Source organism: Bradyrhizobium sp. GW821-FHT12B03 (assembly GCF_058807535.1).
The window spans coordinates 55,008-154,878 of sequence record NZ_JBXAQU010000022.1; the positions used below are offsets into that span (position 1 = coordinate 55,008).

The 99,871-nt window shown below is 64.5% G+C and carries 107 protein-coding genes (1 of these 107 running past the window's edge); 47 read left to right on the plus strand and 60 right to left on the minus strand.

Annotated features, from left to right (window positions below; genetic code table 11):
- Positions 1-688, minus strand: partial view of a cyclopropane fatty acid synthase gene (locus AC1RUR_RS31905; RefSeq protein ID WP_492851461.1) — the 5' portion only. Its footprint begins 563 nt before the window's first position; 688 of the gene's 1,251 nt are visible here — the first part of the coding sequence; its start codon is at positions 686-688; the stop codon falls past the left edge of the window.
- 278 nt (positions 689-966) lie between these two features.
- Here AC1RUR_RS31905 and AC1RUR_RS31910 point away from each other — a divergent pair, with 278 nt between their 5' ends.
- The 3 genes from AC1RUR_RS31910 to AC1RUR_RS31920 all read left to right on the plus strand — a co-directional run bounded on the left by AC1RUR_RS31910 (position 967) and on the right by AC1RUR_RS31920 (position 3,113).
- Positions 967-1,926: a hypothetical protein gene (locus AC1RUR_RS31910; RefSeq protein WP_492851463.1), complete on the plus strand. Its 960-nt coding sequence runs from the start codon at positions 967-969 to the stop codon at positions 1,924-1,926.
- Positions 1,927-2,037: 111 nt separating this feature from the next.
- Positions 2,038-2,634: a TetR/AcrR family transcriptional regulator gene (locus tag AC1RUR_RS31915; protein WP_492851465.1), complete on the plus strand. Its 597-nt coding sequence runs from the start codon at positions 2,038-2,040 to the stop codon at positions 2,632-2,634.
- Positions 2,635-2,645: 11 nt separating this feature from the next.
- Positions 2,646-3,113, plus strand: a complete 468-nt coding sequence (locus AC1RUR_RS31920; RefSeq protein ID WP_492851467.1) for a PaaI family thioesterase — start codon at positions 2,646-2,648, stop codon at positions 3,111-3,113.
- A gap of 117 nt (positions 3,114-3,230) precedes the next feature.
- Here AC1RUR_RS31920 and rplI read toward each other — a convergent pair whose 3' ends face one another.
- The 4 genes from rplI to rpsF form a co-directional block, all read right to left on the minus strand.
- A complete protein-coding gene (rplI, locus tag AC1RUR_RS31925; RefSeq protein ID WP_492851469.1) occupies positions 3,231-3,836 on the minus strand; it encodes a 50S ribosomal protein L9 in 606 nt (201 codons plus the stop codon).
- Between the two features lie 51 nt (positions 3,837-3,887).
- Positions 3,888-4,865, minus strand: a complete 978-nt coding sequence (locus AC1RUR_RS31930; protein ID WP_492851471.1) for a YybS family protein — start codon at positions 4,863-4,865, stop codon at positions 3,888-3,890.
- Positions 4,866-4,998: 133 nt separating this feature from the next.
- Positions 4,999-5,238 carry a 30S ribosomal protein S18 gene (gene rpsR / locus AC1RUR_RS31935; RefSeq protein ID WP_007592020.1) on the minus strand — a complete coding sequence of 80 codons (240 nt, stop codon included), beginning with the start codon at positions 5,236-5,238 and terminating at the stop codon, positions 4,999-5,001.
- Between the two features lie 5 nt (positions 5,239-5,243).
- The gene (rpsF, locus tag AC1RUR_RS31940) at positions 5,244-5,744 is read right to left on the minus strand and encodes a 30S ribosomal protein S6 (protein ID WP_028171082.1); all 501 of its coding nucleotides are present in this window, start codon (positions 5,742-5,744) and stop codon (positions 5,244-5,246) included.
- Positions 5,745-6,087: 343 nt separating this feature from the next.
- Here rpsF and AC1RUR_RS31945 point away from each other — a divergent pair, with 343 nt between their 5' ends.
- From AC1RUR_RS31945 to gmk, 9 genes are all read left to right on the plus strand, one after another.
- Positions 6,088-6,795, plus strand: a complete 708-nt coding sequence (locus AC1RUR_RS31945; protein WP_492851474.1) for a TetR/AcrR family transcriptional regulator C-terminal domain-containing protein — start codon at positions 6,088-6,090, stop codon at positions 6,793-6,795.
- A 3-nt stretch (positions 6,796-6,798) separates the two neighbouring features.
- Positions 6,799-7,824 carry a fatty acid desaturase family protein gene (locus AC1RUR_RS31950; RefSeq protein ID WP_492851476.1) on the plus strand — a complete coding sequence of 342 codons (1,026 nt, stop codon included), beginning with the start codon at positions 6,799-6,801 and terminating at the stop codon, positions 7,822-7,824.
- 171 nt (positions 7,825-7,995) lie between these two features.
- Entirely contained in the window at positions 7,996-8,955 is a 960-nt protein-coding gene (gene fabD, locus AC1RUR_RS31955; protein WP_492851478.1) for an ACP S-malonyltransferase, read from the plus strand.
- A gap of 12 nt (positions 8,956-8,967) precedes the next feature.
- The gene (gene fabG, locus AC1RUR_RS31960; protein ID WP_492851480.1) at positions 8,968-9,705 is read left to right on the plus strand and encodes a 3-oxoacyl-[acyl-carrier-protein] reductase; all 738 of its coding nucleotides are present in this window, start codon (positions 8,968-8,970) and stop codon (positions 9,703-9,705) included.
- Between the two features lie 311 nt (positions 9,706-10,016).
- Positions 10,017-10,256 carry an acyl carrier protein gene (locus AC1RUR_RS31965; protein WP_008130699.1) on the plus strand — a complete coding sequence of 80 codons (240 nt, stop codon included), beginning with the start codon at positions 10,017-10,019 and terminating at the stop codon, positions 10,254-10,256.
- A 108-nt stretch (positions 10,257-10,364) separates the two neighbouring features.
- Complete coding sequence (fabF, locus tag AC1RUR_RS31970; RefSeq protein WP_492851483.1) at positions 10,365-11,630, plus strand: beta-ketoacyl-ACP synthase II; 1,266 nt, start codon at positions 10,365-10,367, stop codon at positions 11,628-11,630.
- A 125-nt stretch (positions 11,631-11,755) separates the two neighbouring features.
- On the plus strand, positions 11,756-13,030 hold the full coding sequence (gene mltG, locus AC1RUR_RS31975; protein WP_492851485.1) for an endolytic transglycosylase MltG: 1,275 nt from the start codon (positions 11,756-11,758) through the stop codon (positions 13,028-13,030).
- A gap of 123 nt (positions 13,031-13,153) precedes the next feature.
- Positions 13,154-14,041 carry a YicC/YloC family endoribonuclease gene (locus AC1RUR_RS31980; RefSeq protein ID WP_492851487.1) on the plus strand — a complete coding sequence of 296 codons (888 nt, stop codon included), beginning with the start codon at positions 13,154-13,156 and terminating at the stop codon, positions 14,039-14,041.
- Positions 14,042-14,044: 3 nt separating this feature from the next.
- On the plus strand, positions 14,045-14,704 hold the full coding sequence (gmk, locus tag AC1RUR_RS31985) for a guanylate kinase (protein ID WP_492851489.1): 660 nt from the start codon (positions 14,045-14,047) through the stop codon (positions 14,702-14,704).
- Here gmk and AC1RUR_RS31990 read toward each other — a convergent pair.
- Complete coding sequence (locus AC1RUR_RS31990; RefSeq protein ID WP_492851491.1) at positions 14,637-15,827, minus strand: hypothetical protein; 1,191 nt, start codon at positions 15,825-15,827, stop codon at positions 14,637-14,639. The two genes, gmk and AC1RUR_RS31990, sit on opposite strands and share 68 nt — an antisense overlap.
- Positions 15,828-18,075: 2,248 nt before the next feature.
- Between AC1RUR_RS31990 and AC1RUR_RS31995 the strand changes: the two genes are divergently transcribed.
- Positions 18,076-19,185: a polysaccharide biosynthesis/export family protein gene (locus AC1RUR_RS31995; RefSeq protein WP_492851493.1), complete on the plus strand. Its 1,110-nt coding sequence runs from the start codon at positions 18,076-18,078 to the stop codon at positions 19,183-19,185.
- A 368-nt stretch (positions 19,186-19,553) separates the two neighbouring features.
- On the opposite strand, the gene AC1RUR_RS32000 is transcribed toward AC1RUR_RS31995, so the two are convergent.
- The 14 genes from AC1RUR_RS32000 to lptF all read right to left on the minus strand — a co-directional run bounded on the left by AC1RUR_RS32000 (position 19,554) and on the right by lptF (position 30,981).
- Positions 19,554-19,784: a hypothetical protein gene (locus AC1RUR_RS32000; RefSeq protein WP_492851495.1), complete on the minus strand. Its 231-nt coding sequence runs from the start codon at positions 19,782-19,784 to the stop codon at positions 19,554-19,556.
- A gap of 58 nt (positions 19,785-19,842) precedes the next feature.
- Complete coding sequence (locus tag AC1RUR_RS32005; RefSeq protein ID WP_492851497.1) at positions 19,843-20,019, minus strand: hypothetical protein; 177 nt, start codon at positions 20,017-20,019, stop codon at positions 19,843-19,845.
- A gap of 39 nt (positions 20,020-20,058) precedes the next feature.
- On the minus strand, positions 20,059-20,250 hold the full coding sequence (locus AC1RUR_RS32010) for a hypothetical protein (RefSeq protein WP_492851499.1): 192 nt from the start codon (positions 20,248-20,250) through the stop codon (positions 20,059-20,061).
- A gap of 86 nt (positions 20,251-20,336) precedes the next feature.
- Positions 20,337-20,552, minus strand: a complete 216-nt coding sequence (locus AC1RUR_RS32015; protein ID WP_492851501.1) for a DUF6894 family protein — start codon at positions 20,550-20,552, stop codon at positions 20,337-20,339.
- A gap of 62 nt (positions 20,553-20,614) precedes the next feature.
- Entirely contained in the window at positions 20,615-21,334 is a 720-nt protein-coding gene (locus AC1RUR_RS32020) for a Crp/Fnr family transcriptional regulator (RefSeq protein WP_492851503.1), read from the minus strand.
- Positions 21,335-21,676: 342 nt separating this feature from the next.
- A complete protein-coding gene (locus AC1RUR_RS32025; RefSeq protein WP_492851505.1) occupies positions 21,677-21,907 on the minus strand; it encodes a hypothetical protein in 231 nt (76 codons plus the stop codon).
- Positions 21,908-21,978: 71 nt separating this feature from the next.
- Positions 21,979-22,140 carry a Flp family type IVb pilin gene (locus tag AC1RUR_RS32030; RefSeq protein WP_492851507.1) on the minus strand — a complete coding sequence of 54 codons (162 nt, stop codon included), beginning with the start codon at positions 22,138-22,140 and terminating at the stop codon, positions 21,979-21,981.
- A gap of 148 nt (positions 22,141-22,288) precedes the next feature.
- Positions 22,289-23,347 (minus strand): alcohol dehydrogenase, encoded by a 1,059-nt coding sequence (locus tag AC1RUR_RS32035; RefSeq protein ID WP_492851510.1) that lies wholly within the window; start codon positions 23,345-23,347, stop codon positions 22,289-22,291.
- A gap of 24 nt (positions 23,348-23,371) precedes the next feature.
- Positions 23,372-24,226, minus strand: a complete 855-nt coding sequence (gene rsmA, locus AC1RUR_RS32040; RefSeq protein WP_492851512.1) for a 16S rRNA (adenine(1518)-N(6)/adenine(1519)-N(6))-dimethyltransferase RsmA — start codon at positions 24,224-24,226, stop codon at positions 23,372-23,374.
- Positions 24,223-25,239 (minus strand): 4-hydroxythreonine-4-phosphate dehydrogenase PdxA, encoded by a 1,017-nt coding sequence (pdxA, locus tag AC1RUR_RS32045; protein WP_492851514.1) that lies wholly within the window; start codon positions 25,237-25,239, stop codon positions 24,223-24,225. The genes rsmA and pdxA overlap by 4 nt, the downstream gene beginning before the upstream one ends.
- Complete coding sequence (locus AC1RUR_RS32050; RefSeq protein WP_492851516.1) at positions 25,239-26,165, minus strand: SurA N-terminal domain-containing protein; 927 nt, start codon at positions 26,163-26,165, stop codon at positions 25,239-25,241. Before AC1RUR_RS32050 ends, pdxA begins: the two co-directional genes overlap by 1 nt.
- A gap of 69 nt (positions 26,166-26,234) precedes the next feature.
- The gene (locus AC1RUR_RS32055) at positions 26,235-28,718 is read right to left on the minus strand and encodes an LPS-assembly protein LptD (protein WP_492851518.1); all 2,484 of its coding nucleotides are present in this window, start codon (positions 28,716-28,718) and stop codon (positions 26,235-26,237) included.
- Complete coding sequence (lptG, locus tag AC1RUR_RS32060; RefSeq protein WP_492851520.1) at positions 28,718-29,815, minus strand: LPS export ABC transporter permease LptG; 1,098 nt, start codon at positions 29,813-29,815, stop codon at positions 28,718-28,720. The genes AC1RUR_RS32055 and lptG overlap by 1 nt, the downstream gene beginning before the upstream one ends.
- Positions 29,812-30,981, minus strand: a complete 1,170-nt coding sequence (gene lptF, locus AC1RUR_RS32065; RefSeq protein WP_492851521.1) for an LPS export ABC transporter permease LptF — start codon at positions 30,979-30,981, stop codon at positions 29,812-29,814. Before lptF ends, lptG begins: the two co-directional genes overlap by 4 nt.
- Before the next feature lie 338 nt (positions 30,982-31,319).
- On the opposite strand from lptF, the gene AC1RUR_RS32070 reads away from it, so the two are divergent.
- The 3 genes from AC1RUR_RS32070 (at position 31,320) to AC1RUR_RS32080 (ending at position 33,936) form a co-directional block, all read left to right on the plus strand.
- The gene (locus tag AC1RUR_RS32070) at positions 31,320-32,819 is read left to right on the plus strand and encodes a leucyl aminopeptidase (RefSeq protein ID WP_492851523.1); all 1,500 of its coding nucleotides are present in this window, start codon (positions 31,320-31,322) and stop codon (positions 32,817-32,819) included.
- Between the two features lie 6 nt (positions 32,820-32,825).
- The gene (locus tag AC1RUR_RS32075) at positions 32,826-33,278 is read left to right on the plus strand and encodes a DNA polymerase III subunit chi (protein WP_492851524.1); all 453 of its coding nucleotides are present in this window, start codon (positions 32,826-32,828) and stop codon (positions 33,276-33,278) included.
- Between the two features lie 166 nt (positions 33,279-33,444).
- Positions 33,445-33,936 (plus strand): hypothetical protein, encoded by a 492-nt coding sequence (locus AC1RUR_RS32080; protein WP_492851526.1) that lies wholly within the window; start codon positions 33,445-33,447, stop codon positions 33,934-33,936.
- Positions 33,937-34,057: 121 nt separating this feature from the next.
- On the opposite strand, the gene AC1RUR_RS32085 is transcribed toward AC1RUR_RS32080, so the two are convergent.
- The 6 genes from AC1RUR_RS32085 to AC1RUR_RS32110 form a co-directional block, all read right to left on the minus strand.
- A complete protein-coding gene (locus tag AC1RUR_RS32085) occupies positions 34,058-35,020 on the minus strand; it encodes a Bug family tripartite tricarboxylate transporter substrate binding protein (RefSeq protein WP_492851528.1) in 963 nt (320 codons plus the stop codon).
- A 97-nt stretch (positions 35,021-35,117) separates the two neighbouring features.
- Positions 35,118-36,245: a helix-turn-helix transcriptional regulator gene (locus AC1RUR_RS32090; protein ID WP_492851530.1), complete on the minus strand. Its 1,128-nt coding sequence runs from the start codon at positions 36,243-36,245 to the stop codon at positions 35,118-35,120.
- Between the two features lie 222 nt (positions 36,246-36,467).
- Positions 36,468-36,992 carry a hypothetical protein gene (locus tag AC1RUR_RS32095; RefSeq protein ID WP_492851670.1) on the minus strand — a complete coding sequence of 175 codons (525 nt, stop codon included), beginning with the start codon at positions 36,990-36,992 and terminating at the stop codon, positions 36,468-36,470.
- A gap of 148 nt (positions 36,993-37,140) precedes the next feature.
- Positions 37,141-39,003 carry an ABC-F family ATP-binding cassette domain-containing protein gene (locus tag AC1RUR_RS32100; protein ID WP_492851532.1) on the minus strand — a complete coding sequence of 621 codons (1,863 nt, stop codon included), beginning with the start codon at positions 39,001-39,003 and terminating at the stop codon, positions 37,141-37,143.
- A 68-nt stretch (positions 39,004-39,071) separates the two neighbouring features.
- The gene (locus tag AC1RUR_RS32105) at positions 39,072-39,251 is read right to left on the minus strand and encodes a hypothetical protein (protein WP_492851533.1); all 180 of its coding nucleotides are present in this window, start codon (positions 39,249-39,251) and stop codon (positions 39,072-39,074) included.
- 215 nt (positions 39,252-39,466) lie between these two features.
- The gene (locus AC1RUR_RS32110) at positions 39,467-39,712 is read right to left on the minus strand and encodes a sulfur globule protein precursor (RefSeq protein ID WP_492851535.1); all 246 of its coding nucleotides are present in this window, start codon (positions 39,710-39,712) and stop codon (positions 39,467-39,469) included.
- A gap of 313 nt (positions 39,713-40,025) precedes the next feature.
- Between AC1RUR_RS32110 and ndk the strand changes: the two genes are divergently transcribed.
- Positions 40,026-40,448, plus strand: a complete 423-nt coding sequence (gene ndk / locus AC1RUR_RS32115; RefSeq protein WP_492851536.1) for a nucleoside-diphosphate kinase — start codon at positions 40,026-40,028, stop codon at positions 40,446-40,448.
- Between the two features lie 130 nt (positions 40,449-40,578).
- Positions 40,579-41,439 (plus strand): TerC family protein, encoded by an 861-nt coding sequence (locus AC1RUR_RS32120; protein ID WP_492851538.1) that lies wholly within the window; start codon positions 40,579-40,581, stop codon positions 41,437-41,439.
- A gap of 49 nt (positions 41,440-41,488) precedes the next feature.
- Here the strand turns inward: AC1RUR_RS32120 and ppx are convergent, their stop codons facing one another.
- The 4 genes from ppx to AC1RUR_RS32140 form a co-directional block, all read right to left on the minus strand.
- Positions 41,489-42,991: an exopolyphosphatase gene (gene ppx / locus AC1RUR_RS32125; RefSeq protein ID WP_492851540.1), complete on the minus strand. Its 1,503-nt coding sequence runs from the start codon at positions 42,989-42,991 to the stop codon at positions 41,489-41,491.
- 12 nt (positions 42,992-43,003) lie between these two features.
- On the minus strand, positions 43,004-45,193 hold the full coding sequence (locus tag AC1RUR_RS32130) for an RNA degradosome polyphosphate kinase (protein WP_492851668.1): 2,190 nt from the start codon (positions 45,191-45,193) through the stop codon (positions 43,004-43,006).
- 136 nt (positions 45,194-45,329) lie between these two features.
- Positions 45,330-46,007 carry a P-loop NTPase family protein gene (locus AC1RUR_RS32135; RefSeq protein ID WP_492851542.1) on the minus strand — a complete coding sequence of 226 codons (678 nt, stop codon included), beginning with the start codon at positions 46,005-46,007 and terminating at the stop codon, positions 45,330-45,332.
- Positions 46,008-46,119: 112 nt separating this feature from the next.
- On the minus strand, positions 46,120-46,662 hold the full coding sequence (locus AC1RUR_RS32140; RefSeq protein ID WP_492851544.1) for a CDP-alcohol phosphatidyltransferase family protein: 543 nt from the start codon (positions 46,660-46,662) through the stop codon (positions 46,120-46,122).
- A 155-nt stretch (positions 46,663-46,817) separates the two neighbouring features.
- Between AC1RUR_RS32140 and purM the strand changes: the two genes are divergently transcribed.
- Together purM and purN are read left to right on the plus strand one after the other, a co-directional pair.
- Positions 46,818-47,891: a phosphoribosylformylglycinamidine cyclo-ligase gene (purM, locus tag AC1RUR_RS32145; RefSeq protein ID WP_492851546.1), complete on the plus strand. Its 1,074-nt coding sequence runs from the start codon at positions 46,818-46,820 to the stop codon at positions 47,889-47,891.
- A complete protein-coding gene (gene purN / locus AC1RUR_RS32150) occupies positions 47,891-48,544 on the plus strand; it encodes a phosphoribosylglycinamide formyltransferase (RefSeq protein ID WP_492851548.1) in 654 nt (217 codons plus the stop codon). Before purM ends, purN begins: the two co-directional genes overlap by 1 nt.
- A gap of 90 nt (positions 48,545-48,634) precedes the next feature.
- On the opposite strand, the gene AC1RUR_RS32155 is transcribed toward purN, so the two are convergent.
- On the minus strand, positions 48,635-48,841 hold the full coding sequence (locus AC1RUR_RS32155; RefSeq protein WP_008129967.1) for a cold-shock protein: 207 nt from the start codon (positions 48,839-48,841) through the stop codon (positions 48,635-48,637).
- 379 nt (positions 48,842-49,220) lie between these two features.
- Between AC1RUR_RS32155 and AC1RUR_RS32160 the strand changes: the two genes are divergently transcribed.
- Positions 49,221-50,384: an autotransporter outer membrane beta-barrel domain-containing protein gene (locus tag AC1RUR_RS32160; RefSeq protein WP_492851550.1), complete on the plus strand. Its 1,164-nt coding sequence runs from the start codon at positions 49,221-49,223 to the stop codon at positions 50,382-50,384.
- Positions 50,385-50,402: 18 nt separating this feature from the next.
- Here AC1RUR_RS32160 and AC1RUR_RS32165 read toward each other — a convergent pair whose 3' ends face one another.
- Positions 50,403-51,443, minus strand: a complete 1,041-nt coding sequence (locus tag AC1RUR_RS32165) for a LysR family transcriptional regulator (protein ID WP_492851552.1) — start codon at positions 51,441-51,443, stop codon at positions 50,403-50,405.
- Positions 51,444-51,517: 74 nt separating this feature from the next.
- Between AC1RUR_RS32165 and AC1RUR_RS32170 the strand changes: the two genes are divergently transcribed.
- The 5 genes from AC1RUR_RS32170 (at position 51,518) to AC1RUR_RS32190 (ending at position 55,079) form a co-directional block, all read left to right on the plus strand.
- Positions 51,518-52,129, plus strand: a complete 612-nt coding sequence (locus tag AC1RUR_RS32170; RefSeq protein ID WP_492851554.1) for a hypothetical protein — start codon at positions 51,518-51,520, stop codon at positions 52,127-52,129.
- Positions 52,116-52,736 (plus strand): GNAT family N-acetyltransferase, encoded by a 621-nt coding sequence (locus AC1RUR_RS32175; protein WP_492851556.1) that lies wholly within the window; start codon positions 52,116-52,118, stop codon positions 52,734-52,736. Before AC1RUR_RS32170 ends, AC1RUR_RS32175 begins: the two co-directional genes overlap by 14 nt.
- A 25-nt stretch (positions 52,737-52,761) precedes the next feature.
- Positions 52,762-53,325 (plus strand): isochorismatase family protein, encoded by a 564-nt coding sequence (locus AC1RUR_RS32180; protein ID WP_492851558.1) that lies wholly within the window; start codon positions 52,762-52,764, stop codon positions 53,323-53,325.
- Positions 53,326-53,359: 34 nt separating this feature from the next.
- Positions 53,360-53,539: a hypothetical protein gene (locus AC1RUR_RS32185; protein WP_492851560.1), complete on the plus strand. Its 180-nt coding sequence runs from the start codon at positions 53,360-53,362 to the stop codon at positions 53,537-53,539.
- Positions 53,540-53,696: 157 nt separating this feature from the next.
- Positions 53,697-55,079 (plus strand): aspartate aminotransferase family protein, encoded by a 1,383-nt coding sequence (locus tag AC1RUR_RS32190; RefSeq protein ID WP_492851562.1) that lies wholly within the window; start codon positions 53,697-53,699, stop codon positions 55,077-55,079.
- Between the two features lie 196 nt (positions 55,080-55,275).
- Here the strand turns inward: AC1RUR_RS32190 and rnd are convergent, their stop codons facing one another.
- The 8 genes from rnd to AC1RUR_RS32230 all read right to left on the minus strand — a co-directional run bounded on the left by rnd (position 55,276) and on the right by AC1RUR_RS32230 (position 63,656).
- Positions 55,276-56,424, minus strand: a complete 1,149-nt coding sequence (rnd, locus tag AC1RUR_RS32195; RefSeq protein WP_492851564.1) for a ribonuclease D — start codon at positions 56,422-56,424, stop codon at positions 55,276-55,278.
- 348 nt (positions 56,425-56,772) lie between these two features.
- Positions 56,773-57,207, minus strand: coding sequence for a hypothetical protein (locus AC1RUR_RS32200; RefSeq protein ID WP_492851566.1), 435 nt, complete (start codon positions 57,205-57,207; stop codon positions 56,773-56,775).
- Positions 57,208-57,367: 160 nt separating this feature from the next.
- Positions 57,368-58,699 (minus strand): ABC transporter substrate-binding protein, encoded by a 1,332-nt coding sequence (locus tag AC1RUR_RS32205; RefSeq protein ID WP_492851567.1) that lies wholly within the window; start codon positions 58,697-58,699, stop codon positions 57,368-57,370.
- A gap of 11 nt (positions 58,700-58,710) precedes the next feature.
- A complete protein-coding gene (locus tag AC1RUR_RS32210; RefSeq protein ID WP_492851569.1) occupies positions 58,711-59,580 on the minus strand; it encodes a carbohydrate ABC transporter permease in 870 nt (289 codons plus the stop codon).
- On the minus strand, positions 59,577-60,527 hold the full coding sequence (locus AC1RUR_RS32215; RefSeq protein WP_492851570.1) for a carbohydrate ABC transporter permease: 951 nt from the start codon (positions 60,525-60,527) through the stop codon (positions 59,577-59,579). The genes AC1RUR_RS32210 and AC1RUR_RS32215 overlap by 4 nt, the downstream gene beginning before the upstream one ends.
- Before the next feature lies 1 nt (position 60,528).
- A complete protein-coding gene (locus AC1RUR_RS32220) occupies positions 60,529-61,380 on the minus strand; it encodes a phosphodiesterase (RefSeq protein WP_492851572.1) in 852 nt (283 codons plus the stop codon).
- Between the two features lie 365 nt (positions 61,381-61,745).
- Entirely contained in the window at positions 61,746-62,171 is a 426-nt protein-coding gene (locus AC1RUR_RS32225) for a hypothetical protein (RefSeq protein WP_492851574.1), read from the minus strand.
- A gap of 12 nt (positions 62,172-62,183) precedes the next feature.
- Positions 62,184-63,656 carry a protein adenylyltransferase SelO gene (locus tag AC1RUR_RS32230; RefSeq protein WP_492851576.1) on the minus strand — a complete coding sequence of 491 codons (1,473 nt, stop codon included), beginning with the start codon at positions 63,654-63,656 and terminating at the stop codon, positions 62,184-62,186.
- 195 nt (positions 63,657-63,851) lie between these two features.
- On the opposite strand from AC1RUR_RS32230, the gene aspS reads away from it, so the two are divergent.
- Positions 63,852-65,693 (plus strand): aspartate--tRNA ligase, encoded by a 1,842-nt coding sequence (gene aspS, locus AC1RUR_RS32235; protein ID WP_492851578.1) that lies wholly within the window; start codon positions 63,852-63,854, stop codon positions 65,691-65,693.
- Positions 65,694-65,860: 167 nt separating this feature from the next.
- Here the strand turns inward: aspS and AC1RUR_RS32240 are convergent, their stop codons facing one another.
- Positions 65,861-67,831, minus strand: a complete 1,971-nt coding sequence (locus tag AC1RUR_RS32240) for an aq_1923 C-terminal domain (RefSeq protein WP_492851580.1) — start codon at positions 67,829-67,831, stop codon at positions 65,861-65,863.
- Positions 67,832-68,077: 246 nt separating this feature from the next.
- On the opposite strand from AC1RUR_RS32240, the gene AC1RUR_RS32245 reads away from it, so the two are divergent.
- A complete protein-coding gene (locus AC1RUR_RS32245) occupies positions 68,078-70,387 on the plus strand; it encodes an NADP-dependent malic enzyme (protein ID WP_492851582.1) in 2,310 nt (769 codons plus the stop codon).
- A 322-nt stretch (positions 70,388-70,709) separates the two neighbouring features.
- Complete coding sequence (locus tag AC1RUR_RS32250; RefSeq protein WP_492851584.1) at positions 70,710-71,162, plus strand: DoxX family membrane protein; 453 nt, start codon at positions 70,710-70,712, stop codon at positions 71,160-71,162.
- Positions 71,163-71,195: 33 nt separating this feature from the next.
- On the opposite strand, the gene AC1RUR_RS32255 is transcribed toward AC1RUR_RS32250, so the two are convergent.
- From AC1RUR_RS32255 to AC1RUR_RS32270, 4 genes are all read right to left on the minus strand, one after another.
- Positions 71,196-71,747, minus strand: a complete 552-nt coding sequence (locus tag AC1RUR_RS32255; protein ID WP_492851586.1) for a dihydrofolate reductase family protein — start codon at positions 71,745-71,747, stop codon at positions 71,196-71,198.
- Positions 71,748-71,754: 7 nt separating this feature from the next.
- Positions 71,755-72,771, minus strand: a complete 1,017-nt coding sequence (locus AC1RUR_RS32260; RefSeq protein WP_492851588.1) for a polysaccharide deacetylase family protein — start codon at positions 72,769-72,771, stop codon at positions 71,755-71,757.
- A gap of 163 nt (positions 72,772-72,934) precedes the next feature.
- Positions 72,935-73,504, minus strand: coding sequence for a glutathione peroxidase (locus AC1RUR_RS32265; RefSeq protein ID WP_492851590.1), 570 nt, complete (start codon positions 73,502-73,504; stop codon positions 72,935-72,937).
- Positions 73,505-73,592: 88 nt separating this feature from the next.
- Positions 73,593-75,260: a L,D-transpeptidase gene (locus AC1RUR_RS32270; RefSeq protein WP_492851592.1), complete on the minus strand. Its 1,668-nt coding sequence runs from the start codon at positions 75,258-75,260 to the stop codon at positions 73,593-73,595.
- 208 nt (positions 75,261-75,468) lie between these two features.
- Here AC1RUR_RS32270 and AC1RUR_RS32275 point away from each other — a divergent pair, with 208 nt between their 5' ends.
- The gene (locus AC1RUR_RS32275; RefSeq protein ID WP_492851594.1) at positions 75,469-76,017 is read left to right on the plus strand and encodes a CreA family protein; all 549 of its coding nucleotides are present in this window, start codon (positions 75,469-75,471) and stop codon (positions 76,015-76,017) included.
- Here AC1RUR_RS32275 and AC1RUR_RS32280 read toward each other — a convergent pair.
- Complete coding sequence (locus AC1RUR_RS32280) at positions 76,007-76,225, minus strand: hypothetical protein (RefSeq protein ID WP_492851596.1); 219 nt, start codon at positions 76,223-76,225, stop codon at positions 76,007-76,009. The genes AC1RUR_RS32275 and AC1RUR_RS32280 overlap by 11 nt on opposite strands.
- Positions 76,226-76,356: 131 nt before the next feature.
- Between AC1RUR_RS32280 and AC1RUR_RS32285 the strand changes: the two genes are divergently transcribed.
- The 3 genes from AC1RUR_RS32285 to AC1RUR_RS32295 are packed head-to-tail and all read left to right on the plus strand — an operon-like array spanning position 76,357 to position 77,194.
- Entirely contained in the window at positions 76,357-76,620 is a 264-nt protein-coding gene (locus AC1RUR_RS32285) for a hypothetical protein (RefSeq protein WP_492851598.1), read from the plus strand.
- Complete coding sequence (locus AC1RUR_RS32290; protein ID WP_492851672.1) at positions 76,617-76,796, plus strand: hypothetical protein; 180 nt, start codon at positions 76,617-76,619, stop codon at positions 76,794-76,796. The genes AC1RUR_RS32285 and AC1RUR_RS32290 overlap by 4 nt, the downstream gene beginning before the upstream one ends.
- A gap of 35 nt (positions 76,797-76,831) precedes the next feature.
- On the plus strand, positions 76,832-77,194 hold the full coding sequence (locus AC1RUR_RS32295) for a hypothetical protein (RefSeq protein ID WP_492851600.1): 363 nt from the start codon (positions 76,832-76,834) through the stop codon (positions 77,192-77,194).
- Between the two features lie 12 nt (positions 77,195-77,206).
- Here AC1RUR_RS32295 and AC1RUR_RS32300 read toward each other — a convergent pair whose 3' ends face one another.
- Complete coding sequence (locus AC1RUR_RS32300) at positions 77,207-77,452, minus strand: DUF6719 family protein (protein ID WP_492851602.1); 246 nt, start codon at positions 77,450-77,452, stop codon at positions 77,207-77,209.
- Positions 77,453-77,519: 67 nt separating this feature from the next.
- Positions 77,520-78,989, minus strand: coding sequence for a MocR-like pyridoxine biosynthesis transcription factor PdxR (gene pdxR / locus AC1RUR_RS32305; protein ID WP_492851604.1), 1,470 nt, complete (start codon positions 78,987-78,989; stop codon positions 77,520-77,522).
- A 75-nt stretch (positions 78,990-79,064) separates the two neighbouring features.
- Here pdxR and AC1RUR_RS32310 point away from each other — a divergent pair, with 75 nt between their 5' ends.
- From AC1RUR_RS32310 to kynU, 5 genes are all read left to right on the plus strand, one after another.
- On the plus strand, positions 79,065-79,790 hold the full coding sequence (locus AC1RUR_RS32310; RefSeq protein ID WP_492851606.1) for a pyridoxamine 5'-phosphate oxidase family protein: 726 nt from the start codon (positions 79,065-79,067) through the stop codon (positions 79,788-79,790).
- Positions 79,791-79,841: 51 nt separating this feature from the next.
- Positions 79,842-81,119, plus strand: a complete 1,278-nt coding sequence (locus tag AC1RUR_RS32315; RefSeq protein ID WP_492851608.1) for an ArgE/DapE family deacylase — start codon at positions 79,842-79,844, stop codon at positions 81,117-81,119.
- Positions 81,120-81,359: 240 nt separating this feature from the next.
- A complete protein-coding gene (locus AC1RUR_RS32320; RefSeq protein WP_492851610.1) occupies positions 81,360-82,169 on the plus strand; it encodes a hormone-sensitive lipase in 810 nt (269 codons plus the stop codon).
- Positions 82,170-82,204: 35 nt separating this feature from the next.
- Positions 82,205-83,044, plus strand: a complete 840-nt coding sequence (kynA, locus tag AC1RUR_RS32325) for a tryptophan 2,3-dioxygenase (protein ID WP_492851612.1) — start codon at positions 82,205-82,207, stop codon at positions 83,042-83,044.
- A gap of 8 nt (positions 83,045-83,052) precedes the next feature.
- The gene (kynU, locus tag AC1RUR_RS32330) at positions 83,053-84,255 is read left to right on the plus strand and encodes a kynureninase (RefSeq protein ID WP_492851614.1); all 1,203 of its coding nucleotides are present in this window, start codon (positions 83,053-83,055) and stop codon (positions 84,253-84,255) included.
- Positions 84,256-84,278: 23 nt separating this feature from the next.
- Here kynU and AC1RUR_RS32335 read toward each other — a convergent pair whose 3' ends face one another.
- Both AC1RUR_RS32335 and AC1RUR_RS32340 read right to left on the minus strand, forming a co-directional pair.
- Entirely contained in the window at positions 84,279-84,749 is a 471-nt protein-coding gene (locus AC1RUR_RS32335) for a hypothetical protein (RefSeq protein ID WP_492851616.1), read from the minus strand.
- A 59-nt stretch (positions 84,750-84,808) separates the two neighbouring features.
- Complete coding sequence (locus AC1RUR_RS32340; RefSeq protein WP_492851618.1) at positions 84,809-85,597, minus strand: cobalamin-binding protein; 789 nt, start codon at positions 85,595-85,597, stop codon at positions 84,809-84,811.
- A gap of 119 nt (positions 85,598-85,716) precedes the next feature.
- Between AC1RUR_RS32340 and AC1RUR_RS32345 the strand changes: the two genes are divergently transcribed.
- Both AC1RUR_RS32345 and AC1RUR_RS32350 read left to right on the plus strand, forming a co-directional pair.
- Positions 85,717-86,118: a PaaI family thioesterase gene (locus AC1RUR_RS32345; protein WP_027569725.1), complete on the plus strand. Its 402-nt coding sequence runs from the start codon at positions 85,717-85,719 to the stop codon at positions 86,116-86,118.
- A gap of 150 nt (positions 86,119-86,268) precedes the next feature.
- The gene (locus AC1RUR_RS32350) at positions 86,269-86,880 is read left to right on the plus strand and encodes a GNAT family N-acetyltransferase (RefSeq protein ID WP_492851620.1); all 612 of its coding nucleotides are present in this window, start codon (positions 86,269-86,271) and stop codon (positions 86,878-86,880) included.
- Between the two features lie 79 nt (positions 86,881-86,959).
- On the opposite strand, the gene AC1RUR_RS32355 is transcribed toward AC1RUR_RS32350, so the two are convergent.
- Positions 86,960-87,265, minus strand: a complete 306-nt coding sequence (locus AC1RUR_RS32355) for a hypothetical protein (RefSeq protein WP_492851622.1) — start codon at positions 87,263-87,265, stop codon at positions 86,960-86,962.
- Between the two features lie 103 nt (positions 87,266-87,368).
- The gene (locus tag AC1RUR_RS32360) at positions 87,369-88,055 is read right to left on the minus strand and encodes a DUF2161 domain-containing phosphodiesterase (protein ID WP_492851624.1); all 687 of its coding nucleotides are present in this window, start codon (positions 88,053-88,055) and stop codon (positions 87,369-87,371) included.
- A 142-nt stretch (positions 88,056-88,197) separates the two neighbouring features.
- Here AC1RUR_RS32360 and AC1RUR_RS32365 point away from each other — a divergent pair, with 142 nt between their 5' ends.
- Positions 88,198-88,545 (plus strand): hypothetical protein, encoded by a 348-nt coding sequence (locus tag AC1RUR_RS32365; RefSeq protein WP_492851626.1) that lies wholly within the window; start codon positions 88,198-88,200, stop codon positions 88,543-88,545.
- Here AC1RUR_RS32365 and AC1RUR_RS32370 read toward each other — a convergent pair whose 3' ends face one another.
- The gene (locus AC1RUR_RS32370; RefSeq protein WP_492851628.1) at positions 88,546-89,226 is read right to left on the minus strand and encodes an SDR family oxidoreductase; all 681 of its coding nucleotides are present in this window, start codon (positions 89,224-89,226) and stop codon (positions 88,546-88,548) included.
- A 23-nt stretch (positions 89,227-89,249) separates the two neighbouring features.
- Entirely contained in the window at positions 89,250-89,993 is a 744-nt protein-coding gene (locus tag AC1RUR_RS32375) for a tyrosine-protein phosphatase (RefSeq protein ID WP_492851630.1), read from the minus strand.
- 48 nt (positions 89,994-90,041) lie between these two features.
- Here AC1RUR_RS32375 and AC1RUR_RS32380 point away from each other — a divergent pair, with 48 nt between their 5' ends.
- Positions 90,042-90,353, plus strand: a complete 312-nt coding sequence (locus tag AC1RUR_RS32380; protein WP_492851632.1) for an MliC family protein — start codon at positions 90,042-90,044, stop codon at positions 90,351-90,353.
- 122 nt (positions 90,354-90,475) lie between these two features.
- Here AC1RUR_RS32380 and AC1RUR_RS32385 read toward each other — a convergent pair whose 3' ends face one another.
- The gene (locus AC1RUR_RS32385) at positions 90,476-90,679 is read right to left on the minus strand and encodes a DUF2735 domain-containing protein (protein ID WP_492851634.1); all 204 of its coding nucleotides are present in this window, start codon (positions 90,677-90,679) and stop codon (positions 90,476-90,478) included.
- Positions 90,657-90,944, minus strand: coding sequence for a hypothetical protein (locus tag AC1RUR_RS32390; protein ID WP_492851636.1), 288 nt, complete (start codon positions 90,942-90,944; stop codon positions 90,657-90,659). Before AC1RUR_RS32390 ends, AC1RUR_RS32385 begins: the two co-directional genes overlap by 23 nt.
- Before the next feature lie 273 nt (positions 90,945-91,217).
- Here AC1RUR_RS32390 and AC1RUR_RS32395 point away from each other — a divergent pair, with 273 nt between their 5' ends.
- The 5 genes from AC1RUR_RS32395 to AC1RUR_RS32415 all read left to right on the plus strand — a co-directional run bounded on the left by AC1RUR_RS32395 (position 91,218) and on the right by AC1RUR_RS32415 (position 95,694).
- On the plus strand, positions 91,218-92,252 hold the full coding sequence (locus AC1RUR_RS32395; RefSeq protein WP_492851638.1) for a glutamine synthetase beta-grasp domain-containing protein: 1,035 nt from the start codon (positions 91,218-91,220) through the stop codon (positions 92,250-92,252).
- Positions 92,253-92,447: 195 nt separating this feature from the next.
- The gene (locus tag AC1RUR_RS32400; RefSeq protein ID WP_492851640.1) at positions 92,448-93,149 is read left to right on the plus strand and encodes a GrlR family regulatory protein; all 702 of its coding nucleotides are present in this window, start codon (positions 92,448-92,450) and stop codon (positions 93,147-93,149) included.
- A 19-nt stretch (positions 93,150-93,168) separates the two neighbouring features.
- On the plus strand, positions 93,169-93,855 hold the full coding sequence (locus AC1RUR_RS32405; protein WP_492851642.1) for a substrate-binding domain-containing protein: 687 nt from the start codon (positions 93,169-93,171) through the stop codon (positions 93,853-93,855).
- Between the two features lie 32 nt (positions 93,856-93,887).
- Positions 93,888-94,709: a tetratricopeptide repeat protein gene (locus AC1RUR_RS32410; protein WP_492851644.1), complete on the plus strand. Its 822-nt coding sequence runs from the start codon at positions 93,888-93,890 to the stop codon at positions 94,707-94,709.
- Between the two features lie 280 nt (positions 94,710-94,989).
- Positions 94,990-95,694: a GrlR family regulatory protein gene (locus AC1RUR_RS32415; RefSeq protein ID WP_492851646.1), complete on the plus strand. Its 705-nt coding sequence runs from the start codon at positions 94,990-94,992 to the stop codon at positions 95,692-95,694.
- A 707-nt stretch (positions 95,695-96,401) separates the two neighbouring features.
- Here AC1RUR_RS32415 and AC1RUR_RS32420 read toward each other — a convergent pair.
- The 4 genes from AC1RUR_RS32420 to AC1RUR_RS32435 form a co-directional block, all read right to left on the minus strand.
- Positions 96,402-96,665 (minus strand): hypothetical protein, encoded by a 264-nt coding sequence (locus AC1RUR_RS32420; RefSeq protein WP_492851648.1) that lies wholly within the window; start codon positions 96,663-96,665, stop codon positions 96,402-96,404.
- Positions 96,666-96,693: 28 nt separating this feature from the next.
- Complete coding sequence (locus tag AC1RUR_RS32425; RefSeq protein WP_492851650.1) at positions 96,694-97,164, minus strand: hypothetical protein; 471 nt, start codon at positions 97,162-97,164, stop codon at positions 96,694-96,696.
- A 290-nt stretch (positions 97,165-97,454) separates the two neighbouring features.
- A protein-coding gene (locus tag AC1RUR_RS32430; protein ID WP_492851652.1) for an IS3 family transposase occupies positions 97,455-98,608 on the minus strand; the annotation gives its coding sequence in 2 pieces (ribosomal slippage) (positions 97,455-98,359 and positions 98,359-98,608; 1,155 coding nt in all).
- Positions 98,609-98,685: 77 nt separating this feature from the next.
- Positions 98,686-99,489: a phosphatase PAP2-related protein gene (locus AC1RUR_RS32435; protein WP_492851654.1), complete on the minus strand. Its 804-nt coding sequence runs from the start codon at positions 99,487-99,489 to the stop codon at positions 98,686-98,688.
- Between the last annotated feature and the right edge of the window lie 382 nt (positions 99,490-99,871).

Sequence of the window (99,871 nt, forward strand, 5' to 3'; positions counted from 1 at the left end):
AGTCCTGGAGCAGGAATTTGGCCGATCCGGTCAGGCCCTTTTCGGCCGCGCGCGCATTGGCGACCTGCAACTGCTCGGTCGATAGCGTGATGCCGGTGACGTCGGCGCCTGCGATCTCGGCGAGATAGAGCCCGAGCCCGCCCCAGCCCGAGCCGATATCGAGCACGCGCTGGCCGCCCTCGAGGCGCAGCTTTGCGGCGATGTGCCGCTTCTTGGCGAGCTGCGCATCGTCGAGTGTGCTCTCCGGCGTCTCGAAATAGGCGCAGCTGTATTGCTTGTCAGCGTCGAGGAAGAGCGAATAGAGCCGGCCGTCGAGATCGTAGTGATGCGCGACATTGCGACGCGAGAGCGCGCGCGGATTGAACTGCTTCAAGTGTCGCGTCAGATAGCGCAGATGCCACCAGGGTTTCGCCCACTGCGGCAATAGGTCGGGTTGATCGAGCAGGATCGCGAGGGCATCAGCTATGCTGCCGCGTTCGACGACGAATTCGCCGTCCATATAGGCTTCGCCAAGCCCGAGTTCGGGATTGACGAGGATCTTTCGTTCTGCGTCCGCGGTGACGAAACGAACCGCGATCGGTTCGCCCGAGCCGTCGCCGACGGTGAACTTCGACCCCTTCGCCGTGGTCACCGTCATCGACCCGCGGCGAATGAATTGAGACAGAAATTGACGCAACAAACGGTCCATCGACACCTTCCTCTCGAGCGAACCCGAAGAGATGCGACTAACCCGGCCCTCACATCCGCCGCTCAGGTCCCGCTCTGGTTCCTATGCGTTTGCATCTAAATCTAGGCAGGCTGTTCCGGCACCGCTATTGCGTTGTGTTCAAGGCCGATATTCCAAAAGCGTTTAATCACATCCTTGCGCGTGGAGCCTGCTTCCATTCACGGCTCAATCCGCTAAAAGGTGACCGCCGCCGCGCCGGATGCCGGCTGCATTCGCGGAAATTCATGGAGATGATGGGAATGTCGAGCCGAGCGCTCAGCCTCGCGACGGTATTGCTTCTGACCGGCTTCGGGGCGACCGATGCCGTTCTTGCGCAGGCGACGAACCTCGAGGCCGGCAAGGCCCCATCCCAGCTCTTCGCGCAGACCTGCAATGCCTGCCACAAGAGCCCGAAGGGGCTGTTGAAGACAGTCGCGCCGGGTTCGCTGCCGGGTTTCCTGCGTCAGCATTACACGACCAGCTCCGACATGGCCGGCGCGCTCGCTTCTTACCTCGTATCGAACGGCGCCACCGACACCCGCTACCAGGCCAAGGACGGCAAGGACAAAAAGGACGGGGCCAAGGACAAGGAAGCGAGCACCAATCCTGCGCAGTCGCCCGAGCATCAGGGCCGTCGTCAGCGTCCGCAGGACGCCGCCAAGCCGGAAGCCGAGGGCGCAGCTCCGCCTGCCGAGGGCCGCCAGAAGCGTGCGGCGCGGCCGAGCGAGGAGGGCGCAAAGCCCGAGGGGCAGGCAGCGCCAGAGGGCCGCAAGGGCAAGCGTCGCGGCAAGCCCGGGACCGAGGAAGCACCGAAGGTCGATGCCGCGGCGCCGGCCACTGACGAGAAGAAGAGCGAGCCGAAGACGGAGCCCAAGCCCGAGAGCGCCAAGGTCGAGCCCGAGACCAACCTCGACGGCGGCAAGGCATCAGAAAAACCCGCGGAGCCGAAGCCGGAGACCGCCAAGGTCGAGCCGCGCGGCAGCGAAGCTCCGGCGCTTCGGCCCGATCCGGTGCCGCAGGTGACGCCGGCTGCACCGGCCGCGAAGCCCGCCGAGCCGGCCGCGCCCAAGGCGGCGGAAGAGGCGGCTCCCAAGCCCGCCGCGCCTGCCGCAAGCTCCGAGCCGGCAGCCAAGCCGCAGGAGCCGGCGCCGCCCGCGACCGCTGCGGCTCCGCCGCCGGCGGAGTCATCAGGACCTCCTGCGCCGCCGATTTCGCGCTAAGCCGACCTGCATTTTTCAGATCGCGTTGCGAAGGCCGCGCCCACCGCGGCCTTCGCAACGTCTTGACGGTAATTAGAGCAATGCTCTAGAGTAATACTCTAGGAGATGCCGATGGCGGCGAGCGTGCGTGACGACCTGTTGGCGGCGGGGCTGTTCGTGTTCGACCGCGTCGGCTTCGAAGCCGCGACGGTGGCCGCGATCCGCGCCAAAGCGCGCGCCTCCAACGGTAGCTTCTTTCACGTCTTCGGATCGAAGAAGGAGCTCGCGGGCACATTGTTCCTGGAGGTGCTGCGGCACTATCACGCCGCCGTGTTGGCCGCGCTCGATCCTGTGCCCGACGCCGAGCAAGGCATCGATCGCCTGATCCGGGCGCATCTCGGCTGGGTCGTATCGAGCCGGCGCGAGGCCCGCTATCTCTTCGAGATCTCGCGCAGCGAATGGGGCGAGGACGTCCGCGACGCCCAGCGCGCGCAGAATGCACGCCTTGCCGAAGGCATCGAACGCTGGCGCGGGCCGCTGGTTGCCGGCGGCGAGCTTCTGCCGATGACGCCGGTGATGTTCGTCAGCCAGCTGATCGGTCCGGCGCAGATCTTCTGCCGCGCGTTCCTGTCGGGGCGCGATCGTGCCGATCCGCGCAGCGAGGCCGACACGCTGGTCGCCTGTGCCATCCGCGCGCTGCGGCCGTCCGGTCGAATCGACAACCAATAGGGAGAGATGCCATGCGAGCCGAGGCAGATCCGGAATTTGCGGCCGTAGCCGCGCGCATTCACGCCAATGTCGGCCGCCAGGGCTTTATGAATCTCGTTGGCGCCGAGCTCTCGGAATTGTCGCGCGGCACCTGCACGATCGCGGTGGCGCGCCGGCCGGAGCTGCTCCAGCAGCACGGTTTCTTCCATGGCGGCGTCACCGCATTTTTGGTCGACAACGCCACGACGATCGCGGCTGCCACCTCGCGCGGTCAGCCGGCGCTGACGGCCGAATACAAGCTCAATCTGTTGTCGCCCGCGGTCGGCGAGAAGCTGATCTGCCGCGCCCGGGTGATCAAGCCAGGGCGCCAGGTCTCGGTGGTCGCGGCCGACGTATACTGTGTCAGTGACGGCGTCGAGAAACATACGGCAACCGCGCTCGCCTCGATCGCGATGCTGAGCGAGGACGTCGCCGCCAAAACGAAAAGCCCGGCCGCCTGAGGCAACCGGGCTTCTGATTTGTCTTCGTCATTCCGGGGGCCCGCGACGCGAGAACCCGGAAATTCGAGATTCCGGGTTCGATGCTTCGCATCGCCCCGGAATGACGAACTGACGTGTTTACTTCTCGGTCTCTTCCGCAGCCGGGGCCGGCTCGACGTCGTCGTGCTGGGCTTCCGGATCGAAGAACTCGCCGGCGGCGGCGATCGCCTCGGCGGCCGCGTCGCGGTCCTCGTTGCGGGTCGAGATGTCCTCGCCGCGGTTGATGCGCTCGGCCTCGTCCTGGCTGCGCGCGACCGTGACGGAGATTTCGACCTCGACCTCGGGGTGAACGGCGACGGTAATGGTGTGCTTGCCGATGGTCTTGATCGGCGCGTCGAGCTGGACCTGCGGACGGGACAGCGAAACGCCGTCGGCTTCGAACGCGACGACGATGTCACGCACGTTGACCGAGCCGAATAGCTGGCCGGCTTCCGAGGCCTGGCGGATCACGATGATGTTCTTGCCCTGGATCTTCTCGGCGACCTTGGACGCCTCGGCCTTGGACGCGAGGTTGCGGGCCTCGAGGTCGGCCTTCATGCCGTCGTACTTGGCGCGGTTGTCGGCGGTGGCGCGCAGCGCCTTGCCGCGCTTGAGCAGGAAATTGCGGGCATAGCCGTCGCGAACCTTCACGACCTCGCCCATCTGGCCGAGCTTGTTGACGCGTTCCAGCAAAATGACTTCCATATTCTTTTCTCCTTTGAAGTGCTCTGTGAGTTCTGGGTTTCAGGGTTGGACTTAAGGGGTTGGCAGCGGCGGCGGCTGGCGGCCGCGCAGGAAGCGCTCGCGAAAGCCGAACACGGCGTCCGCAAGGCCCAGGATCACCATCGCGAGGACGGGCCATCCGAACACGACGACGACGGCGTAGGCCGAGCCGAGCCAGAACGTGCGGCTCTTCAGCGCGAGCGTCAGCGTGTGCAGCACGGCAAAGCCGGTCAGCGCATAGCCCATCATCAGCGCCGCGGTGGCGATCTGTGCGACGATCGCCAGCAGCCCGCCGGTGAAGGAGAAGGCGAGCGCGACGCAGAGCGCCACGAGCGTCATCGGCGGCAGCTCGGCCGTCATCAGATCCGGCCAGGGGCGGCGCAGCCGGCCCGACGTCGCCGTCACCTTGGCGCTGAGCCAGAGGTTGAGGGTCAGCGTCATCATCGCGACGATGGTGGCGGCGGCCGGCGCGATGCGCACCAGCGCGTCGACAAGCTGGCCAGCTTCGCCGGAGGCTTGCGGATCGGTTGCGCGGAGGATGCGCATCAGGCCGCGTCGCAGGGTGCCCATGATGGTGTCGGCGTCGGTGCCGAGCGTGAGCAGGGCGGCGATCGTGGTGAGCGTGGCGAAGCCCGCGATCCACAGCAGGATGCGTCCGACCGGATACCACTCGAGCTCGGGCTCGGCCGGCGGCTCGGTGGCGGCGGCCGGCGTGGCAGGTCCCACCTGCCGGCTGAGCAGGACGAGATGGCCGAGCCACCAGGCCGGCAGCGCGACGGTGACGGCAAAGGCGATGCAGTAGGGCAGGCCGAACAGGGCGCCGAGGCCGATCGCAGCGGCGATGCCGCCAAGGCTCGCGCAAAGCGGTCCCCAGCCGATCGAGGCGACCATCAGCGGCAGCGGTGCGAGATAGAACAGGACGAGCGAGATCAGCGCGCCCGAAACGATCGAGGCGAACATCAGGGCCGACGCAGCGCCGGCGATCAGGGCTATCAGTCCAAAGGCCATCATCAGCTGTCCCGCTCCTTCCGAGCGGTTAGAGGCATCTCGCCCCAACCATCGGCGACCGGACGACCCCGGAAGCCTTATGAGTTCAGATAAGTCGCGACCGGCGGCTCAACGGCCGCCGGTCGAATTGGTCGTATCAGCGAATGACGTAGGGCAGCAGGCCCAGGAAGCGCGCGCGCTTGATGGCGCGGGCGAGCTCACGCTGCTTCTTCGCGGACACCGCGGTGATGCGGCTCGGCACGATCTTGCCGCGCTCGGAGACGTAACGCATCAAGAGCTTGGAGTCCTTGTAGTCGATCTTCGGAGCATTCGCGCCCGTGAACGGGCAGCTCTTGCGACGACGGAAAAACGGACGGCGTGCACCAGCTTCAGCCATTGATCTTACTCCCCATCCGTCGTGGTTTCAGCTTCTTCGCGCGGACGGCGCGGGCCGCGATCACCGCGGAAGCCACCACCGTCACGATCACCGCCACGGAAACCACCCTCGCGGTCGCCACGGAAGCCGCCTTCGCGCTCGCCGCGGAAGCCGCCGCCACGGTCGTCACGCTCGCGATCACGATCGGCCTTGCGCATCATCGCGGACGGGCCTTCCTCGAGCTCCTCGACGCGGACGCTGAGATAGCGGATCACGTCTTCGCTGATGCGCTCCTGGCGCTCGATCTCGGCGATCGCCGCGGACGGCGCGTCGATGTTGAGCAGCACGAAGTGCGCCTTGCGGTTCTTGTTCATGCGGTAGGTGAGGGAGCGCACGCCCCAGTTCTCGGTCTTGGTGACCTTGCCGCCGAGACCCTCGACGATACCGGTCATCTGCGCAGTCAGTTCTTCGACCTGCTGCGGGCTCGCGTCTTGGCGCGCGAGAAAAACATGCTCATAGAGAGCCATGGTGGTCCTTTCCTCATGTTGGCGCATCGCCCGGCGTCAAGCCCTTAAGAGGCCTTCGGAAAGGACTCTGGGATTAAGCTCAGAAGGCGGAAACACGGGACGACGGGCCGACTGGCCCTGCCACAGCAAAATCACGAATGATTTGTTGAGACCGTCCGTTCAGCTCCCGGCCGGGGTCTGCGGATGCGCGCCTTATACGGATTTTGACCGGCTTTGCAAGGTTTGCGGGACCAGTTTCGGCCCGGGGCGACCCAGCGGGCTCTGCCAGGACCAGCCCGTCACGCCGAACTCACCTTGATTTATTTGTTTGTATAGCATACAAATAAACCAACGGGAGGATCCAATGGCGGACAAGTCTGGCCGCGCTCCATCCGAGCCGGCCGCTGACGACCCCAAGCACGCTGCGCGCGCCACACGCTCGGCCGGCCGCAAAATGCGCTCGCTGCTGCTGGATGCGGCCAGCCCGCTGTTCCGGGAGCGGGGACTGTCGGGCACGGCGATCACCGACATCGCGGCCGCCGCTGACGCATTCCCGAGCCAGATCACCTATTATTTCCGCACCAAGGAGGCGCTGTTCGTCGAATGCGCCTGCCGCGAGTTGCTGTACCTCGCCCGCGCGACCGAGCAGGCGGCGCTGAAGGCGCATACGCCTGGGGACTACACCCGGGCTCTGGCCGAGACGGTGACGGCGAGCGATTCGGTCGCCTTCTTCGCCGAGGCGCTGACGCTGACGCGACGTCGCCAGGATCTCGCGCCACTGGTCGAGCGCACCATCGAGCGTCTGCATGCCGAGGGCGCGCGCGCTTATGCGAGCCAGGTTGCGCGCCACGGCTGGCGCTCCTTGCGCGCACCCGACGAAAGCTCGCGGCGGTTCTGGGCCGTCGCCATCGGAATCATCCTCGAAGGCTACGCCATGGGGCGTTCGCCCGAGGCCCTGTGCGCCGAGATGCTGCGCGTGCTTGGTGAGCAGGCGAAGTCTGCCGGAGACGCCGCGCGCCTGCGCCTCGTCGACCACCGCGAGGCATCGACCACTTCGGATGAGGAGAGTTAGTCCATGACCGCGCTTCGCATGCGTGCCCGCGATTTCCTGACCGAGGACCAGCTCGTCGACGTGCGCCGGCGCGTGACCTGGAAGGGCATTGCGCTGATCGCGCACGCCTGGGCGCTGATCATTGGCGCAATCGCACTGGTCGCCTGGTGGCCCAATCCGCTGACTTATGTTTTCGCTGTCGCCATCATCGGCTCGCGCCAGCTTGGGCTTGCGATCTTGATGCATGACGGTGCGCATGGTTGCCTCTCCGTCGACGAGAAGACCAATCTGACGCTGAGCCAGTGGTTTTGCGCCTATCCGATCTTTGCGGAGACGCGTGCCTATCGCCGCTATCACTTGCAGCATCACGCGCACACCCAGCAGGAGGATGACCCTGATCTCGTGCTGTCGGCGCCATTTCCGATTACGCAGCTGAGCTATCGCCGCAAGTTCATTCGCGACATCACCGGGCAGACCGGCTACCAGCAGCGCAAGGCGCAACTGCTCAACGCGCTCGGGCCGAAGGACTGGCCGTGGCGGCAACGTGCGGCGCATTTCTGGGAAAAGCTTGGCCCGCAATGCCTCGTCAATGCCGCGATGTTTGCGGCGCTCGCGGCGGCCGGCGTGTGGTGGGCCTATCCGCTGCTGTGGCTCGTGCCGTTTCTCACCTGGATGATGGTCATCACCCGCATCCGCAACATCGCCGAGCACGCCGTCGTGCCTGACAGCAGCGATCCCCTGCGCAATACCCGCACCACGCATGCCGGTTTTCTTGAGCGCCTGTTCATCGCGCCGTATTACGTGAACTATCACCTCGAGCATCATTTGCTGTTCTACGTGCCCTGCTACAATTTGCCGAAGGTGCATCGGCTGCTCAGCGAGAGCCGGCACGCCGGCCGCATGGAAGTGCAGCCGAATTATGCCGCTGTGCTGCGGCTCGCCACGGCCAAGCCGAACCGTGACGACCGTCCGGGCCAATTGGCGAACAGCGCGCGCCGTGCACAAGCAGGGGCGGCGGTCGATACCAACCAGACCAATGGCGGATTCTAGGGGCGCATCCCCACGTGAATGCCAGCCGAAGTTCCTATCTTGGCTTGACATTCCGGCCCCGGACAGTGTCTACGGCCCCCTTTGAAGCACGATCCGGAACCATGGCCCAAGGCCGCGCGTAATCGGCTGCCGGTTCTCGCAGGGATCATGCTCGACAAGCAGGGAGCGCCGATGACGGCTGCATTCACATTTCCGGGGCAGGGATCCCAGGCGGTTGGCATGGGCAAGGCCTTGGCCGACGCCTTTCCGGTGGCGCGCGCCGTATTCGACGAGGTCGATGCCGCGCTTGGGGACAAGCTGACGGCCATCATCTGGGAGGGCCCGGCTGAAACCCTCCAGCTCACCGAAAACGCGCAGCCGGCGCTTATGGCGGTTTCTGTCGCCACCCTGCGCGTGCTCGAGGCCGAAGCCGGTTTTTCCGTGGGGCGGGATGCCGCCTTTGTCGCCGGCCACTCGCTCGGTGAATATTCGGCGCTGGCTGCAGCCGGCAGCCTGACGGTTTCCGATACTGCGCGACTGCTTCGCACCCGCGGTCTTGCAATGCAAAAAGCCGTGCCGGTCGGCGCCGGTGCGATGGCCGCTCTGCTGGGTCTCGATTACGAGGCCGCCATGGAGGTCGCCAATGAGGCGGCGCAGGGGCAGGTCTGCCAGGCCGCCAACGACAATGGCGGCGGGCAGGTGGTGGTCTCCGGCGACAAGGCGGCAGTCGACCGCGCCGTCGAGATCGCCAAGACCAAGGGTGCCAAGCGCGCGATGCTGCTGCCGGTGTCCGCGCCGTTCCATTGCAAGCTGATGCAGCCCGCGGCCGACGCCATGGCCGAGGCGTTGGCCAAGGTCACGATCAAGGCGCCGGCGGCGCCGCTGGTGTCGAACGTACTGGCGAGAGCGGTCACTGATCCCGACGAGATCCGCCGCCGTCTGGTCGAACAGGTCACCGGCACCGTGCGCTGGCGCGAGTCGGTTGCCTATATGGCGGGGCAGGGCGTTACCCGCTTCTTCGAGATCGGCGCGGGCAAGGTGCTGACGGGTCTCGTCAAGCGTATCGCCGATGGCGCCGTCGGCGTCGCCGTGGGCGGGCCGAACGACATTGCCGCAGCCAAGGATGCATTGGCCGCTGCGAAGCAGGCCTAGAGGAGTTTTTCGATGTTCGATCTGACAGGCAAGAAGGCGCTCGTCACCGGCGCGACCGGCGGCATCGGCGGCGCAATCGCGCAGGCGCTGCATGCGCAAGGCGCCACGGTCGCGATATCAGGGACGCGGAAGGAAGTGCTGGATGAGCTTGCGGGCAAGCTCGGCGAGCGCACCTTCGTGCTGCCGTGCAATCTTTCGAAGGCCGACGAGGTCGAGGCGCTGGTGCCCGCGGCGGAAGCCGCGATGGGGCAGGTCGACATCCTCGTCGCCAATGCCGGCATCACCCGCGACAATCTCTTCGTGCAGCTCCGCGACGAGGACTGGGAGGAGGTCATCAACATCAATCTGACCTCGACCTTCCGCCTGGCGCGCGCCGCCACCAAATTGATGATGCGCAAGCGCTTCGGCCGCATCATCGCCATCACCTCGGTGGTCGGCGTCACCGGTAATCCCGGGCAGGGCAACTACACGGCCTCGAAAGCCGGTCTGATCGGCATGATCAAGACGCTGGGTGCCGAATACGCCAAGCGCGGCGTGACCGCGAACTGCATCGCACCCGGCTTCATCAAGACGCCGATGACGGATGCACTCAACGACAAGCAGCGCGAGACGATTCTGACCAAGGTTCCGGCTGCCCGCCTGGGGACGCCCGAGGACATCGCGGCGGCCGCTGTTTACCTGAGTTCGAACGAAGCGGCCTACGTCACCGGCCAAACCATCCATGTCAACGGCGGCATGGCCATGATCTGAAAGCCCTCGTTCCGTACTGCCCACATGGCGGTGCGGGATGCGGCAAACGGCCGTTTCCGAAGGGAAATGAGGCTTGTAGTCAAGGCAGTTGAAGTATGATAACCGGACCTTCAACGGATGGGCAAAGAACGCCATTGCAGGTTTTTGAAACCCTGTATATTGGCGATGCGGAGCCTTGGCCGTCGTTCGCAGGGCCCAGCATCGGTTAGGATGGGCCAAATCAAAGTTCGTAAGCGAAGGCAGTCAACGACCACGACGGCTCGTATCGTCCCGGGGGGTCGGGTCTACAGGGAACAACACGAGGTTATGCAATGAGTGACATTGGCGAGCGGGTTAAGAAGATCGTGGTCGAACACCTTGGTGTTGAACCCGAGAAGGTTGTCGACGCTGCGAGCTTCATCGACGACCTCGGCGCCGACAGTCTGGACACCGTCGAACTGGTGATGGCGTTCGAAGAAGAATTCGGTTGCGAGATTCCGGACGACGCTGCGGAAACGATTCTCACCGTCGGCGACGCCACGAAGTTTCTCGAGAAGAACGCGAAGAGCTAAGGCTCTTCATTTTCGCGGGGACAACATTGAAACCGGACGGGCCGCTTCCCAGCGGTCAGCCGGTTTCTTGTTATTGGCCGTGAATCTTTCGATGCGGAGTTTTCGGATATGAGGCGGGTTGTCGTCACGGGTCTCGGCATGGTTTCGCCACTCGGCTGTGGCGTCGAACCGACCTGGAAGCGCATCCTCAACGGCGAAAGCGGTGCGCGCAGGATCGAGAGCTTCGATGTCTCCGATCTTCAGACCAAGATCGCCTGCACGGTCGTGCGCGGCGACGGGGCGAACGATACCTTCGATCCCGACAAGTGGATGGAGCCGAAGGACCAGCGCAAGGTCGACGACTTCATCATCTTCGGCATGGCCGCAGCCGGCCAGGCGCTCGACGATGCTAACTGGCATCCCGAAACCGAAGAGGACAAGTGCGCGACCGGCACCATGATCGGATCCGGCATCGGCGGCCTCAACGGCATCGCCGACACCGCCGTCCTGCTGAAGGAGCGCGGACCGCGCCGGGTGTCGCCGTTCTTCATTCCGGGCCGCCTGATCAACCTCGCCTCCGGCTATGTCTCGATCGCGCACGGGCTGAAGGGGCCGAACCATTCGGTGGTGACGGCCTGCTCGACCGGCGCGCACGCGGTCGGCGATGCCGCCCGCTTGATCGCGCTCGGCGATGCCGACGTCATGGTGGCCGGCGGCGCCGAGTCGCCGATCGGCCGCATCGGCATTGCCGGCTTCAACGCCGCGCGCGCGCTCTCCACCGGCTTCAACGAGAGGCCCGAGAAGGCCTCGCGTCCCTACGACAAGGACCGCGACGGCTTCGTGATGGGCGAGGGCGCCGGCGTTCTCGTCCTGGAAGAGCTCGAGCACGCCCGGCGCCGCGGCGCGAAGATCTATGCCGAGGTGGTCGGCTACGGTCTGTCGGGCGATGCCTATCACATCACCTCGCCGTCGCCCGACGGTGATGGCGGCTTCCGCAGCATGTCGGCCGCGCTGAAGCGCGCCGGCCTCACGGCGTCCGATCTCGACTACATCAACGCGCATGGCACCTCAACACCGCTCGGCGACGAGATCGAGCTCGGCGCGGTGGAGCGTCTGCTCGGCAACGCGGCTTCCAAGGTTGCGATGTCCTCGACCAAGTCGTCGACCGGTCATCTGCTCGGCGCGGCCGGCGCGATCGAGGCGATCTTCGCGGTCCTCGCGATTCGCGATAATGTCGTGCCGCCGACCATCAATTTGGACAATCCGTCGGTGGAGACTGCGATCGATCTCGTGCCGCACATTGCGAAGAAGCGTGAGGTCAACGTCGCATTGTCGAATTCTTTCGGTTTTGGCGGTACCAACGCGTCGGTGATCGTCCGGCGCCTGGTCCATTAGTTTGTGGTTGCGACGAATCCACCGTTTTGCCGTATTCGGCGATAGTCATGGTAGTGGGCGCGTGCATTTGGCAGGGCAAATGATTGTCAGGCCGCGATTGAACCGGCAGGATTCAGGTTGCATCGATGAGTGAAAGGCCGCCCATTTCGCCCCGGAGTCCACGGGCAGCGCTCGAGCCCGAGCAGGTCCCGCCGCCGCCGAAACGATCGGACCGCGCGCGCAATCCCTTTGTGATCGTCGGCAACGCCATCATCACACTTCTCCTGATCACCATGATCGGTGCGGGGGCCGTCTATTATTACGGCCGGCAGATGCTCGAAACGCCGGGGCCGCTCAAGGAAGACAAGATCGTCAACATCCCGCAGCGCGCCGGCAAGCGCGACATCGCCGAGACGTTGAACCGGGAAGGCGTGACCGACGTCAATCCGTGGGTGTTCATCGCCAGCGTCGCCGCGCTGAAGGCGAGCTCGGACCTCAAGCCCGGCGAATATTCGTTCCAGAAGAACGCGTCGTTGCGCGACGTCATCGCCACCATCGTCGAGGGCAAGGTGGTGCAGCATGCGGTCACGATACCGGAAGGCCTGACCTCCGAGCAGATCGTGGCGCGGCTCTCCGATAACGACATCTTCACCGGCAGCGTGCGTGAGCTGCCGCGCGAGGGCACGCTGTTGCCCGAGACCTACAAGTTCCCGCGCGGCACCACGCGCGAGCAGGTGATCCAGCGCATGCAGCAGGCGCACAAGCGCGTGCTGACCGAGATCTGGGAACGCCGCAACCAGGACATTCCGGTCAAGACTCCGGAGCAGCTGGTGACGCTGGCCTCGATCGTCGAGAAAGAGACCGGCAAGCCGGACGAGCGCAGCCGCGTCGCCGCCGTGTTCGTCAACCGCCTGAAGCAGAGGATCAAGCTCCAGTCCGATCCGACCATCATCTATGGCCTCGTCGGCGGCAAGGGCACGCTGGGCCGCCCGATCAAACGCAGCGAGATCACCCAGCCCTCGCCCTACAACACCTATGTGATCGAGGGCTTGCCGCCGGGCCCGATCTCCAATCCCGGCCGCGCCTCGCTGGAAGCCGCCGCCAACCCGGCCCGCACCCGCGACCTCTATTTCGTCGCCGACGGCACCGGCGGGCATGCCTTCACCGAGACCTACGACGCGCACCAGAAGAACGTCGCCAAGCTGCGCGCGATGGAAAAGCAGATCCAGAACGACACGGTCGAGCCGGCCGAGGACGCGCAGCCGCCGGCAGCCGCTGCGCCCGGCACTGCCGACACGCCGACCGCGACCACCCCCAGGCCGAACCAGCAGAAAAAGCCGCCGGCTGCTCCTCGGCCCGCCAATCCCGCTCCGGCCCGGCAGGGCGCGGTGCAGCCCTCGCCGCCGGTGGTGCAGCGCTAGGCCGCGCGCAGACCTGACCTGCCCACGGCACTTTTGCGGATTCCACTTTCCGGCAAAATAGTCTTAAGATTCGCGCGGCCCGATGGCCTCGCGAATCCCTGAGTTTCTGGAGAATCTGATCTGATGGCGCTGTCGTCCATGACCGGCTTTGCCCGAAGCCACGGCGCTAGCGGGCCGTACACGTTCGAATGGGAGTTGAAGTCGGTCAACGCCAAGGGCTTCGACCTCAGGGTGCGGCTGCCGCAGGGGTTCGACGAGCTCGAGGCTTACGCCAAGAAACGCGCCGGCGAGCTTTTGTCGCGTGGCACGGTCTACGCCAATCTCACCGTCAAGCGCGCCAATGCGGCAGCCTCCGTCCGCGTCAATGAGGACGTGCTCAACGCCGTCCTGAAGGCTGCCTCGGTGATCGCCGGCAAGGTCGATGCGGTCGCGCCCAGCGTCGACGGTCTCTTGGCCATCAAGGGTGTCATTGAGGTCGCCGAGCCCGAGGGCGACGAGGAGGAGGACAAGGCGGCGCGCGCTGCTGTGGCCGAAGCCTTCGACAAGGCGCTCGACGAACTCGTCGCGATGCGCAAGCGCGAGGGGACCTCGCTCGCCCAGATCCTGACCCAGCGGGTGGATGAGGTCGAGCAACTCGCGAAAAAGGCCGAAGCCGCACCCGGCCGCAAGCCCGAGGCGATCAAGGCGAGGCTCGCCGAGCAGATCGCAACGCTGCTCGACACCTCCGACCGTTTCGATTCCGACCGCCTGATGCAGGAGGCGATCCTGATCGCCACCAGGGCCGACATCCGCGAGGAGCTCGACCGCATCGCCTCGCACATCGCGCAGGCGCGCGAGCTGATCGGCAAGGGCGGCCCGATCGGGCGCAAGCTCGACTTCCTGGCGCAGGAGTTTCACCGCGAGGTCAACACCTGCTGCTCGAAGTCGAACGACATCGAGCTGACCAATACGGGGCTCGCCATGAAAAACGTGGTCGAGCAATTTCGCGAGCAGGTCCAGAATCTGGAGTGATCGATGACGATTGGCGGTCACGGAACTGACGGTGTCGAGCGGCGCGGATTGATGTTCGTGCTGTCTTCGCCCTCGGGCGCAGGCAAGACGACGCTGTCGCGCTTGTTGATCGAGCGGATGCCGGGCCTGCGAATGTCGGTCTCGGCGACGACTCGCGCGAAGCGCCCCGGCGAGGTCGACGGCCGCGACTATCTGTTCGTCGACAAGCCGCGCTTCGAGGCGATGGTGAAGGACGACGAGCTGCTCGAATGGGCGACCGTGTTCGACAACCGCTACGGCACGCCGCGCGCGCCGGTCGAGGCGGCGCTGTCGGGAGGGCAGGACGTGCTGTTCGACATCGACTGGCAGGGCACCCAACAGCTGCGCGAAAAAGCGCGCGCGGACGTCGTCAGTGTGTTCATCCTGCCGCCGTCGGCCGCCGATCTCGAAAAGCGGCTGCATTCGCGTGCGCAGGATTCCGACGAGGTGATCCGCAACCGCATGAGCCGTGCCAGCCACGAGATGAGCCACTGGGCCGAATACGACTACATCGTGATCAACCACGACGTCGACGAGGCCTTCGCCGAGGTGCAGTCGATCCTGAAGGCCGAGCGCCTCAAGCGCGAGCGGCGGATTGGCCTCGTGGGATTCGTCCGAGGTCTGCAAGGTCAGCTTCAAGGCTAGGCTGCGCCAGCCGCGGCCCTTGCTTTGCCATCCGTTCCAGCATCGCCGTGATGACGTCGATGTCGACATCCTCGTCGCGCGCGTCTTCGGCGCGATCGTCGGGCGCTTCTTCGCGAGTATCGATTTCGTGAGTATCGATGGCCGCGAGTTGAGGCGCTGACGTCTCAATCTCGAATTCCCCGTGAAATACGTCGGTCGCGGCCTCGTCGGGCGCGGCTGCCTTGACGTGTGTGGGAGCGGCCTGCGCGGCGACCCTGGCGATCTCGTCGGCGAATGCGGCGAGTGTTGCAGCCTGCTGCGGACGCGGGCGCGCGGCATCGAAGTCGATCGGCTGCGGCTGCTGCACGCGCGGCGTCCCAGCGACCCAGGGCGCACGGCTGGCGTGCTGATCCTGCGGCTCCCAATCGTCCCAATTCACCCGGCGGTCGCTCGCCTGGACGCGAACACCCGCGCCGGCGAAGCGGTAGACGACGCTGGCGAGGATGCCGGCGAGCGCCAGTGCACCGACGATGACGAGCAGGAGCGTCTGGAGCGAGCCGGTCGGCTTGTCGGCGGGAATTTCGGCGGCAGCCAGCGCCACCGGAGCGGCCGACGATTTCGCCGGCCGCGCGGCGGCCGTTGCCGGTGAGGCCACCGGCTGCGGTGCGGGCGGGGCGGTCGTGGCGGACGCGTCGGGCCAACGCGTGGCGACCGCGGGCTGCTCTGCATTGCTGTCGCTGGCGGCCGGAGATTGGGGCGCGGCGGCGGCCGGTGCGGCCTGTGCGATCATGCCCGGCGCGGCTGTGCCCTGCGGCGTGAGGTATTCGGCGCGCGCGTCCTGCACCGAGCGTGGCTGCGGCGCCGTCGAATCCGCGGCCGGTGCGTCGGTCGTCGCCTGGGCACTCTGCACGGCCCTGCCGCCCTCGGCGCGCAGGTACCAGCATTGCCGCTTGGTGCTGCGATCGAGGCGATAGTACCAATGCTGTCCCTGCGGTGCGGTGCCCTTCGGCGAGGCGAGGCAGTCGCCGGCAGCGCTTGCCGTGCCAGGCGCACTCGGTGCGTTCTGCGACACGGCGGCCAAGGGCGCGCCGGCAATGATGCTGGCGAATAGAGTCGAAATGAACTTCGCGGCTCGGTTGCCCATCCTGGTCTCCCGGTTACGCATCACGCAACGCTGTTACCTTCCCTTTTTCGTCAAAGACTTGGGTGGCAATGAGCCGCAAATCCGGAAAGGATGTGGCTTGAATCGGGCCTGCGGCATGTTCGTTCCGCCACGACAGGAGGTTTTCTTGCCGTGCTGTTGCCTGCTTGAGTTCCGGGTTCCCGCGCAGCCGGAGCCGAAAGTTCCGCAGGCGCTGCGCGGCGAGGGGCCATGGCTTCGCGTTCTCGCGGCAGGTTTCGCCCGAGCCTTGCTGTCGTTCGCCGCCCGTTGGAAGCCAAAGGGCGCAGGGAAGACCGGGCGCCGGCGGCACCCGCAATCCGTGCGCTACGAAGATGCACACGGTTTGACCACAGGTGATGCCGGTCGCCCGGCCTTCCCTGCGCGGATGGTTTTAACGGTGTCCTTCGTGCTCTCCCCGGGGAGCGATGCACTATTGCCCCCGTCGTCTCGCAGATCGCTGATGCGCGTGCCCGGTCGGGCCGCCACATCACCGCGAGCCTTGACGCACAGACCCCGGGCGTCAGGACCACACGACTTCTCCGTCCGCGGACGGCCCCGCCTGATCATCAGGGGCTTGCGTGTGCTCACCCCCAACGACCGACAAGCCCGCTGTGACCGCACCGTGTCGTACCGCGTCGCGTGAGACTCACGGTTGCCCGCCCTGCCATCACGCGGTTCGCGCCGGTGCTGCCGCGTCCACCGCACCCTGGCCCGCATGTCGTGACGGTCGCGAACGCCCCTTTGGCAGGGCCAGGCTGAGGGGTGTATGCCATAAATCCGAAATTCGGGAAAGTGGAATATTTTTGCAGCAAGGGCTTGACCAGGTGTTTTGCCCGACGCCTCGCGGCGGGCTCCCACGACCTCCGCCGTCATTCCGGAGCGCGTGCCAGCGCGAGCCCGGAATGACACAAGCTATCGCATATGCCTTCTTGGGGACGACCTGAGCACGCGCTTTGAAGCCGACGCGCCGAACACAGCCCCGTGCATATCAAGGCGCGGCGAAGCGGGCAGATCAGACCCCGAATGCGTGTCCACGCGGTGTTCATGGTTGTGCAGCCCGGAAGGGGGCGGGTCCTTGATGACGGGGCTTACGTCGCACGCGCCGCATCCCGTTGCGGCCTGTGGTTGTTTGATCGCGGCGCAGAGCGTTGGTGGCTGTCGAGAAGTTGCGGGGAGAACGCGGTGTGGCTTCTCGAACACGCCTCGAACTTTGTTCTCGCCCGGAGAACTACGGAATTTCGATAGGGCTGGCCACGGTCCAGCGGGCCGCGCCGGGGCAGGCTGGGACGGCGCCACTCCTGTCCGGGACAATTTGCGGGCGGGCAGTGTGTTCCTGACGGGCGTCGATCGTCGTGTTGGCGAGCATCAACCGCCTCCGCTCGCCGGTCTTGAGCCGTCTCGATGACAGCGAGCGCGCAAGTCTTCAAGCAACGGATGCCAGCCGTCGTCGCGTTGTCTTCCAAAGAGCGATTGTTTCCAGAGATAGAAGAATGTTCGTTGTTGTTTCTGTCGATCTGATTGCCCTTGAGGCAACTGAATCCTGTGACATGCTCATTTGTGTGCTGCGGAGGTTCAAACGACATGCATAAGCTGACTTTCGCCTTGGTGATCGCGTTGTGCGCGGTAGAGGGTGTTCAGGCTCAGCCGTTCTTGCCGCCGCCTCGGGGCGCCGAGGTCGGGCCACTTCCACCTCCGCCATCCGGGCGACCTCCTCGATTGCGTTGCGTGGCGCTTCCTCCTGGTCCACCGGGACCTCCACCCATCATCTGCCGTGCTCCTCCTGCGCCTCCTGGCGCGCCGTGCGGATGTCGCGGTCCGTTTGGCCCGGTCCCAGGGATAGTTCAGTAGCTGAGGCGCCGATGGACGGCATCTCTGTTGCGCAGGAGCGCTGCAACGAAACGCTACATTGCGAAACGCCACGAGGTTCGAAAGCTGTTTAAGAGAAGTTCTGTTCTCGGATCGAACAGATCGAGTGCAGACGCGAGGGACATGACGAAATGAAGCCTTCTTCGGTGGTGGCGATTGGCCGACGGACTTTCCTTATGCGAACCTCGCGAGCCCGCATGGTCTGTTTCGTCTCAGACTCCGATTTATCGTTCTGAGACTTTCGATGCGCTCCCTGGTAAGTCGGCCAGCCCTCGCTCGCGACGCAAAGAGGCTCGGTATTCGCCGCGTCTTCTCGAAAGGGCTCCTGGTGGTTGTCGCGCTATCCTCGACGGGATGTTCGATCATGCCCAGCTCGGGGCCGGAAGATCACGTCATCAAGAGCAATGCGACGAAAGCTGGACCGGACTACGGGCTCGTCAAGCTCACCCCCGCCGTGGTCGACCTGCTGAAAGAGTACGGCCCCACTGCGATCTCCGCGGCGTTTCCGGATCGTCGGCCGCCGCCCAGCATCAAGTTCGGTGTGGGTGATGTCGTCGCGGTGACGATTTTCGAAGCCGCGGCCGGAGGTTTGTTCATTCCCGCGGAGGCGGGTACACGGTCCGGCAATTTTGTCTCGTTGCCGAACCAGAACGTCGATACAGCCGGGTTTATCACGGTGCCCTATGCCGGCGCCGTCAAGGCGGCGGGGCGCACACCGAGCGAGATCCAGCAGGACATTGTAAAAGCGCTCGGCAATCGCGCGATCGAGCCGCAGGCGGTGGTTTCCCTGTCGACGCAGAATACGTCGTTGATCAGCGTCCTGGGTGAAGTCAACAGCCCGAGCCGTCTGGCGGCCAACGCCGCGGGGGAGCGGATTCTCGACGTTATCTCGCGCGCAGGCGGCCCAAAGGGGCAGGGGTATGAGACCTGGGTGACGTTGGAGCGCGCCGGCAAGCGTGCGACCGTTCCCTTTGGCGAGCTCGTGTATCATCCCGCCAACAATGTCTGGGTTCATCCCGGTGACACCATTTATGTCTACCGGGAGCCGCAGATCTTTCTCGCCTTTGGCGCGTCTGGATCGCAGGGGCAATTCCCGTTCGATATGTGGAAGATCAACATGACCCAGGCGATGGCCAAGGCGGGCGGTCTGCTTGATGCCCAGGCCGAGCCCGCCGGCGTCTATGTCTATCGGCGCGAGCCGCGCGAGCTTGCGGAACGACTGGGAGTTGATTGCTCCAAGTTCGCCGGAGCCTTGGTGCCCGTGGTCTATAACGTCGATTTCCGGGACCCCGGGGGCTTCTTCCTGGCAAGCAGGTTTGACATGCGGGACAAGGACGTGCTGTTCGCGACGAATGCGGCGACCTACGATACGGACAAGTTCCTGAACTTCGTCCGGACCGTGATTGCGACCGCTAACGACACGATTGTTGCCGCAGACAACGCGCAGACTCTGAGGATCAATTTGCGGCAGTAACGGCGGGAACATCGCCCATCGGCTTCTCGCGCATCCCAGAATGACGCAGGGCAATCGCATATGGCGTGCACAGTGTGGCGGCATCGGCGGTGAGCTCCCTCCCCCGCGTGCGGGGGAGGGTTGGGGTGAGGGCTGTCTCCGCAATGGGATTGTCGATAATTGCGGAGGGACCCAAGTGGTGAGAGCCCTTACCCGCCGCGCTCGGGACGATGCTTCGCATCGCCCGGGGCGCGTCGGCCTCTCCCGCATCCGCCTTCGCCAAGGTTTCGGCGGACAAGAGCGGGAGAGGCGGAGCAAGCCCGCGATCCCAGTTAAATCCATATGCGATTGCCCTGCAGAATGACGGCGGGATGCGGGAAGCCAGGAGACTACGAAGCCTGTCTCCACACCCGCGCCAGCGTCAGCGCCAGCAGCCCCAGCGCGGCGCTGATGAGGCCCACCATCACGTAGGATTGCGCGAAAACGCCGGTCTGAATGAAGACCTGGCACGCGATCACGAAGCAGATTGCGGCCAGCAGCAGGCAGGCGCAACCGACGATGATCGACAGATAGCGTATCGCGGTTGCGACCGGTCTTGCGGGTGATGCGGAATCGTTCATGCAAGTACCAACGGCGCGGTCACCAGCAGGTTCCGCCACTGCCATGCGCACGGGACTGCTAGTCACGTGCGCAGCAATCGACCAGCGCGCGCCAGATCCGCTGGACTTCGATCGCTCGCTGAAGCGCGAGGACGTCGTTCTCGCTTGCATGGGACGATCGTGTGTCCGGATGGGGTTCGCGCGGCGTGATCCAGCGTTCGGATATCGGATCGTACCACTTGCCGAGAGTGAACAAGCCCGTGTCTCCTGTTTCGTCTCCGCGGTGTCTGATCGTCTATCCCATCCGCCTGTTGCTGGTGTTCTGGGTGAGGTTGCCGTGTGCGGCCTGCTCGCGAATGTTCTGCTTCTCGTCGTCGCGGTGACCCTTGGTGGTGTCGACCGGGACCGTCGGCGCGCTGCCGGGGCCCTTGTGGCTCTGGTTGTCGTCGGGAACGGGTCGCACTGTCGTTGTCAGCGGCTTCGTCATCAGCTCTGACTCCGTGTTGCCTTCACACCAAGCAAACGCGTTGCAGGCGCGGGACGTTCCAAGGTCGGGTCCGAAGTGATAAGGCCTCACCTAAACCGCCGCGTCACCATCGCCAGCACGAACACCGGTTCGTTGCCGTCGTACACGCCGAGTGTCCAGCTGTCGCCGGGGCGGAGCGCATGCTCGACGTCGCGGGAGAGCCGTACCGCTTCTCGCCAGGCGGCCTCGTCGTTCGCAAGCGTCTCGCCGGTTGTGTCGGTGTGGGGCTGTTGCCCCTCGAAGTGAAAGAAGTACCGCGGCATGTCGGGCAATGCGGCGTGCAGGCAAACGTTCCGCGCAATACGCGGCGTTTGACACAGCAAGGTCAGTCCTCGGCCGTTGCCGTCCCGCCCAGCACCTCGCCAAAATGTTTCCTGACCGAGTCGTTGCAGGCGCAGGCCCTGGCTTGGAGCGCGCGTGCATCGAGGATCAGGATGGTGCCGCGGCGGGTAGCCAAGATGCGCCTTGCCTTGAACGTCTGGATGACGCGGCTGGCATAGCTGCGGGAGACGCCGAGCATGCCGGCGAGCTGCTCGTGGGTGAGAGGGATCTCGGCCTCGCCGATATGCTCGTGCACGGAGATGATCCACTTGGCGGCGCGCTGCTCGATCGAATGGGCGGCATTGCAGGCCGCGCTCTGGAGCAGCTGCGCGAACTGGCAGTCGGCATAGCGCGACAAGACCTCCCGGAGCGTGGCCGACCTCTGCTGCGCCTGCTCCAGCGCGCGCAGCGGCAGCCGGAGAAGCGTGCCACCGAGCTTCACGACGACGCGCGAATAGGCGAGCGAGGAGCTGCGGCCGGCGGCAATCCCCACCGCGCCCTCGCGGCCCACCAGCAGGCTTTCGACCTCGCGGTCGTCCTCGACCGGCACGGCGAACGACACCAGCGCACGGCCGCAGGGAAGATGCACCGCCGTCACCGCGTCGCCGGCGTGATGCAGGATGTGGTTCGCCGCGAGGTCGACCGGCTGGAGGTGTGGCGCGAGCAGTTCGAAATCGTGAGGGCTGAGCTGTCGGAGCAGATCGTTCTGGGGCCGGCCGGTCACATTGTTTTCTCTTGTTGCTTGGTCTCGGCCGGGAATCGGCACCGGCGAGAACCCTACGTTTCCGCAGCGGAACCGACGGTTCCAAAGTGCACACAAGGAATTTTCGGGCGTCGAAAAATCGGCGCGGTTTGCGGAATTTCGGAATGCGTCGAGGCGACAGGCCGCACGGAGCCGGCTAACTTCGCGATCTCTGTTCAGGAGTGAACACAAGCGGCTTGCGGACCGGCGTAGCGTCCTCACCCGCAGAAGCGCCGTACCCCGTGCGCTTTGCCCGACGACCGCCGGCCCATACCTGCTCGAACGCCGCCGGGCCGGCGGGTCCGAGGGCATCGTCGCCGCCCATCACCCGATGCGGGCGTGCTGTGATGGCCGGCTTTTCGCCGCGTGCGCGCGCCAGGCGTCGATCGCCTTGTTGGCGAGCATCAACTGCCGACGTTCGCCGGTTCTGAGCTGCGCTTCGATGGCGTCGAGGAGAAAGTTGGACGTCGCCTCCGGAGGCCCGAGCTCGCCGCTTTGCTCCAGGAAGCTCCAGGCGATGAAGAACGCGCTTTCGACGGTGCAGCGAATGGACATGCGCAGCCAACGCGTCGCGCCCGCCGGCGTTCCGCGCAGAGGCGAGTACCTCGAACGAAAGGGCGCCGCGCTTACTTCAGCGAGGTGCTGATCGAGCCGAACTTCAACTTCAGCGTCGAGCCGAGATTGTTGACCACGGCGATGATCGCAAGCGCGATGCCGGCGGCGATCAGACCGTACTCGATCGCGGTGGCGCCGGATTCGTCGGCCAGAAAGCGGCGGATGGTCTGCATGGGCTCACCGAAATTCCAAAGAGAAGGCTGGTGAGATCTATAGTCCGCGGCTCTTCGGTTCCCCTATGCGGAACCGGGCCTTGCGTCAATTCCGAGTTAATCGCGCTGACGAAAATGGCTCCAGATCCGTGTCGCCGTCACACGGATCTCAGTTCTTCAGCACGATGCGGCCGACGACCCTGCCGGCGCGCAATTCGTCGATCCATTTCTGGACGTCGGCCATCGGTTCCTCGCGCATCGGCGTCGGCTTGATCTTGCCGGTGCGGGCGAGCGCCATCAGCTCCTGGCCCTCCGCGAGCGTGCCGACCATGAAGCCTTCGACGGTCAGGCGCTTGTAGACCCATTGCACCATCGGCAGCGTGAACTGGCCGCCCATCAAGCCGGACACCACGACCTTGCCGCCGCGCGCGGCGACCGCCACCGCGAACGCCATCGACTTCTCGTTGCCGGCGAAGTCGACGATCTCGTCGAAGCCGCCTTCGGTCTCTTTCAGGATGCGCTTGATCACGTCGGGCTCTGACGGATCGTAGGCGACGGCTGCGCCGTTCTTCAGCGCCGTGTCGCGCGCGGCCGGCGAGAGGTCGGCCACCGTGATCGGCTGCTTGAACATGGCCTGCGCGAAGGAGAGCCCCATCATGCCGACGCCACCGAGCCCGATCAGCAGGAGGTTGCGCTGGCGCGGACGGTCGACCAGGCGCTTGAGCGCGCCGTAGGCGGTGACGCCGGAGCACATCAACGTTGCGGCCTGGTTGACGGGCAGGGGATCGTAGTCGAGCAGATACTTTGCGTCGGGCACCAGGACGTGAGTTGCAAAACCGCCATCGATGGAGACGCCGAGGAAGCGCTGCTTCGCACAGAGATTCTCGTCACCATTGGCGCAGTCGCGGCACTGGCCGCAGCCGATCCACGGAAACACCGCCTTCTTGCTGCCAATGAGGCCGGCGGGAACGTCAGGGCCGACTTCGTCGACGATTCCGGCGATCTCGTGGCCGAGCGTGAAGGGCAGCGTCATGCCGCGCGTGGTGTCGAGCTTCTTGCCGCCGCCGAGATCCGCATAGCCGTCCTGGATGTGCAGGTCGGAATGGCAGAGGCCGCAGCGCTCGATGCGCACCAGCACCTCGCGTCCTTGCGGCTTGGGCGTGTCGACGATGGTCTCGCACAAGGGCGCATCGAACTTGACCAGGGACTGCCGACGCATCAACGCCATTTTCTTTCCTCCGGAATTTCCGTCTTAGCCTTCGCTGCGTATATCGGCCAATTCACGCGCCATGGCAACAAAGCCGGAAATCGGAACGGTCTCCGCGCGCCGCGTCGCATCGACGCCGGCGGCGCTCGCGAGCCGCGCCGGATCGACGCCCAGCGATTTCAGGCTTTGCCGCAGCATTTTTCGACGCTGGCCGAAGGCGGCGGCGGCGACCTGTTCGAGCAGCTTGCGATCGCACGGCAGAGGCGTTTCGCGCGGGATCAGGCGGACGACGGAGGACGTGACCTTCGGCGGCGGCACGAACGCAGACGGTGCAATGTCGAACAGGATCTTCGTCTCGCAGCGCCAGTTGGCGAGCACGCCGAGGCGGCCATAGGCCTCCTCGTCCTCGCGCGCGACGATGCGCTCGCCGACCTCGCGCTGGAACATCAGGACCATCATGTCGTACCAGGGCGGCCAGGGCTCGGTGGTGAGCCAGCCGATCAGCAGAGGGGTCGCGATGTTGTAGGGCAGGTTGGCGACGATTTTTGCGCGCTCGCCATTGAGCCGCGGACGCGGGTCGAAGGTCATGGCGTCGCCATGCACGATCTCGAGTCTGTCGGGGTAGCGTGCGGATATATCCTGCAGGGCCGGGATCGCGCGCTCGTCATGCTCGATCGCGATGACGCGTTTGGCGCCGAGCGCGAGTAGCGCGCGGGTCAGTCCGCCGGGGCCGGGGCCGATCTCGACGATGGTGGACTCTTCGAGGGGAGCCGCTGCGCGCGCGATGCGGGCGGTGAGGTTGAGGTCGAGCAGGAAATTCTGGCCGAGCGATTTGCGGGCCGACAGCGCGTGCCGGCGAATGACCTCGCGCAGCGGCGGGAGATCGTCGATCGCGCTCATCCGTTGCTGGCAGCCGCCATGCGGCTGGCGAGCTGAAGTGCCGCAATCAGGCTCGCCGGGTTGGCTTTGCCGGTGCCGGCGATGTCGAAGGCGGTGCCGTGATCGGGCGAGGTGCGGATGAAGGGCAGGCCGAGCGTGACGTTGACGGCGTCGTCGAAGGCGACCGTCTTGATCGGGATCAGCGCCTGGTCGTGATACATGCAGACCGCGCAGTCATAGAGGCTGCGCGCGGCCTCGTGGAACATGGTGTCGGCGGGCAGCGGGCCCCTGGCCTCGATGCCGTCCTTGCGCAGAACTTTTAGCGCCGGCGCAATCACCGTCTGTTCCTCGTGGCCGAGCGAGCCGTCCTCGCCGGCATGCGGATTGAGGCCGGAGATCGCGATGCGCGGCTTCGTGATGCCGAAGCGGGATGTCAGTTCGGCCGCGACGATGCGCACGGTCGAGACGATCAATTCGCTGGTGAGCTGGGCCAGCGCCTCGCGCAAGGAGACGTGGATGGTCACGGGCACGACGGCGAGCCGCGGCGACCACAGCATCATCACCGGCTGCGGCACGCGGCCGTCCACGGCGGCAAGCTCGGCGAGGAATTCGGTGTGGCCGGGATGGCGGAAGCCGGCGCGGTAGAGCACGCTCTTGGCGATCGGATTGGTGACGACGGCACCGGCGCGGCCGGCGCGGACATCCGTGACCGCCTGACGGATCGAGGCGAGCGCGGCCGGCGCGCTCGAGGCGTCGGGCTTGCCCGGCTCGGCCGTTGCGCGTTCGCCGGTCGCAACCACGGGCAGGGCCTCGGCAAAGGCGGTTACGGCCTCGCCGGCGCTGACGGAGGCGATCCGGATCCCGGCGCCGAGCGCTTTGGCGCGCCGCGCGATCAACGCCTCGTCGCCGAGCAGATAGAAGGCGGGCAGGTTCAATTCACGGCGCCGGAGCCAGGCTGCAATCGTGATGTCGGGGCCGATGCCGGCAGGCTCTCCCAGGGTCAGGACGAGGGGCTTTGCTGCGGGAGTGGCCATCAGCGGTTGCGATATTCGATCATCGCCGCCTTGCGGAGCTCGTCGAGATACGCCTTCTGGGTCTTCTCGTACTTCTCCTGATACATCTTCTCGCGGACCTCGCGCTTCTTCGGCGTGTCGATCATGGTCGGCTTGCGCGAGCACAGCACCACCATCTCGATGCCCGCCTTGGTCACCTCGGGGGCGGTCAGGTGGCCGATCGGGGTGTCGTCGAGCACCTTGCGCAGTGCCTCGGGCAGGTCCGCGGTGGTCTTGGTGACGCTCTCGCGGATGGTGGCATTCGGCGTCGAGCGGAACAGCGAATTGGCTTCCTCGCAGCTTCCGACGCGCGAGCGATATTGCTCGGCTTCCTTCATCCGCGTTTCCTGGAAGGCCGGCGACGAGCCGCGCGGCACGATCAGCACGATCGGCTGCATCTTGTATTCGGTGCCCTCGATCTGGAGCTTGTCGCCGGTCTGGGCCTGCACGGCCTGCGCGACGTCGCGCTCGCCGATCATCAGCTTCTCCTTGAAGCGGCCGCGCACGAGGCTGGTCCAGACCATCTCGGCCTTCATCCGGCCCTTCAGCGTTTCGGGGCGGACGCCTTTGACCTCGAGCGACTTGGTCAGCTGATCGGTCGAGATGCGCATGCGCTGCGCCATGCCCTCGTAGGACTGGTTGATGTCGGAGACGCCGGGATCGACGCCGTACTTCTTGCCTTCCTTCAGCTTCACCTTGTCGTCGATCAGCTCGTTGATGACCTCCTGCCGGCCCGGGGTCTTCTGGGTCGTCAGCTGGTCGAGCTTGGAGCGCTGCTCGATGTCGAAATCGGTGATCGGATCGCCGTTGACCATGACGACGATGTTCTGCGCGCGCGACGGCGTGGCGGCCAGGAACAGGGCGGCGAGGACGAGGAGGAGGCGGAACACAGGCAAAGCAGTCGTCATGGATATCGCTCGTATGTCAGCCGCGGTGAACCTGCGATTCTGGAAAACGCGGCCGGCACTTCAAACCATTTACTGGAGACCGCCGGAACTGCTGGTCGTCGACGAGGTCGCCAGCGTGCGCAGGCCGATCTGGAACATGAACGCGTGGCTCAGCACGGGCGGCGTCGCGCCGGCGGAATAGCTATACGAAGTTACGTAGTTCGCCGCCAGCACGAAGCAATCGTCGACATAGCCGGCGCCGAGCACATACTGGTTGATCTTGTTGGCCTCGAGGTCCCAGCGCGCCGAGCCCGACACCACCCAATTGGTCGCGACCTTGAGCGAGCCCGAGGTCAGGATACCCTCGCGGCGCGTCAGATAGCCGAGTTCCGGCTGCGCCGCATAGTTGCCGTACATCACGCTGACCGACCAGCGATCGAAATTGGCGCGGCCTTCGGCCTCGAAACGCTGGACGTTCCAGGTCTGCTCGTCCATGCGGGAGCGGACGCTGAACGTATAGGTGCGGTTGGGCGAGTAGGCGAGGCTCGCCACGTAGTCGGAGCGGGGCTTGTCGAGACCGGAATCCAGCCCCGTGTTGATGGAGTCCTGGACCGCGTAGGAGTTCATGCCGAACAGCTGGTAGGACTGGCCGAACAGCGCCTTGACCGCGCCGCCCTTGTCGAACTGCGTGGTGGCCTGCACGCCGACATTGGCGCGGCCGCCGCCCTCGACGCGGTCGTAACCGGAGAACTTGTCGACGCTGAACAGGTTCGAGGTGTCGAACACCATGCTCTGCGCATCTTCGTTCGGCAGCTTGCCGGCATAGGTCTCGTTCGGGCGGATGATGATCTGCGCGATCGGCTCGATCGTGGTGGAGCCCCAGGGCTGAACGTTGATGAAGGGATAGCGGTATTCGAGGCCGACGGTCGGCATCAGGCGGAACGCCTGGGTGTCGCCGACCGGCAAATAGTTCGACACGCCCGGCTGGTTCGAGACCGAGGAGTTGATCGCATCGGCGCGGAGGCTGGCGAACGGCGTCCAGATCTGGCCGAGCGGGTCGGTGAAGGACTTGCGCCACTGCGCCTCCGCCGTCAGGCGGGTATAGGTGCCGGGGAAGCCGCGCAGCAGGCACTGGGAGGGCGTGCGGGCGAGCGGATCGGCCGACGCCGTCGTGCACAGGCTGTTGGTGTTGGCGAGCGTCGTGATCGGATCGAACACCGCACTGTCACGCGACAGGTTCACGAAGTTGGTCTTGTAGCTGAACTCGCCGCCGAAGACGGGGTAGTTGAGCACGTTCGAATAGTCGATCACGGGATAGACGACCGGCACCTGGCTCTGGTTGCCCGAGTAGCTCAGCCAGTACATCGTGCGCGCGTCGAAGAAGCTGCGATTGCCGACGCCGGTCAGGTAGAGCTGCGAAAGCGCGTCGGTCGGCAGGTTCAGGAACGAGCCGAGCGGATCGCGGTAGGCCGCCAGGCGGTAGTCCGACATGAAATAGTAGTCGGAGAGCAGGACGCCGTCCCAGCCCCAGACCCATTTGTCGTTCAGCGCGAACTGGCCCTTGGTCTCGACGCCGCCGCGGAACTGGCGGTCGCCCGGCTGGCCGGCGAAATTGCTGGGGTTGAGCTGGTCGATGCCGTAGACGCGGATCTGGTAGGCGCCGTCCATCAGGCGCTGGCGGAATTCGGCCTGGAACAGCACGCCCTGCTTGGAGGTGATGCGCGGGCTGAAGGTCGCGTCCATGTCGGGCGCGATCGCCCAGTAGAACGGCACTTCGACGCCGTAGCCGAACGCGGTGTAGGAGGTGAAGCCCGGCATCAGGAAGCCGGTCTTGCGCTTCACGGTCGGGTCGGGCGTCGAGAAATAGGGCATGTAGGCGAGCGGCACGCCGAAGAATTCGAGCTGCGCCGTCTCGAAATACAGCATCTTCTCCTGCTGGTCGTGGATGATACGCGCACCCTTGACCTGCCACAGCGGCGGCTTCTTCGGATCGTCCTTGCACGGCGCGCAGGCCGTGTAGACGCCGTTCTCGAACACCGTGTAGTTGCCGCTGGAGCGGTCGGCGCGGCTCGCGGCCATGCGGGTCTGGTCAGCGGTGTCCACGCGCAGCGAATCGACGAAACCGTCGCGGTAGTCGTCGCTTAGATCCAGGATCTCGGCATAGGTGATCTTGCCGTCGGCATCCGTCATGCGGATGTTGCCTTCGGCATGGAGCCGCTTGGTCTTCTGGTCGTAGATGACCTTGTCGGCCTCGACGCTCGTGCCGTTGTAGAACAGCTGGACGTTACCCACCGCGGAGACGCGCGAATTGTTGTAGTCGTAGTCGACCTCGGTCGCCTGAACCAGCATCTGGTTGTCGTTGGCGACCTTCGGCGGCTTCGGACGCGGCGGCAGCGGATTGTAGGTGTATTGGGCAGAGGCCGGCGCCACGGTGGCAACGTCAATCAGGCCGCCAAGCGAGGCAGCCGTGACGAGCGCGAGCAGGAGCCTGCGGACGGACAAGCCGCTTCCGTTCGCGCGCACAACGGTGCGGCGCGTCAAACGAGACACGAGCCCTCGTTGGACGGCAGTCACTAACCGTCCTCCTGATACAACAAGGCCAAAAAGCCGGTGAGGCCGCCCACCACCACGGGCAACCACGCCGCAGCGATCGGATGCATCAACTCAGCCTTGCTCAAGTCTTCAGTCACTTTCGACAGAACGTAGAGCAGAAAGCCTGCGCCCACGCCACTCAAAACCATCTTCTGCACGCCGCCCATCCGGAAGAAGCGCAACGACACCGAGGCCGCGAGCATCACCATGGCGGCGAGCAAAAACGGCTGCGCCAACAGCTTGTGATACTGGAGTCGATAGCCGGCTGTCGCGAAGCCTGAGCTTTCGGAGGAGCGGATGTAGCTCGGTAGTTGCCAAAAGGACACAGTCTCGGGTGTGGAAAAGCTGTTGCGGACCTGGGCCTCGGTCAGCGACGTGGGAATCGCCATACCGGCCTGCTCCGTCGGCGGCGCGTCGAGCGAGAAACGGCGGACGCCCCTGAAGATCCACTGTCCGGGTTCGAGCTCCGCCTCGCGCGCCTCGATGCGCTCCTTGAAGTGCTGCTCTGTGTCAAACCGGAACAGCGTGAGCCCGGTGAGCCGGATACCCTGCTGCTCGCTGCGCGCCGCGTTGATGATCGTCTGGCCGTCGCTGGTCACCTGGTTGAGCCAGAAGCCGGTGGCGTCCTGGATGCCGCCGCCGGGCGCCGAGCCGAACAGCTCGGCCTCCATGCGCTTGGAGAGCTCGCGCAGATTGGCCGACATCGGATTGTAGGCGACGGTGGCGATCACCCCGATCAGGAGCGCGCTGCCGAGCGCCGGCGAGATGAACTGCCAGGCCGAGACGCCCGCGGCGCGCGCAACCACGAGCTCGAGCCGCCGGGAGAGGGCGAGATAGCAGGTCATGGCGCCGATCAGCATGCAGAACGGCGTCAGCTTCTCCAGCAACTGCGGCACCCGGAACAGCGAGGTCTCGGCGACCATGATCGCGGAGGCGGATGCCAGGCCCGAGGTCTTGCGCACCATCTCGATGTAGTCGACCAGCACGAGCAGCAGGAAAATGCTCGCAAACACGCCCAGCGCCGCGACCACGAAGCGGCCGGCGAAATAGCGTCCGAGCGTGTTGGTGAGCATGCTCATGCGGTGGCCGGCCGTCCGAACAGCCGCGCGATCCGCGCGTTCGATCTGTTGATGGCCTCCATGAGGCGGGGCGGCGGCTCGATCACGACGCCGCCGACGATCATCCACAGCCCCACGCCGATGGCGCCCACGACCATCGCGTATTGGACCAGCACAGCGCCCGGCGATTTCACCGCCATCACTGAGCAGGCGAAGCCGGCCATGCGCAGGCCGAACACCGCGATGATCGACGAGCCGATCGAGAAATTGCGGCTCTGGCGGGTGGTGCGCGGCGCGCCGAGGAAGGCGAAGGTCAGCACGGCAAAGGCGAACGGATAGATCGGCGCCAGCAGGCTGTCGTGCAAGGCCGAGCGGAACTGACCGGGAATCTGCTTGTAGACGGGGTCATTCTCGGATGGGGAGAACAGCTCCCAGAGATAACGCTCGCGAATGCCGAGGGTGACGTCGCGGCCCTGATTGCCGAATTTCGACATGTCGAAGCCGTAACGGCCGAAGGCCACCAGCGCGGGGTCGCGCTTGCCCGCCTCGAAGCGCTGGAGATTGCCGTCCTTGAGCACGAGGAACGAGCCATTCTCGTTCTTCACGACCTCGCCGTGCTCGGCGACGATCGAGATGCGCTCGTTGGGATCGCGGCGGTCGTCGATGAAGATGCCGGCGAGGATGCCGCCGGGCTGGCGCTCGCGAATCCGGATCGTCAGGTTCTTGTCGAGCTGGGCGAAGCGGCCGGGCTGCAGGATGTTGGTGAGCACATCGGCGGTGATCTCGGCGTCCCACTGCTTGATCCGCCGCATGCCGTCGGGGGCGAGATAGGCCGCAATGAAGGCAACCAGCAGCGCCACCACGCAGGTGGCGTAGAAGAACGGATAGAACAGCCGGAACGGCGAGAAGCCGGCGGCATTCATCACGATGATCTCGGAATCGGTCGCGAGCTTGTTCAGCGTGTGCGAGATCGCGATCATCAGCGCGATCGGGGAGATGATCAGGACCAGCGCGGGCACGACGAGGCTGGTGATGCCGAGGAAGGTGAGGATGGTCTGACCCTGGCTCGTCATCAGGTCGATGCCGCGCAACGCCTGCGTAATCCAGATCACGCCGGTGAGGCTGACCAGGACCAGCGCAAACGACGCCAGCGTCGTGCGGAAGATATACCTATCGATTGACCCCATGCGCTACCGCACGAATCCCACCAAGTCCCCAATGCAGGCTGGAAGTCTCGCCGTCCAACCAATCCCCGAACGGGGATCCCCAAGGTTGGACGAACAGCTCTTCCGCCAGCTCACTCTCTCACTACCATCCCTTTGATCCGTCAACAAAATGGCTGCCCCGTGGCACCCTCATAATATGGTTAATATTTCCCTCGTTGTGGCATGGCGGCCACGGGCGGTGCTTGGCATCTGCCGGGCGCGTGGCCCATAGTGGGTAAAGTCCAGTGAATCGCCGTTCAGCGCCGGCCCGTGGCCGGGATCGTCGAGCGGAAAAACCACATGTCTTGAAGGAGTTGCTTATGTCCGATGCCATCAAGGTCGGCTTCGTCCCGCTGTCTGTCGCCGCACGTGGCATCCTGGTCGTGTTCTGTGACGACGGTCTGAAGCTCGGCCCGGCGACGGCCAAGGCGCTCGGCGGCGCCACCGAACTTGTGAAGCGGGCGGCCTCGGCCGCCGCCTTCAAAGGCAAGAGCGGCGCTGCGCTGGACATCCTGGCGCCGGAGGGGATGAAGGCCACCCGCCTGATCGTGATCGGGGCCGGCAAGGCTACGGGCCTGAAGGCGAACGATTTCCTCAAATTCGGCGGCGTGGCGGCGGGCAAGCTCTCCGCCGGTGCCGCGGCCATGACCATCATGGCGGAACTGCCTGATGGCGCCATGACGGGCGAGCAGACGGTCGCAATCGCCTCGGGCCTGCGGCTGCGGGCCTACAAGTTCGACCGCTACAAGACCAAGAAGAAGGACGGCGAGGAGGGCGGCTCACGCGCCGACGTCTCGCTTGCGGTGGGCGATGTCGCCGCGGCCAGGAAGGCGTTTGTTGCGGCCGGCCATGTCGTCGACGGCGTGATCATCGCGCGCGACCTCGTCAACGAGCCGCCGAACGTGCTTTTCCCCGAGGAATTCGCGCGCCGCGCCAGTCTGCTCCGCAAGCTCGGCGTCAAGGTCGAGGTGCTCGACGTCAAGGCGATGGACAAGCTCGGCATGGGCGCGCTGCTTGGCGTCGGGCAGGGCTCGGCGCGACCGAGCCGCACCGTGATCATGCGCTGGGAGGGCGGCAAGAAGGGCGAGGCACCGGTCGCCTTCGTCGGCAAGGGCGTCTGCTTCGACACCGGCGGCATCTCGATCAAGCCGGCCGGCAGCATGGAGGACATGAAGGGCGACATGGGGGGCGCGGCCTGCGTCGTCGGGCTGATGCACGCGCTTGCGGCGCGTAAGGCCAAGGCCAACGTGGTCGGCGCCATCGGCCTCGTCGAGAACATGCCTGATGGCAACGCGCAGCGGCCGGGCGACATCGTCACCTCGATGTCGGGCCAGACCATCGAGATCATCAACACCGATGCGGAAGGCCGCCTCGTGCTCGCCGACGTGCTCTGGTACGTCGCCAAGAAGACGAAGCCGAAATTCATGGTGGATCTGGCGACCTTGACCGGAGCGATCGTGGTCGCGCTCGGCACCGAGCATGCCGGCATGTTCTCCAACAATGACGAGCTGGCCGATCGGCTGCTCGCCGCCGGTATCGAGAGCGGGGAAAAAGTCTGGCGCATGCCGCTCGGTCCCGAATACGACAAGCTGATCGATTCCCAGTTCGCCGACATGAAGAACACCGGCGGCCGCCACGGCGGCTCGATCACCGCCGCGCAGTTCCTCCAGCGTTTCGTCGACGGCACGCCCTGGGCGCATCTCGATATCGCCGGCATTGCCATGGGCGCGCCGAAGACCGACATCAACCAGAGCTGGGGAAGCGGCTATGGCGTCCGCCTGCTGGATCGTCTGGTGGCAGATCATTACGAGCGCAAATGACCTGAGATGACTGAAGTTCTGTTCTACCATCTGCAAAACATGACGGTGGAGAACGTGTTGCCGCCGCTTCTCGAGAAATCGCTGGAGCGCGGCTGGCGCGTCGTGGTGCAGTCGACATCGGAGGAGCGCGCCGATGCGCTGGATGCGCATCTATGGACCTACCGCGACGATTCCTTCCTGCCGCATGCAACATGGCGTGTGAGCGATGCCGCCGACCAGCCGATCGTGCTGGCAATCGAGGAGGACAATCCGAACGGCGCCAACGTCCGCTTCCTGATCGACAATGCCGCGCTGCCGCAGGACGCCCCCGGCTATGAACGCATGGTCTTGCTGTTCAACGGCGACGATCCGGACGCGCTGGCGCTCGCCCGCATCGCCTGGACGGATTGCAAGGCGCGGGGATTTGATGTCACCTATTGGCAGGCCGACGAACGGGGCCGGTGGCAGCGGCGGAATTAGCGGCCGTCCGGAATTAATGATAATTTGCACATTTGGGGTAAGGCTGGTCTTGGCCACCTTCGTGCCGCAAAGTGATGTTGGGACAATCGTTTAGGGCTGGTCCTTAACGCGGGGAATTTAGTTTATCGTGCGACATCAAAAGCTTCCCGGCTCGCTCATAGTTGCGTTGGCTGCCGTAGCACCGCTGGTCGCGGGCTGCTCGGGGACCGATCTGCTGTCGAAGGACGCCCAATGGTTCAACACGCCGAGCCGCCTGTTCATCAAGAGCATCTCGATTGAGTCTCCGCCGCTGACCCCCGACAAGCCCGTGACGGCAGAGGATCTGGTCAGTGCCGACGGCGCCTGTCCCGGCATGGCGCCATCCCCCGGACCGGCCGATGCCAATGCGTCGACGACCGCGCCGGCCCCCATGGGCGGCACGGTCGCGCTCGGCCATACCGAATGCGACGTGGTGCGCGGCATCGGCGCGCCCTCGAATGTCGGCCTCTCCAACGATGCCGCCGGTCGGCGCGTCGCCGTGGTGACCTGGACCACCGGTCCGCGTGCCGGCATCTATACGTTCACGTCCGGCCGCCTGTCCTCGATCGAGGGTACGCCGGAGGCGCCTGCGATGCCGAAAGCGGCCAAGCCGAAGCCGAAGAAGAAGGCGGCGACTTGAAGCGGGATGAGTCTCGGTTATCGAGGCGAGCCCGGAACTCGAATTACCGCTCCCCGTTGGGGAGAGCTGAATCGCAGCCGCACGAATCCAATTTCATCATGCTTTCAGGCTCCCGCGCCGGTTACTGAATCAGCGCGATACCGACCCGTCTGATCAGTTCCGCCCATTTCGGCGTTTCGGTCCGGATCTGGGCGGCGAACTCGTCCGGTGTGCGCGTGATCGCTTCCATGCCGAGCCCGGCAAACTTCTCTCGTGCGGCCGGTGCGGCCACTGCCTTCTGCGCCTCCTCATGCACAAGCGTGATGACCGAAGCCGGCGTTCCGGCTGGCGCCATCAGGCCGAACCAGGCGGTGGCCTCAAAGCCGCGGAAACCCAGTTCATCCAGCGTCGGCAGATCAGGCATGGCCGGCGAACGCCGCAGCGATGTGATCGCCAGCGCCCGAACGCCACCGTCGCGGACCTGCGGCAGCATCGACGCGATGCTGCCGAAGCACATCGTGACGCGGCCGGCAACGAGATCGCTCAACAGCGCTGAGCTGTCGCGGTAAGGTACGTGCTGCATCTTGATGCCGGCCATGGATTGGAACAACTCGCCCGCCAGATGGGTAGAGGTGCCCACGCCCGCCGAGGCGAAGGTGAGGGGAGTCCGCCGCGCCAGATCGACCAGATCCTGAACGCTCGCCGCCGGCACATCCTTGTTCACGACGAGGATGTTCGGCGCGCTCGTGACCTGGGCCACGGGGACCAGATCGTGCGTCGGATCATACGGCAGCTTTGCGTACAGAGACGGGTTGATGACGATTGCCGCATTGCCGGCCATCAGCAGCGTGGCTCCATCCGGCGCCGATTTGGCGACGTGGTCCGCTGCGATGTTGCCGCCCGCGCCCAGCATGTTCTCGACCACGACGGGCTTGCCCCACTTCGCCGTGAAGTGTTCGGCCAGGATGCGGGCCGCCACGTCGGGGGCGCTTCCCGGACTGAAGCCCAGAACGATGCGAATGGTCGATTGCGGGTATTTCGGCTCCGCTTGCAGCGGCTGCGCCAGCCACAGAAGCGATATCAAAGCAAGCGCCGGCCGTATCATGATCCGTCTCCTTGTCCGGGGGCGGACTGTCTTCCTCGCTCGGTCGTTCGTCGTCACCCCATGGGGTGATGTCCCGTTGCACGGGCGGGCGCAGGTGCTAAGTCGACGGATCGAGCGCCCGGGCGAGGTGCGCCATCGATTGCACCAGCTCGGCGTGACCGCGGACCCCGATCTTGGCGTATATTCGTTTGGTGTGGGACTTGAGCGTGTTGGGGCTGATGCCGAGCATGGCGGCAGCCGCCTTCATGCCGCTGGTCCGGGTGAGCGCGGTTGCCACCCGCAATTCGGCCGCCGTCAGGCCATGGCGGGCCGCCAACAGCGCGCTGGCGGCCTCACCGTTACGGGACATGTCGACCAGGAGCGCGATTGCCGCAGGGCTTGCGATCTTGTGATGCGAGGGGTGATCGAACGCGTGCCCCCGCACCGGCGTCACGGTGATGCCGATGTCCCGGCCGTTCGGCTGCGACAGGCGATGGATTCCCGCTGCGCCGTTGCGGATGGCATCCGTGACAAGCGCACGGACGGTGTTCACGACGCCTGGCGGTCCGGACAGGTCGCTGCCGGCGTGGACGCGAAGCGACAGCTCTTCGCCCTGCGTCCGGGCCGCGGAGTTGGCAAACAGGACCCGCTGCCCGGCGTCAAAAGTGATGATTCCGGTTGTCAATGCGTCGAGCGCGTCACGCTCGGCCCGTGCCGCCTCGCGGTAGTCGAGCATGCGCAAGCGCAGCTCGCAGGCGCGCCGCAAATGCGGCAGCAGCGAGCCCAGGACCGCGGTGTCTCGTTCGCTGAACGGTCCGCTCTTCTCGCTACGTTCGACGTTGAGCGAAACCCGGAATTCCGGATGGCTCACCACATTGACGATCGAGCCGTGCGCGAGATTCTGCGGCCGAAGAACGTCGTCGTAGAAGGCGGTGCGCTTGAGTTGAGGCAGCTCGATCAGGTCGTCGGAGTGCACTACCCGGCCTGCCGGAAAACGGCTCGACCGCATCCAGGGATTGTTGATGTGATAAAGTTCGTGGCGACGCTTGCACTCCGGATCGATCCGGGCGAGGTCGTGGAAGGTGTAGAGCTTGTGGTCGACGCTATAACCATGGATCAGCGCGGCTGCGCTGTGGGTGATGTCCGCGATGCCTTCCAGGGCAGCGCTCCAGAGCGAGCCGTCGAGCACGGCGTCGTAGATCAGGCCAACAAGCGCGTCTCGCCTCTGTTCAAAATCGGCCGGCATCCGCGTTCCTCCGCAGCCGCATCAAGCTCGCCGATGCCGACGCGATCCGCAAGCGGTTTAGCTCCGCTGTTCGAGAGAGCCCGCGAGGGTGACGCAATGCCCGCGCGGAACTCTGTCAACCCGCGGCATCGGCGCGCCCTCGAACGTCAGCCTGTCCGGTGATGATGCCGCTGGCCGCCGCATCGCCGTGGTCACCTGGACGACCGGTCCGCGTGCGGGCATCTACACGTTCACCGCCGGATGCCTGTCCTCGATCGAGGGCACGCCGGAAGCGCCTGTGCCGGACCCGGACCGCATGGCTACCCAAAAAGTGAGGCCGCCAACAAGGCCCAGCAAACCTGCCAGTCCAAGGGTGCGAATGTACTCAATCCAGAAAAACAGGGTTGGCACGCCATTGACGATTGTTGGCTTGCCGTCGGTCCAGGCATTCTGGACACTGAGCATGGACACCAATGCCAGGACACCGAATGGTAGTGCCGCGACGACGAAGCCTCCGAGAGCGCAGGCTGCGATCCCGACGTGCGATCGCATGCGGCGGACGAGAAGAAAGAGAGGAAGACCGAGCAACACGGCGTGGGCGATTGCGACCATGAACGTCGTCATCGTCAAGTTCAGGACTTGCGTGACGACGAGGATGTTGATCGGCTCTTCGATCTGCACGCAAAATGGGATGACGAATGCTGCGGCCGCGCCGAACGCTGCAAGCAGGGTTGCTCCCAACAGGTGCAAATGCTGCTGAAGCCGCATGTCTAGCCGTTGCCTAGAGGTCGTCGTGGTGGATCCCACAACTGGCCAACCTAAAGCATGATGCGGAAAAGTGCGAAGCGGTTTTCCGGAGAGATCGTGCGCAACCAACAGCCTAAAGCGTGATGACGATTCAAGATCTCATCGCGCTTTACCCCGCCGCCTCATCAAACTGCGTGCTCGCCTCCAGCCATTGTTCCTCCGCGCGTGCCAGCGCGTCGGCGGCATTGGCGCGTGCCTTCGACAGTTGCGCGGCCTGCTTGGGGTCGCGGGTGAAGATGTCGGGGAGCGACAGCGCGGTGTCGATCTTGGTGATGATCTCGCTGACGCGGGCGATCTCGGCTTCGGCTTCCGCGATGCGCTTCTTCAGTGAGCCGCGATTGTCCGATTTCGGGCGCTGCGGCTTCTCGCTTGGCGCACTGCGCTCGCGCGGGGGGGCTTCGCCATTGCGCGCGGACAGCACCAGGCGGCGGTATTCGTCGAGATCGCCGTCGTAATTGGTCACGGTGCGGTCGGCAACGATCCAGAGCCGATCGGCGCAGGCCTCGATCAGATAGCGGTCGTGCGAGACCATGATGACGGCGCCGGGGAATTCGTTGATGGCCTCGGCAAGCGCGGCGCGGCTGTCAATGTCGAGATGGTTGGTCGGCTCGTCCAGGATGATCATGTTGGGGCCGAAGAAGGTCGCAAGTCCCAGCAGCAGCCGGGCCTTCTCGCCGCCCGACAGTTTTCCGGCCTTGGTGTCGGCGGCCTTGCCGGAGAAGCCGATTGCGCCGGCGCGCGCCCGCACCTTCGCTTCCGGCGCATCGCCCATCAGCTTGCGCACATGGTCGTAAGCGGAGGCGTCTTCGTTCAATTCGTCGAGCTGATGCTGCGCGAAATAGGCGATCGACAGCTTGTCGGCGCGCGTGACCTTGCCCGAGAACGGCGCAAGACGCCCGGCAAGCAGCTTGACCAGCGTCGACTTGCCGTTGCCGTTGGCGCCGAGAAGCGCGATGCGGTCGTCATTGTCGATGCGCAAGGTGACGCGGCTCAGCACCGGCGTTGCCGGATCGTAGCCGACCGACGCGTTGTCGACGGCGATGATCGGCGGCGACAGGATCTTTTCCGGTGCGGGAAAGGAGATCTCGCGCACGTCCTCTGTGACCAGCGCCGTGATCGGCTTCAGCCGCTCCAGCATCTTGACGCGAGACTGCGCCTGACGGGCCTTCGACGCCTTGGCCTTGAAGCGGTCGACGAAGGCTTGCAGGCGGGCGCGCTCGGCCTCCTGGCGCTTGACGGCCTTGGCATCGAGCAGCTCGCGCGCGGCGCGCTGCTCCTCGAAGGAGGAATAGGTTCCCTTGTAGAGCGTGAGCTTGCCGCGTTCCAGATGCAGGATCTGGTCGACCGAGCTATCCAGGAGGTCGCGGTCGTGGCTGATCACGATCACCGTGCGCGGATAGTGCGCCAAGTGATCCTCCAGCCACAGCGTGCCTTCGAGGTCGAGATAGTTGGTGGGCTCGTCGAGCAGCAGCAGATCAGGAGCTGCGAACAACGTCGCTGCCAGTGCGACGCGCATGCGCCAGCCGCCGGAGAATTCGGCGCAGGGGCGGAGCTGATCGGCGGCGGAGAAGCCGAGGCCGGAGAGGATCGCGGCGGCTCTGCTCGGCGCCGAATGCGCGTCGATGTCGACGAGCCGGGTCTGGATCTCGGCGATCCGGTGCGGGTCAGTCGCGCTCTCGGCCTCCGCGAGCAGCGCGTCGCGCTCGAGGTCGGCCCTGAGCACGACCGAGATCAGGCTCTCGGGGCCGTTCGGCGCCTCCTGCGCGAGGCTGCCCACCCGCCAGCGTGGGGGCAGGGTCACCGAGCCGTGCTCCGCCGCGAGCTCGCCGCGGATCACCTTGAACAGCGTCGACTTGCCGGTGCCGTTGCGCCCGACCATGCCGACGCGCGATCCGGGCGTGATCTGCACGGAACTCTGGTCGATCAAAAGACGTCCGGCGAGGCGGATGGAGAGGTCGATGATAGCAAGCATGCGGCCTTGTCACCGCAGCCGGGATCAAACGCAACCCGTTTTTGCGCAGGCCGTGCCGTGCCCGTCAGTCAGTGCGTGCCGCCATCACGGTCGCGCTTCTTCAGTTCGTTGAGGAGCTGTTCGAGATGGGTCGGCAGCCGGGGTTCGGGACGGAGGCTCTGCTGAAGCCGTTCGCCTACGGCATCGCAAATCGAGCGGCTGGTGCGCCGGTCGATTTGTTCGGTGTCATTGGCGAAGAGGCCAGTCATCACGCGGTTCCGTGTGTTTCAAGGTAACGACACGGCATCAAGTCCTTGGCCCCCAAAATGGTTTCGTCGATTGGGGGGAACGCCCGGCAGTCCAGTAACAATTGTATGAATTGGTCGTATCTGCCCAAAGACAAGGCCCCGGCGCAGGGGGAACGCCGGGGCCTCGCTTGGAAGGTACCCTGGGGGAAGGTACCTCGAATAAGGTGCTGTCGGGCTCAGTAGCAGCGGTTGATCAGCCGCCAGCGGGGTCCCCAGGGGGTCGGGACCAGCCGGCGCACATAGCAGCCGCCATAACCATAGGAGGGGCCGCCGACATAGAAGCGGGGTCCACCCCAGCCGTGGTGCCAGCCACCTCCGCCGCCATGCCAGCCGCCGTGCCAATGGGCGGAAGCGGAGGTCGGTGCCAGCGCGGCACCCAGCGCAAGCGCGGCGACAGCGGCAAGCGAAAGTTTCCTCAACATGGTGATCTCCTCAAACTGCCGGCGCGGGGCTATCGCGTCGATGGAAAGGCCGCCGAAACGGGTCTGCCTCATGGTCAGGCTTTGGTTTCGATGGGCCCGACCTTACGCCGGCCAGGCTGAACCAAACCCTGACGGCGCCTTCAGATTGGGTTCATCTGGGTGAAATTGCTGTAATTAACGCCGCCGCCCTCGGGACCGGAGCCCTGCGGCGAAGCGCCCGTGGGCCCGTTTTTGGGGTCGCTTGCCGTATCGCGAAGGCGCCGATATAAGCCCGGCAACTCCGAACCACCGCTTTCTCCTCAAGGACAAGATTATGGCCATCGAACGCACTTTCTCGATCATCAAGCCCGATGCGACCGCGCGTAACCTGACCGGTGCGGTTAACGCCGTGATCGAGAAGGCGGGCCTGCGCATCGTCGCGCAGAAGCGCATCCGCATGACCAAGGAACAGGCCGAGACCTTCTATGCCGTCCACAAGGCGCGGCCGTTCTTCGGCGAGCTCGTCCAATTCATGACCTCGGGCCCGGTGGTCGTGCAGGTGCTGGAAGGCGAGAACGCCGTCGCCAAGTACCGCGACGCGATGGGCGCGACCGATCCGTCCAAAGCGGCCGAAGGCACCATCCGCAAGCTCTACGCAAAGTCGATCGGCGAAAACTCCGCGCACGGTTCGGATGCGTCGGAGACCGCTGCGATCGAGATCGCGCAGTTCTTCTCGGGCAACGAGATCGTCGGCTGATCCATCAGCCGCACTAAAGCGCGATGAACGTCATCGCGCTTTAGTCTATTGTTTGAGCATGATCTTTTCGGAAAATCGCTTCACACTTTTCCGGATCATGCTTTAAGGCGACCGGGCGAAAGGACTCATTGTGAACTGGCTCTGGCAGATCTTCGATCCCGCTACGATCGGGGCATTCTTCACCCAGTTTCGCAACGAGATGGCCGAACCGACCTTCTGGATTGCGGTCGGCAAGATCATCTGGATCAACATCCTGCTCTCCGGCGACAACGCGCTGGTGATTGCGCTCGCCTGCCGCGGCCTCAAGCCGCGGCACCGGCTGTGGGGCATGATCTTCGGTGCCGGCGCGGCCGTGATGCTGCGGATCATCTTCACCGGCATCGTCGCGAGCCTGATGGAGCTGCCCTACCTGAAGCTCGTCGGCGGTCTCGCGCTGATCGTGATCGCGGCCAAGCTCCTGGTGCCTGAAAACGAGGACGAGGAGGGCGTCGAGTCCGCCTCGCATCTGTGGCACGCGGTGCAGATCGTCGTCGTCGCCGACATCGTCATGAGCCTCGACAACGTCATCGCGGTCGCTGCTGCCGCCAATGGCAGCGTGCCGTTGCTGATCCTCGGCCTTGCCATCAGCGTGCCGCTGATCGTGGCCGGTGCGGCGCTGATCATGGCGCTGCTCGCAAAGCTGCCGGTCCTGGTGTGGGCCGGTGCTGCGCTGCTCGGCTGGATCTCGGGCGAGGTGATCGCGACCGACCCAGGCATCGCGCCGAAGCTGCATACGCTGTTCGACGGCCCGTTCGGCGCCTCGCTGGACGGCATGCTCGGCGCTTTGCGCATCCCGCCGCAATTCGCCCATGGCGGCGCTGGCGGCGAGTATCTCTGCGCGGCCATCGGCGTCGTCGTGGTGCTGGTCGTCGGCTCCATCTGGCGCCGGCGCAGCCTGAGCCAGGCCGCGCTGGAATCTTCCGAGCGCCACGCCAAGGCGTCGGCGGAGTAAGCTTTTCCGAGCGGCGCGTCCTTCACCTCTCGCCGTCGGGAGAGGTGAGTCAGCGCCGCACGATCGAGCCGGCCCGGTTGACCAGGCGGGCGAGCTGGCGGAAGCGGCTGCCGACGCGGTCGGCGACGAGGTCGCCGAGGCGGTGCTCGAACACCAGCATCAATTTGCGTCCCTGGCTGCGGAAATGCGTGGCGGGCAGCACGCCCGGCCGCGCCGCCGAGATCAGATGCGCGACACGGAATGCTGCGCCGAGCAGGCGGGCGCGTTCGAGCTGGGCCGGCGTCAGCAGCTCCTGCGTGGTCACCGGTGGCTGGTTTTCCTCGCTCAGGCCCGCGTAGCGATAGAACACGGACAGGCCAACGAAGGCGCGCTCGGTGTGGGTGATGGCGCCGAAATTGCCGTTGACGACGAGACTCAGCGTCTGCTCGCCGCGGTGATCGGGATGCACGCGCCAGCCGATGTCGGAAAGCAGGCAGGCGGTGTGGCGCAAGCGGCGATCCTCTTCGCTCTCGCGCAGCTTCACGACGCGCACCAGGCGATCGGTCCAGGCGATCAGCTCGCGGGCGTGCCTGGCCGAGCGTGACAGCAGCTGGTTCAGCTCTTCCGCGGCGCAGATCAGGCCGTCCTTGTTGCGCTCGGACTCCGGCAGCTTCTCGTGCAGCAGCCCCTCGCGCACGCCGAAGGTCGAGAACACGATGGTCTTGGGCTTTGCCACGCGGATGATGTGCTCGAGCACCAGCGCCGCATAGGTGAGGAGCGGGCGGCGTGCGTCCGCGACGATCTCGATGTCGGCGAGCATGTTCGCGGCCGCTAGACGCCGGAGGCGACGCGAAAAGTCGAGTGCCTCGGCCGCGGAGATGGAATAGCCGTGCATCACCTGGAGCGGATAGCCGCTCTGGATGATGTGGATGCGCGCGAGCGCGCGCCAGGTGCCGCCGACGGCGTAGAAGGTACGGCCGCTACCCGCCTTGAGCTGCGGCACCTCGTCGAGCTCCTCGCGCACGATGCGGTCGGCGCGCTTGAGCGATTTGTGCGCGAGGTCCTGGAGTGCGAGGCCGCCGAGCGGCAGGGTCACGCCACTGCGCACGCTGTTCCTGCGCACGTCGATCAGTTCGAGCGAGCCGCCGCCGAGGTCGCCGACGATGCCGTCGGGATGGTGAATGCCGGAGATCACGCCGAGCGCCGACAGCCGCGCTTCGCGCGGGCCCGACAGGATCTCGATCTTGACGGCGCAGATGCGTTCGGCCTTCGCGATGAAGTCGGGGCCGTTGGAGGCGTCGCGGCAGGCGGCGGTCGCGATCGCGAACACGCGTCCGACCTGCATCACCCGGCACAGCGCGCGGAAGCGCTTGAGCGAGGTCAGCGCCTTGTCGACAGCGTCGGGCGCAAGCAGGCCCGTGCTCTGCACCTCGCGCCCGAGGCCGCACAGCGTCTTCTCGTTGAAGATCGGAATGAGGCTCCGCGTCAGCGCCTCGTAGACGACGAGGCGGACCGAGTTGGAACCGATGTCGATGACCGCGACGCTCGAGCCGCGCTTGCGCGGCCGAGTCACGTCGACGCCCGATCAGGATTGATGGCGTTCGTTCCGGCGCGTGAGACGGCGCGGCGAGGATTCCTTGAGCGACTTTCCACGGCCAGACAGACTCGGATTTGTCATGAAGTAGTTGTGGACGTTGAAAGGCTCCTCGCCCTTCGCGGCCTTCATACGCGTTGAGGACCCGTCCGGCAACAATTGCCAGCTCTGCTCGTTGTCCTTGAGATTCGCGACCATGATCTGTTCGAGAACCTGCTGATGCACCGTGGGATTTTGCAGCGGACACAGCACCTCGACACGGCGGTCGAGGTTGCGCGGCATCATGTCGGCCGAGGAGATATACACAGCCGCTTTTGCGCTCGGCAGGCCCTGGCCCATGCCGAAGCAGTAGATTCGGCCGTGTTCCAGGAAGCGTCCGATGATCGATTTGACGCGAATGTTCTCCGACAGGCCGGGAATGCCGGGCCGGAGGCAGCAGATGCCGCGCACCACGAGCTCGACCTGGACGCCGGCCTGTGAGGCCTCATACAGTGCGTCGATGATGTCGGGGTCGACCAGCGCGTTCATTTTCATCCAGACCGCGCCGGCGCGGCCGTGGCGGGCATGTGCGGTCTCGCCCTGGATGTGCTCGATGATGCGCTTGCGCAAGGTGAGCGGCGACACCGCCATCTTCTCCAGATCGCTCGGCGCGGCATAACCGGTGATGAAGTTGAAGACGCGCGCGGCGTCGCGGCCGATGGTCGGATCCGAGGTGAAGTAGGAGAGGTCCGTGTAGATGCGCGCCGTCACCGGGTGATAATTACCGGTGCCGGTATGGACGTAGGTCGTGAGGCTGCCGCCTTCGCGGCGTACCACCATCGAGAGTTTTGCGTGCGTCTTCAGCTCGAGAAAGCCGTAGACGACTTGCACGCCGGCGCGTTCGAGGTCGCGCGCCCAGCGGATATTGGCCTCCTCATCGAAGCGCGCCTTGAGCTCGATCAGCGCGGTGACGGACTTGCCCGCTTCGGCGGCTTCCGCGAGCGCGCGCACGATCGGCGAGTTGTTGGAGGTACGGTAGAGCGTCTGCTTGATCGCGACGACGTCGGGGTCGCGCGTTGCCTGCTGCAGGAACTGCACCACCACGTCGAAGGATTCGTAGGGGTGATGGACGACGAGGTCCTTCTGCCGGATCGCGGCAAAGATGTCGCCGCCATGCTCGCGCACGCGCTCGGGATGGCGGGGCACGTAAGGGGTGAATTCGAGGTCGGGCCGGTCGAGGCGGGTGAGCTGCGAGAGCTCGTTCATGGCGAGCACGCCGTCGACCAGGAATACCTCGTCGTCGGCGGCGGAGAGGGCATGCTGCACGAAGTTGCGCAGCTGCTCCGGCATCTTGGCGTCGATCTCGAGGCGGATTACCGATCCGCGGCGGCGGCGCTTCAGCGCGGTCTCGAACAGTCGGACGAGGTCCTCGGCCTCTTCCTCGATTTCGAGCTCGGAGTCGCGGAGGATGCGGAAGGCGCCCTGACCATGCAGATTGTAGCCGGGGAACAGGCGGTTGATGAACAGGGCGGTGGCCTGCTCCAGCGTGATCAGCCGCACCGTACCGTCGGCCGGCAGGCGGATGAAGCGGTCGATCTTGCCGGGCATGCGGATCAGCGCGTTCATCTGCTTGCCGTCGGCGGCGCGCGTGAGCTGGAGCGCGATGGTGAAGCCGAGGCTCGGAATGAACGGGAAGGGGTGGGCCGGGTCGATCGCGAGCGGTGTCAGCAGCGGGAACACGTTGTTGAGGAAGTATTCCTCGATCCAGGTCCGTTCCGCCTTGGTGACCTCCTTGCCGTCGACCAGCACGATGCCGACATCGGCCAGCGTGGCGCGCAGGTCGCGCCAGATCGCCTGCTGGTCGGACGCAAGCTGGGAGACGGTGCGGTTGATCAGCGCGAGCTGCTCGGACGGCGTCAGGCCGTCGGGGCTGCGTTCGGCAATGCCCTCGCGCACCTGGGCCTTGATGCCGGCGACGCGGACCATGAAGAACTCGTCGAGGTTATTCGCCGAAATCGACAGGAATCGCACCCGCTCCAGCACGGGGTGGTTGGGATTGACTGATTCCTCCAGGACGCGGCGGTTAAAATGCAGCCAGGAGAGTTCGCGGTTGATGAAGCGCTCGGGGCTCGAGGCGATCGCCGGCAATCCCTCTGGTTCCGTAGGTTTTTCTTTTGTTTCAACAACTTGCGCGGAGTCCATGAGAAGTCGGTCCATCCAGTTCGCCCCAATTTGCGACTTACGCGCAAAACCGGCCGGAGCATGTGTTAGTGCGATGACGTTTCGATGACATTGATGTTCCGCCGTTCCGCGCCGTCAAGCGATGTTGGGGGAAGGGTCAGGCATCCCGGAGCAGCTCGGCTGCCAGCGCCCGGGTGACCGGGCGGCCGAGCCGCAGGGCCTCGCTGTCGAGCAATTCCACGGCCTGGCGGGCGGCGGCCGAGGATCGCTCCAGGCGGGTGGCGAGATAGCTGACCACGTTCTCGTCGACGGTCAGCTGGCGGTCGGCGCAGAATTTGACGATCAGGCCACGGAACAGCTGATCGTCGGGGGGCAGCAGCGCGACGACAGGCACGGCGCGTAATCGCGAGCGCAGGTCGCTCAGCTCGATGTCGAGCGCTGCCGGCACCTCGCGTCCGGTGAACAGCACATAGGCTTCGTCCTCGCGGGCAAGGTTCATCAAATGGAAGAGGGCGCGCTCGTCAAAATCCTTCGCCTTGAGATCCTCGACCACCAGCGCACCGGTGGCGAGCGCACCCGGAACACCTGCGGCGGTCAGCGCATTGGCCGTGGTCGAGCGGGCGCCGGCCTCCTCGGCCCAGATCGCGGCGAGATGGCTCTTGCCGCTGCCTTCGGGGCCGGCCAGCCACATGATCCGGTTCGGCCATTCTGGCCAGCCGTCGATCAAGGCGAGGCCCGCCGCATTGGCAGGGCCTTCGAGGAAATTGTCCCGGCTGAGGCTCTCCGCATGCGGAAGCGAGAACGCCAATTGCCGGGGGTGAACGCGGCCTGCCACGCTTGGTTTGCTCCATGCCGGACGGCCGGCTTCGCTGAAGATTCGACTTCATCGAGCGCGACTTGGCCGATTGCAGGGCCGTTCCGCGCTCACGGTTGCGCCTGGTTGGCGCTCATTTGGCCTCGATCGTGCTCATGTGCCGCAGCCACTCGACGAGGTAGAGCGACACCGAGGAGAGCGTGAAGACCGTCACGAGGCCCATCAGGATCATATCATAGGGCGCTGGCTTGAAGCCGAAGGCAAGGGACGCGAGCACCAGAGCCGCGTAGGCGACCTGAGCCGCTGTGTTTAGCTTGGATACTTTCGACGGTTTCATCGCGACCGGCTTGTCGAACAGCCAGGACACGATCACCGCAGTGACGATCATGATGTCGCGCGACACCACCAGGATCACGATCCAGCGCGGGATGTCGCCCCAGACGCCGAGCGCGAGGTAGATCGAGACCAGCAGCGCCTTGTCGGCGAGCGGATCGAGCAGGGCGCCGAGCTCGCTCGTCATGTTGAAGCGCTTGGCCAGGAAGCCGTCGACGGCGTCGCTGATGCCGGCAATCAGGAAGACGGCGAACGCCACCTCCATTTGGCTCGACACGATGGCCCAGACGATGATCGGGACCAGCATGATGCGGCCCAGGGTAATGATGTTCGGAATACTCACGCGGCGCTTCCCGGCACCCGGCCTGACCTCGAATCCGGCCCGTTTGAAAGGCTGAACCCGTTGATATCTACATAGTATGGCGCCGAGCGCCATGCGAGCCATTGCGCGTCCCCGGAATTCGACGTAACCAGCCGCAAACCCACTGGAAATCGGGCATGACCGACCGCAAAAACGGCCTCACTTACGCCGATTCAGGCGTCGATATCGATGCGGGCAACCGCCTGGTCGATCTGATCAAGCCGATGGTGCGCGCCACCGCACGGCCCGGCGCCGACGCCGAGATCGGCGGCTTCGGCGGCCTGTTCGACCTCAAGGCGGCCGGCTTCAAGGACCCCGTCCTGGTCGCCGCCACCGACGGCGTCGGAACCAAGGTCAAGATCGCGATCGAGACCGGGCTGCATGGCGGGATCGGCATCGATCTTGTCGCCATGAGCGTCAACGACCTGGTGGTGCAGGGCGCCGAGCCGCTGTTCTTCCTCGACTATTTCGCCTGCGGCAAGCTCGATCCGGAGGCGACCGCCTCGATCGTCGCCGGTGTCGCCGAAGGCTGCCGCGAGTCCGGCTGCGCTTTGATTGGCGGCGAGACCGCCGAAATGCCCGGCCTCTACAAGGACGGCGACTACGACCTCGGCGGCTTTGCCGTCGGCGCCGCCGAGCGCGGTACGCTGTTGCCGCGCAAGGACATCGCCGCGGGCGACGCCGTGATCGGCCTCGCCTCGTCGGGCGTGCACTCCAACGGCTTCTCGCTGGTGCGCAAGATCGTGGAACAGTCCGGCCTCGGTTTCGAGGCGCAGGCGCCGTTCGCGCCGGTCATGACGCTCGGCGGCGCGCTACTGACGCCGACCAAGCTCTACGTCAAATCCTGCCTGCGGGCGATCCGCGAGACCGGCGCGGTGAAGGGGCTCGCCCACATTACGGGCGGCGGCTTCACCGACAACATTCCGCGCGTGCTGCCACAGAACCTTGGCGTCGGCATCGATCTGGCGCGCCTGCCGGTGCTGCCGGTGTTCAAATGGCTGGCCGCGCAGGCCGGCATCGCCGAGCTCGAAATGCTGCGCACCTTCAACTGCGGCATCGGCATGATCGCGATCGTCGAGCCGGACAAGGTCGACAAGGTGATCGAGGTCTTCACCGACGCCGGCGAGACCGTGGCGCAGCTCGGCAGCGTGATCCCGGCCGAGGGCGAGCACCGCGTCGTCTATAACGGCCACCTCGATCTGGCGCTGTGATGAAACGCCGCGTCGCCATCCTGATCTCGGGTCGCGGTTCCAACATGGCCGCGCTGATCAAGGCCGCCGCGGCCGCGGATTTTCCGGCGGAGATCTCGCTCGTGATCTCGAACAAGGCCGATGCGCTCGGGCTCGAACGGGCCAAGGCGGGCGGCGTGAACACGCTGGTGATCGAGAGCAAGCCGTTCGGCAAGGACCGCGCCGGTTTCGAGAAGGTGCTTCAGGCAGCCCTCGATCAGCACGGCATCGAGCTGATTTGCCTCGGTGGCTTCATGCGCCTGTTCACGGCCGAGTTCACAAAAGCCTGGTACGGGCGGATGCTCAACATCCATCCCTCGCTGCTGCCGTCGTTCCCCGGCCTCGACCCGCATGGCCAGGCCTTGCGCGCCGGCGTCAAACTGTCTGGCGCGACGGTGCACTTCGTGATCCCCGAGACCGATGCCGGCCCGATCGTGATGCAGGGCGCCGTTCCCGTCAGCGACAACGACACGGCGGATACGCTGTCGGAGCGCATCCTCGAAGTCGAGCACCGCATCTATCCCGAGGCGCTGCGGCTGCTTTCGACCGGCAAGGTCAAGATCGAGGGCGACGTCTGCAGGACGGAGGGAAGCGGTCCGTCGGAGAATTTTCTGGTTTCGCCGCTGGTGCGCTGACGCGCCGTCGCGTTTCGTCGTCCCAAACGAAATCCCCCGGCAGAGCCGGGGGCAACGTCATGATCTCTCGCTTGTCAGGCGCGAGAGAAGTCAGGAGACCTTGAGGTTCTCCGCGGATGATTTTCCGCGGTTCTCCACGAGGTCATATTCAACCACCTGGTTCTCATTGAGGGTGGAGAGTCCGGCGCGCTCGACGGCGGAGATGTGGACGAACACGTCCTTGTCGCTGCCGTTCGGCTTGATGAACCCATAGCCCTTGGTCGGGTTGAACCATTTGACGGTGCCCTTTTGCGGCATCGCTAGTCTCCTCCGCTAGATAGAAAAAAGACGCGGCCGCTTTTCGCGTGCCACGCCACAAACGGGCTTCCGGAAGTCTGTTCGAGTCTTGAGTCTCAATGTCGCGAAACGCACAGTCGAGCGGCCAATTCCGATTGTGTCCGATATTGCAACACGAAAATCGCGCGTTAGCAAGCCGCACGCGAATTTCAAGACCCGACCCGAAGTGTCCGTCTGGAATATCCGACCTGTGGCCGCGGAACCACAATCGGGAGCAATCACCCTTGTCTGGAGGCGCCAGCCGGTTGACCCTCCGTAACAGTTCGGCGCAAATCGCGGCATGCGTGCGCCGCTCGTGTTGCATTTTTGCGCGCCGTCATTTGCTGCGGGATTTGTCGTCATGTGCTGCACATCGCAGCCCTCAGGGACACGGCAGACGATCAGGCTGAACCGCGTCCGCCGGAGCGCGGCAGCGATCGTGATGGTGCTTGCGCTTGCGCTCATCGTTCCGGTGTCGGCGGCGACGCCCGGCTACGCGCAGATTCCGACGCCGGCTGCGTCCCCGACGCCCACGCCGCCAACGCCACCGGTCCCGACGCCCAGCTCGACCAGTTACGACCAGTCGGCCGGCAACAGCGCGCTCGATCTCGGCTCGGGCTTTCTGGAGCGGCTCGGCAACCAGGCGTCGGGTGGCTTCAACCGGGCGTTCCGGACCAATCCCGGCGGCGGCGGTGCGTCCGCAAGCACGGACGATCCTCGTTACCGCACCTGGTTCGAGGGCTATGGCATTTCGGTGCGCACCGATGCGCAGGGCGATTTCGTCGGAGACAAGCGCAAGACGATTGGCGGCGTCGCCGGTTTCGGCGCGCGGCTCGCGCCGGGTGTCAATCTCGGTTTCTCCGTCGATCAGAGCCACACCGATATCGATGTGCCGCTCGCGCTTCAGTCGGCAACGCTCGACTTGACCCAGGTCGGGTTCAACGGCTCCGTCGACCAAGGCCCGTGGACCTGGGCGTTCGCGGTGGTGCACGGTTTCGGCAAGGTCCGTTCCAGCCGGGACACCGGCGTTGGCCTTGCCACCGCCGGCTATCGCGCCGCGGTCGACGGCGCACTGACCGAGATCAGCTACTACTGGACCAAGGATCAGATGCGCGTCGTGCCCAAGGGGGCGCTCGAATATGTCCGCGCCACCAGCGTGGCATTCCAGGAGGCCGGCGGCCTCGATCCGCTCAATGTCGGCTCGACAGCGCTCTCGCGCGCGCGTGTCATGATCGGGGCCGAGGTCGGGCGCTACTTCATCTTCGACCAGAAGATTCTGGATCTCTCGGCCTACGGCAAGTTCGTCGACAATTTCTATCAGAACCTCGGTTCGGTCCAGGTCAGCCTGGGGACCGAGAGCATCGTCGTGCCCGGCATCGGCGAGAGCCGCTACGGCATGGATGCCGGCGCCTCGGCCTCGCTCAGCCTGACCAACACGGCGCGGCTGTACATCAATTACGACGGCAAGTTCCGCAACGAGCTCACCTCGCACCAGGGCACGGTCGGCTTCGAATATCGGTGGTAGGGCGCAGCGCGCCCGTGGCTATGTCGGCGTCGTCGCGACATAGCCTGTCAATCCAAAGCCTTCGCGCATGGCCGTCATCATCGGCACCAGCGCATTCGGGTGGATGAACTCGTCGCGGAAGCAGGGATAGGTCCTGGGATCGAAGATCTTCTTCAGCCAGTCGACCACGATCTTGTGGCGCTCGGAGTCGCGAAACTCCTTGTGATAGGTGAGCCATAGATCGGCGCGGTGACTGACGCCGAGATCGACGGCAATGAGCTGCGCGCCGAGCGCGATCGACACCGTCGGCAGGAAGCCGATGCCGGCACCGCGCTCAACCGCATAGAGCACGCCGACCGAGGAGTTGGTCTTGATTCCGACGATGCCCTCGAGCGATTTCAGCCCGAGCACGCGGGCGTAGGCGCCGTCGTCGACCTGCGGAGCGCTCTGCTTGATGATGCGGTGGTTCTTCAATTCGGCGAGCGTTGCCGGCAGGCCGTAGAGGCTTTCGTACTCCTTGGAGACGAAGGGGTAGATGTGCAGCCGGCCGAGCTTGGCGACGATCAGATCGGGGTTGGTCGGCGGCTCGAGCTGGATCGCGATATCGGACTCGAGCCGCGCGACGTCGGCCTGCTCCATTGCGCAGCGCAGATCGACGGTGATCTTGCGATAGGTCTTCTGGAAATCGATCAGCCGCGGCAGGATCCAGAAATTGCCGGGGCCTTCCGTCACTGCGACGCGCACGGTGCCTGACGTGTCGTTCGACGAGCGCGAGGCGCGCCGGAAGACGTTGAAGGCGTGACGCTCCATATGTGCGACGTCGGCAATCATCGCGGCGCCTTCGTCGCTGAGCGTGAGCCCGCTCTGGTCGCGCAGAAACAGCTTGCAGCCGATGCTGTCTTCGAGCCGGTCGATGCGGCGCATCAGCGTCGTGGACGTGAGCCCGAGTTCTTCGGCGGCGTTGCGGAAACTTTTATATTTTGCGCAAGCTAAAAACAGCTTCAAATCGTCCCAGGACGCGTCCAGGGCTTCTTCACGGTGCTGCATCATCGCAGCACCCCGGTGCAATACTTGCTGCATACTCCTGATCCCCAACCGCTAAGGTCATGATAGCGGGGCACGAAAGCCGCGAACGATAGAGGGGCGATCTGAGTATGGAAAGGGGCTCGTTTGCCGCAAGGCATGATTTCGATGCGCTGCCGCTCAGTCCGGACGTGGATGTCCGCTGTGCCCAATTTTCCGAAATTGCGGCACTTTCCGAGATGGCGCGCCGGCTGGTGCCCGGCGTGCAGATCGGGACGGCGGAGCTTGCACAATACTTCACTTTCGATCCGCAGAGCATCCTGACTTTCAGCCGGAAGGGCAGGCTGCTCGGCGGCATGGCTTTCCTGTTTCTGAGTGACCGCGGGCACGATGCACTGCTGCTCGACGAGATCTGCCTCACCGCGCCCGAGACGCGCTATCTTGCCTCCGCGAGGGAAGACGTTGCTGCCATCTACATCTGGGCGATCGCGGCGACGGGCCGCGGCATCGCCGGTCTCGGCAATGCTGCAGCTCATCTGCGGCAGCCAAGATTTCGCAACGCGGATTGCTATGCGCAGCCGTCAACCGTGGCCGGACGCGACATCATGAGAGCGACCGGCTTCGCGCCCGTTCCGAGCTTCCAACCAGATCTGTGGTGCTACGAGCGTCCCTGGCATCGGCAGCCGATGCGCATGCCGGGCGCGATCATCCAAGCAAGGAGTTTTGCAGATGCACGGTACTAGAATCCCTCAGGCGAAGCCCGAATCCCGTGCCATCACCATCCACCTCGCGCGTGATCTCAGCGATCTCATGCTGGTCACCGCGATCCGCTCGGCGGTCTATCTCGCCGAGCAGGACTGTCCGTTCGAGGAGGAGTTCGACGGCAACGACATGGTGGCCGCGCATTTCATCGGCTATGTCGGCAACGAGCCTGCGGGCTGCCTGCGGGTGCGCTTCTTCGGCGATTTCGCCAAGGTGGAGCGGCTCGCGGTGCGGCACCAATACCGGCGCTCGCGCGTCTCGTTCAAGCTGGTCCAGGCGAGCGTCGACTATGTGAAGCGCAAGGGATTTCGCAAGATCTACGGCCAGGCGCAGGACCGGCTGGTCGATTTCTGGGCCCATTTCGGCGCCAAGCCGCTCGGCCACAATCGCAAGATCACCTTCTCGGATTTCTCCTATACGGAGATGCTGCTGGAGATCGAGCCTGGCCCGGACGCCATCACGCTGGACAGCGATCCCTATGTGATCATCCGACCCGAGGGCGATTGGGACCGGCCGGGCGTGCTCGACGCCTCGGCGGGGCGGGCGGTGACGTCGCCGTTACGGGACCTCGCCCTGGCCGATCGCTGAAACTGGTGCAGCTCCGCGCAAGACAATGCTGGCTTCCATCACCGATGATCTGCCGATCCTGGTCTGTGCCGATCTCCAGGTCGAATATCTGACCCCCGGGCGTCGCCACGTCATCCTCGACGGCGAGGCCTCCACCGCGCGTTGCCTGGAACTCCTGACGCTGTGGCGCGATAATCTCTGGCCGGTGATGCACCTGAAGCGCATCGCCCAGGCGGCCTGGTTCAATCCGGCATCCAGGCTGACCGATTGGATCGCGGAGGCGAAGCCGAGGCCCGGTGAGATGACGTTCGAGCACCCGCTGCCATCGGCCTACAGCTCGGCACGATTTGTGGACTACATGTCCAGCATCCGCAATGTGCGCTGCGTGCTGATCGGCTTCTCCCTGGACGAGACCATCCTTGCCACTGCCGTCGACGGGTTTCACCGCAGCCATCGTTATCGGGTGGTAGCCGACGCCGTGGCCTGCCGGCAACCGGGCACGGGCGATGTCGCCGCCTACAAGCATGCGGTAGTGAATGTCCTCGGTAATTTTGCTACAATCCAGTCCAGCGCCGAACTGATCAGAACCAGCGGCGCCGTCGCGGTGTAGGCGGCCGCGATCGGCGGATGGATGGGGTGGGACATTGTCACGGGGAGACGAGCTCAAGGAGCTGGCAAGCGACCTGTCGCGTGCCGCCGAGGCGGCGCGCCGCGTCGGTTTGCCCACGACGGTCTATCTGCTGTCGATGGCGCTGGTGGAGGTGCGGGAAGCTGCAGCCGCCGCCGCCGACGACGACGATGGCGATGACGACAGTGCGGCCTGAGAGCCGTTCCGTGGGTGGCTTTGTGCAACGCTGCTGAGCGCTTGCTGCCGACGAATTGGCGTTGCAAGTTCTGCCTTATCGCAATAGCCAAGTGACTTGATCATCAAGTGATGACGCTGGCTGTGCCTGCGACGTGATGACTTAAGGATCCCTGCAAATGTCCATGCTGCCCAATTCGCAAGAAGCCCGCGATGTGGCCTACCAGCTCCATCCCTACACCAATGCGCGCACCCATCAGCAGGCCGGTCCGCTGGTGATCGAGCGCGGCGAGGGTCCTTACGTGTTCGACGCGTCGGGCAAGCGCTATTTCGAGGCGATGGCGGGCCTGTGGAGCGTCGGGCTCGGCTTCAACGAGAAGCGCCTGGTCGAGGCGGCACACAAGCAGATGCAGGCGCTGCCCTTCTATCACACGTTCTCCGCGAAATCGCACGGCCCCTCGATCGACCTCGCCGAGAAGCTGGTCGCGCTCGCGCCGGTGCCGATGGGCAAGGTGTTCTTCACCAATTCCGGCTCGGAAGCCAACGATACCGTTTTGAAGCTGATCGCCTATCGCTCCAATGCGCTCGGCCAGCCCCAGCGCAAGAAGGTGATCAGCCGCATGCGCGCCTATCACGGCGTCACCATTGCGTCGGCCAGCCTCACGGGCCTTCCGAACAACCATCGCTCGTTCGACCTGCCGCTGCCGAATATCCTGCACACGGGCTCGCCGCACTTCTACAAGGACGGCGCGCCCGGCGAGAGCGAGGAGGCGTTCGCGACGCGGCGGGCCGAGGAGCTCGACGCGCTGATCCAGAAGGAGGGGCCGGATACGATCGCAGCCTTCTTCGGCGAGCCGGTAATGGGGGCGGGCGGCGTCATCGTGCCGCCGGCGACCTATTGGGACAAGATCCAGGCGGTCCTGAACAAGTACGACATCCTGCTGGTCGCCGACGAGGTGATCTGCGGCTTCGGCCGCACCGGCAAGATGTTCGGCTGCGAGACCTACGGCATCAAGCCTGATGTGCTCGTGGTCTCCAAGCAGATCACGTCGAGCTATTTCCCGTTCTCGGCAATCATCATGAACGATCGCATGTTCGAGCCGATCGCGGACGAGAGCAACAAGATCGGCGTGCTCGGCCACGGTTTCACCGCGGGCGGCCATCCCGTCGGCTCGGCCATTGCGCTGGAAAACCTGAAGATCATCGAGGAGCGCGGCCTGGTCGCACATGCCGCCGAGCTCGGTGCCTACATGCAGGGCAAGCTGCGCGAGCTCTCCAGCCATCCGCTGGTCGGCGAGGTCCGCGGCGTCGGCATGATCGCGGCGCTCGAGCTCGTGCTCGACAAGCAACGCAAGACGGCCGCGGCGACGCCCGGCGCCGTCGGCGGCATGGCCAGCCGCATGCTCCAGGAGCGCGGCGTGATCTCCCGCAACATGCTCGATGCCATCGCCATCTGTCCGCCGTTGATTGTCACCAAGAGCCAGATCGACGAGCTGGTCGCGGCGATCACGGGCGTGCTGAACGACATGAAGGGCGAAGTGGCGAAGCTGACGCCGGCGTAGGGTCGATCATTCGAGGTGGACATGTTCGCCGCGTCCTCGGTGTCGTCCCGGCGCAGGCCGGGACCCATACGCGTGATCTATCGAGGTCGGATAGTCGTGGTACCGACGAACAAATAACACCCAGTCTCCGCCAAACCACTCCCTGTGGTTATGGGTCCCGGCCTGCGCCGGGACGACGTGGGGAGGGATCGCGGGCCTAAGTCCGCTGAACTCCGATCACGCGGCCTTTCTCGATTGCCAGGGCCAGCTCGCCGCGCTTGAGCTTCAGGGCGGCATCGCCGAACAGCTCGCGGCGCCAGCCGCGTAGCGCCGGCACGTCGGCCTCGTCGTCGGCGGCGATCTCCTCGAGATCGTCGACCGTCGCGATCACCTTGCTGGCCACCGCATGGCGCTCCGCGGTCATCCGCAGCAGCACCTTCAACAGCTCGACGATGGCCGCGCCGTTGGAATTGTTGCGCGGCTTCTCCAGCTTCGGCAGCGTGGCGTGATCCCGTGCCAGTCCGCGCTCGACGGCGGCGACGATGTCCGCGCCCCATTTGGACTTCTCGAACCCCTTCGGCACCGAGCGCAGATGGGCGAGCTTTTCCAGCGTGTTCGGCGCGTGTGTGGCGATGTCGCTGATGGCCTCGTCCCGCAGCACGCGGCCGCGCGGCACGTCACGGCTCTGCGCCTCCTGCTCGCGCCAGGCGGCAACCTCCATGAGCACCGCGAGGTCCTTCGGCTTGCGCACCCGCGTCTTCAAGCGCTCCCAGGCGCGTTCGGGGTGGAAATCGTAGGTCTTGGGGGAGGTCAGGACCTCCATCTCGATCGAGACCCATTCGCTGCGGCGGCGCTTCTTGAGGTCGGCGTCGAGCGCTGCGAACACGTCGCGCAGATGGGTGACGTCGGACACCGCGTAATGCATCTGCTCCTTGGTCAGCGGGCGGCGCGACCAGTCGGTGAAGCGGTGGGTCTTGTCCGGGCGGTGGCCCGTGACCTTCTCGACCAGCTGGTCGTAGGCGATGCTGTCGCCATAGCCGAGCACCATGGCCGCGACCTGGGTGTCGAACACGGGATGCGGGATGATGCCCGCCTGGTGCCAGATGATCTCGATGTCCTGGCGGGCGGCGTGGAACACCTTCAGCACGCCCTCGTTGCCCATCAGCTCGAAGAACGGCTTGAGGTCGATGCCCACGGCGAGGGCATCGACGACGATCGCTTCCTCGGGGCTGGCCATCTGCACCACGCACAGCAGCGGGTAGTAGGTGGTTTCGCGCAGGAACTCGGTATCGACGGTTATGACGGGGTGCTTGGCCAGCCGGCTGCAGGCAGCCGCAAGGTCAGCGGTGGTGGTAATCAAATCCATGAACGGCCCATGACAAGTCCATCAGCCGTTCTGCCGAAAGCGCTGTGATGTCAAGGGGCTCTAAGCGAATTCGAGCCTTGCATTTGGGCTGGAATCGCATTTTTCCGACGAAAATCCTACTCGTACCGGACCCGCTGTGAGGGTTTTCGCGCGCAGGGCAGCGCCACCACGACCACGCACATGGCGACCAGCGCCAGTCCCAGGAACTCGATAACCAACAGATCCACGGCAAAACCCCTTAGAAACATTGCTAAACTTGTCTGGGGTGCATTGAGGGTCTGTTAATCGTCGTGGTTACCGGCGGAGGGGCACGCCGGATGGTGGACGGGGGGTTAACGGGTGGGGCTGCTAGGGGCGGATTTCGGTCGGCCCAGGGAGGGGCTCTGGCGGCGCGTCGACCCATTGAACTTTCCCGGGTTTGAACCGCGCCCATTTGCGGAAGCCGTGCTTGGGATCAACTTTGAGGCGATCGCCGATCAGTCTGTCGAGTTCGTCCTGGCGTTGACGGTCCTCGGGCAGCGCGGGGTGGGTTTTGTGGGGCGTCCGCCCTTGGCGATATGCACTGTCCCACCGCAGCCAGATCTCCCACGACTCCAGCACCAATGAGAGCAAATCCGGATCAATGGGGCTCAGCAGGAAGTGCAACGAGTAGTCGTCTCTCCCGCTGTCGAACTGTCGTTCGTAGATGTGCGGCTTTCCCAGATAATCTGCAACGCCGAGTTCTGGCCCGTCGTAGTATTTGTTGACGGTGTAAATCTGGTCCCAGACGTCGGTGTTCATCATGCGAGCATGACATGATCGATCGCACACCTCCAGCGTGCAGAGGTGAGGTGGCCCGGGGGCCTGACCTACCATCCCGTCGGCACTGATCGGGGCGTCCAAAAACGTCTTCGGCGCCCCGCATGACGGAGTGCCGAAGTTTTGTTCGCGCGATGAGCCGCCCTTACGGCAGCTTCAGCGACGTCTCCGCATTGTACGGCTTCAGCGTCTCGTCGGCAGCCTTTTGCGCGGCGACCAGGGCCTCCTTCGGCTGCTTCTTGCCGTTGAGGACCAGCATGACTTCGTCCTCGAGGTTCTTGCGGACCGGCACGGTCTTGTAGGTCGCAAACCACGGCTTGGCGACGTCGAGCTGCTCGACGGCGGTCTTGGCGTCCGGGTTCTTGTTGAGGAAGTCGACCATGTCGGGCGTCTTGTAGGCGGCCATGTTGGGCGCGAAATAGCCGGTGGCGCGGCTCCACCAGGCACTCTTCTCGGGCGAGGTCATCCACTTGATCAGCGTCCAGGCAGCCTTCTGCTTGTCGGCCTCCAGGCCAGCCGGAATGATCAGCGAGGCGCCGCCGATCGGCACGGCGTTGCGGACGTTGCGCGGGATGAAGGCGACCTTGTAGTTGAATTTTGCGTTGTCGCGCACGTAGGTGAGCGAGCCCGTCGAGAGCATCATCATCGCGGCGTTGCCGGAGATGAAGGAGGTGCTGACGGCAGGACCAGGCGTTGCGCCGGGCGGATGCACCTTGTGTTTGGAGACGAGGTCATTCCACCAGGTCAGCGCGCCCAGCATCGAGGGCGTGTCGTAATAGACTTCGCCGCCGAACTCCTCGTTGTAGTAGCGCCCGCCATTGGTCATGGTGAGCGTTTCCATCATCCAGCCGCAATAGTCGTAGGCGCAGGGGATCGCGATGCCCCATTGGGTCACCTTGTCGCCCTCGCGCTTGGTCAGCTTCTTGGCCCAGTCGGTGAGCTCGGCCCAGGTCTGCGGCGGCTTGCTCGGGTCGAGGCCGGCTTCCTTGGCCTTGTCCGCGTTGATGTAGAGCAGCGGCGTCGAATTGTGGAACGGCACGCCGTAGACCGAGCGGTTGATCACCGCGTTGCCCTGCAGTGCCGGGAAGAACTGGCCCAAAAACTTTTCCTTGGTGGTGCCGTCGGCGGCGATCAGGGAATCGAGATTGGTGAGCTCGTTCTCGATCTGCATGTCGAGCAGGAAGTTGGCGGACATGATGACCGCGGACGGCGGCTTGCCGGCCTTGATCGCGGCACGCGTCTTGATCAGCGTGTCGTCATAGGAGCCGGTGTAGACCGCGGTCGCCTTGACCTCGGGGTGGGTCTCGTTGAATTCCTTGATCAAGGTGCCCATGTCGCGGGCGAGCTTGCCGTCGACGGGAACGGGGAAGAACAGATCGATCTCGGTCGGACCTTCGGCCATCGCCGGGAAGGCGAGGGCGCCTGCCATGGAGCCTGCCATGGCGAGGCCGAGCATGAGCCTGCGGGAAAACAGCATCGAAAAATCTCCTATTTGATGCCTGAGGTGACGAAAGAACTGATGAAGCGTTTCTGGAAGATCAGGAAGGTGATGAGCAGCGGCGCGATCACCATCAGCGTGCCCGCGGCAATGGTGCCCCAGGCCTGCGTGCCTTCTGCCGTCGCGGTGAACACGGAGAGCCCGACCGTGAGCGGCCGCTTGTCCGGCGAATTGATCACCATCAGCGGCCACAGGAAGTCGTTCCAGTGGCTGGTCACCGAGATGATCGCGAACGCGGAGAAGCTCGGCATCGACAGCGGCACGTAGATGTGGCGGATGCGCTGGAACAGGCTGGCGCCGTCGATCAGGGCTGCGTCTTCCAGCTCGGTCGGAATGGCTTCAAAAGCCTGACGCATCAGGAAGGTGCCGAAGGCCGAGGCGAAGAACGGCATCATCACGCCGGTGAGCGTGTCGTAGAGACCGAGTTGCGCCACGATCGTCAGGTTCGGCACGATCAGCAGCACCGGCACCAGCATCAGCTGCATGAGGAAGAGATAGAAGATCAGCGACTTCCCGGCGAAGTCGAGCCGCGCAAAGGCAAAGCCCGCCAGCGTGATCGTGACGAGCTGCACCAGCAGGATGCCGGCGCAGATGATCGTGGTGTTGAGGGCGTAGCGCGGGAAATCGCCGATCTCCCAGGCGTCCCTGATATTGTCCAGCGTCGGCTTCAGGCTCGGCATCAGCTCGGCCATGGTGTTGATGCCGTCCGAGGCCGGGCGCAGCGTCGCAACGCCCATCCACAGGAATGGGATCAGCCAGATGATCGCGAGCAGCACGGTCAACAAAAAGCCGAGCTTTGGCGTGATCTCGCGGCGCGTGGCGAGCGGGGCGTCCTTGAGCAGCCAGTCGATCAGCGTCATGCGCCGCCCTCGCGGTTCGCCATGGTGCGGAAGGAGAGCGCGGTGAGGCCCATCAAGGCTGCAAGCGTCAGCAGCGTTGCCGCCGAGGCCTTGCCGATGTCGTAATGCTCGACCGCCTGCTGGTAGATGTAGAACAGCACGAGATTGGTCGCGTTGGACGGTCCGCCCTTGGTCATGACGAAGACGTGGTCGACCTGCGTCACCGCGTTGAGGATGGCGATCACCGTGACGAACAGGAAGGTGGGCTTCAGCTCCGGCAGGATGATGTGGCGCAGCCTCCGATACGGACCTGCGCCGTCGAGATGCGCGGCTTCCATGACATCCTCGGGCACGGACTGGAGGCCGGCGAGGAAGAACAGCATGTAATAGCCGGCGTTCTTCCAGATCGTGATGATCATGATCGCATAAAGCGCGATGTCGGAGTCGCCGAGCCAGTTCGGCAGCACCGGAAGCAGGCGGCCGATGTAGTAGTCGAGCAGGCCGACATTGGGCAGGAAGATAAACAGGAATAGCGCTGATGCCGCGACCATCGGGATCAACACCGGCAGGAACAGTGCGGCGCGAAGCGCGCTGCTCACCGCGTTGGTGCGCGACAGCGCCAGCGCGAACAAGAGCGCGAGGCCGATGCTCGGGATCGCGGTGCCGACGGCATAGACGAGATTGTTGACGACGGCGCCGGTGAAGGCGGGGTCGGCAAGCACCGCGGCGATATTGTCGAGGCCGACGAAACGGACCGGCGCCTTGGGCGTCGCGCGCTGATACAGCGCGTCGATGATGACGCGTCCCATCGCGCCATAGGTGAACAGCGCAAGGAAGACCAGCGAGGGCAGCAGCAACAGATAGGCAGGCAGCGAGGCTTTGAAGCGGCTGGTGAACCGCTTCAGGACGTGCAGGCGCGGTGCCGCCGAAGTCGCGACCGGGAGAGCCGCGGGTTCAGCGAGGCTCATGTCATCGCGCCGGGAAGTTGAGCGCATAGTCGCGGCCGTCCACTCCGGCCGGGGGCTCGAAGGGAAAGCGCAGACTGGTATCGAGGAAGTCGTGGCTGTGCACGACGAGGTTCTGATCGTCGATCAGCACCACGCCATAGGCCGGCGGCTCGTGGCTGGCGAGATGGTCGGCCGCGGCAGCGTCAAGCTCGAACCAGACCTGGTGGTTGGTGCCGCGGAGTGTCGAGAACGGGATCTTGCCGTAGCTGCCGAAGATCGGCCGGTGCACATGGCCGAAGAAGAGGTGGCGGATGCGCGAGCGATAGGGCGCGATCACCTCGGCGAATTCGGCGCTCTGGGCCAGCGCAATCTCGTCCATCGCGTGCACGCCGACCGGGAAGGGCGGATGGTGCATGAAGACGACGAACTGCTGGTCGGCGGGCGCGGAGGCGAGCGTCTTGGCCAGCCAGTCGAAGCGCTTGGCGCACATCTCGCCGGCGTGGCTGGTCTCATCCAGCGTGTCGAGGAAGACGAACAGACCGTGCTCGGTGGTGCGGGTGCCCTGCACGAAGCCGTTGGGATCGCGCGGCGCGGCCTTCAGGCCGTCGAGGCAGGCGACGCGCTTGTCGTGATTGCCGACCATGGCGATGTGCGGGATTTTCAGCGCAGCCATCGCCTCGGCGAAATTGGCGTAGGATTCAGGCTCACCCCAATGGGTGAGGTCGCCGGTCACGACCGCGAAGGCGGCATCCGACTGGTGCTCGTTGATGTCGGCGATCGCCGCATCCAGCCGTGCACGCGGATCGAGGCCGTAGAGCTTCAACCCGGGGTTCGCGAGATGCGTGTCGGTGATGTGGATGAACTTGAAGGGCATGGCGCTTGTCAGGACGTTGGAGGATGGGCGCCTCCGGCAAGACGGCCCTGACAGGCCGTTAGAGCGCGTATGTTTCAGTATGATGACAGCGGTTCCCCACCCGCCGAATTCCACAGGAAGCGAGGGGTTCGATCCGTAAACCGCGCAACTGTCGCAAAACAACCCCATGCACAGTAGCCGGTGGTTGCAAAATCAATGGCTTGGCGAGCGCTCGCCGTAAAATGCGGATTTTACGAAAAAATGTTGACGCGTCGGGCAAAACAGTAGCATATTGCCACGATCGGAAAATCCGCAGAGCGCGTTGGCGGGCGCTGGTCTTCCGTTCTGACATAGAGACGACGATCAGCCGGTCATAAGCCCAAGGGTCAAGCCGGCTGCTTCGATGCCGGATATTTGGCCCATTCGCTGAGCAGATCGGCGGCGCTGGCCTGAGCTTCAACTGGTGCAATCCAGTCGGTCGCTTCGCGTGACAATTCGAGAGCGTCCAGCACCTCGTTGACGAGCGGCGCAACCCCGTACTGAGCAAGGTGCGACGCTTCGACATGGATCGAGGGTCCCTTTGCACCGAGATGTTTGACCGCATGCTCCAGTTCAGACACGAGCACCACGCGTCCGGAAGCGAGTCTCAACAGCATCCCGCTGGCTGGACCAAGTCCGTCTTCTTCCCAACGATCAATGGTGAAGCCAAAGCGACCGGCAAGGGTGGCGACGTCTACGACAAGGCTGACGATGGGCCAGTCAGTGCTCGAAAATCGGTAGTCCGTGATTTGCACGACCTTGGCCTCGGGCATCTGGTCGTTGCCTCATGTCCCGCAGAAGGTCTGCAACACCCGCTGGTCCGGCAGCGGCGGATCGGCGTAGGCGGCATAGTCCGGCTGGTCCTGATACGGCTTGGCCAGCACCTTCACCAATTCCTCGAATGGCGCGTAATTGTCATCGTTCACGGCGGCCTGGATTACGGCTTCGACGCGATGGTTGCGCGGGATGAAGATCGGGTTGACGGCGTGCATGGCGACTTGCCGCTCGGCTGCGCTCTGCGGCTCCAGCGCGATGCGTGCGCGCCAGCGGCCGGCCCATTCGTCGAACGCTGCGGGCTCCATGAATTGCGCGCGGACGTCGGCGGCGTCATCACCCGCAGCATCGCCGAGCCTGCGGAAGGTGAGGGTGAAGTCGGCCTGGTTCTTCGCCATGGCGTCGAGCAGGTCCTGGATCAGGGCGTCGTCGCCGTCGCGTTCCGTGAACAGGCCGACCTTTCTGCGCAAGCCCGCCTGATAGGCGGCGCTGAACGTCTCGGAGAAGGCGCCGAGAATGTCCTGGGCTTCCGCGACCGCCTTCTCCTGATCGTCGGAGAACAGCGGCAGCAGGCATTCGGCCAGGCGCGTCAGATTCCACAGCGCGATGCGCGGCTGGTTGGCGTAGGCGTAGCGGCCCATCTCGTCGATCGACGAGAAGACCTGCGCGGGATTGTAGGCATCCATGAAGGCGCAGGGGCCGTAGTCGATGGTCTCGCCCGAGATCGAAGAATTGTCGGTGTTCATCACGCCGTGGATGAAGCCGACCAGCAGCCAGCGTGCGACGAGCTCAGCCTGGCGTGCGACGACGCCGGCGAGCAGCGCGTGATACGGCCGCTCGGCGTCGAGCAGTTCGGGATAATGACGGGCGATGACGTGATCAGCGAGCCGGCGGATCGCGTCGGTGTCGCGGCGGACGGCGAAGAACTGGAAGGTGCCGACGCGGATATGGCTCGAGGCGATGCGCGTCAGCACCGCGCCGGGCAGCGCGGTCTCGCGGATGACGTGCTCGCCGGTGACGACGGCGGCAAGCGAACGCGTGGTCGGGATGCCAAGCGCGTACATGGCTTCGCTAACGATGTATTCACGCAAGACCGGCCCGAGCGCGGCCCGGCCGTCGCCGCGGCGCGAGAACGGGGTTGGACCCGAGCCCTTGAGCTGGATGTCGCGGCGGACGCCGTCCTTGTCGATGACCTCGCCGAGCAGGATCGCCCGGCCGTCGCCGAGCTGGGGCACGAAATGCCCGAACTGGTGGCCGGCATAGGCCATGGCGATGGGGTCGGCGCCTGATGGAACCGTCTTGCCGGCCAGGATTTCGGCGCCCTCAGGGGTCTCCAAGAGATCGGGATCGAGGCCGAGCTGGACCGCAAGCGGCCGGTTCAGCTTGATCAACCGGGGGGCCGCCACAGGGGTCGGCGCGACCCGGGCAAAGAAGCTGTCCGGCAGCGCCGAATAGGAGTTCTGGAAGGGGAAATGGACGGTCATGGAGGTAAAGATAGGCGGGGAACGCCTGATGGCAAAGGCTTGAGGCCCAATCGGCCAAAAATGGGCCTTTGGAGCCCAAAACAGCCCGTTCCCTTGGTTGCCGCCTCCGGCCTCGTCGGGTAAACCCTGCCGCAACTTCGGACCGGCCGTTACGGGCCGTCCGATTCGATCCTCAGACATCATTTTGGGACGACCATGCATCGCTACCGGTCACATACATGCGGCGCGCTCCGCGAGAGCAACATCGGCGAGACGATCCGCCTCTCGGGCTGGGTCCATCGCGTTCGCGACCATGGCGGCGTGCTGTTCATCGACCTGCGCGACCATTACGGCCTGACCCAGTGCGTGGTCGACCCGGACTCGCCGGCGTTCTCGCTGGCCGAAAAGCTGCGGTCGGAATTCGTGGTCAAGATGGACGGCAAGGTGCGCCGTCGCCCCGAAGGCACCGACAACGACGATCTGCCGACCGGCAAGATCGAGATCTATGTCAGCGAGATCGAGGTGTTGGGCCCGGCCGGCGACCTGCCGCTGCCGGTGTTCGGCGACCAGGAATATCCCGAAGACATCCGCCTGAAGTACCGCTTCCTCGACCTGCGCCGCGAAAAGCTGCACCAGAACATCATGACGCGCGTCGAGATCATCAAGTCGATGCGCCGGCGCATGGAGGGGCAGGGCTTCTTCGAGTTCAACACGCCGATCCTGACCGCGTCCTCGCCGGAAGGCGCGCGCGACTTCCTGGTGCCCTCGCGCATCCATCCCGGCAAGTTCTACGCGCTGCCGCAGGCGCCGCAGCAGTACAAGCAATTGCTGATGATGTCGGGCTTCGACCGCTACTTCCAGATCGCGCCGTGTTTCCGTGACGAGGACCCGCGCGCCGACCGCCTGCCGGGCGAATTCTACCAGCTCGACGTCGAGATGAGCTTCGTCACGCAGGAAGACGTATTCGCGGCGATGGAGCCCGTCATCACCGGCGTGTTCGAGGAATTCGCCAAGGGCAAGCCTGTCAGCAAGAACTGGCGCCGCATCCCGTTCGCCGAGGCGCTGCGCAAATACGGCAGCGACAAGCCGGACCTGCGCAACCCGATCGAGATGCAGGACGTCTCCGAGCACTTCCGCGGCTCCGGCTTCAAGGTCTTTGCGCGCATGCTCGAAGATCCCAAGAATCAGGTCTGGGCGATTCCGGCACCTAAGGGAGGCTCGCGCGCGTTTTGTGACCGGATGAATTCCTGGGCACAGGGCGAGGGCCAGCCCGGCCTCGGCTACATCATTTTCGACCGCCACACGGACACCGTGAATGCAACGGCTGCCGACGGAAAAGATGTGTCCTACGAACTGATGGATCGCATGCGCGCGCTCGGCAAGGGACCGATTGCGAACAACATCGGACAGGAGAGAAGTGAGCTAGTTCGGAAGCAGCTTGGCCTTAGTGCCGGCGATGCCGCCTTCTTCGTCGCCGGCGATCCCGACAAGTTCTGGAAGTTCTCTGGGCTCGCCCGCAACAAGGTCGGCGAGGAATTGAACCTCACCGACAAGGAGCGGTTCGAGCTCGCCTGGATCGTCGACTTCCCGATGTACGAGTACAACGAGGATGACAAGAAGGTCGACTTCTCGCACAACCCGTTCTCGATGCCGCAGGGTGGCCTCGACGCGCTGAAGGGCCAGGACCCGCTGACCATCAAGGCGTTCCAGTACGACATCACCTGCAACGGCTACGAGATCGCCTCGGGCGGCATCCGCAACCACGTGCCGGAAGCGATGGTGAAGGCGTTCGAGATCGCAGGTTACGGCGAGCAGGAAGTGGTCGACCGCTTCGGCGGCATGTACCGCGCCTTCCAGTACGGCGCGCCGCCGCATGGCGGCATGGCCGCCGGCGTCGACCGCATCGTGATGCTGCTCTGTGGCACCACCAATCTGCGCGAGATCTCGCTGTTCCCGATGAACCAGCAGGCCATGGACCTCCTGATGGGCGCACCGTCGGACGCCACCACCAAGCAGCTCCGCGAGCTGCATGTGAAGGTGAACCTGCCGCAGAAGTGAGGGGGCTGCTTCGCCTCGCTTGGTTAGCGGGGAAAAATCGCTCCACAAATTCGTCATGCCCGGGCTTGTCCCGGGCATCCACGTTTTGGTTACTGCGTGAAAGAACGTGGATGGCCGGGACAAGCCCGGCCATGACGGCGGGTAAGAGCGCGCACCGCCGCTGTCGCTTACAGCCCCGTCGACGCCTCGATCCTGAATTGTGCCAGCGCGACGATCGGCTCGCTGTTCAGGGCGTCCATGAGCTGAAGCATCGGCACCTTGCCGAGCGGCGTCAGCCTGATGGTGAGCGTCTGTCCTGACGTCGCGACGAAGCCGGCGATTGCATCGACTGCCGCCTTGGCATCGAGATTGGAGGCTGCGATCTTCTCACCCTGCGCCCGGATCATCTCGACGATGGCGCCGCGCGCGGCGTCGCGGCTGACGTTCTGCGCGCGGGCAAATTGCGCCACGACCAGATCGACGACGCCGCTGTCGCGCAGGGAGAGCTCGATCGCGCCGGTCTCGATCTGTCCGGCCTGACTCATGGCCTGCACCGGGTCGGCCGTGAACACGCCGCGCGGCACGTTGGCGAGCGCGAAGCGCGCTTGCGCCCTGGCGAGATTGCCGAGATCGATGGTGGCGGGTGTCAGAGCGAACGCGCCCGAGGACTCCGTCCAGGCGGCACCGAGATCGAGGTTGATGGCCAGCTTGTCGATCCCGGCCATCGTCAGCGGCAGCTGCGTGGGATTGGCGGGATCGGTGGGAGCGACCATCTTCACCACCAGATTGGCCTTGCTCGGAATCGATCCGACCAGTTGGCCCCAGTTCAGGCTGATCGTGTCGATGGTGACGAGCTGCCGCGTGTTCTTGTAGGGCGAGACCACGCCTTTGATCTCGGCGCCTTCGAGCACCCGGAACAGGCCCAGCATCTGATCGGGCGAGGGCACCTGCCCGGGAGTGGCGAGGCTGGCGGCCCAACGCAGCAGGTTCGCCAGGCTGAGCGATTTGAGCGCGAAGCGCTCCATCTTCACCTGGCCTTGCGGCGTCGGCGCATCGAGGCCCTCGAGCGCGAACTCGCCCTGCTGGTACTTGATCGCCCTGAGCCGGGGCGTCCCTTGCGGGGTCGTCATCGACATGCTGCCGATCTCGATCTTGCCGACGCGAAGCCCGTCATAGAGGCCGGCGAGCTTCTCCATCATCTCGCGCGATTGCGCCGGGGTCGGCTGAGCGGAGCGGTCCGTCGGCAGCAGCGCGAGAATCTCGGCCGGCCGGAATTTCGACGGCTGGACTGCGATATCGGCGATCGCGATGCCGTCGACCTGCATCCGCACGCCCTGCGTCGACGTCGCCACATAATTGCCGCTCGACATTTGTCCGTAAACGCGATGGTAGCTGTCGTCGCCCGCCTTCTGCGGATCGAGGGCGGCGGCGATTGCGGTCGAGTCGAAATCATTGATGATGAGGTCGGACATCTCGCCGGTCAGCTTGTCCGCCTTGCCGGCCTGCTCCACGTTGATCGTGAAGGAGGCGCGGTCGGCCTTCATCGCGTCGACCTTGCCCTTGCCGAGCTTCTGGAGCGCGAGACCCGAATAGACGACCTCGCCGCTGCCGGCGGCGCCTTTGCCGGCATCGAAGGCGATGGTGAGGGTCGGGGCCGTGATCGAAGATGCGGTCACGCTCGCATACTGATCGAGCACAAATCGATACAAGTCGATCAGGGAGCCTGACGCCGGCGCATTCTGGGCGTGAACAGGACCCGCGTAATCCCGCATGATCATCTGCGGGATCTTGTAGGAGGCTTTCAGCTTCCCGGGGCCGACTTCGTCCAGCGCGACCTCGAAACCGGAGATCTCGATGCTGTCGGCTGCAAAGCGGGTCGCATCGGTCTGGCGGAGGCCCACGCCCTTGATGCCGGCGATCTTGACGTGTGCCTGTGGCTGCCCGGCGGGATCGACTGCGATGTCCTCGATGGTCAGCGTCCGGCTCGTCACGTCGAACGCCACCTTGCCGTGGCTTGCCTTGCTGCCCTGGCTGCGGATCCGGTCGAACACGGCTTCGATCTCCGCGGTGGCGCGATGCCTGGCGTAGAAGTCGAAGCCGAACCATCCGCCCGCGGCGAGCACGGCTGCCACGATCAGGCCGATCAGGATCCGCTTCATTCTCAGCTCCAGTTGCCCGTTTTGCACTGCGCAACCTGCCATATTCGCAAAGCGCGGGGCGGTCCAGGGAAAGCTATGGTTTTCAAATATTTGACCGCGCGGCCTGTTGATGGGGGCGGAATCGGATGTTGCCACCGGGGCGCCGGCCGTGCTTCATCCCGTTTCCATGACCCGGAATACCGCGATCCGCGACAGACCGGTCAGGACAACGTAGTTTGAGGCCGGTAACGCGAGGCAAGAGACCGCATGTCGTCCTATTCTGATGACCTCCACCAGGCGGCGCTCGCCTATCACCGCCTGCCGCGCCCCGGCAAGCTCGAGATCCAGGCGACCAAGCCGCTTGCCAACCAGCGCGACCTCGCGCTTGCCTATTCTCCGGGTGTTGCGGCTGCCTGCACCGAGATCGCCAAGAATCCGTCGGAAGCCGCGACGTTGACGACCCGCGCCAACCTGGTTGCCGTGGTCTCGAACGGCACCGCGGTGCTCGGCCTCGGCAATATCGGTCCGCTGGCCTCCAAGCCCGTGATGGAAGGCAAGGCGGTCCTGTTCAAGAAGTTCGCCGGCATCGACGTATTCGACATCGAGATCGCCGCCGACACCATCGACCGCGTGGTCGAGACCGTGGCGGCGCTCGAGCCGACCTTCGGCGGCATCAATCTCGAGGACATCCGCGGACCGGAGTGCTTCGAGATCGAGGCGCAGCTGAAGGAGCGCATGAAGATCCCGGTCTTCCATGACGACCAGCACGGCACCGCCATCATCGTCGCCGCCGCCATCACCAATGGCCTCAGGCTGAACGGCAAGAAGCTGTCCGACGTCAAGATCGTGGCGTCGGGGGCAGGGGCGGCGGCGATCGCGACACTGAACCTGCTGGTGTCGATGGGCGCGCAGCGCAAGAATATCTGGGTCTGCGACATCGACGGCCTGGTGCATGAGGGCCGCAACACCACGATGGACCGCTGGAAGGCGGTGTATGCGCAGAAGACCGACAAGCGTACGCTTGGCGACGTCATCGGTGGCGCCGACATCTTCATCGGGCTCTCGGCACCGGGCGTGCTCAAGCCCGAGATGGCCAAGGCGATGGCGGACAAGCCGCTGATCATGGCGCTTGCCAATCCCACGCCGGAGATCATGCCGGAGGAGGCGCGCAAAGCGCGCCCCGACGCCATGATCTGCACCGGGCGCTCCGACTATCCGAACCAGGTCAACAACGTCCTGTGCTTTCCCTTCATCTTCCGCGGTGCGCTCGACGTCGGCGCCACCGCGATCAACGAGGAAATGAAGCACGCCGCGGTCGAGGCCATCGCGCAGCTCGCGCGCGAGGCGCCGTCGGATGCGGTGGCGCTCGGGGTCGATACCGGCGAGGCGGGCGGCTTCGGTCCTGGCTCGCTGATTCCAAGCCCGTTCGATCCACGGCTGATCCTGCGCGTGGCGCCGGCGGTTGCGAAGGCCGCGATGGAGTCGGGCGTCGCGACGCGTCCCATCACCAATTTCGACGAATATGCCGCGCAGCTCATGCGCTTTGCCTTCCGCTCCGGCCTCGTCATGAAGCCGATGTTCGCCAAGGCCAAGACCCAGCCGGTGCGCGTGATCTACGCCGAGGGCGAGGACGAGCGCGTGCTGCGCGCCACCCAGGTGGTGCTGGAGGAGAAGCTGGCGCGGCCGATCCTGGTCGGCCGTCCCTCGGTGGTGGAGGCGCGCATCAAGCGCTTCGGTCTGTTGATCCGGGCCGGCAAGGATTTCGATCTCGTCAACCCCGAGGACGATCCGCGCTACCGCTCCTATGTGCAGTCCTATGTCGAGGTCGCAGGCCGCCGCGGGGTGACGCCGGATGCGGCGCGCACGGTGGTGCGCACCAACAACACCGTCATCGCGGCGCTCGCGGTGGTGCGCGGGGAGGCGGATGCCATGCTCTGCGGCGTCGAGGGCCGCTACATGAGCCATCTGCGCCATGTCCGCGAGATCGTCGGTTTCACGCCCGGGGTGAGCGACTATGCGGCGCTGGCGCTGCTGATCACCAGCAAGGGCGCGTTCTTCATCGCCGACACGCAGGTTCGCCCCAATCCGAGCGCGGAAGAGCTCGCCGAGATCGCTTCGCTCGCGGCGGTCCATGTTCAGCGCTTCAACATCAAGCCGAAGATCGCCTTCGTCTCGCATTCCGATTTCGGCAGCTACGACACCGATTCGTCGCGCAAGATGCGCCGGGCGACCCAGCTCCTGAAGGAAAAGCATCCGGAGATCGAGGCCGATGGCGAGATGCAGGGCGACACCGCCCTGTCAGCCGCTGCGCGAAAGATGGTGTTGCCGCACTCCAACCTCGAGGGCGAGGCCAACATCATGATCATGCCGAGCCTCGACACCGCCAACGTCGCCTATCAGATGATCAAGTCGCTGGCGGACGCGCTCCCCGTCGGCCCGATCCTGATCGGCCCGGCGCGCCCGGCGCATATTTTGACGCCGTCGGTGACGGCGCGCGGCATCTTGAACATGACGGCCGTCGCGGTGGTGGAAGCGCAGGAGCGCGCCGCGCGGCAGCAGCCGACGTTATTTACGTAAGACGGACTGCAGCGGAGTAGGTGGTGCAAATCCTTCTCCCCTTGTGGGAGAAGGTGGCGCGAAGCGCCGGATGAGGGGTATCTCTCCGCAAGTCGAGATCGCGAGAGTCGTCCGTGCCGATGGATACCCCTCATCCGTCTCGCCGCTTCGCAGCGAGCCACCTTCTCCCACAAGGGGAGAAGGGGCGCCGTCTCTGCCGCCAACTTTGAATTACTCGCAGTTCACCATTTCCCCGTTTGTAAACCGGCGCACGACTCTTCATAATCGCTCGGTATTCTCGTCAAGACGTCGATTTCAGAAAGCCTGAGCCAAGAGGCCGATCATGCCAGCGTTCGTGACTTTCGGGCGAATTCTGTTCGCCGTGCTGTTCATCTACACGGGCGCGACAAAGCTGTTCGCCATCCAGGTGACTGCGGATTTCATCGCCACCAAGGTCGTGGTGCCAGATGTGATCGCGCCCTATGCCAAGCAGATCGAGACGGCCACCGCCATGACGACGCCGCAACTGCTGGCGATCGGGGTCGGGGCGCTCGAGATCATCGCCGGCTTGATGATCGCACTGAACTTCGGCGCGCGGTTCTTCGCGATGCTGCTGATCATCTACGTCGCGGTCGCGACCGTGCTGTTCTACGATTTCTGGAATCTGGCGCCGCCCGACAATGCGAAGATGCTGGTCGATGCGCTGAAGAATCTCTCGATCATCGGCGCGCTCTGCATGATCATCGGCTACGGCCGCACCACGCGCCCGGCCGAGGCGGCTTACGGGGACGTGTAGGGTAATTCTGCGGGGGGCGTTGGTGTCACGTATCTACGCGCGACGCCACGGTGTCACCGTGACGTCATGCGCCGCGTCGAGCACATAAGGCGTGCCCGGCTTCATCCCGTGTGACGCCAGCACCTCGTGCGGCGTCCGCTCCGGCACGCCGACGAAGCAACCTTCGCCGCCGGGCAGGCGCAGATGCGGGGCCTCCGACAGCCAGAACGTGTCATAGCGGTCCATGAACATGTCGAACACGACAGGCCCGCCGATGATCGCGACCATGCCCGAGGCGACATCGGCGAAGGCGCAGGCCTCTTCGAAGCTCGCGTGATCCGGATTCCATAATGTCGCGTTCGGCATCTCCGGATCGACGGTGAGTGCCTTGATCTTGCGGGTCGTGATCAGCCGCTTGCGCTTCGGTGAGTTCGGCTGCTGCTCGTGCGAGTGCCGGCCGTGCACGACCAGCGCGGCGCGATCAAGCGCCTGCTCGAAGAACAGCTTGTCGCCTTCGAACTTCAGGGTGTCCGGCATGACATGGCTCGCGTCGGCGAGCATGCCGTCCGCGGAGACGATGACGTAGCCTTCGAAACGGAAAGACAACGGCCTTCTATTCGGAAACGGTCGTCACCACGGAATTGACCGGGCGCTGGCTCACCGTCGGCAGCTTGACGTCCTTGAGCAACTCCTGGTCGTATTCGGGCAGCGTCGACGCCGGGAATTTGGCGCGCATCGCCACCACCTTGTAGCCGCCGGCCTTCAGGCGCTTGAGCAGCTCGGGCAGGGCCTCCGCCGTGTGCTTCTGGAAGTCGTGCATCAGGATGATGCCCTTGCCCTTGCTGTCGAGCTTCTTCATCACGGTCTCGATCACCTTCTCGGGCTTCGAGGCCTTGAAGTCGAAGGAGTCGATATCGCAGGAGAAGATCGCCGTGTTGCGATTGCCGAGATAGGTGACCATCTCCGGCGGATGCTGGAGCGCGGGGAAGCGGAAGAACGGCGAGGGCGAGATGCCGCCGAGCGCCCACTTCACCGCGGACAGGCCCTTCTCGATCTCTTCCTTGCGCTGCGCTTCCGTGAGTTTCTTGTTGTTGAGATTGGCGTGCGACCAGGTGTGGGTACCCACCGTGTGGCCGGCCGCGTAGACCTGCTTCAGGATCTCCGGCTCGTAGGTCGCGTGCTTGCCGATCGAGAAGAAGATGCCGGTGGTGCATTCATCGGCGAGCGCCTTCAGCACCGCGGGCGTGTTCTTTGGCCAGGGGCCATCGTCGAAGGTCAGCACCACCTCGTGGTCGCGCAGGAAGTCGAGCTCCTTGAAATGCTCGAAGCCGAAGCCCGGACCGCCGGTGGTGTCGATCTCGACGGTGCGGGCGACGCCGAGCGCGCCCGGTGTGTTGCAGGCCGCGCGCGCCGGCTGGGGCGCCTGTTTCGGCGGGGGCGGGAAGCCCGGTTGCGCCGGCACGGCGGCGACCGCCGCCGCGGGTGCGGGAGCCGGTGCTGCGGCAGGGGCTGCAGCCGGTGCCGCTTGCGTAGCGGCTGCGGGCTTGGCGGCCGGGGTCTGCGACCACGCTGCGCCTGTCATCGCAAGAGACATCGCGCTTGCCAAAATCAGTCCTGCCGCCACACGCATGGTGTTATCCTCGAGATTGATCCCGTTGTTCCGCCGTGGCTTTTCGCCTCCGGCAAAACCATCCTGCCCCAAACGATCCTAGCCTAGATGGTGGGCCCTCGCCATTGCAACGGCTGTTTGGCATCCCGCCACAATTGTTCCCAACCGGATGAGGCGCGGCGCGTCAGCTGTCGGCGAGCGCTCTGGCGACCGCCGTCTTGACCCGCGTGTCGGTCGGCTCGACCGCGGAGGCAAACACCTCGGCGATATAGCCGTCACGGCCAATCAGGTATTTGTGGAAGTTCCAGCGCGGAACATCCTTCGGCCGCGCCTCCGCGGCCCATTTGTAGAACGGATGCGCCTTGGCGCCGACCACCACGGCCTTGGCCGCGATCGGGAAGGTAACGCCGTATTGGTGATGCGCAGTCTCCGTGATCTCGCTCGTGCCGCCGGGCTCCTGGCTGCCGAAATCGTTGGAGGGCACGCCGATCACCGTCAAACCGCGCCCGCGAAACTCGCTCCAGAGCTCTTGCAGGCCTGTGTATTGCGGAGTGTAGCCGCAGAGTGACGCGGTGTTGACCACCAGCAGCGGCCTACCGGCGAACGCAGCGAGGCGGATGTCGTCGCCGGACAATGCAGGGAAGGAGAAAGCGTAGGCCGGGATTCGGCTCATGCCGCCATCGGCGAATGCACGCGTCATCGGTGCGACAGCGCCTGCAAGCGCAGCGAGAAGCATGGTCCTGCGGTTCATCATGACGGCGTCCCGCGAAATGATCCAGGATGCACCTTACTCCAGCGCCCTGGCCGGCCTGCTCAACAACGCGTTATCTGACGCGGCGAGGCTAGTAGAGGCGGACGATGAAGTCGGTGCCTTCGCCGGTCTCGCCCTGGTTGATGCCCTGGTCGGAGATGATGATCGAGCCGCCTGTGGTCAGCATTTCGTTGATCTTCGCCATGGTGTCGGCGGGGATCGCGATGCGGTCGAGGGCTTGAGCTGGACTGTCGGGCGTCACCACGGGCTTGGCGGCGACGGGGATCACGGCGGCGCCACCCTTGCGGCGCGTCATGCGGCCGTCATCTTCGCGCGCCGCGGCGCGGGCGGAGACCGGCAGCGACACCACCGACCAATGCAGCGCATTGGCATCGGTCTTGTCGACTTCGGCGGTGAAGACATGCGTGCCGAGCGGCCGGTCGCTTGCGGCGATCGTGACCGGCACCTCGAACAGCGGCGCGAAATTCTGCCGCACGTAGAGCTTGGAATCCTTGCGGCTGATGAAGACCGCGATCTGGCCGGCCCGCCTGGGCGCGTCCGGCTTTGCGGCCGGTGCGGGATCGGCAACGCGGCTTTCGTCCTTCTTGGTATCAGGCGCGGGCGCGGTGGCCGTCATGGCCGCGTCGGGCTTCTTCGCGGTATCGGCCGCTTCGGCCTTTACGGGCTCGGACTTTACGGGCTCGGACTTGGCCGGCTCAGATTTGGCCGGCTCGGATTTACCGACGTCCGACGTGGATGGTTCGCTTTTGGCTGGTTCGGTTTTCGCAGCCTCGACCTTGTCGGCGCTGGCGGCTTCTTCCGACTGCGGCCTCGCCGCGTCAGATGCGTCGGCCGTCGTGGCTTTGGATTTCGCTGCAGCCTCGGCCTTTTCTGCCGGCGCTGTGGCGTCGTCACGGGCCGGTGCATTGCCGGTCGTCATGTCCGACATCACGGTGTGACCGACCGACGAGCGCAATTCGAGCACGCTGTCGGCACTGGCGGTCTTGGTCTCCAGCGATTTGGCTTCGGTGACCTTGGCTTGCGCCGCACCCTTGTCGGCCTTGTCGGCGGTGTTGGTCTGGGGCTCGACGCTGGCCGCAGGCTGCGGCGGCACGCGCACGGAGGCGAGCAGCGGATGCTGGAAGCTGTGCGGCGTCATCTCGCCGGGCGAGACGATGACGCGTGCACCCATCTTGGTCCAATTCCACATCTTCACCGCGAACGCCATCGGCATGCGGATACAGCCATGCGAGGCCGGATACCCCGGCAGCACGCCGGCATGCATGGCGACACCGGACCAGGTGATCCGCTGCATGTACGGCATCGGCGCGCCGCTATAGATGTTGGAGTGGTGGAATTTGTGCTTCTGGATGACGCTGAACACACCCATCGGCGTCGAATGGCCCTTCATGCCGGTCGACACCGGGGATTCCGCGAACATGCCGTTGGTGTCGTAGACCGTCACCTTCTGCCGGTCGATCGAGACGACGATGACGAGCGGGCCTTGCGGCTTGGTGCCGACTTCCTTCTCGGTGACGACGTCCTTCTTGCCAGCCGCGCCGCGCTTCTGCGGCTTCTGGCGAGGCTCTTCGGGATGCCGTTCCTGCCGGCCGTAGGAGCCGTCGGAATAATCCGTCCAGTAGTAAAATGCTGCTTCCGCCTGGCTTGCCGTACCGATTGCCCCCGCCGCCGTCAAAATGGCGACCTGCCAGAGCCGCGCCGGCTTGGCAGAAGAACCGGACCCGTTCACGCTATTCATCCTCGAATCCATAATCCAAATCAGACATTAGTGTCGCAGAGGGGATACGCGTTCACCAGCAGGGCAGTTCTGCCATCAGCTACTTTTGTCCAAGTCGTAGCAAAAAAGCCTCACGGAGCGGTAAACGGCGGCCGCGGCTCGTTGCCTGTCGTCTTCCTGACCGGCCGTCCGATGCCTACATAGCGGGGACTTGCTACCGGAGAACTTCATGTCATCTCGTTTCCCCGTTCTTTCCAGCATCCGCTTGAAAGGCCTCGCTTTATTGCTCCTGGCTCTGGCCGTGCCGGTGGCGCCCGCCCTGGCTGCCGACGAGCCGGATCTGATCTTCCGCCGCTCGACCGTCTTCAAATGGGTCAGCCCGAACGACAAGCTCGCGACCTACGGTCTCGACGATCCCGAAGTCGAGGGCGTCGCTTGTCATTTCACCGTACCGGAGAAGGGTGGTTTCAAGGGCTGGCTCGGCCTTGCCGAGGAGGTCTCCGACATCTCGCTCGCCTGTCGACAGGTCGGTCCGATCAAGTTCAAGAACAAGATGGAGCAGGGCGACGACATGTTCCGCCAACGCCGCTCGCTGTTCTTCAAGAAAATGCAAATCGTGCGCGGCTGTGACGCCAAGCGCAACGTGCTGGTCTACATGGTCTATTCGGACAGGTTGATCGAGGGCTCGCCAAAGAACTCGACCTCCACGGTGCCGATCATGCCGTGGGGACCGGCGGACGCCAACGTCCAGAAGTGCGGCGAATTCTTCACTCAGTAACGACGGTGCGACCGGCGCGCGGTTTTGCAAGATGCGAGCCGGTCAGCCGCACGAACATCTGCGGCGCAGCTTCATAGCCGCGGCTCGATTGCAGCGTCATTTCGCTCGCCGAAGTGGCGGGGCTGTGAACGGGTCGTTGATCTCCGCGGTCCGTCCGCTGTTCCGCGTCGCGCGTCGTTGCGCGTTTGTCCGCCATCATGATGGCCATCCCTCACGTGATCGCGCCCGGTGATCCGGGCGTCTCGGTTTCGATGGCTTGGGTCGCAGTCGAAGCGCCCCCGGTTCGACAGGGCCCAACCTTCGTTTGGCTTCTCTTCAGCAGAAAAACGTAAAACGCGTGTGAAGCGTGCAAGGCGCGCACATGACAGCGGCCGCGCCCGGCGCACGTCCGCGCTGGAACAAGGACTTGTCGGGTTACTTGAGCTGCGGCGCAACCTGACTGAAATGATTGGCATTTTCCGAGAATTGTTTCGTCGCATCGGACTGGACGAAACAATTCTCACGGAGATGAAACCATTTTCCGCTTTTGGCGCATCACGCGCGAAACCGCCCATGGTTATCAGCTTCACAACGACGACGGCGCACCGCCGGATACCGGAATGAGGGACAAGACCATGCGCGCACTCAGCTTCATCCTTGCTTTCGGTTTCGTTCTCGCTGGTTCCTCGTTCGCGGGCATGCCCGACGGCAATCTGCCCGGTATCGGCACCTTCCAGTACAGCGGCTCGCCGGTCATCGCCCCGGCACCGCAACCGATCGTGGTCGCCGCGCGCTTCTGATCGCCAACAAGAAAAATCAGCCGGCAAAGGCCATCATGTTCCTTCGTCTCTGCGCCGCAGCGTTTATTTCCCTTGTGACCATCACGTCCGTGCAGGCGCAGGTGCGCGCGCCCTCGAGGCTGCCGGATCCCCGCAGCGAATTCGTACGTCAGTGCGCGCCGCGCATGCTCGGGCGCTGGGAGCATCCGGAGGAAGTTTGCGGCTGCCTGCATGACCATGCCGCCGCCGTCGTCGAGGACCGCGATCTGCGCGAGGCGCTGCTGCGCGGCATCAGCGAGACGGGCGTTCCGACGATCGAGACCGATTGGGTGCCGACGTCCAAGCAGGGCGAGATCGGCCCGACCTTCACCAAGATCGCCAAGCCGACCTTGCAGTGCATGTTCGATCCGGCGAAGTAGCCTCCCAGATCATCATTTCGATTTCGGACCGTGTCGCGGCACGCAGGAACTCGTGCGCGAGATCCCTTTATCGGTCATCTTCGCGCCGCGCACCTCCTTGACCTGTCCGGCCGGGCAGGTTCCGTCATCTACCAGCACACGCTGACCGAGCTTGAGGTCGGTGATGTCTTGCTCGCGCCCGACGGTGCCAGCGCGCGCCGTCGAGGCGAGCGCGACGGCGATCAGGAGCGAGAGGCAGGCTGCGCGGCGGAGTGACATGATGGGAGCTCCCGGAATCGATGCCGCAATGTAAGGAGCGGTCGGCGATTCTGATAGGGAAGCTTCGTCACGCTCGCCGGGCCGATCTGCCTTTCGCGCGCAACGCCGCACGCGATTCCCGTGCGAGCCGTTCCGCGGATGCCACGAGTTGTGGAACTGCGTGCCCCGAAAATCCCAGCACGAAGCCGGGCAGGGGGCGCGCGCGCGAATAGGTGTCGGCCAGCAGCCAGCCTTCCGCGCCGGCCGCCTGCTTCGCGTCCGCCGCGACCGACAGATCAACCGACGGATCGAACCTTGCCACAAGATGCAGGCCCTGCGACGGCACCGGCACGGACAACGCACCGTCAGATCTGGCCTCCAGCGTCTCGGCCAGCGCATCGCGGGCCTCGCGATAGAGCTTTCGCACCCGCTTCAGGTTCGCGGCAAAGGCGCCGGAGTTGAGCATGTCGGCCACAGCGCCTTCCATCAGCGTGCCGGGAAAGCGGTCGAGCCCGGCGCGCGCGGCGGTGACGTCGGCGATCAAACGCTCAGGCAAGGCGCAATAACCGATGCGCAGGCCCGGAAACAGCGTCTTGGCGAACGTGCCCATGTAGATCACGCGCTGGAGATGATCGATGCCGGCCAGCGACATCAGCGGCGCGCCGTCATAGCGGAACTCGCTGTCGTAATCGTCCTCCAGCACGAAGGCGCCGGCCTGCCTGGCCCAGTCCAGCAGCTCGAGCCGCCGCGGCATCGACATCTGCACGCCCAGCGGAAACTGGTGCGACGGCGTCACATAGGCCGCGCGTGCGTTCGGCCCCGCAGTTCGCCCTTTGGCGACATGCATCCCGTGCTCGTCGACGGGGACGGGCACGGCGCGATAGCCGCAATGTGCGATGGTGTTGCGCGCGGCGGGGTAGCCCGGATCTTCGCACCAGACCTGGTCGCCCGCCTTCAGAATCGCACTCAGCACGATGCGCAGCGCGTGCAGCGTGCCCGACGTGAGCATGATCTGGTCGGGATCGCAGCGCAGGCCGCGCGCCGACAGCAGATGGTCGGCGATCGCCGCGCGCAGCTCGAGGCTGCCGCGGGGGTCGCCATAATGCAGATGCTCGGACCCGAACGCGCGCAGGCGCCGGCCGACGAAGGCGCGGAAGCGCTGCACGGCGCGTTCGTCGATATGGGTGCAGCCGAGCGAGAACGCGCCTTGCCTGGGTGTTTCGACTGTTGCCTTCGGCTTCCTCGGCTCGGCGGCGCGCGCGGGAATGCGTGCGGCGACAAAAGTGCCGGAGCCGACGGTGGCATCGGCAAAGCCGTCGGCGATCAGACGTTCATAGGCAATGACGACCGCGTTGCGCCGAAATCCGGTTTGCTTCGCCAGCGTCCGCGACGGCGGCAGCGGCTCGCCGGGTTTGACGAGGCCGGCGACGATCATTTCGCACAGCGCCTGATACAGCCGGTGCGCCGCGGAGGCGCCTGGCGTGATGTGCGGGCCGGTGAGGTCGAGCGGCAACTCGGGCTTGCCGGGGGAGGGGGAATTGGTTGGAATTTTTCGCATGGAATTGGCACTATCGCAGACCAAATCGACCGCTACAACTGCTCTGGAATTGTTTCAATCCCGACAGGAGCGGCCGTGAGCCAGACCGAAACCTCGAATTCCTATCCGACGTCAGCGCGCAACCAGGTGAAGCGCCGGCACGACCGCGGCTTCTACGATCACGAGACGGTTCATCGCATCCTGGATTCCTCGATGCTGTGCCATGTCTCCTACGTGATCGACGGCCAGCCCTATTGCACGCCGACCTTCTTCTGGCGTGAGGGCACCAAGCTCTACTGGCACGGCTCGAGCGCCAGCCGCATGCTGCGCAACCAGACCAGGGGCGAGCGCGTGTGCCTGACAGTTGCCCATCTCGACAGTCTGGTGCTGGCCCGCTGCGGCTTCAATCACTCCGCCGACTACCGCGCGGTGATGGCGTTCGGCACCGCCTATCTCGTCACCGACCCCGAGGAAAAGGAGCGGGCGGTGGTCGCCATGGTCGACCGCTTCTTCCCGGATCGCACCGCGAGCCTGCGGGCGAGCAACACGCAGGAGATCAAGGCGACCTCCTTCATCGCGATGGAGATCGAGGAGGCCTCGGCAAAGGTCCGCGCCAAGGGTGTCGCCGACGACGAGGAGGATTACGAATTGCCGATCTATGCCGAGCGTATCCCGGTGCGCACCGTGCTCGGTGCGCCCGAGCCGTGTCCGCGCCTGCTCGACGGCGTCAGCCGGCCTGCGACGCTCAATGGCTATTCGGAAGGCCGCCTGCTCGAAGATGCATTGCGGGATGCTTATTTTGTGGAGTACCCGAACGGCTGAAATCGGCTAGCTTGCGCGCTCTTCGAGTTGTTGAACGCCTGGAGTTGCCTGATGAATGCCGAAACGCAGCAGAGGATTCTTGACGCCGTTGACGCCGGCTTCGAAGCCCAGCTCGCGACCACCCGTGATTTCGTCGCGATCCCCTCGACTCGCGGGGCAGAGGGTCCGTGCCAGGACATGATGGGCGACCTCCTGCGCGAACGTGGCTACGAGGTCGACGACTGGCACATCAATGTCGACGATCTCAAGGATCTGCGCGGCTTCGGCCCGATCGAGCATGATTTCTCGAGGGCCCGCACCGTTGTCGGCACTTATCGTCCCAAGACCGAGGCCGGCAAGTCGCTGATCCTCCAGGGCCATTGCGACGTGGTGCCGGCGGGCCCGTTGGAATTGTGGGACACGCCGCCGTTCTCGCCCGTCATCAAGGACGGCAAGATGTTCGGCCGCGGCGCCTGCGACATGAAGTCGGGCACGATCGGCGCGCTCTATGCGCTCGATGCGATCAAGGCCGCGGGCTTCAAGCCGACCGCGCGGATCCATGTCCAGTCCGTCATCGAGGAGGAGAGCACCGGTGTCGGCGCGCTCTCGACGCTCCAGCGCGGTTATCGCGCAGACGCCTGCTTCATCCCCGAGCCGACCGGCGGCAAGATGGTGCGCTCGCAGGTCGGCGTGATCTGGTTCCGCCTGCGCGTGAAGGGCCATCCGACCCATGTCGCGTTTGCCGGCTCCGGCTCCAATGCGATCATGGCGGCCTATCATCTCGTCCATGCGCTGCAAAAGCTCGAGATCGAATGGAACGAGCGGGCCAAGGCCGATCGCCATTTCAAGACTCTGAACCATCCCATCAACTTCAATCCCGGCATCATCAAGGGCGGCGACTGGGCCTCCAGTGTCCCGGCCTGGTGCGACGTCGATTGCCGCATCGCGATCCTGCCGGGCTGGTCGGTGGCCGACCACCAGAAGGAGATCATGGCCTGCGTTGCCGCTGCCTCGCGCAACCACCGCTTCCTCGCCAACAATCCGCCGGAGGTCGAATGGTCGGGCTTCTTGTCGGAGGGCTATGAGCTGACCGATTCCGCGGCGCCGGAAGCCGCCTTCGGCAAGGCCTTCAACAAGGTCTATGGCGGCGCAGTGGAAGACCTCGTCTTCACTGCGCTGACCGACACCCGCTTCTACGGTCTCAATTACGGTATCCCGAGCCTGTGCTTCGGCGCCAGCGGCGGCGAGATGCACGGCTTCAACGAATATGTCGATCTGGACTCGCTGAAGAAGACGACCAAGGCGATGGCGCTGTTCATCGCGGAACGGTGCGGAGTGGAGAAGGCGTAAGGGCGATCCCCGGTCTCTCCACCGTCATTGCGAGGAGCTCTTGCGACGAAGCAATCCAGACTTGTCACCGCGGAGACAGACTGGATTGCTTCGCTCCGCTCGCAATGACGGAGTGTGCCGCTCGGCTGCCCGAAACACGGGCGCAATCAAATCCTTTAAGCTTAAAATAAAGACTAGGATGCTGCCCTTGCCGGTGGCAGACTGGCGTCCGGTTCGCCGGACGAGTCCCTGGGAGTCACGATGCGCGATTGGGATGACGCTTACGCCAATTCGGCCCATATTCCGGGCTCGGACAAGATGCCGGCGCAATGGGCGGAGCGGGCGGCGGCCTACCGCGCTGGCCTCAAGGACTTTCGTCCCGACATCGCCTATGGCCCCGGTGAGCGCCAGAGCCTCGACCTGATCCTGCCCGACGGCGACAGCAAGGGCCTCGTCGTGTTCGTCCATGGCGGCTACTGGATGCGCTTCGACAAGTCGACATGGACCGATCTTGCCGAAGGCGCGCGCCACCATGGTTGGACCGTGGCGCTGCCGAGCTACACGCTGACGCCGGCCGCACGCATCTCCGATATCACCGCTGAAATCACCGCCGCGATCGCGAAGGCGGCCTCGCTTGTCGCAGGTCCGATCCGTCTCGCCGGGCATTCGGCCGGCGGCCATCTGGTCACGCGCATGCTGTGCGAGGACAGCCGGCTGGAGCCCGTCGTCTTCAACCGTATTGCCGGCACGCTGTCGATCAGCGGCCTGCACGATTTGCGTCCGCTGCTCAAGACGAAGATGAACGAGACGTTGCGCATGACCATGGAAGAGGCGACGCTCGAAAGCGCGGCGCTGCATCTGCCGCGCGGGCATTCGCCTGTCACCGCCTGGGTCGGCGGCAGCGAGCGGCCGGAATTCATCCGCCAGTCCGATCTGATGGCCAATGTCTGGACCGGTTTCGACGTGCCGACGCGCCTCGTGGTCGAGCCGGCACTGAACCATTTCACTGTCATCGACGGGCTCAAGGATCCGTCGTCGCAGATCACCGCGCGCCTGATCGGCCTCGACTGAGCCGGACCCGTAATGATCGATCGAAAGGGCCAGCCATGACGTCCAGCGATTACGATCCCGCAAGCGAAGGCGCCGAGACCGATTTCGCCCGGCGCATGTCCTATGGCGATTATCTCGCGCTGGATGCGATCCTCGGTGCGCAGCATCCGCTGTCGGAGGCGCATGACGAGATGCTGTTCATCATCCAGCATCAGACCACCGAGCTGTGGATGCGGCTCGCCATTCACGAGCTCAGTGCCGCGCGCCGCGCCATCGCCAGGGACGAGGTGCAGCCCGCGATGAAGATGCTGGCGCGGATGTCGCGCATCTTCGAGCAGCTCAACGGTGCCTGGGACGTGCTGCGCACGATGACGCCGAGCGAATACACGCGCTTCCGCTCGCAGCTCGGCCAGTCCTCCGGCTTCCAGTCGCGTCAATACAGGCTGATCGAATTCCTGCTCGGCAATCGCAACCACGCCATGCTCAAGCCGCACGCACATGATGCGGACACGACAAAACTGCTCGAGGCCGAGCTCGCGACGCCGAGCCTTTATGACGAGGTGCTGCGGCTGGCCGACCGCAACGGGCTCAAGATGCCGGCGGCGGTGCTGTCGCGCGACGTCCGCGAGACCCATAGTTTCAACGAGGGCGTCCTGCAGGCCTGGCGTATCGTCTACGAGGCACCAGAGACGCACTGGATGCTCTACGAGCTCGCCGAGAAGATGGTCGATTTCGAAGACTATTTCCGCCGCTGGCGCTTCAACCATGTGACCACGGTCGAGCGTGTCATCGGCTTCAAGCGCGGCACCGGCGGCACCGGCGGCGTCAGCTATCTCAAGCGCATGCTGGAGGTCGAGCTGTTTCCCGAACTCTGGCGCGTCCGTACCATTCTGTAGAAATGCTCATGACCAGATACCGCGTCTACGATGACACCAAGGCTCTGTTCCATCTGCCAGACGGCGTGATCTATCTCGACGGCAATTCGCTCGGCGCATTGCCGCTGGGTGTTGCCGAACGCGTTGGCCGCGTCATCACGACCGAGTGGGGCAACGAGCTGATCCGCGCCTGGAACACGGCAGGCTGGTATGCCCAGCCGCGCCATGTCGGCGACCGCATTGCCCGGCTGATCGGCGCCGAAGCCGGCTCCGTGATGGTCGGCGATACGCTGTCGTTGAAAGTCTATCAGGCGCTCGCGGCGTCGCTCGACATGAACGCATCGCGCAAGATCGTCCTGTCAGACACCGGCAATTTCCCGACCGACCTCTACATGGCCGAAGGCCTGATCGCGACGCTCGGGCGCGGCCATCAATTGCGACTGGTGGCGCCGGAGCACATCGAGGCTGCGCTGTCGGAGGAGATCGCGGTGCTCTACATCACCGAGGTCGATTACCGCACCGGCCGCCGTCACGACATGGCGAAGCTGACCGCGAAAGCCCACGCGCTCGGCATCGTCACGGTCTGGGACCTCGCGCATTCCGCCGGCGCGCTGCCGGTCGATCTTGCCGGCTCAGGTGCCGATTTCGCCGCGGGGTGCACCTACAAATATCTCAACGCCGGTCCTGGCGCGCCGGCCTTCCTCTACGTCGCGCCGCGCCACGCCGACAGCGCGCGCGCCGCGCTGTCGGGCTGGATGGGCCACGCAAAGCCGTTTGCGTTTGAACTCGCCTATGTTGCCGCCGGCGGCATCGAGCGCATGCGCGTCGGTACCCCGCCGGTGTTGGCGATGGCGGCGCTGGAGGCTTCGCTCGACATCTGGGACCGCGTCGATATCGCCGAAGTCCGTGCGCGCTCGCTGGCGCTCGGCGATCTCCTGATCGCGGAGGTCGAACGCCGCTGCCCGTCCTTGAAGCTCGTGACACCCCGCGCGCATGAACGTCGCGGCTCGCAGGTCTCCTTCGCCTTCGATGGCGGCTACGCCGCCATGCAGGCCCTGATCGCCCGCGGCGTCATCGGCGATTTCCGCGCTCCCGACATCATGCGCTTCGGAATCACGCCGCTGTATATCGGCGAGAGCGAAGTGATGAGGGCGGCCGAGATCATCGAGGAGGTGATCGCAGGCGAGGTGTGGCGGCGGCCGGAGTACCAGGTCGTGAATGCGGTGACGTGAGGGATTGGTTCGGCTCAGGCAACCTATTGGTCGATAGCAGCGCTCGCAAAAACATTCTCAGGTGGCCCCTGCAAGTACACGACTATCGGCGAATACTTGAGCGCGATGTTCTTCGGCCCCAAGCTGTCATGTTGGACGTAGATGGCGCCATCCTTCGTTCGTACTGTGACCCTTCCATTTTCGAAGTTGAACGCAACTCCTCGAACAAGGAAAAGCTTTTGGTTACGTTGCAGCTTCAATCCGTATTTGCCTGTCTCTCCCGTCGATAGCGGATAGTAGCATTGCTTCGCGAGAAGACGGATTGCTGTTGATCTGAGCTTGCCGTGAAGCAACTTGTACTGGTTCTGTGGAAGCTCTGACGCTTCGCGAAACATCCCGTTCGGTGGATTCATAACCCACTCTCGCGCCGTATGAACATCCTTCGGGTCTGCCATGGCTGCCATCGACGAGCATAGGAGCGAAATGATCGCCAGGATCATAAGCAGTCGATGCATGGCTACTTCCTTCTCTCGGTGTCTGCTCCGATAGGGAAGCCAACCGACATTCCAGGCGTTCATCCCCTCTCTCCCCACAGCGCTGTCACGATCGCATCCAGCCCATCCGTCAGTGCCGCCGGTCCCGGCTGCAGGATGATCGGTGATTTGATCTCGACGATGCGGCTGTCGCGCACGGCCGGAATCTCGCTCCAGCCGTCGCGCGCGCGGATGCGGGCAGGCACGACTTTCTTGCCGCACCATGATGCGAGGATCACATCGGGGGCTGCCTTACGCACGTCGTCCGCCGAGACGATACGATCCTTCGCCGCCTGCCGATGGCGCAGCTCCGGAAAGACATCCTCAGCCCCGGCGATCTCGATCAGCTCGGACACCCAGCCGATGCCGGATATCAGCGGATCGTCCCACTCCTCGAAATAAACCTTTGGCCGCGGCGAGGGGCGGGGCGTCGCGGCGATCGCGGCGAGACGCTGTTCGAATCCTTGGGCGAGGTCCTCGGCGCGCTTGGCGGCGCCGACCAGAGCACCGAGAGTCCGGATCATCGCCAGGATTCCCGCAACGTCGCGCTGATTGAAGACGTGGACATCGACTCCGGCCCGCACGAGATCGGCGACGATACCGGCCTGGAGATCGGAGAAGGCGAGCACGAGATCCGGTTCCAGCGCCAGGATCTTTGGAATGTCTGCGGAGACGAAGGTCGACACCCGTGGCTTCTCGCGTCGCACCTGGGCCGGGCGCACGGCGTAGCCGGAGACGCCGACGATGCGGTCCTGCTCGCCGAGCAGGTAGAGCGTTTCGACCGTCTCTTCGGTCAGGCAGACGATGCGGCGGGGAGGGAAGTGACGCATGGGAGCAGCATATGCACAAATGCGGGCGCCGATGTCAGCATGGCCATGACCTCGGACGTCATTGCTTTGCCGCGCGAAGCATTTCACGCTGAGACAACAACGAATTGGGAGGATATCCGATGACGCCGCTCGAGAAACTTAAAGCGATGAAGATGCCGTTCGCCGAGCTCAAGGGCGTCGAATTCGTCGAGGCCGGGAAGGACCGCGTGGTGGCACGGATGACCGTCAGGCCCGATCTCTGCACCCTCCACCACACCATCCACGGCGGCGCGGTGATGGCGCTGGCCGATTCCGTCGGGGCGGCCGCGACCGTGATCAACCTGCCCGAGGACGCCAAGGGCACGACGACGCTGGAGAGCAAGACCAACTTTATCGGCGGCGCCAAGGAGGGAACCACGGTCATTGCCACCGCGACCCCGGTTCACCGGGGTCGGCGCACCCAGGTCTGGACCACCCGGCTCGAAACTGAGGACGGCAAGCTGGTGGCCGTGGTGACCCAGACGCAGCTCGTCCTCGTATGAATACGGGGCCTTGATTTTGTTAACGAAATAGTCGTTCCCGATGCTCGAAACTTGGGCAGGTTCCCGTCTTGAAAATCTTGCTGCGTTGCACAATATAGGAGGCCTAGGGATTCGAACGCCTCCTCGAGGGACACCAAGAGGAGTTTTGACGTGGTACTTGAAGACACCGTTCGCACGACGTCCGTTCCGGGGTATGTGCGAACCCTGAGCCAGCAGGAAGAGTTGCCGCTTCTGCGCGATCATCTGCTGAGGCTCGATGCCGGAAGCCGGCATGACCGTTTCAACGGCTTTCTCGACGACAGCTTCATCGAGCGTTACGCGGCCCGGTGCGCCGAGGACGGCACCGTGATCGTGGCTTACATCGTGGACGGCGTGGTTCGTGGTGCGGCTGAGCTGCATCCGCCGGAGGACGATTCGCTGCCCGAGGTCGCGTTCAGCGTGGAGGCCTCGGCGCGCCGACAGAATGTCGGCACCATCCTGTTCAGCCGTCTGATCGCGGAGGCTCGCTGGAAGGGCTACAAGAAGCTGCGTATCACCACCGGTGCCGAGAATCACGCCATGCGGGCGCTCGCCAGGAAGTTCGGGGCGCATCTCGCCTTCCGCCATGGCGAATCGACCGGCACGATCGATCTGGCCAAGACGCCGGAAGCTGAACTCGCGGAACTCGCGGCTGCGCCCTTCAAGGCCGGGCGCGCGCTTCTCAGCTTCAATTCGACCTGCTGGAAGATCATCTCCAGCATGTACGGCAATCGCGCCGCCTGAAGGCGAAAAGCGGACTGGAATCAAAAAGCGGACCGGCGATGCCGGTCCGCTTTTGTATTCCGGGCCGTGAAGTATGTGCTCAAGTGCCGGTGCGTGTGCCGGTGCCGAAGCGGCGGACGACGCGGCGTTCGACCACCACGGAGCGCTGGGCGCCCTGTTCGCCGGCGATCACGCGCGTGGCGGTGATGCGGCTGTTGGTGCGGGCCTGCTTCTTCACCTCGGCCTGGACGACATCGAGCGGCATCCCCATCAGCGCTGCGGCGATCTCGGCCTGTTGCGCCTGGTCGTCGGTGATGCCGACGGCGGCGAAGATCGCCTCGTCCAGGGTGGGCGGGTCGTGACGCACGCGCCGCGTGCCGTACTTGGTATTCCAGTCTGCGCTCATGGGGGCCTCGTTTCGATCCGGGATACCTAGTGCCGCCTATGTTGCATTGCAATATGAATTTGGTGTGGCATCTCAGCTATTCACGGCTTGCATCGATCCTGTGTCATGCCGGTGACAGAGCGCCTGCGTCGATCTCGATTCGTTGCTGCGGCCAGCGCTTCAGCGCGGCATGTCCGGCCGCGGTGAGCCCGTAGATTCCCCGCTCAGTGCGCTCGAACCAGCCATACACGTTGTTAAGCATGATCTTGCCGGCATCGGGACAACGCACGCGTAGATCGCGCACCCGCTGCGGCCCGTCTGCCAGCGCCGAGGCGCAGGCCAGCGCCTGCTGCCGGTAGGCCGTCATGATCGGCGCGCGCGTGCTGCCGCCGAGCACCGGATCGCCCTGGCGGCGCTGATGCTCGGAAACGAGCCGCGAGCGCTTTTTCGGCTCGCGGCGCGGCGAGGCCGTCGGCGGCTTGACCAGCACCTCGACCTGGCCGCGGTCGGTGACCCCGAGCATACCAAAGCCGAGGCGGCGGCAGAGATTGCGATAGCGCGCATCGCTCTCGCGGCCCTTGCCGCGCGCCGACATCTTGGCCGCGATCCAGACCTCGTCGCCGGCCGGCGCCCGGTCGACCGCCTGGAGGATCAGCTCCAGATTGAAGGCGAGCTTGAGCTCGCCGATCACCACCACCGGCGGGTCGCCGGCGCTTAAGCCGACGAGATCGCAGCCGCCGATCTCGCCCTTCACGGTGAAGCCGAGCTGTTCGAGGAAGCGTTTGACGGGCAGGTAGAGCGCGGTTTCCAAAGTCAGCGTCCGGGTCTTGCGTTCCGATCGGAGAATCAGTTCGGGCAGTTTAGCCCGGATCGGACTCCGGGCTCCCTGCCATTTGATCGGGAACGGATGGTCCGGCTATCCTGCGGGCCGCACAGCCGGGCGCTTGACGACGATGACAATCCGGAACGGGCTCTATCACATCCGCATCGAGATGCTGGATGCCGTCCAGGGCGGCAACCAGGGCGTCATGGTGCTGCGCGACGGCACCATGCGGGGCGGCGACTCCTTTTTCTTCGCCTATGGCAGCTACACCGCGGCTGACGGCAAGTGGAAGGGCGAATTGACCAACGAGGAGCATTCGCCCTCGTTCGACGAGCGCCCCGTGTGGGGTCGCAAGGTCGTGACCATCGGTTTCAGCGGCACCTACACCGACGACACCGCCTATGGCGAGGGCATCGCGCTTGCGGGCAAGCAGAGCATCCGCTTCAAGGGCAATCTGCGGCTATTGGTGCCGGATTGATCACACCCGCCCGCCGACCGGGATCAGTGCGCCGGTGATGCCGCTCGCGGCGTCGCTGGCGAGGAACAGGATCACTTCGGCGAGCTCCTGCGGCGTGACCCATTTGGTGAAGTCCGCCTTCGGCATGTCGGCGCGGTTGGCCCTGGTGTCGATGATCGACGGCAGCACCGCGTTCACCGTCACCTTGCCCTTCCACTCGCTGGCAAGCGCCTCGGTGAGGCGATGCACGCTGGCTTTCGACGCTGCATAGGGGCCCATGCCGTTGCTGGCCTGGAGCGCGCCCATGGCGCCGATGTTGACGATGCGGCCGGCGCTGGAGGCGGCGAGATGCGGCAGCGCCGCGCGCGAGGCGTTGAGAGCGGTCAGCACGTTGAGCGCGTACATGCGCTGCCACGTCGTGATGTCGCCGTCGCCGACGGTCTCGAAGGCAAAGCCGCCGGCGATGTTGATCAGCGCGTCGAGCCGGCCAAAGTGCTTCGCCGCTGCATCAACCGCCGTCTTCGCCTGCGCCGCGTCGGACAGATCGACGCTGCCGATCTCGATGCGCTCGGGCGTCGCCGACAGTTGCGAGGGCGCGTGATCGATGCCGGCGACCCGTGCGCCGCGAGACTGCGCGAGCTCCGCAACCACCTTGCCGAGCGCGCCGAGCGCACCGGTGACGATCAGAACCTTGCCTTGCATTGTCGTTCTCCCGGCGCGGCCGCCTATGATTGCAGGTAGCGCGCCTTCAGCGCGGTGCGCTCTGCTGTGCCGAGCTTGAGCCCGTCGCGCAAGTAGGTTTCGAGATCGCCATAATCGCTGCCGACGGCTTCAAAGGCGGCCGCAAGGTAGGAGGGCTCGACGCTACCAATCGCGCTGCGCACGTCCTCGGGCAGATCGGTGGCGGCCGTCGCATCGCGCCGGTAAAACTGGTTGGTCAACAGGTAATCCTCGGCAATGACGTCATCGGGTACGCCGAGCGCATGCAGGATCAGCGCGCTGGCAAAGCCCGTGCGGTCCTTGCCGGCGGTGCAGTGGATCACGAGCGGCGCGCGGTCTTCCAGCAGATGGCCGAACAGCGCGCGAAAGCTGTGCGTGTTGTGTCGGACATAGTTGCGGTAGGATTCGCGCATGATTTCGAGCGCGACCGGCGCGGTCAGCGTGCCTCTTGCGAGTTCGGCGCGCAGCGCGGCCACCACCGTCGGTTCGATCGGCAACGGGTGCACGGTGATGTCGTCGACCACGCAGACGCCCGCGGCGCGTTCCTGCAGCCCCCGAAAATCAAACGCACTTCTGACGCCGAGCGCGCGGACGGCCGCGATATCGTCGGTGGTGAGTTGTCCGAGATGGTTGGAGCGGAAGATGTGCCGCCAGCGCGTGATGCGGCCATCGGCGGTCGGATAGCCACCGAGATCGCGAAAATTGCTGGCGCCTTGCAAGGCGAGGTGGCGGGCAGGGGAGTCTGACATCGGATCAGCGTTTGTTATGTTGCCGGTGCGCTATTACAGGGGGCGATCATGAACGGGCACAAGGCCATTGTTTTGGCGATCACCATGCTGGCGGGCGGACTTATCGATGCGCGGCAGGCCGGCGCACAGACGTTCCAGACCTACCGCTGCACCGATGGTACGCAGTTCATCGTCGGGTTTTATGACGAGGACAAGCGCGCGTTTCTCCAGATCGACGGCGAACCCGTCACGCTCGCCAAGCGGCTGACGGTCTCGGGCGCGCGCTATTCGGGGGCGGGGATCACGCTGAGGATCGACAAGACGGGAGCGACCACGGTCAAGCACCTCAAGCGGCCGGTCACGGCCTGCGGGGCGATCTGAGGCCGGCAGTTCAGGCAGGACACCAGGAATCAAAAAGGGCCGAAACTTCGTTGTTTCGACCCTTTTTCAAACTGCCGCCGGTCGCTCCGGAGAGCGCCGCGGGACTGAACCAAACACAGGCATCAGCGGTCCCATTTCGGCTTGGCCTCATCGACGGCCTCCTGATGGTACCAACTTCCGCTGCAGATCGTCTCGTTCACGGGAAGCGAGAGACGGTCGGCGGGAAGGCGGGCCTCACCGTAGCGGCGTCCTCCGAGAGCCGCGCGGCCCCCGGTGGGGAATTGATAGATCTTTGCAGATCCCTCACTCAGACCATTGTTCATCATTGCGATATCTCCTCGGGTCGAAGCGCTTGGCCTCCATGGTGCGCCCGACTCGTTCGATTGTGGTTACTGGAATCCCCATATCGGCCGCGCGCCCCGAAATGCAAAGTGCTGAAAAGGAAATCAGTTTCAGCTCATTTTCTAGGCAGTCTGCATTCTGCATCCTCCAAGGCACGCGCTTGGTGACTAACGCTTGGGCCATTGCGAAGGTTGCTGGCGACGGGGCGAAGACTTTGCGAATATTGCCGGACGTTGATGCGCGTTTCATCGGCAACCTCCGGCACAGGCCTGCCTGCTCCAGAATCAGGCGTTTTCCGCGGGATTTTTGCGGTGCAGCTTCACGCAAAGGTGCGCCGCTATGACGCACGGCGCTGTGGGCGGCCGGCTGGCGGCGGGAAGCGACCGGACGCCTTGGAAAACCTCCCGCAGTGCGGCCTTTTGGCACGTTAAATGCTTGTAAACGGTCGGCCGATGGTGGCCGGGTACAAACGTGTGGGGGCCCCCGGGCCCCAACCTTTCGCATCATCTACAGAGAGGCTCAATGACCAAGTACAAGCTCGAGTACATCTGGCTCGACGGATATACGCCGACTCCGAACTTGCGCGGCAAAACTCAGATCAAGGAATTCGCGTCGTTCCCGACGCTCGAGCAGCTTCCGCTCTGGGGCTTCGATGGCTCCTCCACCCAGCAGGCCGAAGGCCACAGCTCGGATTGCGTGCTGAAGCCGGTCGCCGTCTTCCCGGACGCGGCGCGTACCAACGGCGTGCTCGTGATGTGCGAAGTCATGATGCCCGACGGCAAGACCCCGCACGCCTCCAACAAGCGCGCCACCATCCTCGACGATGCCGGCGCCTGGTTCGGCTTCGAGCAGGAATACTTCTTCTACAAGGACGGTCGTCCGCTCGGCTTCCCGGCCTCCGGTTATCCGGCGCCGCAGGGTCCGTACTACACCGGCGTCGGCTTCTCGAACGTCGGCGACGTCGCCCGCAAGATCGTCGAAGAGCATCTCGACCTCTGCCTGGCGGCCGGCATCAACCATGAAGGCATCAACGCGGAAGTCGCGAAGGGCCAGTGGGAATTCCAGATCTTCGGCAAGGGCTCCAAGAAGGCCGCTGACGAAATGTGGATGGCCCGCTACCTGATGCTGCGCCTGACCGAGAAGTACGGCATCGACATCGAATTCCACTGCAAGCCGCTCGGCGACACCGACTGGAACGGCTCCGGCATGCACGCCAACTTCTCCACCGAGTACATGCGTACGGTCGGCGGCAAGGAGTACTTCGAGGCGCTGATGGCCGCCTTCGACAAGAACCTGATGGACCACATCGCCGTCTACGGCCCGGACAACGACAAGCGTCTGACCGGCAAGCACGAGACCGCGCCGTGGAACAAGTTCAGCTACGGCATTGCCGACCGTGGCGCGTCGATCCGCGTTCCGCATTCCTTCGCCAACAACGGCTACAAGGGCTATCTGGAAGACCGTCGTCCGAACTCGCAGGGCGACCCATACCAGATCGCTTCGCAGATCCTGAAGACCATCGCGTCCGTGCCGACCGAGAAGAAGGCGGTCGCCTAAGATCCTCCCGGCCCGGGCTGGGGGGCTGGCCCGGGTTGGTTCTCAATCCGCCGGAGCTAAAGGGCTCCGGCGGATTTTTATGTTTTGATGACGGCCGTTCCTGTGGCCGGCCGGCTCTGGCCGCGTGAAACTTGTCCATCGCCGTCGAAAGCGGGATAGAGTGCGGCTGGATGCGTGCAGGGCCGGGGACGGCTGGTGTTTGAAGGCTTCTACAAGGTGCGGTTTCAGCTCGGCGACGCCGTCGGCCGGAGCGTGATGCATGCCGGCAACGGCAAGATGCTCGGCGGCAATTCGGCCTTCGCCCATATCGGCACGTACGAGAAGACCGACGACGGCGTCGACATCGTGATCATGACGGTCCGCCACAACCCCGATCCGAACTATCGCGCCATGGCCGGCACCGATGACGCGACGCTGATCGCGAAAGGCCGGGTCGACGGCGATCTCTATCGCTTCAAGGGCGAGCTCAAAGAGCTGCCGGGCGTGCCCTTCCAGTCGGTGATGACCCCGATCACGGAGGAAGAGGTGCCGATCGCCGGTGGCGTCGGCGAAGCCGGCATCGCCGACGGGCTCTATTCGATCCACCTGCGCATGCTCGACGGTGTCGACGGCGGTCTCACCGGCGTGATGCTGCTCAACCAGGGCCGCATCCTCGGCGGCGATGCCTCGTTCTACTATCTCGGCAGCTACACCGCCGCGAACGGCCGCTGGAAGGGCCAGATTCTCAACCAGGAGCACACACCGGCCAAGGACGATCCGATCTTCGGCGGCCACGAGGTCGGCATCGGCTTCTCCGGCAGCTACGACGCGGAGCAGGCGGTGCTGGAGGCAACGGCGCTTGCCGGCAAGCGCAGCCTGCGCCTGACCGCCGCGCTCAAGCTGATGCACGGCGCCTGATCGTCATCCGGGACACCACATGGCAAATACCGTCCGCATGCTTTCGACGCTCGGCCTGATGGGCGCGATGCGCAGCCTGTCCTCCGCCTTCGAGACCGCCAGCGGCATTCATGTCGATGCCGACTTCGCACCGACCCTGGCGCTGCTCAAGCGGCTGCGCGACGGCGAGGCCGCCGATCTCGTCATTCTCACGCGCGAGGGGCTCGACGAGATGATCGGCGAGGGCCGCGTGATCGCCGACGGCGCGGCCGATCTGGCGCGCTCCTTCGTCGGCATCGCCGTGCGGGCCGGGCAGGCACATCCCGACATCGGCAGCGAGGCTGCGCTGCGCACGACGCTGCTGGCGGCGCGGTCCGTCGCCTATTCGCGGCTCGGCGCGAGCGGCGTGTATTTCGCCCAGCTGATCGTGCGGATGGGGATCGCGGCCGAGGTCAACGCCAGGGCGACCATCGTCGAGCAGGGCTTTACCGCCGAGCGGCTCGTCAGCGGCGAGGCGGATCTGGCCGTGCAGCAGATCAGCGAGTTGAAGCAGGTCGGCGGCATCGAGGTGGTCGGCCCGATCCCGCATGAGCTGCAGACACCGGCCGTGTTCTCCGCCGGCCGCGTGGCCGACGCGACGAACGCAGTCGCAGCCGATCGGCTGCTGCGCTATCTGGCATCACCGGAGGTCGTGCCTGTTCTCCGCCAATCGGGGCTCGAGCCTTGAATTTGCCGGGACGGGGACGCAACGTAGCGCCCATGCGGACTCATCTCCTGGCCATCCTCTTCGCGCTTGCCGCGCCCCTGGCCGCGCATGCGCAATCGGCCGACCTCGTCCTGTGCGACCGGGTGGCGGCCGATCCCAGCGATCCCGACAAGCCGGCCGACGTGAAGGGCGTGACGGAGATCGCGGCCTCCGACGTCACGACCGCCATCAAGTTCTGCAAGCAGGCCGCAGGCTCCTCGCGGCGTGCGATGTTTGCGCTGGGGCGGGCCTATGCCGCGAACCGACAGACCGCGGAGGCGATCGCCGCCTGGCGCAAGGCGGTCGACAAGGGATCGAGCGCGGCCATGGTCGAGCTCGGTGTGCTCTACGGCACCGGCGCCGGCGTCGCAAAGGACGAAGCGCAGGCGCGCAAATTGTTCGAGAAGGCGGCGCAATCAGGCAATCCCCGCGGCGTCAGCAATCTTGCCGCGCTCGGCGGCGCAGCAGGTAGCGCGCCGGCCGATCCCGCACAGGCGCGCGCGCTGCTGGGCAAGTCGGCCGAGACCAACGCGGAGGCGCAATACCAGCTCGGCCTGATGCTGTCCGAAGGCACGGGCGGCGCCAAGGACGACGTCGCGGCGCGCGCGCTGTTCGAGAAAGCGGCGGCGCAAAACCATCCCGGCGCGCTGGAGCGGATGGGCGCCTTCGCGCAGGAAGGCCGCGGCGGGCCAAAGGACAAGGACGCCGCGAAAGCCTATTACGAGCGCGCCGCAGCGCTCGGCGACGCGGATGCCAAGCAGGCGCTGGAGCGGCTGCGCTGCCCCTACGCGATCAAGGACAAGCAGGGCAAGCTCGTCACCACGCTGTGCTTCTAGCTCGCGTGCAGGCGTCGGCGGCCGGGCTCGAAGGCCTTCCTGGACCGCGCAAAACAAGAAGCGCAAAAACAACCCCATGCACAGTAGCCAAGTCATTGAAATCGCAAGTTTGCTGATTTTGCGAAATTTGGGTTGACCCGTCGGACAAAACAGGGGCATGATGGCATCGTGCAGCGAAGGCTCCGCGGGGCGCCCCTGCGCGGAAAAGCCGGATGGCCTCGATGCGACGGCGATGCTAGGTAGCCACACGATTCCTTTCTGATTTTGCGGGCTTATTGCGTTGCTGGACGGACTCTACAAGGTTGAATACGGCGTCAACGATGCGTTCGGCTGCAGCATCATGTGCCTGCATGACGGCAAGATGCTGGGCGGCAATTCGGGCTTCGCGCATCTCGGCACCTATGTCGAGCAGGGCGGCGAGATCGTCGCCGAGGTCATCACCGAGCGGCATAATCTGGATCCGAACTACAAGCCGCTGATGGGCGCCGATGTCGCATCGATCGGGGCACGCGGGCGGCTGTACGGCAATCAGATCCGTCTCGAGGGCGGCGCGGACACGATGCCGGGTGCGAAATTCTGGGCCAACCTCACGCGGCTCGATGACGAGGCGCTGCCTCCGAGCGGTGAGGTCGGTCCCGGCGGCATCGCCAATGGACTCTATGGGATGGGCCTGCGCGCGCTCGACGGTGTCGATGCGGGACTGTCCGGCGTGATGCTGCTGATCGACGGCCGCATCCTCGGCGGCGATGCGTTCTTCTACTATCTCGGCTCGTACTCGTCGGCAGACGGCCGCTGGAAGGGGGAGATGCTGAACCAGGAGCACACGCCGGCGAAAGGCGAGAACCCGGTGTTCGGCGGCTATGAGGTCGGGATCGGCTTCTCCGGAACCTGCACGGCCGATAGTGGCGAGTTCGAAGGCATCGCGCTCGCCGGCAAGCGCAGCCTGCGGCTGGCGGCTTCGCTCAGGCTGATGCGGCGGGCGTAGGGCGGGGACTCATGGAAGGCGCGGTCCGCTTCCGGCAAAAGCGGACCTTGAAACCTGGTCTGCATGAACGTCGTCCTTGGCCCTAAGGCGACGTGTGGGCCAACCACTTGGTTGCCTCTGCTGCAATCAAACTTCACGCAGTGCGCGACGATCCTTGTGCCGACCGTTCCTTGAGACATTTGCCCAAAGTCCAACGCTAACGGCGATCTGGAAGGTGCCGAATACGACGAATGCGCCGACGATGATCGATAGGGTCCTGCCGTCGATTGCGTATTGCTTGTAGAGGTTCCGACAGAAGAACCCTGCGAGTACAGTGCTGTAGGCTGCATAAACACCAGCGAACATGCGCCAGAACTTGCAGGGGAGGACGTTGAATTCGAATGACACTAGCACAAGACCGATGGTCGCAAACGTTTCAATCGTAAGGTTGATGACCGCCGCCGCGCTGTAAGGCCCTGGGTTCGTGAAATGCCAACACGTGAGCAGAACATTGAACAGTGCAAAAAAGCTTCCAGCCCACCGCAACCTCCCGCCTTTCGTGGCGATCTTAGGTAGAGAGCATGGGTGAATTTCGCGCTTACAAGCTTGGTGTAACTTAGGTTGCAGCGACTATTCAAAAGCTACCGGAAGATGGATCGACTCCGCCATAAGATCAAACAAGTGTCCCCTTAGATCAGCAATGGGGCAACTGCAGAGATCAGCCGGCATCAGTCGGGCTTGTTAGAAGTGGCATCACGACGGTCGGGCTGGCTCGGCTGGACAACGCCTTTGAGCGCGTATTGCAAAGTTTCGAGGCTCATAACCCCGGGCGGCTCCTGATCGATGATCCAGACGTCTTCCATCCCCTCGGCCGCCATCTGTTCACCCAGTGCAAGCGCGTCTTGCGGTGTAGCGGCCTGATAAACCTGCGGCCCCGACCTAACAATGTATCTATTCTTGGGCATTAGAGGCGGCAATTTCGTGAGAGCCATGAGGGTTATCTAGGTGCAGGATGTCCTGTCACTGATTGATCTCGTTCTGTCTTCGGATCAAGAACATGTCCGAGACGCGGGTAGTGATGGGCAATCCATGCTGTCTCAGACCACTCCATCCGACCCATAACCCGACGAGGCCGAAAAGACTGGCCGCCGGAATAACCCAGGTCATTCGTCTGGCGCCGAACGTAGCGGCCATTGTCGCGCAAAATACAGCGACCAGCACGACAGGAAGGACATATGGCCAGTTTCCGACAACTCCGTCCAAACCTCTTCGGCCTATGAGCAATACCGCAATCACTCCGAAGCCGCTCATGCCTAAAAGGAGGACATTCCCGCCAATGTCGAGAAGGCTTACCTCGTGCTGTAGGATGGACCGGTCCCCGAGCACGTGTTCGTAAAGACGAACGCCCGAAGCATAGGTCATAAAAAGACAGAACAACCCGAATACGAAGCCGATTGTCTTGAAGAGAGACCTTGCCGTTTGTACTTCCATGCCGGGTACCCTTTCACCTCTGCCCAAGGTTTCTTGAAGCCTCACTTTGGGTAGAACACGCTGGTGAATTTCCCGCTCGAGTTTTTAGTTAAGGTCGGGTTGCTGCAATCTCTCAATAGCGTCGGAGTACGACGGTCTAAAGTACCTGCCGCAGTTCACACCGACACCACCTCACTGCTGCTGTGGATCACAAGCCGACGCATGACGGGCAGCAGCGGCAAGTCTGCTGTCGGTCATAGCGGACATCACGCCTTGCAGTTTGAGCTGCTGCCGGTTCGATGGACACCGGGTTAAGCTAACCCCACCTTGCGCTCGAACTCAACCGGGCTGAGATAGCCGATGGTCGAGTGCCTGCGGGTGGTGTTGTAGAATCTCTCGATGTAATCGAATACATCGGCGCGTGCCTCGTCTCTGGTTCTGTAGGTTTTGGCTTCCGTCCGTTCGGTCTTGAGCGAGGAGAAGAAGCTCTCCATCGCCGCATTGTCCCAGACGTTGCCGGATCGGCTCATGCTGCAGACGATGCCGTGGTCGGCCATCAGGCGCTGGAACTGCTCGCTGGTGTATTGGCTGCCCTGGTCGGAATGATGCAACAGCGCGTCCGGCTTGCCGCGCCGCCAGACGGCCATCAACAGGGCATCCGTTACGAGCTGTGCCGTCATCGCGGCACTCATCGACCAGCCCACCACCCGGCGCGAGAACAGGTCGATCACCGCCGCGACATAGAGCCAGCCCTCGGCGGTCCAGAGATAAGTGAAGTCGGCGATCCATTTCTGGTTCGGCCGCTCGGCAGCAAACTGTCGGTCCAGCAGGTTCGCCGGCACCGTCTCGAGCTGCCGGTCGCCGTTATCCTTTGGCAAGCGCCGCCGACGCGGGCGTGCCCGCAAGCCCTGTAGGCGCATCAGCCGCTCGATCTGGTGCAGGCCACAGTTCGCCCCATCGGCGAGCAGATCGCGCCACACCCGGCGCGCACCATAGGTGCGGTCGCTCGCGATGAAGCTGACTTTGACCTTGGCGCCGAGTTCTTCGTCGCTGCGGGATCTGGCGCTGGGAGAGCGGTTCAGCCAGGCATGGAAGTCCGACCGCGACACCCCCAGCGCATCGCATAGCCATGCCACCGGCCAGATCGCCCGGTGCTTCGCGATGAAGACGAACTTCATGTCGCTTCCTTCGCGAAGAAGGCTGCGGCCTTTTTTAGGATATCCCGCTCGGCCTTCAATTTGGCAACCTCGCGACGAAGCCGCTCGATCTCTAGCTGCTCAGGCCTCATCTGCCCGTGGCCGGGAAACGCCTGCGCCGGGTCGGAGCCAAACTCCTTCACCCATTTGCGCAGAACGTTCTCATGAACGTCCAGATCGCGGCTGGCTTGCGCCACCGACACCCCGCGTTCCCTGACCAGCTTAACTGCCTCGATCTTGAACTCGCGACTAAACTTCCGTCTCTTCATCGCCCACCTCCGGCTTCATGAAACACCTAATCTCGGTGTCCATCAAACCGGCAGCAGCTCAAATTCGGCACCTTGGTTCAAGCGTTCGGCCCGGTTAAGTCGGACGTGGGCTGAACTTGAACGCTCGGGGACGATTCCTCGCCGACTACGTGGAGAACGAAGGGTTTGCTGGGGAGGCTTCGTTCGCTACCTGTTGGGATCGGTGATTTTCGAAGAGGACGTTTTTGCCGTGGCACCATTCGACCCTCGGAGGAGCGAAATAACGCGTAGTCGCGACTGAATAGCCAACAGGAAATCTGGAACACGCCGTGAGTGATGAATAGCGCCGCAAGCACATCGATTGAATAGTGATAGTGCCCAAGCAGGACAACGGCACCGAAGAAAGCGGTTAGCCCGAGATAAAATATTCGCCATTCCAAAATGTGCCAGAAGGCAAGCGCGGCAAGAAATGGCATTCCGGTATGCCCGGAAAAGAACAGGTCACTTCCATAGAAAATCGAGTTCAAGAATGGCGCGGGTTTTTGCGGATCGATAGGTGATGGCGCCATGTGAGTTAGCGCTACGAACACGGCACGGACTAGCAAGAAGAGCGCCATTGCCTTGAACGCGAATGGCAGGCGGTTTGGACGCAAAGCTAGCAAGCTTGCTGTAATTGCAAAGGCGGCGAACGTGCCATAGACGAAGAGGAACCGCACATTGTAGGGACCAACGCGGCTCAGCACCAAATCGGTTACATGATTGCTGGCGTGAACCGTGGCATAGCTTACTGCTGCGAAAATCGCGATAGCGCTGGCCGCTAAGAAAGCAATGCCCTCGCAAAGCGAGCGCATATACGAACCGCTTCCAAACAGACTTCGGTAGAGCCGGATGGATTCTTTCATTCTTGCCGCCACGTTCGCTACTGACAAGGGCGCGACCCGCAGCTCATAATAGTACGCGGTGCACAAGCGCCTTGTGAACTGTCCCACACGTCGAAAATTCAATGCAATAGAATGGAACTCAGGTCGACGGGGTTAGTGGCCGCCGCTCTGCTCGCTACTGCTAGCGCGGTTAGCCTGACGTCGCAGCCGAGCCGCAAAAAGTGATGAACTCGCGCGGTCTCATGCAGACTCCCCGCGGTTCAGGACGGTGCATCATAGCGGATTAAACGATTGCCGTTGAGGGACGCTCGATGTCCGTTTTGGGTCGATTCTGTTGAAAAAGGCGGCGGTTGCGACGCAGAGGGATCAGTGATTCAGTCTGTCTAATTGGCAGGACTGAAGA

Bases quoted from the DNA above. Each gene is read 5' to 3' on its own strand.
- AC1RUR_RS32265 (WP_492851590.1), bottom strand. From the start codon at position 73,504: ATGATGAACCGCAGGACCATGCTTCTCGCTGCGCTTGCAGGCGCTGTC.
- AC1RUR_RS32025 (WP_492851505.1), bottom strand. From the start codon at position 21,907: ATGTCCATTCGCTGCACCGTCGAAAGCGCGTTCTTCATCGCCTGGAGC.
- AC1RUR_RS32175 (WP_492851556.1), top strand. From the start codon at position 52,116: ATGCACGGTACTAGAATCCCTCAGGCGAAGCCCGAATCCCGTGCCATC.
- AC1RUR_RS31950 (WP_492851476.1), top strand. From the start codon at position 6,799: ATGACCGCGCTTCGCATGCGTGCCCGCGATTTCCTGACCGAGGACCAG.
- AC1RUR_RS32315 (WP_492851608.1), top strand. From the start codon at position 79,842: ATGAATGCCGAAACGCAGCAGAGGATTCTTGACGCCGTTGACGCCGGC.
- AC1RUR_RS31915 (WP_492851465.1), top strand. From the start codon at position 2,038: ATGGCGGCGAGCGTGCGTGACGACCTGTTGGCGGCGGGGCTGTTCGTG.
- AC1RUR_RS31910 (WP_492851463.1), top strand. From the start codon at position 967: ATGTCGAGCCGAGCGCTCAGCCTCGCGACGGTATTGCTTCTGACCGGC.
- AC1RUR_RS32170 (WP_492851554.1), top strand. From the start codon at position 51,518: ATGGAAAGGGGCTCGTTTGCCGCAAGGCATGATTTCGATGCGCTGCCG.
- AC1RUR_RS32410 (WP_492851644.1), top strand. From the start codon at position 93,888: ATGCGGACTCATCTCCTGGCCATCCTCTTCGCGCTTGCCGCGCCCCTG.
- AC1RUR_RS32095 (WP_492851670.1), bottom strand. From the start codon at position 36,992: ATGCGGCTTCAGCAGCATTTGCACCTGTTGGGAGCAACCCTGCTTGCA.
- fabG (WP_492851480.1), top strand. From the start codon at position 8,968: ATGTTCGATCTGACAGGCAAGAAGGCGCTCGTCACCGGCGCGACCGGC.
- AC1RUR_RS32390 (WP_492851636.1), bottom strand. From the start codon at position 90,944: ATGAAACGCGCATCAACGTCCGGCAATATTCGCAAAGTCTTCGCCCCG.
- AC1RUR_RS32275 (WP_492851594.1), top strand. From the start codon at position 75,469: ATGTCATCTCGTTTCCCCGTTCTTTCCAGCATCCGCTTGAAAGGCCTC.
- AC1RUR_RS31965 (WP_008130699.1), top strand. From the start codon at position 10,017: ATGAGTGACATTGGCGAGCGGGTTAAGAAGATCGTGGTCGAACACCTT.
- AC1RUR_RS32425 (WP_492851650.1), bottom strand. From the start codon at position 97,164: ATGGAAGTACAAACGGCAAGGTCTCTCTTCAAGACAATCGGCTTCGTA.
- AC1RUR_RS31995 (WP_492851493.1), top strand. From the start codon at position 18,076: ATGCCCAGCTCGGGGCCGGAAGATCACGTCATCAAGAGCAATGCGACG.
- AC1RUR_RS32105 (WP_492851533.1), bottom strand. From the start codon at position 39,251: ATGACTGGCCTCTTCGCCAATGACACCGAACAAATCGACCGGCGCACC.
- AC1RUR_RS32355 (WP_492851622.1), bottom strand. From the start codon at position 87,265: ATGAGCGCAGACTGGAATACCAAGTACGGCACGCGGCGCGTGCGTCAC.
- fabF (WP_492851483.1), top strand. From the start codon at position 10,365: ATGAGGCGGGTTGTCGTCACGGGTCTCGGCATGGTTTCGCCACTCGGC.
- purM (WP_492851546.1), top strand. From the start codon at position 46,818: ATGACCGACCGCAAAAACGGCCTCACTTACGCCGATTCAGGCGTCGAT.
- AC1RUR_RS32280 (WP_492851596.1), bottom strand. From the start codon at position 76,225: ATGGCCATCATGATGGCGGACAAACGCGCAACGACGCGCGACGCGGAA.
- AC1RUR_RS32370 (WP_492851628.1), bottom strand. From the start codon at position 89,226: ATGCAAGGCAAGGTTCTGATCGTCACCGGTGCGCTCGGCGCGCTCGGC.
- AC1RUR_RS32290 (WP_492851672.1), top strand. From the start codon at position 76,617: ATGAGGGACAAGACCATGCGCGCACTCAGCTTCATCCTTGCTTTCGGT.
- AC1RUR_RS32375 (WP_492851630.1), bottom strand. From the start codon at position 89,993: ATGTCAGACTCCCCTGCCCGCCACCTCGCCTTGCAAGGCGCCAGCAAT.
- AC1RUR_RS32230 (WP_492851576.1), bottom strand. From the start codon at position 63,656: ATGACCGTCCATTTCCCCTTCCAGAACTCCTATTCGGCGCTGCCGGAC.
- mltG (WP_492851485.1), top strand. From the start codon at position 11,756: ATGAGTGAAAGGCCGCCCATTTCGCCCCGGAGTCCACGGGCAGCGCTC.
- AC1RUR_RS32035 (WP_492851510.1), bottom strand. From the start codon at position 23,347: ATGGCGTTGATGCGTCGGCAGTCCCTGGTCAAGTTCGATGCGCCCTTG.
- AC1RUR_RS32085 (WP_492851528.1), bottom strand. From the start codon at position 35,020: ATGATACGGCCGGCGCTTGCTTTGATATCGCTTCTGTGGCTGGCGCAG.
- AC1RUR_RS32100 (WP_492851532.1), bottom strand. From the start codon at position 39,003: ATGCTTGCTATCATCGACCTCTCCATCCGCCTCGCCGGACGTCTTTTG.
- AC1RUR_RS32190 (WP_492851562.1), top strand. From the start codon at position 53,697: ATGTCCATGCTGCCCAATTCGCAAGAAGCCCGCGATGTGGCCTACCAG.
- ndk (WP_492851536.1), top strand. From the start codon at position 40,026: ATGGCCATCGAACGCACTTTCTCGATCATCAAGCCCGATGCGACCGCG.
- kynU (WP_492851614.1), top strand. From the start codon at position 83,053: ATGACCAGATACCGCGTCTACGATGACACCAAGGCTCTGTTCCATCTG.
- purN (WP_492851548.1), top strand. From the start codon at position 47,891: ATGAAACGCCGCGTCGCCATCCTGATCTCGGGTCGCGGTTCCAACATG.
- rpsF (WP_028171082.1), bottom strand. From the start codon at position 5,744: ATGGCTCTCTATGAGCATGTTTTTCTCGCGCGCCAAGACGCGAGCCCG.
- AC1RUR_RS32215 (WP_492851570.1), bottom strand. From the start codon at position 60,527: ATGAGCCTCGCTGAACCCGCGGCTCTCCCGGTCGCGACTTCGGCGGCA.
- AC1RUR_RS32130 (WP_492851668.1), bottom strand. From the start codon at position 45,193: ATGGACTCCGCGCAAGTTGTTGAAACAAAAGAAAAACCTACGGAACCA.
- aspS (WP_492851578.1), top strand. From the start codon at position 63,852: ATGCATCGCTACCGGTCACATACATGCGGCGCGCTCCGCGAGAGCAAC.
- AC1RUR_RS32155 (WP_008129967.1), bottom strand. From the start codon at position 48,841: ATGCCGCAAAAGGGCACCGTCAAATGGTTCAACCCGACCAAGGGCTAT.
- AC1RUR_RS32335 (WP_492851616.1), bottom strand. From the start codon at position 84,749: ATGCATCGACTGCTTATGATCCTGGCGATCATTTCGCTCCTATGCTCG.
- AC1RUR_RS32300 (WP_492851602.1), bottom strand. From the start codon at position 77,452: ATGTCACTCCGCCGCGCAGCCTGCCTCTCGCTCCTGATCGCCGTCGCG.
- AC1RUR_RS32210 (WP_492851569.1), bottom strand. From the start codon at position 59,580: ATGACGCTGATCGACTGGCTGCTCAAGGACGCCCCGCTCGCCACGCGC.
- rsmA (WP_492851512.1), bottom strand. From the start codon at position 24,226: ATGAGCGCGATCGACGATCTCCCGCCGCTGCGCGAGGTCATTCGCCGG.
- AC1RUR_RS32295 (WP_492851600.1), top strand. From the start codon at position 76,832: ATGTTCCTTCGTCTCTGCGCCGCAGCGTTTATTTCCCTTGTGACCATC.
- AC1RUR_RS32260 (WP_492851588.1), bottom strand. From the start codon at position 72,771: ATGCGTGTGGCGGCAGGACTGATTTTGGCAAGCGCGATGTCTCTTGCG.
- AC1RUR_RS32165 (WP_492851552.1), bottom strand. From the start codon at position 51,443: ATGCAGCAAGTATTGCACCGGGGTGCTGCGATGATGCAGCACCGTGAA.
- rpsR (WP_007592020.1), bottom strand. From the start codon at position 5,238: ATGGCTGAAGCTGGTGCACGCCGTCCGTTTTTCCGTCGTCGCAAGAGC.
- AC1RUR_RS31920 (WP_492851467.1), top strand. From the start codon at position 2,646: ATGCGAGCCGAGGCAGATCCGGAATTTGCGGCCGTAGCCGCGCGCATT.
- AC1RUR_RS32050 (WP_492851516.1), bottom strand. From the start codon at position 26,165: ATGACGACTGCTTTGCCTGTGTTCCGCCTCCTCCTCGTCCTCGCCGCC.
- AC1RUR_RS32395 (WP_492851638.1), top strand. From the start codon at position 91,218: ATGACCAAGTACAAGCTCGAGTACATCTGGCTCGACGGATATACGCCG.
- AC1RUR_RS32070 (WP_492851523.1), top strand. From the start codon at position 31,320: ATGTCCGATGCCATCAAGGTCGGCTTCGTCCCGCTGTCTGTCGCCGCA.
- pdxR (WP_492851604.1), bottom strand. From the start codon at position 78,989: ATGCGAAAAATTCCAACCAATTCCCCCTCCCCCGGCAAGCCCGAGTTG.
- AC1RUR_RS32225 (WP_492851574.1), bottom strand. From the start codon at position 62,171: ATGCCCGAGGCCAAGGTCGTGCAAATCACGGACTACCGATTTTCGAGC.
- lptG (WP_492851520.1), bottom strand. From the start codon at position 29,815: ATGAGCATGCTCACCAACACGCTCGGACGCTATTTCGCCGGCCGCTTC.
- AC1RUR_RS32030 (WP_492851507.1), bottom strand. From the start codon at position 22,140: ATGCAGACCATCCGCCGCTTTCTGGCCGACGAATCCGGCGCCACCGCG.
- pdxA (WP_492851514.1), bottom strand. From the start codon at position 25,239: ATGGCCACTCCCGCAGCAAAGCCCCTCGTCCTGACCCTGGGAGAGCCT.
- AC1RUR_RS32420 (WP_492851648.1), bottom strand. From the start codon at position 96,665: ATGGCTCTCACGAAATTGCCGCCTCTAATGCCCAAGAATAGATACATT.
- AC1RUR_RS32000 (WP_492851495.1), bottom strand. From the start codon at position 19,784: ATGAACGATTCCGCATCACCCGCAAGACCGGTCGCAACCGCGATACGC.
- AC1RUR_RS32245 (WP_492851582.1), top strand. From the start codon at position 68,078: ATGTCGTCCTATTCTGATGACCTCCACCAGGCGGCGCTCGCCTATCAC.
- AC1RUR_RS32340 (WP_492851618.1), bottom strand. From the start codon at position 85,597: ATGCGTCACTTCCCTCCCCGCCGCATCGTCTGCCTGACCGAAGAGACG.
- AC1RUR_RS32250 (WP_492851584.1), top strand. From the start codon at position 70,710: ATGCCAGCGTTCGTGACTTTCGGGCGAATTCTGTTCGCCGTGCTGTTC.
- AC1RUR_RS32380 (WP_492851632.1), top strand. From the start codon at position 90,042: ATGAACGGGCACAAGGCCATTGTTTTGGCGATCACCATGCTGGCGGGC.
- AC1RUR_RS32320 (WP_492851610.1), top strand. From the start codon at position 81,360: ATGCGCGATTGGGATGACGCTTACGCCAATTCGGCCCATATTCCGGGC.
- gmk (WP_492851489.1), top strand. From the start codon at position 14,045: ATGACGATTGGCGGTCACGGAACTGACGGTGTCGAGCGGCGCGGATTG.
- AC1RUR_RS31980 (WP_492851487.1), top strand. From the start codon at position 13,154: ATGGCGCTGTCGTCCATGACCGGCTTTGCCCGAAGCCACGGCGCTAGC.
- rnd (WP_492851564.1), bottom strand. From the start codon at position 56,424: ATGGATTTGATTACCACCACCGCTGACCTTGCGGCTGCCTGCAGCCGG.
- AC1RUR_RS32385 (WP_492851634.1), bottom strand. From the start codon at position 90,679: ATGATGAACAATGGTCTGAGTGAGGGATCTGCAAAGATCTATCAATTC.
- AC1RUR_RS32160 (WP_492851550.1), top strand. From the start codon at position 49,221: ATGTGCTGCACATCGCAGCCCTCAGGGACACGGCAGACGATCAGGCTG.
- AC1RUR_RS31945 (WP_492851474.1), top strand. From the start codon at position 6,088: ATGGCGGACAAGTCTGGCCGCGCTCCATCCGAGCCGGCCGCTGACGAC.
- AC1RUR_RS32240 (WP_492851580.1), bottom strand. From the start codon at position 67,831: ATGAAGCGGATCCTGATCGGCCTGATCGTGGCAGCCGTGCTCGCCGCG.
- AC1RUR_RS32200 (WP_492851566.1), bottom strand. From the start codon at position 57,207: ATGATGAACACCGACGTCTGGGACCAGATTTACACCGTCAACAAATAC.
- rplI (WP_492851469.1), bottom strand. From the start codon at position 3,836: ATGGAAGTCATTTTGCTGGAACGCGTCAACAAGCTCGGCCAGATGGGC.
- fabD (WP_492851478.1), top strand. From the start codon at position 7,996: ATGACGGCTGCATTCACATTTCCGGGGCAGGGATCCCAGGCGGTTGGC.
- lptF (WP_492851521.1), bottom strand. From the start codon at position 30,981: ATGGGGTCAATCGATAGGTATATCTTCCGCACGACGCTGGCGTCGTTT.
- AC1RUR_RS32205 (WP_492851567.1), bottom strand. From the start codon at position 58,699: ATGCTGTTTTCCCGCAGGCTCATGCTCGGCCTCGCCATGGCAGGCTCC.
- AC1RUR_RS32015 (WP_492851501.1), bottom strand. From the start codon at position 20,552: ATGCCGCGGTACTTCTTTCACTTCGAGGGGCAACAGCCCCACACCGAC.
- AC1RUR_RS32010 (WP_492851499.1), bottom strand. From the start codon at position 20,250: ATGACGAAGCCGCTGACAACGACAGTGCGACCCGTTCCCGACGACAAC.
- AC1RUR_RS32110 (WP_492851535.1), bottom strand. From the start codon at position 39,712: ATGTTGAGGAAACTTTCGCTTGCCGCTGTCGCCGCGCTTGCGCTGGGT.
- AC1RUR_RS32220 (WP_492851572.1), bottom strand. From the start codon at position 61,380: ATGCCCTTCAAGTTCATCCACATCACCGACACGCATCTCGCGAACCCC.
- AC1RUR_RS31930 (WP_492851471.1), bottom strand. From the start codon at position 4,865: ATGATGGCCTTTGGACTGATAGCCCTGATCGCCGGCGCTGCGTCGGCC.
- AC1RUR_RS32180 (WP_492851558.1), top strand. From the start codon at position 52,762: ATGCTGGCTTCCATCACCGATGATCTGCCGATCCTGGTCTGTGCCGAT.
- AC1RUR_RS32075 (WP_492851524.1), top strand. From the start codon at position 32,826: ATGACTGAAGTTCTGTTCTACCATCTGCAAAACATGACGGTGGAGAAC.
- AC1RUR_RS32365 (WP_492851626.1), top strand. From the start codon at position 88,198: ATGACAATCCGGAACGGGCTCTATCACATCCGCATCGAGATGCTGGAT.
- AC1RUR_RS32435 (WP_492851654.1), bottom strand. From the start codon at position 99,489: ATGAAAGAATCCATCCGGCTCTACCGAAGTCTGTTTGGAAGCGGTTCG.
- AC1RUR_RS32270 (WP_492851592.1), bottom strand. From the start codon at position 75,260: ATGAATAGCGTGAACGGGTCCGGTTCTTCTGCCAAGCCGGCGCGGCTC.
- AC1RUR_RS31990 (WP_492851491.1), bottom strand. From the start codon at position 15,827: ATGGGCAACCGAGCCGCGAAGTTCATTTCGACTCTATTCGCCAGCATC.
- kynA (WP_492851612.1), top strand. From the start codon at position 82,205: ATGACGTCCAGCGATTACGATCCCGCAAGCGAAGGCGCCGAGACCGAT.
- AC1RUR_RS32090 (WP_492851530.1), bottom strand. From the start codon at position 36,245: ATGCCGGCCGATTTTGAACAGAGGCGAGACGCGCTTGTTGGCCTGATC.
- AC1RUR_RS32405 (WP_492851642.1), top strand. From the start codon at position 93,169: ATGGCAAATACCGTCCGCATGCTTTCGACGCTCGGCCTGATGGGCGCG.
- AC1RUR_RS32345 (WP_027569725.1), top strand. From the start codon at position 85,717: ATGACGCCGCTCGAGAAACTTAAAGCGATGAAGATGCCGTTCGCCGAG.